At 63.3% G+C, this 113,844-nt stretch carries 101 protein-coding genes, 4 tRNA genes and 2 pseudogenes (1 of these 107 only partly in view); 77 read left to right on the top strand and 30 right to left on the bottom strand.

Annotation, left to right across the window (positions count from 1 at the left end; all coding sequences use genetic code 11):
- From JNC62_RS06905 to JNC62_RS07020, 25 genes and pseudogenes are all read left to right on the top strand, one after another.
- Nucleotides 1-319 (top strand): hypothetical protein (locus JNC62_RS06905; protein ID WP_374837228.1); only part of this gene is annotated, 319 nt, incomplete at its 5' end.
- Between the two features lie 196 nt (nt 320-515).
- Nucleotides 516-881 carry an NADH-quinone oxidoreductase subunit A gene (locus JNC62_RS06910; protein WP_374837230.1) on the top strand — a complete coding sequence of 122 codons (366 nt, stop codon included), beginning with the start codon at nt 516-518 and terminating at the stop codon, nt 879-881.
- On the top strand, nt 872-1,450 hold the full coding sequence (locus JNC62_RS06915; RefSeq protein WP_108004645.1) for a NuoB/complex I 20 kDa subunit family protein: 579 nt from the start codon (nt 872-874) through the stop codon (nt 1,448-1,450). Before JNC62_RS06910 ends, JNC62_RS06915 begins: the two co-directional genes overlap by 10 nt.
- Nucleotides 1,451-1,468: 18 nt before the next feature.
- Nucleotides 1,469-2,074, top strand: coding sequence for an NADH-quinone oxidoreductase subunit C (locus JNC62_RS06920; protein WP_374837232.1), 606 nt, complete (start codon nt 1,469-1,471; stop codon nt 2,072-2,074).
- 48 nt (nt 2,075-2,122) lie between these two features.
- Nucleotides 2,123-3,313, top strand: coding sequence for an NADH-quinone oxidoreductase subunit D (locus tag JNC62_RS06925; RefSeq protein WP_374837234.1), 1,191 nt, complete (start codon nt 2,123-2,125; stop codon nt 3,311-3,313).
- Complete coding sequence (locus JNC62_RS06930) at nt 3,313-3,585, top strand: hypothetical protein (protein WP_374837236.1); 273 nt, start codon at nt 3,313-3,315, stop codon at nt 3,583-3,585. Before JNC62_RS06925 ends, JNC62_RS06930 begins: the two co-directional genes overlap by 1 nt.
- A 15-nt stretch (nt 3,586-3,600) precedes the next feature.
- Nucleotides 3,601-4,350, top strand: a pseudogene (gene nuoE, locus JNC62_RS06935) (NADH-quinone oxidoreductase subunit NuoE); the annotation flags it as partial.
- A 13-nt stretch (nt 4,351-4,363) separates the two neighbouring features.
- A complete protein-coding gene (gene nuoF / locus JNC62_RS06940; RefSeq protein ID WP_374837238.1) occupies nt 4,364-5,668 on the top strand; it encodes an NADH-quinone oxidoreductase subunit NuoF in 1,305 nt (434 codons plus the stop codon).
- 154 nt (nt 5,669-5,822) lie between these two features.
- Complete coding sequence (locus JNC62_RS21130; RefSeq protein WP_510186521.1) at nt 5,823-5,999, top strand: helix-hairpin-helix domain-containing protein; 177 nt, start codon at nt 5,823-5,825, stop codon at nt 5,997-5,999.
- Between the two features lie 123 nt (nt 6,000-6,122).
- Entirely contained in the window at nt 6,123-8,201 is a 2,079-nt protein-coding gene (nuoG, locus tag JNC62_RS06945; RefSeq protein ID WP_374837239.1) for an NADH-quinone oxidoreductase subunit NuoG, read from the top strand.
- A gap of 19 nt (nt 8,202-8,220) precedes the next feature.
- Complete coding sequence (gene nuoH, locus JNC62_RS06950; RefSeq protein ID WP_374837241.1) at nt 8,221-9,267, top strand: NADH-quinone oxidoreductase subunit NuoH; 1,047 nt, start codon at nt 8,221-8,223, stop codon at nt 9,265-9,267.
- Between the two features lie 37 nt (nt 9,268-9,304).
- Nucleotides 9,305-9,796 carry an NADH-quinone oxidoreductase subunit NuoI gene (gene nuoI, locus JNC62_RS06955; RefSeq protein WP_374837243.1) on the top strand — a complete coding sequence of 164 codons (492 nt, stop codon included), beginning with the start codon at nt 9,305-9,307 and terminating at the stop codon, nt 9,794-9,796.
- 143 nt (nt 9,797-9,939) lie between these two features.
- Nucleotides 9,940-10,554: an NADH-quinone oxidoreductase subunit J gene (locus JNC62_RS06960; RefSeq protein WP_374837245.1), complete on the top strand. Its 615-nt coding sequence runs from the start codon at nt 9,940-9,942 to the stop codon at nt 10,552-10,554.
- 26 nt (nt 10,555-10,580) lie between these two features.
- Nucleotides 10,581-10,889: an NADH-quinone oxidoreductase subunit NuoK gene (nuoK, locus tag JNC62_RS06965; protein ID WP_310422100.1), complete on the top strand. Its 309-nt coding sequence runs from the start codon at nt 10,581-10,583 to the stop codon at nt 10,887-10,889.
- 7 nt (nt 10,890-10,896) lie between these two features.
- Nucleotides 10,897-12,894, top strand: coding sequence for an NADH-quinone oxidoreductase subunit L (gene nuoL, locus JNC62_RS06970; protein ID WP_374837248.1), 1,998 nt, complete (start codon nt 10,897-10,899; stop codon nt 12,892-12,894).
- Nucleotides 12,894-14,402, top strand: coding sequence for an NADH-quinone oxidoreductase subunit M (locus JNC62_RS06975; protein ID WP_374837250.1), 1,509 nt, complete (start codon nt 12,894-12,896; stop codon nt 14,400-14,402). The genes nuoL and JNC62_RS06975 overlap by 1 nt, the downstream gene beginning before the upstream one ends.
- A gap of 18 nt (nt 14,403-14,420) precedes the next feature.
- Nucleotides 14,421-15,863 (top strand): NADH-quinone oxidoreductase subunit NuoN, encoded by a 1,443-nt coding sequence (gene nuoN, locus JNC62_RS06980; protein WP_374837252.1) that lies wholly within the window; start codon nt 14,421-14,423, stop codon nt 15,861-15,863.
- 23 nt (nt 15,864-15,886) lie between these two features.
- Nucleotides 15,887-16,627 (top strand): biotin--[acetyl-CoA-carboxylase] ligase, encoded by a 741-nt coding sequence (locus JNC62_RS06985; protein WP_374837451.1) that lies wholly within the window; start codon nt 15,887-15,889, stop codon nt 16,625-16,627.
- Between the two features lie 17 nt (nt 16,628-16,644).
- Nucleotides 16,645-18,312 (top strand): ribonuclease J, encoded by a 1,668-nt coding sequence (locus tag JNC62_RS06990; RefSeq protein ID WP_374837254.1) that lies wholly within the window; start codon nt 16,645-16,647, stop codon nt 18,310-18,312.
- Between the two features lie 109 nt (nt 18,313-18,421).
- On the top strand, nt 18,422-18,826 hold the full coding sequence (mce, locus tag JNC62_RS06995) for a methylmalonyl-CoA epimerase (protein ID WP_374837255.1): 405 nt from the start codon (nt 18,422-18,424) through the stop codon (nt 18,824-18,826).
- A 220-nt stretch (nt 18,827-19,046) separates the two neighbouring features.
- Entirely contained in the window at nt 19,047-19,316 is a 270-nt protein-coding gene (locus JNC62_RS07000; RefSeq protein WP_374837257.1) for a DUF1467 family protein, read from the top strand.
- Nucleotides 19,317-20,161: 845 nt separating this feature from the next.
- A complete protein-coding gene (locus JNC62_RS07005; RefSeq protein WP_374837259.1) occupies nt 20,162-20,893 on the top strand; it encodes an ion transporter in 732 nt (243 codons plus the stop codon).
- Nucleotides 20,894-21,044: 151 nt separating this feature from the next.
- Nucleotides 21,045-22,373, top strand: coding sequence for a proline--tRNA ligase (gene proS, locus JNC62_RS07010; RefSeq protein WP_374837261.1), 1,329 nt, complete (start codon nt 21,045-21,047; stop codon nt 22,371-22,373).
- Between the two features lie 113 nt (nt 22,374-22,486).
- A complete protein-coding gene (locus JNC62_RS07015) occupies nt 22,487-23,794 on the top strand; it encodes a lipoprotein-releasing ABC transporter permease subunit (protein WP_374837263.1) in 1,308 nt (435 codons plus the stop codon).
- Between the two features lie 10 nt (nt 23,795-23,804).
- The gene (locus JNC62_RS07020) at nt 23,805-24,491 is read left to right on the top strand and encodes an ABC transporter ATP-binding protein (RefSeq protein WP_374837265.1); all 687 of its coding nucleotides are present in this window, start codon (nt 23,805-23,807) and stop codon (nt 24,489-24,491) included.
- A gap of 84 nt (nt 24,492-24,575) precedes the next feature.
- On the opposite strand, the gene JNC62_RS07025 is transcribed toward JNC62_RS07020, so the two are convergent.
- On the bottom strand, nt 24,576-25,154 hold the full coding sequence (locus JNC62_RS07025) for a hypothetical protein (RefSeq protein ID WP_374837267.1): 579 nt from the start codon (nt 25,152-25,154) through the stop codon (nt 24,576-24,578).
- A 389-nt stretch (nt 25,155-25,543) separates the two neighbouring features.
- On the opposite strand from JNC62_RS07025, the gene dnaE reads away from it, so the two are divergent.
- From dnaE to JNC62_RS07040, 3 genes are all read left to right on the top strand, one after another.
- Nucleotides 25,544-29,029 (top strand): DNA polymerase III subunit alpha, encoded by a 3,486-nt coding sequence (gene dnaE / locus JNC62_RS07030; RefSeq protein ID WP_374837269.1) that lies wholly within the window; start codon nt 25,544-25,546, stop codon nt 29,027-29,029.
- A gap of 193 nt (nt 29,030-29,222) precedes the next feature.
- Nucleotides 29,223-29,885 (top strand): acyltransferase, encoded by a 663-nt coding sequence (locus JNC62_RS07035; RefSeq protein WP_374837271.1) that lies wholly within the window; start codon nt 29,223-29,225, stop codon nt 29,883-29,885.
- Between the two features lie 166 nt (nt 29,886-30,051).
- A tRNA-Leu gene (locus JNC62_RS07040) sits at nt 30,052-30,136 on the top strand.
- A 39-nt stretch (nt 30,137-30,175) separates the two neighbouring features.
- Here JNC62_RS07040 and JNC62_RS07045 read toward each other — a convergent pair.
- Complete coding sequence (locus JNC62_RS07045) at nt 30,176-30,757, bottom strand: hypothetical protein (protein WP_374837273.1); 582 nt, start codon at nt 30,755-30,757, stop codon at nt 30,176-30,178.
- 66 nt (nt 30,758-30,823) lie between these two features.
- Nucleotides 30,824-32,278, bottom strand: coding sequence for a TrkH family potassium uptake protein (locus JNC62_RS07050; RefSeq protein WP_374837275.1), 1,455 nt, complete (start codon nt 32,276-32,278; stop codon nt 30,824-30,826).
- A gap of 111 nt (nt 32,279-32,389) precedes the next feature.
- Between JNC62_RS07050 and ilvA the strand changes: the two genes are divergently transcribed.
- Both ilvA and JNC62_RS07060 read left to right on the top strand, forming a co-directional pair.
- Nucleotides 32,390-33,637, top strand: coding sequence for a threonine ammonia-lyase (gene ilvA, locus JNC62_RS07055; protein ID WP_374837277.1), 1,248 nt, complete (start codon nt 32,390-32,392; stop codon nt 33,635-33,637).
- Nucleotides 33,638-33,685: 48 nt separating this feature from the next.
- Nucleotides 33,686-34,000 carry an HlyU family transcriptional regulator gene (locus JNC62_RS07060; protein WP_374837279.1) on the top strand — a complete coding sequence of 105 codons (315 nt, stop codon included), beginning with the start codon at nt 33,686-33,688 and terminating at the stop codon, nt 33,998-34,000.
- A 98-nt stretch (nt 34,001-34,098) separates the two neighbouring features.
- Here the strand turns inward: JNC62_RS07060 and JNC62_RS07065 are convergent, their stop codons facing one another.
- Nucleotides 34,099-34,560 (bottom strand): Lrp/AsnC family transcriptional regulator, encoded by a 462-nt coding sequence (locus JNC62_RS07065; protein ID WP_374837281.1) that lies wholly within the window; start codon nt 34,558-34,560, stop codon nt 34,099-34,101.
- A 170-nt stretch (nt 34,561-34,730) separates the two neighbouring features.
- Here JNC62_RS07065 and ald point away from each other — a divergent pair, with 170 nt between their 5' ends.
- Complete coding sequence (gene ald, locus JNC62_RS07070; RefSeq protein WP_374837283.1) at nt 34,731-35,849, top strand: alanine dehydrogenase; 1,119 nt, start codon at nt 34,731-34,733, stop codon at nt 35,847-35,849.
- A gap of 64 nt (nt 35,850-35,913) precedes the next feature.
- On the opposite strand, the gene JNC62_RS07075 is transcribed toward ald, so the two are convergent.
- From JNC62_RS07075 to JNC62_RS07115, 9 genes are all read right to left on the bottom strand, one after another.
- Entirely contained in the window at nt 35,914-36,378 is a 465-nt protein-coding gene (locus JNC62_RS07075; protein WP_374837285.1) for a DUF1203 domain-containing protein, read from the bottom strand.
- Nucleotides 36,379-36,480: 102 nt separating this feature from the next.
- Nucleotides 36,481-37,509: a phosphotransferase enzyme family protein gene (locus JNC62_RS07080; protein ID WP_374837286.1), complete on the bottom strand. Its 1,029-nt coding sequence runs from the start codon at nt 37,507-37,509 to the stop codon at nt 36,481-36,483.
- A gap of 204 nt (nt 37,510-37,713) precedes the next feature.
- Nucleotides 37,714-38,280 (bottom strand): GNAT family N-acetyltransferase, encoded by a 567-nt coding sequence (locus JNC62_RS07085; protein WP_374837288.1) that lies wholly within the window; start codon nt 38,278-38,280, stop codon nt 37,714-37,716.
- 10 nt (nt 38,281-38,290) lie between these two features.
- A complete protein-coding gene (sseA, locus tag JNC62_RS07090; RefSeq protein ID WP_374837290.1) occupies nt 38,291-39,139 on the bottom strand; it encodes a 3-mercaptopyruvate sulfurtransferase in 849 nt (282 codons plus the stop codon).
- Between the two features lie 12 nt (nt 39,140-39,151).
- Nucleotides 39,152-39,895, bottom strand: a complete 744-nt coding sequence (locus JNC62_RS07095) for an alanyl-tRNA editing protein (protein WP_374837292.1) — start codon at nt 39,893-39,895, stop codon at nt 39,152-39,154.
- Nucleotides 39,896-39,898: 3 nt separating this feature from the next.
- The gene (locus tag JNC62_RS07100; protein ID WP_374837294.1) at nt 39,899-40,939 is read right to left on the bottom strand and encodes a cysteine synthase A; all 1,041 of its coding nucleotides are present in this window, start codon (nt 40,937-40,939) and stop codon (nt 39,899-39,901) included.
- Between the two features lie 140 nt (nt 40,940-41,079).
- On the bottom strand, nt 41,080-42,537 hold the full coding sequence (locus tag JNC62_RS07105) for a cryptochrome/photolyase family protein (RefSeq protein ID WP_374837453.1): 1,458 nt from the start codon (nt 42,535-42,537) through the stop codon (nt 41,080-41,082).
- Nucleotides 42,537-42,842 (bottom strand): helix-turn-helix domain-containing protein, encoded by a 306-nt coding sequence (locus tag JNC62_RS07110; protein ID WP_374837296.1) that lies wholly within the window; start codon nt 42,840-42,842, stop codon nt 42,537-42,539. Before JNC62_RS07110 ends, JNC62_RS07105 begins: the two co-directional genes overlap by 1 nt.
- Nucleotides 42,843-43,028: 186 nt before the next feature.
- Nucleotides 43,029-43,103, bottom strand: a tRNA-Asn gene (locus JNC62_RS07115).
- A 164-nt stretch (nt 43,104-43,267) separates the two neighbouring features.
- Here JNC62_RS07115 and JNC62_RS07120 point away from each other — a divergent pair.
- The 3 genes from JNC62_RS07120 to JNC62_RS07130 all read left to right on the top strand — a co-directional run bounded on the left by JNC62_RS07120 (nt 43,268) and on the right by JNC62_RS07130 (nt 44,626).
- Nucleotides 43,268-43,552, top strand: a complete 285-nt coding sequence (locus JNC62_RS07120) for a hypothetical protein (RefSeq protein WP_374837297.1) — start codon at nt 43,268-43,270, stop codon at nt 43,550-43,552.
- A 174-nt stretch (nt 43,553-43,726) separates the two neighbouring features.
- Nucleotides 43,727-44,296: an NADPH-dependent FMN reductase gene (locus JNC62_RS07125; RefSeq protein ID WP_374837299.1), complete on the top strand. Its 570-nt coding sequence runs from the start codon at nt 43,727-43,729 to the stop codon at nt 44,294-44,296.
- Between the two features lie 256 nt (nt 44,297-44,552).
- Nucleotides 44,553-44,626: transfer RNA gene (locus tag JNC62_RS07130), tRNA-Cys, on the top strand.
- Nucleotides 44,627-45,503: 877 nt separating this feature from the next.
- Here the strand turns inward: JNC62_RS07130 and JNC62_RS07135 are convergent.
- The 3 genes from JNC62_RS07135 to exbB all read right to left on the bottom strand — a co-directional run bounded on the left by JNC62_RS07135 (nt 45,504) and on the right by exbB (nt 47,275).
- A complete protein-coding gene (locus JNC62_RS07135; RefSeq protein WP_374837300.1) occupies nt 45,504-45,671 on the bottom strand; it encodes a hypothetical protein in 168 nt (55 codons plus the stop codon).
- A 140-nt stretch (nt 45,672-45,811) separates the two neighbouring features.
- On the bottom strand, nt 45,812-46,240 hold the full coding sequence (gene exbD / locus JNC62_RS07140; RefSeq protein WP_374837302.1) for a TonB system transport protein ExbD: 429 nt from the start codon (nt 46,238-46,240) through the stop codon (nt 45,812-45,814).
- A gap of 3 nt (nt 46,241-46,243) precedes the next feature.
- Entirely contained in the window at nt 46,244-47,275 is a 1,032-nt protein-coding gene (gene exbB / locus JNC62_RS07145; RefSeq protein ID WP_374837455.1) for a tonB-system energizer ExbB, read from the bottom strand.
- 339 nt (nt 47,276-47,614) lie between these two features.
- Between exbB and JNC62_RS07150 the strand changes: the two genes are divergently transcribed.
- The 6 genes from JNC62_RS07150 (at nt 47,615) to exoR (ending at nt 57,031) form a co-directional block, all read left to right on the top strand.
- A complete protein-coding gene (locus JNC62_RS07150; RefSeq protein WP_374837304.1) occupies nt 47,615-48,265 on the top strand; it encodes a protein-L-isoaspartate O-methyltransferase family protein in 651 nt (216 codons plus the stop codon).
- Between the two features lie 341 nt (nt 48,266-48,606).
- Nucleotides 48,607-50,013: a TolC family outer membrane protein gene (locus JNC62_RS07155; RefSeq protein ID WP_374837457.1), complete on the top strand. Its 1,407-nt coding sequence runs from the start codon at nt 48,607-48,609 to the stop codon at nt 50,011-50,013.
- Nucleotides 50,014-50,180: 167 nt separating this feature from the next.
- Nucleotides 50,181-50,963 carry a PopZ family protein gene (locus JNC62_RS07160; protein ID WP_374837306.1) on the top strand — a complete coding sequence of 261 codons (783 nt, stop codon included), beginning with the start codon at nt 50,181-50,183 and terminating at the stop codon, nt 50,961-50,963.
- Between the two features lie 315 nt (nt 50,964-51,278).
- The gene (locus JNC62_RS07165; RefSeq protein WP_374837308.1) at nt 51,279-54,119 is read left to right on the top strand and encodes a valine--tRNA ligase; all 2,841 of its coding nucleotides are present in this window, start codon (nt 51,279-51,281) and stop codon (nt 54,117-54,119) included.
- 345 nt (nt 54,120-54,464) lie between these two features.
- Nucleotides 54,465-55,778, top strand: coding sequence for an outer membrane protein transport protein (locus JNC62_RS07170; RefSeq protein ID WP_374837310.1), 1,314 nt, complete (start codon nt 54,465-54,467; stop codon nt 55,776-55,778).
- A gap of 449 nt (nt 55,779-56,227) precedes the next feature.
- The gene (exoR, locus tag JNC62_RS07175; RefSeq protein WP_374837312.1) at nt 56,228-57,031 is read left to right on the top strand and encodes an exopolysaccharide production regulator ExoR; all 804 of its coding nucleotides are present in this window, start codon (nt 56,228-56,230) and stop codon (nt 57,029-57,031) included.
- A 57-nt stretch (nt 57,032-57,088) separates the two neighbouring features.
- On the opposite strand, the gene xth is transcribed toward exoR, so the two are convergent.
- Together xth and erpA are read right to left on the bottom strand one after the other, a co-directional pair.
- Entirely contained in the window at nt 57,089-57,871 is a 783-nt protein-coding gene (gene xth / locus JNC62_RS07180) for an exodeoxyribonuclease III (RefSeq protein ID WP_374837459.1), read from the bottom strand.
- A 61-nt stretch (nt 57,872-57,932) separates the two neighbouring features.
- Complete coding sequence (gene erpA / locus JNC62_RS07185) at nt 57,933-58,265, bottom strand: iron-sulfur cluster insertion protein ErpA (protein ID WP_374837314.1); 333 nt, start codon at nt 58,263-58,265, stop codon at nt 57,933-57,935.
- 211 nt (nt 58,266-58,476) lie between these two features.
- On the opposite strand from erpA, the gene JNC62_RS07190 reads away from it, so the two are divergent.
- The 15 genes from JNC62_RS07190 to JNC62_RS07260 all read left to right on the top strand — a co-directional run bounded on the left by JNC62_RS07190 (nt 58,477) and on the right by JNC62_RS07260 (nt 76,095).
- Nucleotides 58,477-59,694 (top strand): deoxyguanosinetriphosphate triphosphohydrolase, encoded by a 1,218-nt coding sequence (locus tag JNC62_RS07190; RefSeq protein WP_374837315.1) that lies wholly within the window; start codon nt 58,477-58,479, stop codon nt 59,692-59,694.
- A gap of 66 nt (nt 59,695-59,760) precedes the next feature.
- A complete protein-coding gene (gene argS, locus JNC62_RS07195) occupies nt 59,761-61,521 on the top strand; it encodes an arginine--tRNA ligase (protein ID WP_374837317.1) in 1,761 nt (586 codons plus the stop codon).
- A 60-nt stretch (nt 61,522-61,581) separates the two neighbouring features.
- The gene (locus tag JNC62_RS07200; RefSeq protein WP_374837319.1) at nt 61,582-64,983 is read left to right on the top strand and encodes an SPOR domain-containing protein; all 3,402 of its coding nucleotides are present in this window, start codon (nt 61,582-61,584) and stop codon (nt 64,981-64,983) included.
- Between the two features lie 127 nt (nt 64,984-65,110).
- Nucleotides 65,111-66,130, top strand: a complete 1,020-nt coding sequence (gene nagZ, locus JNC62_RS07205) for a beta-N-acetylhexosaminidase (RefSeq protein ID WP_374837321.1) — start codon at nt 65,111-65,113, stop codon at nt 66,128-66,130.
- A 91-nt stretch (nt 66,131-66,221) separates the two neighbouring features.
- Complete coding sequence (locus JNC62_RS07210; protein ID WP_374837461.1) at nt 66,222-67,028, top strand: segregation and condensation protein A; 807 nt, start codon at nt 66,222-66,224, stop codon at nt 67,026-67,028.
- Nucleotides 67,029-67,074: 46 nt separating this feature from the next.
- Nucleotides 67,075-67,740 carry an SMC-Scp complex subunit ScpB gene (gene scpB, locus JNC62_RS07215; RefSeq protein ID WP_374837463.1) on the top strand — a complete coding sequence of 222 codons (666 nt, stop codon included), beginning with the start codon at nt 67,075-67,077 and terminating at the stop codon, nt 67,738-67,740.
- A 103-nt stretch (nt 67,741-67,843) separates the two neighbouring features.
- On the top strand, nt 67,844-68,941 hold the full coding sequence (locus tag JNC62_RS07220) for an ABC transporter ATP-binding protein (protein WP_374837323.1): 1,098 nt from the start codon (nt 67,844-67,846) through the stop codon (nt 68,939-68,941).
- 37 nt (nt 68,942-68,978) lie between these two features.
- Nucleotides 68,979-69,170: a twin-arginine translocase TatA/TatE family subunit gene (locus tag JNC62_RS07225; RefSeq protein WP_310421199.1), complete on the top strand. Its 192-nt coding sequence runs from the start codon at nt 68,979-68,981 to the stop codon at nt 69,168-69,170.
- Nucleotides 69,171-69,213: 43 nt separating this feature from the next.
- Nucleotides 69,214-69,951 (top strand): Sec-independent protein translocase protein TatB, encoded by a 738-nt coding sequence (gene tatB / locus JNC62_RS07230; RefSeq protein ID WP_374837325.1) that lies wholly within the window; start codon nt 69,214-69,216, stop codon nt 69,949-69,951.
- The gene (gene tatC / locus JNC62_RS07235) at nt 69,948-70,790 is read left to right on the top strand and encodes a twin-arginine translocase subunit TatC (RefSeq protein WP_374837327.1); all 843 of its coding nucleotides are present in this window, start codon (nt 69,948-69,950) and stop codon (nt 70,788-70,790) included. Before tatB ends, tatC begins: the two co-directional genes overlap by 4 nt.
- Nucleotides 70,791-70,857: 67 nt before the next feature.
- Complete coding sequence (gene serS, locus JNC62_RS07240; RefSeq protein WP_374837329.1) at nt 70,858-72,141, top strand: serine--tRNA ligase; 1,284 nt, start codon at nt 70,858-70,860, stop codon at nt 72,139-72,141.
- Between the two features lie 16 nt (nt 72,142-72,157).
- A complete protein-coding gene (surE, locus tag JNC62_RS07245; protein ID WP_374837331.1) occupies nt 72,158-72,913 on the top strand; it encodes a 5'/3'-nucleotidase SurE in 756 nt (251 codons plus the stop codon).
- A gap of 14 nt (nt 72,914-72,927) precedes the next feature.
- Nucleotides 72,928-73,584 (top strand): protein-L-isoaspartate(D-aspartate) O-methyltransferase, encoded by a 657-nt coding sequence (locus JNC62_RS07250; protein WP_374837333.1) that lies wholly within the window; start codon nt 72,928-72,930, stop codon nt 73,582-73,584.
- A gap of 236 nt (nt 73,585-73,820) precedes the next feature.
- On the top strand, nt 73,821-74,447 hold the full coding sequence (locus JNC62_RS07255; protein WP_374837335.1) for a biotin biosynthesis protein BioC: 627 nt from the start codon (nt 73,821-73,823) through the stop codon (nt 74,445-74,447).
- 166 nt (nt 74,448-74,613) lie between these two features.
- A complete protein-coding gene (locus tag JNC62_RS07260) occupies nt 74,614-76,095 on the top strand; it encodes a peptidoglycan DD-metalloendopeptidase family protein (RefSeq protein WP_374837337.1) in 1,482 nt (493 codons plus the stop codon).
- A 50-nt stretch (nt 76,096-76,145) separates the two neighbouring features.
- On the opposite strand, the gene JNC62_RS07265 is transcribed toward JNC62_RS07260, so the two are convergent.
- Nucleotides 76,146-77,015, bottom strand: a complete 870-nt coding sequence (locus tag JNC62_RS07265) for an ATP-binding protein (protein ID WP_374837339.1) — start codon at nt 77,013-77,015, stop codon at nt 76,146-76,148.
- 198 nt (nt 77,016-77,213) lie between these two features.
- Here JNC62_RS07265 and yajC point away from each other — a divergent pair, with 198 nt between their 5' ends.
- From yajC to JNC62_RS07290, 5 genes and pseudogenes are all read left to right on the top strand, one after another.
- A complete protein-coding gene (yajC, locus tag JNC62_RS07270; RefSeq protein WP_374837341.1) occupies nt 77,214-77,549 on the top strand; it encodes a preprotein translocase subunit YajC in 336 nt (111 codons plus the stop codon).
- 245 nt (nt 77,550-77,794) lie between these two features.
- Nucleotides 77,795-80,128: pseudogene (gene secD, locus JNC62_RS07275) on the top strand (protein translocase subunit SecD); the annotation flags it as partial.
- 2 nt (nt 80,129-80,130) lie between these two features.
- Nucleotides 80,131-80,517, top strand: coding sequence for an Mth938-like domain-containing protein (locus JNC62_RS07280; RefSeq protein WP_374837465.1), 387 nt, complete (start codon nt 80,131-80,133; stop codon nt 80,515-80,517).
- A gap of 32 nt (nt 80,518-80,549) precedes the next feature.
- The gene (locus tag JNC62_RS07285) at nt 80,550-81,437 is read left to right on the top strand and encodes a phytoene/squalene synthase family protein (RefSeq protein ID WP_374837345.1); all 888 of its coding nucleotides are present in this window, start codon (nt 80,550-80,552) and stop codon (nt 81,435-81,437) included.
- A gap of 176 nt (nt 81,438-81,613) precedes the next feature.
- A complete protein-coding gene (locus JNC62_RS07290; protein ID WP_374837347.1) occupies nt 81,614-82,069 on the top strand; it encodes a hypothetical protein in 456 nt (151 codons plus the stop codon).
- A gap of 50 nt (nt 82,070-82,119) precedes the next feature.
- Here JNC62_RS07290 and trmFO read toward each other — a convergent pair whose 3' ends face one another.
- From trmFO to JNC62_RS07305, 3 genes are all read right to left on the bottom strand, one after another.
- Entirely contained in the window at nt 82,120-83,535 is a 1,416-nt protein-coding gene (trmFO, locus tag JNC62_RS07295; protein ID WP_374837348.1) for a methylenetetrahydrofolate--tRNA-(uracil(54)-C(5))-methyltransferase (FADH(2)-oxidizing) TrmFO, read from the bottom strand.
- Nucleotides 83,536-83,661: 126 nt separating this feature from the next.
- Entirely contained in the window at nt 83,662-83,805 is a 144-nt protein-coding gene (locus JNC62_RS07300; RefSeq protein WP_192244419.1) for a YjiS-like domain-containing protein, read from the bottom strand.
- Nucleotides 83,806-84,109: 304 nt separating this feature from the next.
- Nucleotides 84,110-84,253 (bottom strand): DUF1127 domain-containing protein, encoded by a 144-nt coding sequence (locus JNC62_RS07305; protein WP_374837350.1) that lies wholly within the window; start codon nt 84,251-84,253, stop codon nt 84,110-84,112.
- 1,103 nt (nt 84,254-85,356) lie between these two features.
- On the opposite strand from JNC62_RS07305, the gene JNC62_RS07310 reads away from it, so the two are divergent.
- The 4 genes from JNC62_RS07310 (at nt 85,357) to tig (ending at nt 89,065) form a co-directional block, all read left to right on the top strand.
- Nucleotides 85,357-86,463 carry a DUF2157 domain-containing protein gene (locus tag JNC62_RS07310; protein ID WP_374837352.1) on the top strand — a complete coding sequence of 369 codons (1,107 nt, stop codon included), beginning with the start codon at nt 85,357-85,359 and terminating at the stop codon, nt 86,461-86,463.
- Nucleotides 86,460-87,053, top strand: coding sequence for a GDYXXLXY domain-containing protein (locus tag JNC62_RS07315; RefSeq protein ID WP_374837354.1), 594 nt, complete (start codon nt 86,460-86,462; stop codon nt 87,051-87,053). The genes JNC62_RS07310 and JNC62_RS07315 overlap by 4 nt, the downstream gene beginning before the upstream one ends.
- A gap of 187 nt (nt 87,054-87,240) precedes the next feature.
- A tRNA-Leu gene (locus JNC62_RS07320) sits at nt 87,241-87,325 on the top strand.
- Nucleotides 87,326-87,589: 264 nt separating this feature from the next.
- Nucleotides 87,590-89,065: a trigger factor gene (tig, locus tag JNC62_RS07325; protein ID WP_374837356.1), complete on the top strand. Its 1,476-nt coding sequence runs from the start codon at nt 87,590-87,592 to the stop codon at nt 89,063-89,065.
- A gap of 106 nt (nt 89,066-89,171) precedes the next feature.
- On the opposite strand, the gene JNC62_RS07330 is transcribed toward tig, so the two are convergent.
- Both JNC62_RS07330 and znuA read right to left on the bottom strand, forming a co-directional pair.
- Nucleotides 89,172-91,601 (bottom strand): M10 family metallopeptidase, encoded by a 2,430-nt coding sequence (locus tag JNC62_RS07330; RefSeq protein WP_374837358.1) that lies wholly within the window; start codon nt 91,599-91,601, stop codon nt 89,172-89,174.
- Between the two features lie 408 nt (nt 91,602-92,009).
- Entirely contained in the window at nt 92,010-92,957 is a 948-nt protein-coding gene (gene znuA / locus JNC62_RS07335) for a zinc ABC transporter substrate-binding protein ZnuA (RefSeq protein WP_374837360.1), read from the bottom strand.
- A 99-nt stretch (nt 92,958-93,056) separates the two neighbouring features.
- Between znuA and JNC62_RS07340 the strand changes: the two genes are divergently transcribed.
- Genes JNC62_RS07340 through JNC62_RS07350 form a run of 3 tightly spaced genes read left to right on the top strand, consistent with a single transcriptional unit; the run spans nt 93,057 to nt 95,207 of the window.
- Nucleotides 93,057-93,989 (top strand): ATP-binding cassette domain-containing protein, encoded by a 933-nt coding sequence (locus JNC62_RS07340; protein ID WP_374837362.1) that lies wholly within the window; start codon nt 93,057-93,059, stop codon nt 93,987-93,989.
- Nucleotides 93,982-94,815 (top strand): metal ABC transporter permease, encoded by an 834-nt coding sequence (locus JNC62_RS07345; RefSeq protein WP_374837364.1) that lies wholly within the window; start codon nt 93,982-93,984, stop codon nt 94,813-94,815. Before JNC62_RS07340 ends, JNC62_RS07345 begins: the two co-directional genes overlap by 8 nt.
- Nucleotides 94,812-95,207 carry a Fur family transcriptional regulator gene (locus JNC62_RS07350; protein WP_374837366.1) on the top strand — a complete coding sequence of 132 codons (396 nt, stop codon included), beginning with the start codon at nt 94,812-94,814 and terminating at the stop codon, nt 95,205-95,207. Before JNC62_RS07345 ends, JNC62_RS07350 begins: the two co-directional genes overlap by 4 nt.
- Before the next feature lie 59 nt (nt 95,208-95,266).
- On the opposite strand, the gene JNC62_RS07355 is transcribed toward JNC62_RS07350, so the two are convergent.
- Nucleotides 95,267-95,797: a gamma carbonic anhydrase family protein gene (locus tag JNC62_RS07355; protein ID WP_374837368.1), complete on the bottom strand. Its 531-nt coding sequence runs from the start codon at nt 95,795-95,797 to the stop codon at nt 95,267-95,269.
- Nucleotides 95,798-96,092: 295 nt separating this feature from the next.
- Here JNC62_RS07355 and dusA point away from each other — a divergent pair, with 295 nt between their 5' ends.
- On the top strand, nt 96,093-97,181 hold the full coding sequence (gene dusA / locus JNC62_RS07360) for a tRNA dihydrouridine(20/20a) synthase DusA (protein WP_374837370.1): 1,089 nt from the start codon (nt 96,093-96,095) through the stop codon (nt 97,179-97,181).
- On the opposite strand, the gene JNC62_RS07365 is transcribed toward dusA, so the two are convergent.
- On the bottom strand, nt 97,067-98,041 hold the full coding sequence (locus JNC62_RS07365) for a hypothetical protein (RefSeq protein ID WP_374837372.1): 975 nt from the start codon (nt 98,039-98,041) through the stop codon (nt 97,067-97,069). The two genes, dusA and JNC62_RS07365, sit on opposite strands and share 115 nt — an antisense overlap.
- A gap of 670 nt (nt 98,042-98,711) precedes the next feature.
- Between JNC62_RS07365 and JNC62_RS07370 the strand changes: the two genes are divergently transcribed.
- Nucleotides 98,712-100,184 (top strand): ATP-dependent nuclease, encoded by a 1,473-nt coding sequence (locus JNC62_RS07370; RefSeq protein ID WP_374837374.1) that lies wholly within the window; start codon nt 98,712-98,714, stop codon nt 100,182-100,184.
- A 454-nt stretch (nt 100,185-100,638) separates the two neighbouring features.
- Here JNC62_RS07370 and JNC62_RS07375 read toward each other — a convergent pair whose 3' ends face one another.
- Both JNC62_RS07375 and uvrB read right to left on the bottom strand, forming a co-directional pair.
- A complete protein-coding gene (locus JNC62_RS07375) occupies nt 100,639-100,929 on the bottom strand; it encodes a GIY-YIG nuclease family protein (RefSeq protein WP_374837376.1) in 291 nt (96 codons plus the stop codon).
- A gap of 230 nt (nt 100,930-101,159) precedes the next feature.
- Complete coding sequence (uvrB, locus tag JNC62_RS07380; RefSeq protein ID WP_374837378.1) at nt 101,160-104,078, bottom strand: excinuclease ABC subunit UvrB; 2,919 nt, start codon at nt 104,076-104,078, stop codon at nt 101,160-101,162.
- Nucleotides 104,079-104,373: 295 nt separating this feature from the next.
- Between uvrB and JNC62_RS07385 the strand changes: the two genes are divergently transcribed.
- From JNC62_RS07385 to JNC62_RS07400, 4 genes are all read left to right on the top strand, one after another.
- Complete coding sequence (locus JNC62_RS07385; RefSeq protein WP_374837380.1) at nt 104,374-105,426, top strand: acyltransferase family protein; 1,053 nt, start codon at nt 104,374-104,376, stop codon at nt 105,424-105,426.
- Between the two features lie 53 nt (nt 105,427-105,479).
- A complete protein-coding gene (locus JNC62_RS07390; RefSeq protein WP_374837382.1) occupies nt 105,480-105,833 on the top strand; it encodes a DMT family protein in 354 nt (117 codons plus the stop codon).
- A 52-nt stretch (nt 105,834-105,885) separates the two neighbouring features.
- A complete protein-coding gene (locus JNC62_RS07395) occupies nt 105,886-107,421 on the top strand; it encodes a DUF1800 domain-containing protein (RefSeq protein ID WP_374837383.1) in 1,536 nt (511 codons plus the stop codon).
- Between the two features lie 67 nt (nt 107,422-107,488).
- A complete protein-coding gene (locus tag JNC62_RS07400) occupies nt 107,489-108,658 on the top strand; it encodes a DUF1501 domain-containing protein (RefSeq protein ID WP_374837385.1) in 1,170 nt (389 codons plus the stop codon).
- 75 nt (nt 108,659-108,733) lie between these two features.
- On the opposite strand, the gene JNC62_RS07405 is transcribed toward JNC62_RS07400, so the two are convergent.
- Nucleotides 108,734-109,120, bottom strand: a complete 387-nt coding sequence (locus JNC62_RS07405; protein WP_374837387.1) for an acyl-CoA thioesterase — start codon at nt 109,118-109,120, stop codon at nt 108,734-108,736.
- 311 nt (nt 109,121-109,431) lie between these two features.
- Between JNC62_RS07405 and JNC62_RS07410 the strand changes: the two genes are divergently transcribed.
- From JNC62_RS07410 to JNC62_RS07425, 4 genes are all read left to right on the top strand, one after another.
- Nucleotides 109,432-110,667, top strand: coding sequence for an extensin-like domain-containing protein (locus tag JNC62_RS07410; RefSeq protein ID WP_374837389.1), 1,236 nt, complete (start codon nt 109,432-109,434; stop codon nt 110,665-110,667).
- Nucleotides 110,668-110,984: 317 nt separating this feature from the next.
- Nucleotides 110,985-111,806, top strand: coding sequence for a sulfite exporter TauE/SafE family protein (locus JNC62_RS07415; protein ID WP_374837391.1), 822 nt, complete (start codon nt 110,985-110,987; stop codon nt 111,804-111,806).
- Between the two features lie 95 nt (nt 111,807-111,901).
- A complete protein-coding gene (locus JNC62_RS07420; protein WP_374837393.1) occupies nt 111,902-112,828 on the top strand; it encodes an ABC transporter ATP-binding protein in 927 nt (308 codons plus the stop codon).
- Nucleotides 112,825-113,586 carry an ABC transporter permease gene (locus JNC62_RS07425; RefSeq protein ID WP_374837395.1) on the top strand — a complete coding sequence of 254 codons (762 nt, stop codon included), beginning with the start codon at nt 112,825-112,827 and terminating at the stop codon, nt 113,584-113,586. Before JNC62_RS07420 ends, JNC62_RS07425 begins: the two co-directional genes overlap by 4 nt.
- Before the next feature lie 7 nt (nt 113,587-113,593).
- On the opposite strand, the gene JNC62_RS07430 is transcribed toward JNC62_RS07425, so the two are convergent.
- Nucleotides 113,594-113,844: the 3' portion of a retropepsin-like aspartic protease family protein gene (locus tag JNC62_RS07430; protein WP_374837397.1), read on the bottom strand. 448 nt of this gene lie beyond the right edge of the window; 251 of the gene's 699 nt are visible here — the last part of the coding sequence; its start codon lies off the right edge, out of view; it ends in the stop codon at nt 113,594-113,596.

Raw genomic sequence — 113,844 nt, forward strand, 5'->3', positions numbered from 1 at the left:
ATTCTTTTTTCAAGTGATGCATCAAAGCGGGCCGTCGAAGACGGTTCGACAACATGTCGGTTGCCGGTTCCTCGGGGAGCCAGCGGATGGCGCAGATTGCTGCGGCCGGGATCACGCCAGGGTTGGTCTTCTTGTCGATGTGGCGGCATCCGTCGTTGAAGTCCGTCGCTTCAAGGGCCGGCTATTCTTCTCTGCAGCGCTGACGGCGCATGGCGCGTGTGATTCTGCGCGCAAGGCGCGCCAGGCTGATCGTGAGGCAATCGCCGTGTCTGGCCCGCGGGCGGCACTGATGCCGGTGCCTTCGTCGACCGGCTCCTGATCTTCGTCAGCTTCCGTTCCTGCCCGGGCAGCGGGCCCGGCGAATTGTGCGCAATGATCGGGGTAATGCCGGACCAAAGCCTTGCGCGGGCGCGCTCACTGCGCTAACGACGTGCCGTTGCAACATACTTTCTCGGCTTGCGGTCATCAGGCAGGCGGCGCTCCTCCCGCGCCAGACGCAAGCAGGACGGACGACAATGACTGAACTTCTCGGATCCTACATCCCGATCGCCATCTTCATCGGCATAGCACTTGTGATCGGCATCGCGCTGCTCGTTGCGCCGTTCGCTGTCGCATACAAGGCGCCCGATTCGGAAAAGCTCTCGGCCTATGAGTGCGGCTTCAACGCCTTCGACGATGCGCGCATGAAATTCGACATCCGCTTCTATCTGGTGTCGATCCTCTTCATCATCTTCGATCTCGAGGTTGCGTTTCTCTTTCCCTGGGCGGTCTCGTTCCATGATCTGGGCTGGTTCGGCTTCTGGTCGATGATGGTCTTCCTCCTGGTGCTCACCATCGGCTTCATCTACGAATGGAAGAAGGGAGCGCTGGAATGGAATTGACCTCCGGCACCACGCTCGTGGCCCCGCGGGCCAAGGGGATCATCGATCCCGCCACCGGCAAGCCGGTCGGCAGCGACGACGCGTTCTTCGGCGAAATCAACAACGAACTGGCCGACAAGGGCTTCCTGGTCACGTCCACGGACGAACTGATCAACTGGGCGCGGACCGGCTCGCTGATGTGGATGACCTTCGGCCTCGCCTGCTGCGCCGTGGAGATGATGCAGATGTCGATGCCGCGCTACGACGTCGAGCGCTTCGGGTTTGCGCCGCGTGCCTCGCCGCGTCAGTCGGATGTCATGATCGTCGCCGGCACGCTGACCAACAAGATGGCACCGGCGCTGCGCAAGGTTTATGACCAGATGCCCGAGCCGCGCTACGTGATCTCGATGGGGTCGTGCGCGAACGGCGGCGGATACTATCATTATTCCTACTCGGTGGTGCGCGGCTGCGACCGCGTCGTGCCGGTCGATATCTACGTGCCGGGCTGTCCTCCGACGGCGGAAGCGCTGCTCTACGGCGTGCTGCTGCTGCAAAAGAAGATCCGCCGCACCGGCACGATCGAGCGCTAAGGGCAGGGGACTGACACAATGAGCGAAGCCCTCCAGGAACTTGCTTCCTATCTCGGCGAGGTGCGCGGGAAGCTGATTTCCGCCACCAAGCTTGCCTACGGCGAACTGACGCTGACGACGACCCGCGACAATGTCATCGCGCTGTTGACGTTCCTGCGCGACGACGTGCAGTGCGGTTTCGTCAACCTCATCGATGTCTGCGGCGTCGACTGGCCGGCGCGCGAAGAGCGGTTCGATGTTGTCTATCACCTGCTTTCGCCGCGGCAGAACATCCGGGTCCGGGTAAAGGTCTCGACCGGCGAGGACGAGCCGGTCCCCTCTGCCTGCGGCGTCTATCCTGGGGCGGACTGGTTCGAGCGTGAAGCCTACGACATGTACGGCATCCTGTTCACCGGTCATCCGGATCTGCGCCGGATCCTGACGGACTACGGTTTCGAGGGCTATCCGCTGCGCAAGGATTTCCCGACCACGGGTTTCGTCGAAGTCCGCTATGACGACGAGATGAAGCGCGTCGTCTACGAACCGGTGCAGCTTCGGCAGGAATTCCGCAACTTCGATTTCTTGTCACCCTGGGAAGGCACGGAATACGTGCTGCCGGGTGATGAAAAGGCGAAGACGAATTGATTGTGCGGCGCGCATCGAACCGATGCGGCGCCCATTGGAGCAAGCGGTATGACGGAACACAACGTCCGCAACTTTAACATTAACTTCGGCCCGCAACACCCTGCGGCGCACGGGGTTTTGCGCCTCGTGCTCGAGCTGGACGGCGAGGTGGTCGAGCGCGTCGATCCGCATATCGGCCTGCTCCATCGCGGTACCGAAAAGCTGATCGAGACGAAGACCTATCTGCAGGCCGTGCCCTATTTCGACCGCCTCGACTACGTGGCGCCGATGAACCAGGAGCATGCCTTCGCGCTTGCCGTCGAGCGGCTGCTCGGCGTCGAGGTGCCGATCCGCGGCCAATTGATCCGCGTGCTCTACTCGGAGATCGGCCGCATCCTGTCGCATCTTCTCAACGTCACCACGCAGGCGATGGACGTCGGCGCCCTGACGCCGCCGCTGTGGGGCTTCGAGGAGCGCGAGAAGCTGATGGTGTTCTACGAGCGCGCCTGCGGCGCCCGCATGCACGCAGCCTATGTCCGTCCGGGCGGGGTGCACCAGGATATTCCGGATCAGCTCGTCGAGGACATCGGCAAGTGGATCGACCCGTTCCTGAAGACCGTCGATGACATCGACGAACTGTTGACCGGCAACCGCATCTTTAAGCAGCGCAACGTCGATATCGGCGTGGTCAAGCTCGAGGACGCCTGGGCCTGGGGCTTCTCCGGCGTGATGGTGCGCGGTTCCGGCGCTGCCTGGGACCTGCGTCGCTCGCAGCCCTACGAGTGCTATTCCGACCTCGACTTTGACATTCCGATCGGCAAGAACGGCGACTGCTACGACCGGTACGTGATCCGCATGATCGAGATGCGCCAGTCGGCGAAGATCATGCGCCAGTGCGTGGACCGGCTGCTGGGCGATGCCCGGGTTGGCCCGGTTTCCTCGCTCGACGGCAAGATCGTGCCGCCGAAGCGCGGGCAGATGAAGCGGTCGATGGAAGCGCTGATCCATCACTTCAAGCTCTACACCGAGGGCTATCACGTGCCCGAGGGCGAGGTGTACGCTGCCGTCGAGGCGCCGAAGGGCGAATTCGGCGTCTACCTCGTCGCCGACGGATCGAACAAGCCGTACCGCTGCAAGATCCGCGCTCCGGGTTACGCGCACCTGCAGGCGATGGACTTCATTTGCCGGGGGCACATGCTGGCGGACGTCTCCGCCATTCTCGGCTCTCTCGATATCGTTTTCGGTGAGGTGGACCGCTGATGCGTCGCTTGAGCTTTGCCCTCGCAGCATTGATCGCCTCTTCATGCGCGGCCAGCGCCCAGGACGCCGGAACAGGGCTCGATGCCGTGACCGGGCAGGGCGGCTCGCAGGCGCAGAACGCCACGATGGCGCAGCTTCTGGCCGATGGTTACGAGATTAAGGGCACAGCTCAAGCCAGCAGCCGTTACATTGTGTTCATGCAGAAAGAGAAGTCGGCCTACGCCTGTCAGTTCGTCACCGTGACGACGACGCGCTGCGGGCTGATCAACTGAATAAGGCGCGAAAGAATGTCTGTTCGTCGATTGGCCGATGAGGCCGTCCAGCCCGCAAGCTTCGCCTTCTCCGAGGAGAACGCGGTCTGGGCGCAGGAAACGATCAACAAGTATCCGAAGGGTCGCCAACAGTCGGCGGTGATTCCGCTGCTGATGCGGGCGCAGGAGCAGGACGGCTGGGTCACCAAGGCGGCGATCGAGGCGGTGGCCGACATGCTCGGCATGGCCTATATCCGCGTTCTCGAAGTGGCGACCTTCTACACCCAGTTCCAGCTGAAGCCGGTCGGGACGCGTGCCCACGTGCAGGTCTGCGGCACGACGCCGTGCATGCTGCGCGGCGCTGAGGACCTGATTAAGGTCTGCAAGCACAAGATCCATCCCGAGCCGTTCGAGACGAACGCCGACGGCACGCTGTCATGGGAAGAGGTGGAGTGTCAGGGCGCCTGCGTGAACGCGCCGATGGTGATGATCTTCAAGGACGCCTACGAGGACCTGACACCGGTGCGGCTCGAAGAGATCATCGATCAGTTCGAGGCCGGTCGTGGCGCCGAGGTCAAGCCGGGCCCCCAGATCGATCGTGTCTTCTCGGCGCCCGAAGGTGGACCGACGACGTTGAACGCAGACGAGCCCTCGGTCGCAAAGTCCGCACCGCGCGCGAAAAAGAGCGCCGAGGAAGCCGTGAGCGTCCCTCCGTCCAAGGCTGCGCGCGTCAAGACAGACGCGGCGGAGACGAACCCGGCGCTCAAGACGCCCAAGAAGCCGCGCTGAAAGGTGAACCATGCTTAAGGATCAAGATCGCATCTTCACCAATCTTTATGGCCTGAAGGACAAGTCGCTCAAGGGCGCGATGGCGCGCGGCCACTGGGACGGCACCAAGCAGATTCTCGAGAAGGGCCGGGACTGGATCATCAACGAGATGAAGGCCTCTGGCCTTCGCGGTCGTGGCGGCGCCGGCTTCCCGACCGGCCTGAAGTGGTCCTTCATGCCGAAGGAGAGCGACGGCCGGCCGCACTATCTCGTCGTCAATGCCGACGAGTCGGAGCCTGGCACCTGCAAGGACCGCGACATCATGCGCCACGATCCGCATACGCTGATCGAAGGCTGCGTGATCGCCTCGTTCGCCATGGGTGCCCATACCGCCTATATCTACCTCCGTGGCGAATACATGCGCGAGCGCGAGGCGCTGCAGGCGGCGATCGACGAGTGCTATGACGCCGGCCTGCTTGGCAAGAACAACAAGAATGGCTGGGACATCGACGTCTTCCTCCATCACGGGGCCGGCGCCTATATCTGCGGCGAGGAAACCGCCCTTTTGGAAAGCCTGGAGGGCAAGAAGGGCCAGCCGCGCCTGAAGCCTCCGTTCCCGGCGAACATGGGTCTCTACGGCTGCCCGACGACGGTCAATAATGTCGAGTCGATCGCCGTCGCCCCGACGATCCTGCGCCGCGGCGCGACCTGGTTCTCCTCGATCGGCCGGCCGAACAATGTCGGCACCAAGCTGTTCATGCTCTCCGGTCACGTCAACCGTCCCTGCACGGTCGAAGAGGCGATGGGCATCACCTTCCGCGAGCTGGTCGACAAGCACGCCGGCGGGATCCGCGGCGGCTGGGACAACCTTTTGGCGGTCATCCCCGGCGGCGCGTCCTGCCCGGTCGTCAAGGCCGAGGACATCATCGACTGCCCGATGGATTTCGACGGCCTGCGTGAGGTGAAGTCGTCCTTCGGTACGGCGGCGGCGATCGTGATGGACAAGTCCACCGACATCATCAAGGCGATCGCCCGAATTTCGGCCTTCTTCAAGCACGAGAGCTGCGGCCAGTGCACGCCGTGCCGCGAAGGCACCGGCTGGATGTGGCGCGTGCTGGAGCGGATGGCCAAGGGCCATGCGCAGAAGCGCGAGATTGACATGCTGTTCGACGTTTCCAAGCAAATCGAGGGCCACACGATCTGCGCGCTCGGCGACGCGGCGGCTTGGCCGGTTCAGGGCTTGATCCGCAACTTCCGTCCGGAAATCGAAAAGCGGATCGACCAGTACACGCACCAGGCCATGGCGCACGGCGCCGTGCTGGAGGCCGCGGAGTAGGGCGCTGCGGCACGGACGAAGGGGGCTCGAGGCGGAGCCAGCCGCCGCGGCCGGGACAACTGCTCGCGGCTGTTGCGAGGCCGAAGAGCAAGCCGGCAGCGGTTCGGAAAGGTTCCTATGCCGGTGTGGTCGACAACCTGAAGATGATTCAGGGATCGGGCCGAAGCTGGAACAGCGGCTGAACGGCAGCGAGATTCTTCGCTTTGCCGACGTCGCAGGCTGGACCGCTTCGGAGGTCGAGAGGATCGAAGCCGAGCTCGGCCTCGACGGGCGGGTTGCCCGCGACGGCTGGGTGGAGCAGGCAAGGAAGCTGGCGAAGGCAAAGGGCTGAGGCTCGCCTGAGACGGCAACGGAACGAACTGGCGCGGTCGGGACGGGTGAATACCCGTAACGGCCGCAAAGGATATGGCGCTTGCGAGTTCGCAAGCCTCGCGTGGAAAGCGGGAAGACGGATATGGCAATACTGAAAGTCGACGGAAAAGAGATCGAGGTTCCGGATCATTTCACGCTGTTGCAGGCGTGCGAGGAGGCCGGCGCCGAAGTTCCGCGCTTCTGTTTCCACGAGCGGCTGTCGGTGGCAGGCAACTGCCGCATGTGTCTGGTCGAGGTCAAGGGTGGTCCGCCGAAACCGGCCGCATCTTGCGCCATGAGCGTGCGCGATCTGCGCCCCGGCCCGAACGGGGAGGCACCGGAAGTCTTCACCACGACGCCGATGGTCAAGAAGGCCCGCGAAGGGGTGATGGAGTTCCTGCTGATCAACCATCCGCTCGATTGCCCGATCTGCGACCAGGGCGGCGAATGCGACCTGCAGGACCAGGCGATGGCCTACGGCATCGACAGCTCGCGCTACCAGGAAAACAAGCGCGCCGTCGAGGACAAGTACATCGGTCCGCTCGTCAAGACGATCATGAACCGCTGCATCCACTGCACGCGCTGTGTCCGTTTCAGCACGGAAGTCGCCGGTGTCAGTGAACTCGGTCTGATCGGCCGGGGCGAGGACGCGGAAATCACCACCTATCTCGAACAGGCGATGACCTCCGAACTGCAGGGCAACGTCGTCGACCTCTGCCCGGTCGGTGCGCTGACCTCCAAGCCGTTCGCCTTCACCGCGCGTCCCTGGGAACTGAACAAGACCGAGTCGATCGACGTGATGGACGCCGTCGGCTCGGCCATTCGCGTCGATACGCGCGGCCGCGAGGTCATGCGCGTGCTGCCGCGGATCAACGAGGACGTCAACGAGGAGTGGATCTCCGACAAGACCCGCTACATCTGGGACGGCCTCAGGACCCAGCGCCTCGACCGCCCCTATGTCCGCAAGGATGGCCGCCTGCAGCCGGCCACCTGGGCGGACGCCTTTGGCGCCATCAAGGCGGCCGTTGCCGGCAAGCCGGGCGAGCGGATCGGTGCGATCGCCGGTGATCTCGCTCCGGTCGAGGAAATCTATGCGCTGCGCGAGCTGATGACGTCACTCGGCTCGGCGAATATCGACTGCCGCCAGGACGGTACCGCGCTGCATCCGTCCTTCGGTCGCGCCAGCTACATCTTCAACCCAACCATTGCCGGCATCGAGCAGGCGGACGCCCTTTTGATCGTCGGCGCCAATCCGCGCGTCGAGGCGGCGGTGCTGAACGCCCGGATCCGCAAACGCTGGCGGATTGGCGGGTTCCCGATCGGCGTGATCGGCGAGCAGGCCGATCTGCGCTACGACTACGAGTATCTCGGCGCCGGGCCGGAAACGCTCGCCGAGCTGGTGGACGGGACGAACAGGTTCGCCGCGACGCTGAAGGCGGCAAAGAACCCGATGATCATCGTCGGCCAGGGCGCGCTGTCGCGCACCGATGGCCTCGCCGTACTCGGCAACGCCGTCAAGCTGGCGGAAGCTGTGGGGGCGATTTCGGCCGAATGGAACGGCCTGGCGGTGCTCCACACGGCGGCGGCCCGCGTCGGCGGTCTTGACCTCGGCTTCGTGCCGGGCGAGGGCGGCAAGACGGCCTCCGAGATGCTGACCGAGACGGACGTGCTGTTCCTGCTCGGTGCTGACGAGATGGACTTCTCGAAGAAGACCGCCTTCACCGTCTACATCGGCTCGCATGGCGACAACGCCGCGCACGTCGCCGACGTCATCCTGCCGGGTGCGACCTACACGGAAAAGTCCGGCACGTGGGTCAACACCGAGGGCCGGGTCCAGATGGGCAACCGCGCCGGCTTCGCCCCGGGCGAGGCTCGCGAGGACTGGGCGATCCTGCGCGCGCTTTCCGACGTTCTCGGCAAGAAGCTGCCGTTCGATTCGCTGGCGCAGCTGCGCGCTAAGCTTTATGCGGCCCATCCGCATTTCGCCGAGATCAACGAGATCGCGCCCGGCAACAGCCAGGATCTTGCGGCGCTTGCGAAAAAAGGCGGGAAGATGACCAAATCCGGATTTGCTTCTCCGGTCAAAGACTTCTATTTGACGAACCCGATAGCGCGCGCCTCCGCGGTCATGGCCGAATGCTCGGCACTCGCCCGCAACAACTTCAAAGCCGCGGCGGAATAAGCGCGAGGGAATAGGCACTATGGACGCTTTCATTTCGAGCTATGTGTGGCCCGCGGTCATCATGATCGCCCAGTCGCTGCTGTTGCTGGTCGCGCTGCTTCTCTTTATCGCCTACATCCTGTTGGCCGACCGCAAGATCTGGGCCGCCGTGCAGATGCGCCGTGGTCCGAACGTCGTCGGACCGTGGGGGCTGTTCCAGTCGTTCGCCGACCTTTTGAAGTTCGTCTTCAAGGAGCCGGTGATCCCGGCCTCGGCCAACAAGGCGATCTTCCTGCTCGCGCCGCTCGTCTCCGTGACGCTGGCGCTGGCCACATGGGCCGTGGTTCCGCTCAACGAGAACTGGGTGATTGCCAACATCAACGTCGGCATCCTCTACATCTTCGCCATCTCCTCGCTCGAGGTCTATGGCATCATCATGGGCGGCTGGGCTTCCAACTCGAAGTACGCCTTCCTGGGCGCGCTGCGCTCCGCAGCGCAGATGATCTCCTATGAGGTCTCGATCGGCTTCGTCATCGTCACGGTGCTCCTGTGCGTCGGCTCGCTGAACCTGACCGACATCGTCAACTCGCAGAGCACCGGCGTCGGCACGATGCTTGGGCTGCCGGCGTCGTTCCTCGACTGGCACTGGCTGGCGCTGTTTCCGATGTTCATCATCTTCTTCATCTCTGCGCTTGCCGAGACGAACCGTCCGCCCTTCGACCTGCCGGAAGCCGAATCCGAGCTCGTCGCCGGCTTCATGGTCGAGTACGGTTCCACGCCCTACATGATGTTCATGCTCGGCGAGTACGCCGCGATCTGCCTGATGTGCGCGCTGACGACGATCCTGTTTCTCGGCGGTTGGCTGCCTCCGGTTGATTTCTGGCTCTTCAACTGGGTCCCGGGCATTGTCTGGTTCGTCCTCAAGGCCTCGCTCGTCTTCTTCATGTTCGCGATGGTGAAGGCCTTCGTGCCGCGCTACCGCTACGACCAGCTGATGCGACTCGGCTGGAAGGTCTTCCTTCCGCTGTCGATCGCCATGGTCGTCATCGTTGCATTCGTGCTGAAGCTCACCGGGTGGTCCGCATGACGGTCGCCCCAGGTTTCAGCTGCATTGGAGTTCGGTAATGGCTAGTCTCTCGCAAGCGGTAAATTCGCTGTTCCTGAAGGAGTTCGTCGGCGCGTTCCTCCTGTCCATGCGCTATTTCTTCCGGCCGAAGTCGACGCTGAACTATCCCTTCGAGAAGGGGCCGGTGTCACCGCGTTTTCGCGGCGAGCACGCGCTGCGCCGCTATCCGAACGGCGAGGAACGCTGCATCGCCTGCAAGCTGTGCGAGGCGATCTGTCCGGCGCAGGCGATCACCATCGAGGCGGGCCCGCGCCGCAACGACGGCACCCGTCGTACGGTGCGCTACGACATCGACATGGTCAAATGCATCTATTGCGGCTTCTGCCAGGAAGCCTGCCCGGTCGATGCCATCGTCGAGGGGCCGAACTTCGAGTTCGCCACGGAAACGCGCGAAGAGCTCTACTACGACAAGCAGAAGCTGCTCGACAACGGCGACCGTTGGGAACGGGAAATCGCCCGCAACATTGCAATGGATTCGCCCTACCGTTAAGTCGCGGGGCAGGTTCGAATGCCTCTCGGGGCGCGACGACCGATCGAACGAGTTATGTGCTTGGTGGCGCAGGGCCGCCAAGCTTCGATGGAAAGGCGGCGCAAACGCCTGCTTCTTTCCGGGGAAGACGAAAAGGCACCAACATGGGTCTGCAGGCTCTCTTTTTCTATCTCTTCGCCTTCGTGGCGGTGGCGTCCGCGTTCATGGTGATCGCGGCCAAGAACCCGGTTTACTCCGTGCTCTTTCTGATCCTGACGTTCTTCAACGCCGCCGGGCTTTTCCTGCTGACCGGCGCGGAGTTCCTGGCGATGATCCTGCTTGTGGTCTACGTCGGCGCGGTCGCGGTCCTTTTCCTCTTCGTCGTCATGATGCTGGATGTCGATTTCGCCGCGCTGCGTTCCGGCGTGATCGAACACGCCCCCGTCGGCGCACTGGTCGGGCTCGTGCTGGCGGTTGAACTGATCGTCGTCGTCGGCGGATCGACGCTTTCGCCCGAGATCGCAAACAATTCGGCGATGCCGATCCCGCCGGTGGCCGAACGCACCAACACCGCGGCGCTCGGCGACGTGCTCTACACGAACTACGTCTATTTCTTCCAGATCGCCGGCCTCGTTCTTCTGGTCGCCATGATCGGCGCGATCGTGCTGACGCTGCGTCATCGCGATGGTGTCAAGCGCCAGGACGTGTCCAGGCAGGTCGCCCGCTCGCCGGAGACCGCCGTCGAGGTGGTCAAGGTCAAGCCGGGCCAAGGTATTTGAGGCGCCGGACTTAAGGAATTCGCATCATGGAAATCGGTATTTCCCACTATCTCACGGTCAGCGCCATCCTGTTCACGCTCGGCGTGTTCGGCATCTTCCTCAACCGGAAGAACGTCATCGTCATCCTGATGTCGATCGAACTGATCCTGCTGTCCGTCAACATCAACATGGTCGCGTTCTCGGCGTTCCTCAACGATATCGTCGGGCAGGTCTTCGCCTTGTTCATCCTGACGGTCGCGGCTGCGGAAGCGGCGATCGGTCTGGCAATTCTCGTCGTCTTCTATCGCAACCGCGGCTCCATCGCCGTGGAAGACGTCAACGTGATGAAGGGTTGATCGGGTCATGGATACCATCATCAAGGCAATCGTCTTCCTTCCGCTGATCGGCTTTTTGATCGCGGGTCTCGGCGGCAACACGATCGGCGCGAAGGCATCCGAGTTCGTCACCTGCGCCTTCATGGTCATCGCCTGCGCGCTGTCCTGGCTGGTGTTCTTCCAGGTGGCGCTCGGCGAGGAGGAAATGGTTAAGGTCTCGGTGCTGCACTGGATCCAGTCCGGCAGCTTCGACGTCGAATGGGCGTTCCGCGTCGACACGCTGACGGCGGTGATGTTCGTCGTCGTCAACACCGTGTCGATGCTCGTGCACGTCTATTCGGTCGGCTACATGCATCACGACCCGCATCGGCCGCGCTTCTTCGCCTATCTGTCGCTGTTCACCTTCGCGATGCTGATGCTGGTCACGGGGGACAACCTGCTGCAGATCTTCTTCGGCTGGGAAGGCGTGGGGCTTGCCTCCTACCTGCTGATCGGCTTCTGGTACAAGAAGGCTTCGGCGAACGCGGCCGCGATGAAGGCGTTCATCGTCAACCGCGTCGGCGACTTCGGCTTCCTGCTCGGCATGGCTGCCGTCTTCGTGCTGTTCGGCTCGATCAACCTCGAGACGATCTTCGCTACGGCTGCCACCTATCTTCCGGCAGAGGGTGCCGCCGACGCGGCGAACCCCGTGATCACGCTGTTCGGCATGCAGCTCGACAAGGCCGACGCCCTGACGGGCGCCTGCCTGCTGCTCTTCATGGGCGCGATGGGCAAGTCGGCGCAGTTCCTGCTGCACACCTGGCTTCCGGACGCCATGGAGGGGCCGACGCCGGTCTCCGCCCTGATCCATGCCGCGACGATGGTCACCGCCGGTGTCTTCCTCGTTGCCCGCATGTCCCCGCTCTACGAACTGTCGCCCGACGCGCTGACCGTCGTCACCATCGTCGGTGCGATCACGGCCTTCTTCGCCGCGACCGTCGGCCTGGTGCAGAACGACATCAAGCGCGTGATCGCCTATTCGACCTGCTCGCAGCTCGGCTACATGTTCGTCGCCCTCGGCATCGGTGCCTACGGTGCGGCAGTCTTCCACCTGTTCACCCACGCCTTCTTCAAGGCGCTGCTGTTCCTCGGTGCCGGCTCGGTGATCCACGCCGTCGACGGCGAGCAGGACATGCGCTACATGGGCGGCCTTCGCACGCATATCCCGATCACCTTCTGGATGATGACGATCGGCACGCTGGCACTGACCGGCGTCGGCATCCCGGGCACGGTCATCGGCTTTGCCGGCTTCTTCTCGAAGGATGCGATCATCGAATCTGCCTTTGCCTCGGAGAGCGCAGTTGCCGGTTTCGCCTTCACCCTGCTGGTTGTGGCTGCCCTGTTCACGAGCTTCTATTCCTGGCGCCTGGCCTTTATGACCTTCTTCGGCAAGCCGCGCGCCTCTTCCGACGTCATGCACCACGTGCATGAATCGCCGGCGGTGATGCTGGTGCCGCTCTACCTGCTGGCTGTCGGTGCGATCTTCTCGGGCTTCATTGCCGTCGAGTACTTCTACGGCCACCACTATGCCGACTTCTGGCAGGGTGCGCTCTTCACCGGCCCGGAGAACAAGCTGCTGGAGGAGTTCCACCACGTGCCGCTGTGGGTGAAGTGGAGTCCGTTCGTCGCGATGGCGCTCGGCCTGTTCACCGCCTGGTACATGTATATCCGGCGGCCGGACCTGCCGAAGTACCTGGCAGACCAGCATCGCGGCCTCTACCAGTTCCTTTTGAACAAGTGGTACTTTGACGAACTTTACGACTTCCTGTTCGTCCGCCCGGCGCTCTGGTTTGGCCGGTTGTTCTGGAAGGGCGGCGACGGCGCCATTATCGACGGCCTCGGTCCGAACGGTGTCGCTGCCCGGGTGATCGACGTAACCAACCGCGTCGTCCGCCTGCAGACCGGTTACCTCTATCACTATGCCTTTGCGATGCTGCTTGGGATTGCGGCACTCGTTACCTGGATGATGCTCGGGAGTTCCATCTGATGACCGATTGGCCCATTCTTTCCGCGGTCACCTTCCTTCCGCTGGTCGGCGTGGCGCTGCTGCTGCTGACGCGCGAGGACAGCCCCTATGGGCGGCGGAACATTCTGAACGTCACGCTGCTGACGACGGTGTTCACCTTCGTTCTGTCGCTCTTCATCTGGGCGGGCTTCGACTATTCGAACCCCGGCTTCCAGATGGTCGAGAAGCATGAATGGCTCGGCACCGGCATCAGCTATCACCTGGGCGTGGACGGCATCTCCATGCTGTTCGTCATCCTGACGACGCTTTTGATGCCCTTCTGCATCCTCGCCAGTACCTCGATCGAAAAGCGCCTTAAGGAATACATGATCGCCTTCCTGATCCTGGAAGTGTTCATGGTCGGCGTGTTCGTCTCGCTCGACATCGTCCTCTTCTACGTGTTCTTCGAGGCCGGCCTGATCCCGATGTTCATCATCATCGGCGTCTGGGGCGGCAAGGACCGCGTCTATGCGAGCTACAAGTTCTTCCTTTACACGCTGCTCGGCTCGGTGCTGATGCTGCTCGCCATCATGGCGATGTACTGGCAGGCCGGCACCACCAGCATTCCGGAACTGCTGGCCTACGACTTCCCGCGCCAGATGCAGACCTGGCTGTGGCTGGCCTTCTTCGCCTCCTTCGCGGTGAAGATGCCGATGTGGCCGGTTCACACCTGGTTGCCGGACGCACACGTCCAGGCGCCGACGGCCGGCTCGGTCATCCTGGCCGGCATCCTGCTGAAGCTCGGCGGCTACGGCTTCATCCGCTTCTCGTTGCCGATGTTCCCGCTTGCCTCTGATTTCTTCGCGCCGTTCGTCTTCACGCTCTCGGTCGTGGCGATCATCTACACCTCGCTGGTCGCGCTGGTGCAGGAGGACATCAAGAAGCTGATCGCCTATTCCTCGGTTGCGCACATGGGCTACGTGACCATGGGCATCTTCGCGGCGAACGCGCAGGGCGTGCAGGGCGCGTTGTTCCAGATGCTGTCGCACGGCATCGTCTCCGGGGCGCTCTTCCTCTGCGTCGGCGTGGTCTATGACCGGTTGCATACCCGCGAGATCGCCGCCTATGGCGGTCTGGTCAGCAACATGCCGAAATATGCGGTTGCCTTCATGATCTTCACCATGGCCAATGTCGGCTTGCCCGGTACCTCCGGCTTCATCGGCGAGGTGATGACACTGATCGGCGTCTTCCGCGTCAATACCTGGGTTGCCCTGTTTGCTGCCACCGGCGTCATCCTCTCGGCGTCCTATGCGCTGTGGCTCTACCGCCGGGTGATTTTCGGCCCGCTGGAAAAGGAGAGCCTGAAGGCTCTGCTCGACCTGTCGGGACGCGAGAAGGCGATCCTCTATCCGCTGGTCGCGCTGACGATTTTCTTCGGCGTTTACCCGATTCCGGTATTCGACGTGACGGCAGCCTCTGTTGACGCGCTGCTGAACAACTACACTGCGGCCCTCGAAGCAGCGCAATCCATTGCGCTCTCGGCGAACTGACGACGGGATCTTTCGAAAATGACTGCTGAACTTATTCTTGCCAGCCTTCAGCTCTCGACGCCCGAGGTCATACTCGCCGCCGGCGCGCTGGCGCTGCTGATGATCGGCGTCTTCTCCGGTGAACGGTCGACGACGACCGTGACCGGACTTGCGGTCGCGCTGCTGATTTTCGCCGGCTTGTGGCTGGTGATGCGCGGCGGGGACGGGCTCGCCTATGGCGGTGCCTTCATCTCCGATCCGTTTGCCCGCTTCATGAAGGTGCTGACGCTGATCGGGTCGATCACGGCCATGGTCATGACCGTCGGCCACGCGCGCTCGGGGCAAATGGATCGTTTCGAGTTCCCGGTGCTGATCGTGCTCGCGACGCTCGGCATGATGCTGATGATATCGGCCAACAGCCTGCTATCACTCTACCTGGCGCTGGAGCTGCAGTCGCTGGCGCTCTACGTCGTTGCCGCGATCAACCGCGACAGCGTCCGTTCGACCGAGGCCGGCCTGAAGTATTTCGTGCTCGGCGCGCTGTCTTCGGGCATGCTGCTCTACGGCATGTCGCTCGTCTATGGCTTCACCGGCCACATCGGTTTCGAGCAGATCGCGTCAGCGCTTTCCGCCGAAGGGCGTTCGCTTGGCCTCGTCTTCGGGCTGGTGTTCGTGCTGGCCGGCCTGGCCTTCAAGATCTCGGCCGTGCCATTCCATATGTGGACGCCGGACGTCTACGAGGGCGCGCCGACCCCGGTGACGGCCTTCTTCGCCGCAGCGCCGAAGGTAGCCGCCATGGCCATGATCGTCCGTATCGTCATCGAGGCGTTCGAGCCGATCGTGGCCGACTGGCAGCAGATCATCGTCTTCATTTCGATCGCCTCGATGCTGCTCGGCTCGTTCGCAGCAATCGGTCAGCGCAATATCAAGCGCCTGATGGCCTATTCGTCGATCGGACACATGGGCTATGCGTTGGTTGGCCTCGCCGCCGGTTCAATGGCGGGTGTGCGCGGCGTGGCGCTCTACATGCTGATCTACATGGTCATGACGCTCGGCACCTTTGCCTGCATTCTCGCCATGCAGCGCCGCCAGGGCGGCAACGTCGAGGGGATCGACGATCTCGCCGGCCTGTCGACGACGAACCCGTTCATGGCGAGTGTGCTCACGGTCATGATGTTCTCGCTGGCCGGGATTCCGCCGATGGCTGGCTTCTTTGCCAAGTACTTCGTCTTCATGGCGGCGATCGAGGCTCACCTGTACGCGCTTGCCATCATCGGGATTCTTTCCTCGGTGGTCGGCGCCTATTACTACCTTCGCATCGTCAAGGTCATGTGGTTCGACGCCGCGACGGACGAGTTCGCCCGCACCCCGGGCGAGTTGAAGCTGGTCTTCGGTCTCGCCGGGCTGTTCATTCTGGGCTATGTGCTGATCGGTGGCCCGATCGGAGATGCGGCCGAAGCCGCCGCGCGGACCTTCTTTTGACGCGCGGGGCGGGAACCGGCCGGCTGACGCTGGATGATTTCCGGCACGAAGCCTTGGTCGAAACCAGTTCCACGAACACGGAATGTTTCGAGCGCGCCCGCAAGGGCGCGCTTTCCGGTCTCTGGGTTACGGCGGCGCGCCAGACCGGGGGCCGGGGGCGGCGCGGTCGCCCATGGACGTCCGACGCAGGCAATCTCTATGCGTCGCTGCTGCTGATCGACCCGGCGCCGATCGAGCGGCTCGGTTCGCTTCCGCTCGCAGTTGCGGTCGCCGTGCAGGCGGCAATTGCCTCGGTTATGCCGCCCGGCTCGCCCGCCGTGCGTATCAAATGGCCGAACGACATCCTGGTCGAGCGCAAGAAGGTCTGCGGCATCCTGGTGGAAAGCGAAACGCTCGCCGACGGGCGGCAGGCGATCGTGATCGGTTGTGGCATCAATGTCGCGGCGGCGCCGGATGCGGGCCTCTATCCGATTGCCCGGCTTTCGGATTATGGTTGCACGGTGTCGCCGGCCGATCTGTTTGCTCACCTCTTCCGGGAGATGGCGGACATTCTTCGTCTGTGGGACAGCGCCAACGGCATCGGCGAGATCGTCGCCAGATGGCGGAAGGCTGCTGACGGCGTCGGTGAAGCGATAACCGTCAATCTGCCGAACCAGTCGATTTCCGGGCGGTTCGTCGGAATTGACGATACGGGTCTGCTGAAACTGCAGACGGATGACGGCGGCATGCGACTGATCGCAGCCGGCGATGTTTTTTTTGAGTGATCGGACTTTTACCTACAATGGCAAATCAAGAAGACCTGGTGTTCCTGCCGCTCGGCGGCGTTGGCGAGATCGGCATGAATCTCGCGCTCTATGGCTACGGCACACCGGGCAATCGAAAATGGATCATGGTGGATTGCGGCGTGACCTTTCCCGGTCCCGAACTGCCCGGCGTCGACCTGGTGCTGCCCGACATCAGCTTCCTGGCCGAGGAACGCAAGAACCTCAAAGGCATCATCATTACCCATGCGCACGAGGATCACTACGGCGGACTGAACGATCTGTGGCCGGGGCTCAACGTGCCGGTCTATGCCTCGCCCTTTACCGCCGGCATGCTGGAGGCAAAGCGCGACTACGAGCGTAGCCGCACGGAGATCCCGGTGACGATCTTCAAGCAGGGCGACCGGATCAATGTGGGGCCGTTCGAGATCGAGGCGATCGGCATGAACCATTCGATCCCCGAGCCGATGTCGCTGGCGATCAAGACGCCGCTAGGAACGGTGATCCACACCGGCGACTGGAAGATCGATCTGGAACCTTCGCTCGGTCCGCTGACGGACGAACACCGTTTGCGCCAGCTCGGCGACGAGGGTGTCCTGGCGCTCGTCTGCGACAGCACCAACGCGCTGCGCGACGGTGTATCGCCGTCCGAGCTGGAGGTTTCCGAGAGCCTGACGAAGATCATCGAAAGCGCGGAGGGGCGCGTCGGGATCACCACCTTTTCCTCCAATGTCGGGCGCATTCGGTCGGTGGCAAAGGCTGCCGAAGCCGCCGGGCGGGAAGTGCTGCTGCTGGGCAGCTCGATGAAGCGGGTGATGAACGTCGCGCGCGACATCGGCCTGCTGGAGGGCATCAAGCCGTTCATCGAAGAAGACGAATTCAGCTACGTTCCGCGTGACAAGATGGTCGTCATCCTCACCGGCAGCCAGGGTGAGCCGCGAGCCGCACTGGCGAAGATTGCGCGCGACGAGATGCGCAATGTCTCGTTTGTCGCCGGCGACACGATCATTTTTTCGTCGCGCGCCATTCCGGGCAACGAGAAGGCGATCAACGACATCAAGAACGGGCTGATCGACCAGGGCATTCATGTCGTGACCGACAGCGAGGCGCTTGTGCATGTTTCCGGCCATCCCCGCCGCAACGAACTGCAACAGATGTATGCCTGGACGCGGCCGCAGATCCTGGTGCCGGTGCACGGGGAGGCGGCTCACCTGGTCGCCCAGGCCGAACTCGCAGAACAGTCCGGGATTCCAAATGTGCCCCGCGCGCGCGACGGACGCATGTTGCGGCTTGCGCCGGGGCTGCCGGAAGTGATCGGCGAGGTGCAATATGGCCGCATCTTCAAGGACGGAAACCTCGTCGGCGACTATGACGAAATGGGGATCGGCAACCGCCGCAAGCTCTCCTTTGTCGGCCATGTCGCCGTCAACATCGTGCTCGATTCGCGGTACGAGTTCCTTGGTGACCCCGAGGTCGAGCCTTACGGGCTGCCGGAGTTCGACGACGAGGGCGAGGACATGGGCGACACCCTCTACGACGCCGTGCTCGGTGCGGTTGAAAGCATCCCGCGGACACGGCGCAAGGATCTGGAAACGGTCCGCGAGGCCGTACGTCGCGCGGTGCGCGCCACGGCCAACGAGGTCTGGGGGAAGAAGCCGGTGGTGACCGTGTTTGTCACGAGGGTGTAGCTCGGGCCGGTCGGCGGCGCGGCCCTGTGGTGCGCCATGTGAAGTTTGCTGCCTCCCGAAGCCGTTCATCGGTGTCTGTCGCGGAACGGCAGGATGGAAGGAGTGACCAATGCTTGGACGCGTCAATCACATAGCCATTGCGGTCCCCGATCTGGCGTCCGCAGTCGCCGCCTATCGCGACGTGCTGGGCGCACCCGTGACAGCACCCCAGGCGTTGCCGGAGCACGGGGTCACCGTCGTTTTCGTCGAGTTGCCCAACACCAAGGTGGAACTGCTGGAACCCCTCGGCGAGGCGTCGCCGATTGCGGCTTTCCTTCAAAAATCGCCCGGCGGCGGGATGCATCACATCTGCTACGAGGTCAGCGACATCCTTGCCGCCCGCGACAGGCTCGTCGCCGGTGGCGCGCGGGTTCTCGGGGACGGGAGCCCGAAGATCGGCGCGCATGGCAAGCCGGTCCTGTTCCTGCATCCCAAGGACTTCTTCGGCACATTGATCGAGTTGGAGGAAGTGTGACAGTGCGCCGCTAGAAACGGATTTGAATTGCCGTTTCGAGGGGGGTAAAAGCAACGGGCTGGCCGCAGCCGCAACATCACCGATGTATGCGGCGGGGCAGAACGGAGCTGTTAGCCAGTCTTCGCTGCGTCGCACGCTCCGCCACAGGGGCATCGCGCCGCAGATCGACCATAGAACGCCATTGCCGTTCGCCCGATGGCGCGGCACACCGGGTATTGCCATGCAGTTGTTTTCGATCCTGGCCGTCTATTTCATCATCTGGTGGTTGACGCTGTTCCTCGTCCTGCCCTTCGGGATGCGCACGCAGGCGGAAGAGAACGACGTGGTGCTCGGGACGACGGAAAGCGCGCCGTCGAAGTTCCGCGTTGGCAAGGTCATGCTGACCACCACGATCGTGGCTGCCGCGATTTATGCGGCCTGGTGGGTGCTGTCGGTCGAACTGGGCTATGGCATCGACTCGGTTCCGCAGATCTACCCCCGGTTCGATTGACCCTGCAGCATGCATTCCGATAGTGGGAACCGGATTCGGCACCCAGCCGGGCTAAAGCGTGACAAACGAATATGAATGGCGCGTTCGCCATGTGCGCTTGAGCGGAGTCGGGCCGCGGACCGTTCGCGGGTTTATGCCTACGCGCGGGAATGTCCGGGACACAGTCTGCAAAGCTGAAAAGTTGCCCATGGCGAAAGTCGCCCTTGCGATAGTCATCCCACCGTCATGGAAGCTGTCTAAAGCGTGTGTCCGAAAGCAATGGGCAAGGACATTCGGCTGCTCCACACCTGAAGCGCGGCAGGATTATCTCGAAGCGGCGTGCATCGGCGTGTGAAGTCAAAAAAAAACAAGGCTGAAAGCCTTGTTGTTAAAGTGTCGCGTGATCTTTATCCGTTGCCGGTGGCAGCGTCTGCGCGCGCCAAAGATCTGATCCTCCCAAGACTTGACCGCGAAATGGCAAGAATTTGTGCTCCCTGCCTGTTTTGTGGCGTGAAGCTAGCTCAAAGCTTCGGCGTTGTCATCTCGTTTTTTGCATATTTGACACACCGAGACGGAAAATTTTTTCCGTTGACCGAATTGTGATGGCTGCCGTTGCTTTTTCGCCCCTTTCGGAGCGAGACGCACGATCAGCACAGGTGGGTTGGTCGCAGTTGGTTGCAATCCTGCGGAGGCGCCCGGCACAAGCGATTGGAGCGCGGCGCCGCCGAATGAAGTTCTTGACTTGTTGATTTTGTTTCGATTTTCCTCGCCAATCGGAATCAGACGGACAGTTGTGCAATGCACGCCAGACTTTCAGCGCTTCTCGTCTCCCACCGTGGGAGCAATTTGTCATTGCAGTCATTCTTGTGAACGCGATCACGCTCGGGCTGGAAACGTCCGCAGTCGTGATGGCCGACTACGGGAGGCTTCTCCACCTCGTCGACCAGGTGATCCTCGGCTTTTTCGTCCTGGAGATCGGACTTCGGCTTTTCGCATTCCGATCGTCCTTCTTCCGGGACGCGTGGAGTCTCTTCGATTTTGCCATCGTGGCAATCGCGATGCTGCCGACGTCCGGTGCATTCTCGGTCCTCCGGGCCCTGCGCATCCTGCGGGTGCTGCGCCTGATCTCCGTCATTCCCTCGCTGCGCAAGGTCGTTGGCGGATTGATCGTCTCCCTGCCGGGGCTGGCATCGATCTTCGTCCTGATGATGCTTGTGTTCTATGTCTTCGCGGTGATGGCCACCAATCTCTATGGTGCGGCCTTCCCGGAGTGGTTCGGCACCATCGGCGCTTCCTACTACACGCTGTTCCAGATCATGACGCTGGAAAGCTGGTCGATGGATGTCGTGCGCCCGATCATGGCGGTCTATCCCTACTCGTGGGCCTTCTTCGTGCCGTTCATTGCCTGCACGGCCTTTACGGTACTCAATCTGTTCATCGGCGTGATCGTCTCGGCCATGCAGGATCAGCAAGAAACGGTCGCGGAGGTGGAGCGCGTGTCGATGCACACCGAGACGCGCCTTCTGCTCGACGAAATCCGGGCGCTTCGCGACGAAGTCCGGCAGTTGCGGCGCGAGCGCGAGTACGAACGCGCCTGAGGAAAACGGAGGGTCGGGTTCGACGATGCTGTTTGCTTCGCTGCAGCCGTGCGGGTTTCCTTCCGCCGGCGAAGCGTTTATGAACGCAACGAACCAACCTCTTTTCGCCCGATTCCCGAGCTAGGCGAAACCTGTCTTTTTGGAACCCGTCATGCGCCTTTCCCGCTTCTTCATGCCTATCCTCAAGGAAAATCCCAAGGAGGCGGAAATCGTCTCGCACCGGCTGATGCTGCGCGCGGGGATGATCAAGCAGCAGTCGGCTGGCATCTACACCTGGCTGCCGCTCGGCAAGCGCGTTCTCGACAAGGTCAATGCGATCATCCGAGAGGAGCAGAACCGTTCCGGCGCCATCGAGCTGTTGATGCCGACGCTGCAGTCGGCCGAACTCTGGCAGGAAAGCGGGCGCTACGATGCCTACGGCAAGGAGATGCTGCGCATCAAGGACCGTCAGGACCGGCCGATGCTCTACGGCCCGACCAACGAGGAGATGATCACCGATGTGTTCCGCTCCTACGTCAAGTCCTACAAGGATCTGCCGCTCAACCTCTATCACATCCAGTTGAAGTTCCGCGACGAGATCCGTCCGCGCTTCGGCACCATGCGCTCGCGCGAGTTCCTGATGAAGGACGCCTACTCGTTTGACCTGACCCGCGAAGGCGCCGAGCATGCCTATAACCGGATGTTTGCGGCCTACCTGCGCACCTTCACGCGCCTGGGCCTGCGCGCCATTCCGATGCGCGCCGACACCGGGCCGATCGGCGGCAATCTCAGCCATGAATTCATCATCCTCGCCGACACCGGCGAATCCGAGGTGTTCTGCCACAAGGACTTCCTCGGCTTCGACATTCCGGGCGAGGACACGAATTTCGACGACGTCGCCGGCCTGAAGGCGATCTTCGACAAGTGGACCTCGCGCTACGCTGCCACCTCCGAAATGCACGACGAGGCCGCGTTCAACGCCATCCCGGAAGCCGAGCGCGTCTCCGCCCGCGGCATCGAGGTCGGGCATATCTTCTACTTCGGCACGAAGTATTCGGAGGCCATGGGCGCCAAGGTGCAGGGACCGGACGGCAAGGAGCACACCGTGCATATGGGCTCCTACGGCATCGGGCCGACGCGCCTGGTGCCGGCGATCATCGAGGCTTCGCATGACGAGAATGGCATCATCTGGCCGAAGTCGGTGGCGCCTTTCGAGGTCGTCGTCATTAACATGAAGGCTGGCGATGCCGCCTGCGATGCGGCCAGCGAAACGCTGTATGGCGCGCTGTCGAAGGCCGGCGTCGACGTGCTCCTGGACGACAAGGACGAGCGGGCGGGCACGAAGTTTGCCACCGCCGACCTGATCGGTGCGCCGTTCCAGGTCATCGTCGGTCCGCGTTCGGTGGCTGCCGGCGAGGTCGAGCTGAAGGACCGCAAGACGGGAGCGCGCGAGACGCTGAGCGTGGATGCGGCAATCGCCCGTTTGACGGCCGGCGTTTGATCTGGATGTCGGAGCCGAACCGTCCGCAAGGAGCGTGCCGGCTCAAGCGGATACCGATTCCTCGCGCGCCCGGCCGGGCGCGCAGTGCAAATAGAGACTGATCCGGAGGCATCATGGCGGAAGCGACGGGCGAGGGCACCGTGGGACCGGCGGAAAAAACGCCCGCGATCCGGCCGTTTTCCGGGTTCGAGCGCATGGTTGCCTGGCGCTATCTGCGCTCGCGGCGAAAAGAGGCGTACATCTCGGTCATCGCGGGGTTTTCCTTCATCGGCATCATGCTGGGGGTCGCGACGCTGATCATCGTGATGGCGGTGATGAACGGTTTCCGGACAGAGCTGATTTCCCGCATCCTCGGCGTCAATGGCCACATGATCGTCCAGCCGATCGACGGCCCCTTCGACAATTACGCGGATCTGGCCGACAGGTTCTCCAAAGTCCCAGGTATCAAGGCGGCAATTCCGTTGGTGGAGGGGCAGACGCTGGCCTCCGGCAAGGGCGGCGCTGGAACCGGAGCGCTCGTGCGCGGCGTCCGCGCCGACGATCTGGTGAAGATGAAGGCCGTTTCCGACCATATCAAGTCGGGCGATCTCGTCGGCTTCGCGTCGGGAACCGGGCTTGCAATCGGCGCCCGCATGGCCGAGCAACTCGGCATCGTCGCCGGCGACTCGATCACGCTGGTCGCCCCCGAAGGCGACGTGACCCCGCTTGGTGTCAACCCCCGGGTGAAGACCTATCCGGTGTCGGCGATCTTCGAGATCGGCATGTCGGAATATGATGCGTCGATCATCTACATGCCGCTCGAGGAGGCGCAGCTCTATTTCAACGCCGACGGCCTGGTGCAGTCGATCGAATTGTTCGTCGACAATCCGGACGACGTGGACGCGCTGCGCCAGCCGATCGAGGCCGCCGCCGAGCGCCAGATCTATGTGACCGACTGGCGGCAGCGCAACCGGACGTTCTTTTCCGCACTGGAAGTCGAACGCAACGTCATGTTCATGATCCTGACGCTGATCGTCCTCGTCGCCGCGCTCAACATCATTTCCGGCCTGATCATGCTGGTGAAGGACAAGGGCAGCGACATCGCGATCCTGCGGACGATGGGCGCGACCTCGGGCGCCATCATGCGCATCTTCTTCATGACGGGGGCGACGATCGGCACCGTCGGCACGATTGCCGGTGTCGTTCTCGGCGTGGTGGTCTGCCTCAACGTGGAATCGATCCGGCAGTTCTTTTCCTGGCTTTCCGGACAGACCCTGTTCGACCCCGAACTTTATTTCCTCAGCCAGTTGCCGGCCGACATGAACCCGGGCGAGACGATCTCGATCGTCGTGATGGCGCTGGCGCTGTCGTTCCTGGCGACCATCTTCCCGGCCTGGCGCGCCTCGAAGCTCGATCCGGTCCAGGCCCTGCGGTACGAATAGGAAACCATCGATGAACGCGCGCGTCGCATTGCAGCTTTCCGGCGTGGAGCGCCATTACGGCCAGGGCGAAACGATCCTGAGCATTCTCAAGGGGGCGGACTTCGAGTTGCGCAGCGGCGAGACCGTCGCGATGGTTGCACCGTCGGGAACGGGCAAGTCGACGCTTCTGCACGTGGCGGGCCTGCTGGAGAAACCGGATGCCGGAGACGTCATCATCAATGGCCGCGCCTGCGCGGGTCTGAACGACGACCAGCGCACCGCGATCCGCCGCAACGACATCGGCTTCGTCTACCAGTTCCATCATCTTCTGCCGGAATTTTCCGCGCTGGAGAACATCATGATGCCGCAGCTGATCGCGGGGCTGCCCAAGGCGGAGGCACGGGAGCGGGCGCGCCAGTTGCTCGACTACATGCGGATCGGCCATCGCGCCGAGCATCGGCCGTCGGAACTGTCGGGCGGCGAACAGCAGCGCGTGGCGATCGCCCGCGCCGTTGCCAATGCGCCGCTCGTGTTGCTCGCCGACGAGCCGACCGGCAACCTCGACCCGGAAACGGCTGGCTATGTCTTCGAGGCGCTGGAGGCACTCGTTCGTCAGTCGGGTCTGGCTGCATTGATTGCGACCCACAACCACGAGCTCGCATCCCTCATGGATCGCCGCGTGACGATAGAGGATGGCAAGGTCCGAGAGATGACCTGACGGGATCCGGCGGTCCGGTACCGTCGGCGGCAGCCTCGCCGCCGCTTCGCAACGGCAGTACCCCGCCTTGGAATCGAAGCCGTCCTATTGCGATCCGAAGCCGCAAGCCTTCCGGCCGATCTCGTCGCTCCAGTCCTCGTAAGCGATCTGGGCACCCGCCGTGGTGATCGGCTTTCCGTTCGCGGTCCCCTTGCCGGTCAGCACGTTGAGGTCGCATGCGCGCGTGTTGTCGTTGTCGAGGGTGTCGTAGGACGAGTAGGTGTAGCCGGCGACGATGAAGCGGCCGCCGCGATAGGCGAGCGTCAGGCTCTGGCTCCAGCGATCCCGCCCGATCGAGCTGTTCTGCGACGTCAGCTTGATCGACCCGTTCGCCAGCGCCGCGACTGTGGGCTCCTGGCCGAACATCGTGAGGTTGCCCGAGATCTTGTTGGGGGCTGAGACCTTCAGTGCCAGGCGCGATTCGCCCGGATTGGCGAGGTAGATGAAGACGGCGTTGTCCTCGTCGCTGCCCTCGGCCGGGCGGGCGATCAGCGCCAGGTCGGTATTGCCGTCCCTGTCCCAGTCACCGGTTGCCGCCGCGACGATCCGGTCCGCGGGAAAGTCCTCGGCCGCGGCGACGCATGGCGCCAGCAGAACCATCAAGAGTGGCAGCACACGTTTCATCCGGTCACCCCGCGTCGATCGGCAAGCAGCTTAGGAAATTGTGTCGATGCGGTCCAGCTGCGACCCCAGGAGGCAGAGTCGGATAGATCTGCCAGAGATGGGCTTGACGACGGAACAAAACAAGAACAAAATGGCTCCGTGTTGAGAAAGGGAGACCTACGATGACCGAATTCATGCGTGATGTCGCAGCTTTTGCCTCCATTGCGATGTTTGTCGCGAGCCTGTCGGTGCTCGCCCTCGGCTTGTAGGGCATTCGGTTACGGCGGCGCCCGTTGTCCGATCGAGCCGGATCGGCAACAGGGGATAAATGCCTTCCGCCCGGTGTCCGGCTGGACTTTCCCGGCAGGAATCCGCTTATCCTTCCCGCTTGTTGAATCGAGGTGGCGAGCATGGCGGAAATGGCGGCGACGGAAGCAGGGCGCGGCGAGGTGCAGTTCGTGCATCTGCGCGTGCATTCGGCCTATTCGCTGCTCGAGGGCGCGCTGCCGATCAAGAAGATACTCGGCAAGGCCGTCAGCGACGGCCAGCCGGCGATCGCAATCACAGACACGAACAACCTGTTCGCGGCCCTCGAGTTCTCACAGAAGGCGGTGGCCGATGGCATCCAGCCGCTGATCGGATGCCAGCTCGCAATCGACATGGAAGACGAGGGTGAGGGGGAGCGGCGCAGTCCGGCGCAGTCGCTTGCCAAGCTGCCGTCCCTCGTCATTCTGGTTGCCACGGATGCCGGCTACGCGCGGTTGATGGATCTTGTCAGTCGCGCCTATCTCGAGGGCGAGGGGGGCCATGCGATCCACATTCGGCGGTCTTGGCTCGATGACGGCACGGAGGGGCTGATTGCACTGACCGGGGCATCCACCGGACCGGTCGACATGGCGCTCGCTGCCGGGCAGCCCGCGATGGCCGAGGATCGGCTAAGGGAGCTCAAGCATCGGTTCGGCAACCGGCTTTATCTGGAACTGCAGCGCCACGCCGGCTATGACCGGCGGCACGAGCGACGGATGATCGAACTGGCCTATGCGCACGACGTGCCGCTGGTGGCGACGAATGAACCCTTCTTCCCGTCGCCGGACGACTATGAGGCGCATGACGCGTTGATGGCGGTGGCGCATAACGCCATGGTGTCGGACGACAATCGCTTCCGGCTGTCTCCAGACCACTACCTGAAGGGCCGGGCTGAGATGGCGGAATTGTTCGCCGATCTGCCCGAGGCGTTGGACAATACCGTCGAGATCGCCCGGCGCTGTTCGTTCGTGCTGAAGACCCGTGCACCGATCCTGCCAAGGTTCACCGGCGCCACGGCCGATCCCGAGGAAGCCGAGCGGGCCGAGGCGGCGGAACTGCGTCGTCAGGCGGTGGAGGGGCTGGAGCGGCGCATGGCCGCGCTCGGCCTTTCGACAGGCTTCAGCGAGCAGGACTACCGCGAGCGGCTGGACTTCGAGCTCGGCGTCATCGAACGCATGAAGTTCCCCGGCTACTTCCTCATCGTTGCCGACTTCATCAAATGGGCCAAGGAGCAGAACATTCCCGTCGGTCCAGGACGTGGCTCGGGCGCCGGCTCGCTGGTGGCCTATGCGCTGACGATCACCGACGTCGACCCCTTGCGCTTCTCGCTGCTGTTCGAACGCTTCCTCAATCCGGAACGCGTCTCGATGCCGGACTTCGACATCGACTTCTGCCAGGACCGGCGCGAAGAGGTGATCCGTTACGTCCAGCGCAAGTACGGCCGCGAGCAGGTGGCGCAGATCATCACCTTCGGCTCGTTGCAGGCGCGCGCCGCACTGCGTGACGTGGGCCGCGTGCTCGAAATGCCGTATGGCCAGGTCGACAAGATCTGCAAGCTGGTCCCGAACAATCCGGCCAATCCCACCCCGCTGTCGAAGGCGATCGAGGAGGAGCCGAAGCTGCAGGAAGAGGCGGAGAAGGAGCCGGTTGTCGGACGCCTGCTCGACATCGCCCAGAAGATCGAGGGTCTCTACCGGCACGCCTCGACGCACGCCGCGGGCATCGTGATCGGCGACCGGCCGCTGTCGCAGCTCGTGCCGATGTACCGCGATCCCCGCTCCGACATGCCGGTCACCCAGTTCAACATGAAGTGGGTCGAGCAGGCGGGGCTGGTGAAGTTCGACTTTCTCGGGCTGAAGACGCTGACGGTTCTGAAGACGGCCGTCGACTTTGCCCGCAAGCGCGACATCGAGATCGATCTCGGCAGCCTGCCGCTGGACGACAAGCTCACCTACGAGATGCTCTCGCGCGGCGAAACGGTCGGCGTGTTCCAGGTGGAAAGTGCCGGCATGCGCAAGGCGCTGATCGGCATGCGGCCCGACTGCATCGAGGACATCATCGCGCTGGTCGCGCTCTACCGCCCGGGGCCGATGGAGAACATTCCGGTCTACAACGCCCGCAAGCACGGCGAAGAGGAGATCGAATCGATCCATCCGATGATCGACCATCTCCTGAAGGAGACCCAGGGCGTGATCGTCTACCAGGAGCAGGTGATGCAGATCGCCCAGGTCCTGTCCGGATACTCGCTCGGCGAAGCCGACCTTCTGCGCCGCGCCATGGGCAAGAAGATCAAGGAGGAGATGGACAAGCAGCGCGCCCGTTTCGTCGACGGTGCGATGAAGAACGGCGTGTCCAAGCCGCAGGCGGATCTGATTTTCGACCTGCTCGCCAAGTTCGCCAACTACGGCTTCAACAAGTCGCACGCTGCCGCCTACGCGATCGTGTCCTACCAGACGGCCTATCTGAAGGCGCATTACCCTTGCGAGTTCCTCGCCGCGTCGATGACCTACGACATGGCCAACACCGACAAGCTGAACGATTTCCGCCAGGACGCCGCTCGGCTTGGCATCAAGGTCGTTCCGCCGTCGATCCAGACGTCCTACGCCCATTTCGAGACCGGCGAGAACTGCATCTACTATGCACTGGCGGCGATCAAGGGCGTGGGCGAATCGGCCGTGCAGCACATCGTTGAGGCGCGCGGCGATCGCCCGTTCGAAAGCCTGGAGGATTTTTGCCTGCGGATCGACCCGAAGCAGGTCAATCGCCGGGTTTTCGAGAGCCTGATCTGCGCCGGCGCCTTCGACTGCTTCGGCCACGACCGCGGGGCCTTGATCGCCGGCCTCGACCGCATCATCGGTTACGCCCAGCGGGCGCAGGAGAACAAGGCCAGCGGCCAGAGCGACATGTTCGGCACGGGTGCGGCAACCGGGCCGGAGACGATTGCCTTTCCGTCATATTCGCCATGGCTGGCGTCGGAGAAGCTGCACCGCGAATTCCAGGTGCTCGGGTTCTATCTCTCCGCCCACCCGCTCGACACGTATAATGCGATGCTTGCCAAGATGCGGGTGCAGAATTTCGCCGACTTCGCCGTCGCCGTGAAGCAGGGCGCTACGGCGGGCCGGCTGGCGGGCACCGTGACATCGAAGCAGGAACGCAAGACCCGCACCGGCAACAAGATGGGGATCGTCGCGTTCTCGGACGCGTCCGGCCAGTTCGAGGCGGTGCTGTTTTCCGAAATGCTGCACCAGTATCGCGACTTGCTCGAGCCGGGCAAGTCGCTGGTGATGACGGTGCAGGCGGAGGAGCGCCCCGAGGGAATCGGCCTGCGGATCCAGACGCTGCGCTCGCTGGAGGAGGAGGCGCTGCAGCAGCAGAAGGCGCTGCGGGTCTATGTCCGCGATTCTGGGCCGTTGCGCTCGATCGCCGCCCACCTCAACGCCAAGGGCGACGGCCTGGTGTCCTTCATCGTCATCAAGGACGACGGCCAGCGGGAGATCGAGGTGGAACTGAGCGAGCGCTATCGCATCTCGCCGGAGATCGCCGCCGCCCTGCGCTCCGCGCCCGGTGTCATCGATGTGGAGATGGTCTGACGGCGGCGTCGGCGACGCTGGGCGGCCCAAATGCACAAACGTGCCGGTTTGCACGCTGCACAGAATCATGGAATTGAGCGCGGATAGTATTGCTTCCCGTGTGTTGCGGTCAGCCGAATTATCCTATTCACAGAGCGGTGCGCCGCGTGCCCAGCTAGAAGCTTCAGCGCACAAAACTTGAGGTGCCAGGTACATGCAGATCGAGGAAAAGGGTTCTGGGAATGTCATTAATGTTGCTGGTCCGCGCTCTCGCGCCGTGACGATCACTGTCACCGGAAACAACAATCGCATCAGTGTTGGAAATTTTTCAACCGGTGGGCTCTCGATTACCGTCGATGGCGATGGTTGTGAGATCCACTTGGGCAATCTGCGGTTTGCGAAGAAATTGAGTGTTCTCGCCAAGGCCGGCGCCAAGGTGTCCATCGGAGACAAGACCTCAGTGATGAATGCGTCGATCTTTGCGATCGGTTCTCAAGTGTCTATCGGACAGGATTGCATGCTTTCGTTCCCGGTGAACATCCGGACGCATGATGGTCACGGAATTTACGACATTCACACAGGGAACATGGTCAATCAGGCGGGTCCGGTCGAGATCGGTGATCATGTCTGGATCGGCATGCAATCAATTGTTTGCCGAGGAACCAGGATCGGGAACGGCTCCATAATCGGGGCAAGGTCCTATGTCCAGAACATGACCGTTCCCGCGTGCAGCATTGCGGCAGGATCCCCCGCGCGTATCCTGAAACATGACGTGACATGGGATCGTTCCATGGCCGGAAACCTTTTCGACGAGACCGCCATGATATCCGGCGACATTCTCTCGTTGCTCACCGATCAGCACGACAAGGTGTCATGACAGACGCGGCGGTGCTGGTTTCGTACGATGGTGAGCTTCCGCCTGTATCCGCCGTTCCGTTCACGGTGTCCGATTGGCATTTGAGTGTGAGAACCTGAAGTGCACAAAAAAATGCGTCGTGCAGACCTTTTAAACAGCGCCTTGCCAAGCTATTGAAATTGCAAGTGCGGACGTGGCGAAACTGGTAGACGCAAGGGACTTAAAATCCCTCGGAGTGATCCGTACGGGTTCGACCCCCGTCGTCCGCACCAAGATCAGACGTTAGAGAACGGCTGCGATCGCCCGCCGCTTCAAGGGGCGATCGAAAACTTCTGGTCGGAGAGGGCAACGGCGCCGCTGAGGGCGTCGCGAAAGCGGTAGCGCAGAACATAGTCGCCCGCGGGAGGGCCCTCGACGTTCAGCGTCAGCTTGGCGAAGACCTCCTGGTTGCGCACGAACCCGCGGAAGGTGAACGAGCCGAAGGCCTTCTGCTCGGCAAGCGTGTCGCCCTTGTTGTTCAGGAGCTCGAGGTCAACCGTGAACTGCGCCTCCATCCGCCCGTCCTCGATCGGCCGCCAACTGAGACCGACGGGCTCGACATAGGAGATCAGCGGCTCTCCCGGCTTGTAGGTGGAGGTTGGCCGCGGCGTATACATGCCGTAACCCTCGGGCGGCTCGGCCACGAACGCGGCCTTGCCGATCGTGAAGGGAAGCGTTGCGGCAAAGATGCCGAACGCGTCGCGCATCGTGCCGTGGGCCCCGACCGGATCGCCGGAGGTTGCCAGTTGCTCCGCCCTCGTCGCCGCCTCGACCAGAGGACCGGCCTGCGACACCGACCCCCACAAGCCGGCCGCGACGGCAAGCGACATCAACACACAAGGCTTGGCTGGCATGCGGCTCCCCCGGATCGTTGTCCGCGAAGGATGCGCAGGTGCCGGCAGGCAGTCAAGGAGGTGCTTTCAGCTCTTCCAGAACAGCGGCGTCAGGATGACGAGCACGGTCAACACCTCGAGGCGGCCGAGCAGCATCATCAGCGACAGGACGTAGAGGGAGGCGTCGTCAAAGGTGGAGAAATTGCCGGCTGGACCGACGACGGGGCCGATTCCCGGGCCGACGTTCGAGAGCGCGGTGACGACCGAGGAGAGCGCAGTTAGGACATCATGGCCAAGGGCGCTGAGCGCCACGCTGCCGATGACCCAGAGCAGCAGGTAGGTGCAGAAGAACAGGAACACGGTCCGCTGAGTGTCCTGTTCCACGGTAATTTTGCCGTAGCGCACGGCATGAATGCCGTTCGGATAGATCAGCTTGTAGAGGCCCGAGCGGATCGAGTTGAAGATGATGACAAAGCGATAGGCCTTTATGCCGCCGGCGGTCGAACCCGCGCATCCGCCCATGAAGGTGGCGAAGAGGCAAAGCGCGGCCACGAACGGACCCCATTGTGTATAGTCCTGGCTCGCCATGCCGGTTGTCGACAGGATCGACGCCATGGTGAAAAAGGAATGGGTAATGGCGTCGTGAAAATCCACGCCGTTGGCGATCCGGTGGTAAATGGCAATGGCGATCGCAAAGGCGGCGAGATAGCCGAGGAAGACGACGATCTGCGGATCGCGCAGCGTGTCGAGCCTGCCGCGCACCACCAGGACGATCAGGATCGAGAACGGCAGGCTGCACACGGTCATGAAGAACGTACCGGCCCACAAGAGCGCCGAATTGTTGAAGTAACCGAACGAGGCGTCATGCGTCGAAAAACCACCGGTCGCAACGGTCGACATGGCGTGATTGATCGCGTCGAAGCGGCTCATGCCCAGAACGTTGTAGGTGATCGCGCAGACAAGCGTGATGCCGATATAAACCACGATGAAGGCACGGGTGTAGGTCGCTATGCGGGCAAAGGGCTTTTCGTTCGTCTCCGATGATTCCATCTTGAAGAAAGACATGCCGCCGACACGCAGATACGGCATGACGAACAGGCCGAGCGCAACGATTCCGATGCCGCCCAGCCAGTGTAGCATCGAGCGCCACATCAGCAGTCCCGGCGGCGCATGATCAAGCCCGACGATCACGGTGGAACCGGTGGTGGTGATGGCGGAGACCGCCTCGAACAGCGCCTGGGAGAAGTCCAGGTCGATCGATGAGAGCCACAGCGGGATGGCGCCCACCAGCGAAAAGACCACCCACAGCAGGTTGACGAGCAGGAAGCCCATTTTCTTGGTGAAAGGCGGTGGACCGGCCTGGGTCGCCGCCGCGGTGATCAGCGAGAAGCCGCCCACGACGACAGCCGAGATCAGAAAATTCTTCCAGTCGTGATGGCCATAGTAGAGATTGACGGCGACAGGTATCAGCATCGACAGCGACAGATAGAGGCCGCAGGTGGCTGCGATGTTGATGGCGGAGCGGTAGATCGTGGCGTTCAAGGGGCATCTCGTTGTAGTTGGCACGATCCGCTTCTGAAAGGGCGGTGGCCTCCGCGGCTGCGATATGCAATAGCGGGAGCCAGAGGCAAACTCAAGAACGGCAGCAAGGCCATGAAACAGGATGTGGATCGCGCAACTAAAGCCGTGCGCACACTTTTTCCCGAAACGCCGCTTCAGTTGAACGAGCATCTGAGTGCGCGTTACGACGCGCGGATCTTCCTCAAACGAGAGGATCTGACGCCGGTCAGGTCCTACAAGATCCGCGGCGCCTTCAATTTCTTCCGCAAGGTCCTTGCCGGGGGAAAGAAGGCGGCGTCGTTCGTCTGCGCGTCGGCCGGCAACCATGCCCAGGGCTTTGCCTTCGTATGCCGGCATTTCGGCGTACAGGGGGTCGTTTTCATGCCGGTGACCACGCCGCAGCAGAAGATCGACAAGACGCGGATATTTGGTGGCGACTTCGTGCAGATCCGTCTCGTAGGCGACATTTTCGATCAGTGCTATCAGGCCGCGCAGGAGCATGCGCGCGACAGCGGCGCGGTAATGGTGCCGCCCTTCGACCATCCGGACATCATCGAGGGGCAGGCGACCGTCGCCGCCGAGATCCTGGCGCAACTCGGCGATGATCTCCGGCCGGATCTGGTGGTTCTGCCGGTCGGGGGTGGCGGACTGGCGGCGGGCGTCACCGGGTATATGGAGGATCGCGTCGCCCCGGAAGGCTTTCTCTTCTGTGAACCGGAAGGAGCGCCGAGCCTGCGCCGGAGCCTGGAGGCGGGCGGGGTGGTTACGCTCGATCAGGTCGACAATTTCGTGGACGGCGCCGCAGTCGGGCGCATCGGCGATCTGAACTTCGAATCGCTCAGGAAATTCAAGCCGGATCAGGCGATGCTCCTGTCGGAGAACGCGATCTGTGTGACGATCATCGACATGCTCAACGTGGAAGGCGTGGTGCTGGAGCCGGCCGGCGCGCTCTCGATCACCGCGCTGGAAGCACTTGGCCGGGAGAGACTGCAGGGCAAGACGGTCGTCGCCGTCGTTTCCGGCGGCAACTTCGATTTCGAGCGGCTGCCGGACGTCAAGGAACGGGCGATGCGGCATCGCGGCTTGAAGAAGTACTTCATCCTGCGCATGGCTCAGCGCCCAGGCGCCTTGCGGGATTTCCTCAATCTGCTCGGCCCCGAGGACGACATCTCCCGCTTCGAATATCTGAAGAAGTCGGCGCGGAATTTCGGCTCGATCCTGATCGGCATCGAGACGAAGTCGCCCGAAAACTTTGCGCTTCTCAAGCAGGCGTTCGATCGCGCGGGCCTGCGATATCAGGACATTACGGAGAACGAGATTCTGTCGAACCTGATCATCTGACCGGCACATGGTCGTTGACAGCGGGGCACGCTGTGCTACCACTCCGCCATGGCATCGTTTCTATCAAGGCTTTTCGGCCGGTCGGGCAAGACCGACGCTCCCACGGTAACGCCGGAGGAGAAGGAGATCTACAAGGATCTCGTTCTCGTCGCGACGCCGATGGCGGAGGGGTCGCAGTTCCGGCTTGCAGGCCGGATTGAAAAACAGGAAGGCGACGTCCTCCTCGTTCGCACCTTCATTCGCGCCGACCTCTTTACCAGCCGCGACGACACGGTCGCTGCCGCCTTTCGCAAGGCCCGCCAGATCGCCGACCAGAGTGGCACCTCGCTCTTCGCCGACGGGGCGCAGTCGCGATCGGTCTGAGGGCTGGCGCGGTCTCCGGCTGCCGGCGATGACGCTCCCGCAAGCTGGTCCAATTATAGTCTGAAGCAGATCACCATCGGGCGACCGCTGGGCGGTGGTCAGACGCCGACATTCGGGCGATCGATGATCTCGCGCAGCGCGAAGCTCGAATTGATCTTGACCACGTGCGGCAAGGCGGAAAGCCAGTCGCGGTGGATCCGTTCGTAGTCGGCAAGGTCTTTTGCCGCGACCCGCAGGATATAGTCGTATTCGCCTGACATGAGATAGCAGACGAGGACGTTCGGACACAGTTTGACGGCCGTCTCGAACTCGGCGAGCGTCTTGGCGAACTGTCCGGAGAGCGAGATATGCACGATGGCGATCATCGTGTAGTCGAGCGCCTTCTGCGACAGGTGGGCATGGTAGCCACTGATGACGCCGGATTTCTCCAGGATGTCGAGACGGCGCGAGCAGGCGGACGGCGACAGCCCGACGCGCTCGGCAAGTTCGGCGTTCGAGATGCGCCCGGATTGCTGGAGAATCCGCAGCATCGCAGTATCTATTGTATCGAGTGCATTCAACGCCATTTCCTTCGAGAGAAGACTGGGCTTGCACAAGGATATGCGAAAATGCCGATCCATTCCAAGATTCTTCGCAAGGACATTGCGCGGGAGTTCTGATCCAATCTTCAGATCCGCAGGGAGTGGCGGACCATCATGATTGGCACACGAATGGAGAGAGGAACGCAAGAATGCGTGTCGGATGCCCGAAGGAAATCAAGAACCATGAATATCGTGTCGGCCTGACGCCGGGTGCTGTGCGCGAATATGTGGCACATGGACACGAGGTGATGGTCGAAACCAAGGCTGGCGCCGGGATCGGCGCCGACGACGACGCCTACCGCGCCGCCGGCGCCCGGATCGTGACGACGGCGAAGGAGATCTTCGAGAAGGCCGATATGGTCGTCAAGGTGAAGGAGCCGCAGCCCGGCGAATGGGCACAGCTCCGCGAAGGTCAGATCCTCTATGCCTATCTTCATCTCGCGCCGGATCCGGATCAGGCTGCGGGGTTGCTCAAATCCGGCGTCACCGCGGTCGCCTATGAGACCGTGACGGACGATCGCGGCGGTCTTCCGCTGTTGGCGCCGATGTCGGAGGTGGCCGGACGACTGTCGATCCAGGCCGGCGCGACCGCCCTGCAAAAGGCGAATGGCGGGCGCGGAATTCTTCTTGGCGGTGTACCCGGTGTCGAGCCGGCGCGCGTTGCGATCCTCGGGGGCGGCGTCGTCGGCTTGCATGCGGCGAAGATGGCGGCGGGTCTCGGGGCGGATATCACCATTCTCGACCGGTCGATTCCGCGTCTGCGCCAGCTCGACGACATCTTCAACGGCCGGGTCCATACGCGCTATTCGACGATCGATGCGATCGAGGAGGAGGTTTTCGCCGCCGATCTCGTCATCGGCGCGGTCCTGATCCCAGGTGCGGCGGCGCCCAGGCTCGTCACCCGCGAAATGCTGTCGGCGATGAAGAAGGGCTCGGTGATTGTCGACGTGGCCATCGATCAGGGCGGCTGCTTCGAAACCTCGCATGCCACGACCCATTCCGAACCGACCTTCGAGGTCGACGGCGTCATCCACTACTGCGTGGCCAACATGCCAGGCGCGGTGCCGATCACCTCGGCCCAGGCGCTCAACAACGCAACCCTCCACTATGGTTTGCAACTGGCCGACAAGGGGTTGAAGGCGATCGCCGAAGACCGGCATTTGCGCGCGGGTCTCAATGTCCACCGCGGCCGCATCGCCAACAAGGCGGTGGCCGAAGCGCTCGGCTACGAGTTGGTCTCCCCGGAGGCGGTCCTGAACGTGGCGTAGCCTTACGGTTGCGGATCCACGGGCCTTTGCCCGTGGACACGCCGACAACCATGGTGTGCCGCCATTATGTCCGCTCGACCTTGCATTGATAGCAATTGTTGCGGGCCGAGCGGATATGAACATAGGCGATCTCCGACCGGGCCAGCAGCGTCTCCGCGTAGGCCGGGATTTCCTCCGTCGGCGTCACCGCGCCGGTGCCGTAGACGATCCGGTCGTCCGCATCATAGCCGCGTACGATATAGTCGCGGCTGTCGAGAATCGATGGCACCCCGGCGCCCGAAAATGCCGCGCAAGGTTCGGCGTGGAGGAAGATCGGCCCGGTCTCGGCATAGGGCTGCAACTCCGGGAAGGGCCTGTGTGCCAGGACGAGATAGGGCTCTCCGGCGCGCACCCCTTCGAGGCAATGGCGGCAGGGTACGCCATCACCGTCCGAAATCCGGCGTTCCGGACGCATGCCGTATGAGTCGGTGCCGCCATCCCATAACGCTGCGGCGGTTTCGGTCGGGACGGGCAGAAAACGGATGGCCATGACTGTTCTCCGGCTGTCGATCCGATCACCATCGTCCAGGTCCATGGCCGGCGACACCCGTTTTCTGCCGCTTGCGCTTTTAGACCTCTAGACGCCGCGGTATCAGACCGGTCTGACGAAAAGCAGGTCGCATTGCTGGAGCAGGCTGATCGGATCGGCGTCGGGCTCGGCAAGGCAGAGGTCGATCATCGTCCGGGTTATGTTAAGATAGTAGGCCTCGTTCCGCATTGCCGCGCGGATGATGCGGACATTGGCCTCCAGTTGCCGCGTTGCCGCCTCCCGCACCGGGCGGTGCGGCAGCAGTTGCCCGATCTTCAACAGTCGATTTTTGCGGGTCACGTGGCGCACCCGGTCCTGCCGGGCAAGGGCGAGGCGCGCTGCGGCGGCGAAAACGAGGTCGCGGCCGCACTGCCTCCAGACTTGCCGGAGTTGCGGGGAACAGGAAGTGAGGTAGGCGCGCATAAGAATGCGCCGCTTCTGCCCCCTTCGGCAGAAGGGGCGCAGCAGGGTCGCGGCGAGTTCGATGCCCGAAAGGTCATAGGCGAGCAGTTCGTAGTCGATCAGGCCGATCGACTGATCGTCGTTCTGGATGATGTTGTTGCCGAAGAGATCCCCATGGGTGAGCTGCGTGGCGGGCAGTCGACGCAGCCGGTCCATGCTTTCCCGGATCCAGGTTCGATGCTTGTCGCTCAGTTGCGTTTCGGCGGCGAGATAGGCCTCATGCGGCAGCTTCGGCTGCCTTCGCTCGAACAGGGCGCGCTGCGGCGGCCCCTCGAGCGAATACAGCTTTGCAAGCGTTTGCCCCAGGGAGATGAGGCCGTCGCGATTCGGGTTATTGGGAAGTGGGCGTCCCGGCAGATAGGAAAGCGCAAGCCAATGGCCGTGGCGCAGATATTGTCCGAAGGACGATGTCCGCGCACAGACCGATTGAACGGCGATTCCGGCGCCGGCAAGTCTGTGGATCGTCTGCTCGAAATGTTCCATCGTCCGCTTGGTGCGGAACCGGTAGAGGACGTACTTCTGTTGGTTCAGCTCGACAATGCGCTTGCGAATGTTGAAACGCCACTTCGAATGCAGGACGTCGGCTTGCCCGGCGAGCAATTCGCTTATGCTGGGATGGCGATTGATCATGCTGAAGCGATGCGTCCTGATGTCGTGCGCTCCAGTGTCGGTAGGCTTTGTCCGGAGCTGTGATCGGCTCCGTATATGACCTAAACGCGCAGCCGTTTCCAGCCGTGGCAAGCAGCATCCCACCTTTCTTGACGGCGCGACCGCATGAAACAGGCTGCGGCCGTTGAGCCGACCTGGGATCGAGACGCGCGATTGCCTGCGAGGTCAGCCGCGCCGTGCAAGCTCAAGCAGCTCAGCATCGGACAGCGGCAGGATTGTCGCCTCGCGCGTGCTGACGGGGGAAAAGCCGAACATCTGGTAGAGCTGCAACGCGCGTGGATGATCGAGATTGTTCGTGGTAACGGTCAGCAACGCCGGATCGGTCGACCAGGCGGCATAGAGTGTCTGGAGCAGGAACCATTTCCCCAGCCCGAGCCCCAGCGCGTGTTCGAACAGGCCGAAATGTACCAGTTCCATCCTCTCGGCGTCGTGCTGGAACAGCTCGAAGAAGCCGGCCGGCGCCCCGTCGACATAGAGCACCGTCACATTGGTGCGGCGATCGTTGAGAATCGCGGCCAGGGTCTCCTCGTCCATCCTCAACCGCTCCACCCAGTGCCAGCGCCTACCGACCTGGGTGTAGAGGAAGCGATAGAACGCTGTCGGTATCTTGGGAACGCGCATGATGGCGGTCTGGATGTTGACCGGCACCGGTAGGCTTTGCTTCGGCGGTGCGCTCATGCGCAATTCGGTGATGTGGACCGGCATCGGAGCCGGCTGCTTGCGCAATGTCATGGCGTCAGCCTTATCCCGTCACCACCGGCGTGTCGGCCCGACCGCCCCATTCCGACCACGAGCCGTCGTAGAGCGTATTGTTCTCGTGGCCGAGGGAATGAAGGGCGAGCGTGATGATGGCGGCCGTGATCCCCGAGCCGCAGGTGGTCACGACCGGTTCGTCCAGGTCGATCCCGGCGCTGTCGAACGCTGCCTTGAGCGCGTCCAGGTCCTTCAGCCTGCCGTCGACCGAGAAAATGCCCGATGGCATGCTGCGTGCGCCCGGCATGTGTCCGGCGCGCATGCCGGCGCGCGGTTCCGGCTCCTCGCCGGTGAAGCGCCCGGCTGCGCGGGCGTCGGCGATCTGGCGGGAGCCTGACGACACGATGTCGTGCATCTCGTCGAAGGATGTCACTGCCGCCGGATTGAAATGCGGGCGAAAATGCCCCGGCGCCGGCTCCGGCAGATCGGTCTCGAGCGGCCGGCCTTCCTTCTTCCACCCGTCGAGGCCGCCGTCCAGGACGTAGACGTTCTTGGCGCCCATCGTTCGCAACAGCCACCACACGCGCGGTGCCGTGAAGATCCCCGGACCGTCGTAGACGACGATCGTGTCGGTATCGGAGATCCCGAGCTTCTCAATGGCGCTGGCGAATTCCTCAGGCGAGGGGATGCTGTGCGGCAGGCCGGTGGAATGATCGGCGATGGCGTCCTGATCGTAGAAGACGGCGCCTGGAATGTGCCCGGCCGCATACTCGGCGGCGCCGTTGCGGTTCTGTGCCGGAAGATACCAGGATGCGTCGATGATCCTGAATTCCGGCGCGCCGAGCTGCTTTTGCACCCAATCGGCGGTGACGACGTATTTGCTTCTGGCGGCTGTCACGAATGGTCCTCCTCAAGCCGCCGATGTTGGCGAGCCGAACTGGATGCGGAAGCGGCGGTTTTCCTTGCCCTTCTTCTCGATCTTCGAGATGTGGATGGCGCCGACCTCCTGTGTTTCGGAGACGTGCGTACCGCCGCAGGGTTGGCTGTCGATCGCCGAGTTCTCCCCGATGCACACGAGGCTGACCCGCCCCATCCCCATCGGCGGACGGACGTTCTTCGATTTCACAATGCCCGGATTGGCGGCAAGTTCCGCATCGGTGATCCACTGCACGTAGACAGGGTGGTTGGCAGCCACCAGCGCCATCAGCTTTTCCGTGACCTCATCCCTGTCGATCGTTTCGCTCATGTCGAAATCGACCCGGCTTTCCTCCTCGCCCACTGCGGCGCCGGTGATCGGAAACGGGCAGACGACGGAAAGGAGGTGGCAGGCGGTGTGCATGCGCATCAGCCGGTAGCGGCGGGGCCAGTCGATATGGAGCACCAGCTTTTCGCCGACGATCGGCAGCGGCGCGCCCTCCAGCGGCCGATGGACGATGATGTCTTTCGTCGCCCCGTGCACGGTTGGGCCGAGTGCGATCCGGCTGCCGTCGGCACGCTCGAAGAAGCCGGTATCCCCCGGCTGGCCGCCTGAGGTTGCGTAGAAGCAGGTCTGGTCGAGCTCGATGCCGCCGTCCTCGTGAACCGCCGTCACCACCGCCTCAGTCGTCGAAAGATAGAAGTCGTCACGAAAGAGCGGGGCAACGGGCTGGGTCATGGATCATTCAACGGCCTGGTAGGGGACTTTGATCCTCGATGTCGCCGTCAGCCAGCCCGGGACGGGCAGGCCCTTCGAATCGAGAAAGTCCGGATTGAACAGTTTGGACTGGTATCGGTTACCATAGTCACAGAGGATCGTCACGATCGTGTGCCCCGGGCCGAGGTCCTTCGCCATCCGGATCGCGCCGGCGATGTTGATGCCCGACGAGCCGCCCACGCACAGGCCCTCGTGCTCGATCAGGTCGAAGACGAGCGGGACCGCCTCGGAATCGGGGATCTGGTAGGCGTAATCCGGGGTGAATCCCTCCAGGTTGGCGGTGATCCGGCCCTGTCCGATTCCCTCCGTGATGGAACTGCCGGAGGCCTTCAGTTCCCCGTGCGCGTAATAGTTATAGAGAGCCGCGCCTTCGGGATCGGCAAGCCCGATCTTGATGGCCGGGTTCTTCGCGCGCAGGCCCGCCGCCACACCGGCAAGCGTGCCGCCGGAACCGACAGCGCAGATGAAACCGTCGACCTTGCCGTCGGTATCGCGCCAGATTTCCGGAGCGGTCGTATGGATGTGGGCTTCGCGATTGGCGACGTTGTCGAACTGGTTGGCCCAGATTGCCCCGTTGGGTTCCGTCTTTGCAAGTTCGTCCGCCAGCCGGCCGGAAAGCTTCACGTAGTTGTTCGGGTTCTTGTACGGCACGGCGGGCACTTCGATGAGTTCGGCGCCAAGCAGTTTCAGCGCGTCCTTCTTTTCCTGGCTCTGCGTTTCCGGGATGACGATCACGGTGCGGTAGCCCAGCGCCTGTGCGACCATCGCAAGACCGATGCCGGTGTTTCCGGCGGTGCCCTCGACGATCACTCCGCCCGGACGCAATTGGCCGGCCTTCTCCGCCGCGCGGATGATCCACAGGGCCGCGCGGTCCTTGACCGACTGGCCCGGATTGAGGAATTCGGCTTTGCCGAGGATCGTGCAACCGGTCGCGTCGGAGGCGCCTTTCAGCCGGATCAGCGGCGTGTTGCCGATTGCGTCCAACACCGAAGAAAGAATAGCCATGGCCTGCGAACCTCGCATTTTGCATCTAGATTAGGCAGCGACTTTTCGGACCGCAAGCAATGCTTTGCAAGAAAATCCGTTCCCTGTCTCCCCGTTTCGGGGGCATATTTTCGCGCCGCTTGGGCGCTTCGCCTGACGCCTCAAGGGCTTGAAGCCTTGATGCGGCTGAAGGCCTCCAGCGCCCGGCTTCGCGCCGAAGCATGGTCCACGATCGGGCCGGGGTAGCCGCTGCCGAGCCGCACACCGGCCGCCTGGAGCACCGAAGCGGGAGCCTTGAATGGGCAGTGGATATATTTCGCCGGCACGCGGGAAAGTTCGGGAACATGCCGCTTGATGTAAGCGCCTTCGGGATCGAACTTCTCGCCCTGAAGCGTGGGGTTGAAGATGCGAAAGAACGGCGCGGCGTCCGCCCCGCAGCCGGCCACCCACTGCCAGCTGGCCGCGTTCGAGGCGGGATCGGCGTCCAGAAGCGTGTCGCGGAACCAGGACATGCCGCTGCGCCAGTGCACCATGAGATCCTTGATCAGGAAAGAAGCCACGATCATCCGCACGCGATTGTGCATGTAGCCGTGCGTCCAGAGCTCGCGCATGCCGGCGTCGACGACCGGATAGCCGGTCATGCCGCGGGTCCAGGCGTCGAACATCGGCGCGTCGTCGCGCCACTCGAAGGCGTCGAAACGGCGGTCGAGATTGTCGGTGGCGAGTTCGGGATTGTGAAACAGCAGGTGATAGGAAAAATCGCGCCATGCCAGCTCCTTGCGGAAGACGGCGACGCCCTCCGCATCGGATCCGTCCGCGGCGCCCCGCGCCGCATGCCAGGCCTGCGCCGGCGAGATTTCGCCGAAGGCGAGGTGCGGCGACAGCCTTGATGTGCCGTCGAGCCCCGGAAAGTCGCGCGCTTGACCGTATCGCCCAAGCCGTTGCCGAACGAATGCCGCAAGCTGTTCCTGTGCCGCCGCTTCGCCCGGAGTCCAGGTCTCGCCGAAGCGGCTGGCCCAGTCCGGCTTCTGCGGAAGCAGTCGCCAGTCCTCCAGTCTCTCGCTGTGCGGGAACTGCTCGGGGCCGGGGATGTGCGATGGCGCGTCGATCGGCGTATCCGGCTCGCCGCCGTCAGACAACGCCCGCCAAAACGGCGTAAAGACCTTGTACGGCCCGCCGCTGCCGGTTTTCAGCCGCGAGGGATCGTGCAGCAGTTGGCCGGCAAAACTGCTGGCCTGGATGCCGGAGGCGCGAAGCGCGGCTTTGACCGCGCTGTCGACGCTGATCCCATCCGGGTCGTGCCGGCGGTTCCAGTAGAGTGCGCAGGCGCCGGTCTCCGCCAGGATCGCTTGCAGAACCTCCAGCGCTGCGCCGCGGCGCAGCACCAGCCGGCTGCCCGCCGCCGCGAGGCGGGCGCTGAGCGCTGAAAGCGAGTGATGCAACCACCAGGCCTGCGCCGCGCCGTAGGGCAGGGCGCCGTCGTTGCCCTGTTCGAGGATGAACAGCGCAATCACCGGACGGCCGCTCGAGATCGCCGCAGCGAGAGCGTGGTTGTCGGTCAATCGCAGATCCCGTCGGAACCAGACGATGACGGGCGCGAGGAGCGGAATCGGTATCATCATAGCGGCAACTGGTCGTCTTCCCCGGTCGGTCCGCCCTCGTTCTCCAGAACGTCGATGGCCTTTACCTCTCTGCGCGTGAACTTCAATCGCACACCCACCCCGGCCTCGTCTTCGCCGACGAGCAAGACGCCGCCGTCGAACAACGCCGCTTCGATCGCTCTGCGGGAGGCTTCGCTTGCGCCCTTCTTGCCGCACTCGAAATCCGAGATGGTGCGTGGTGAAACGCTCGCCGCTTCCGCAAGTTGATCCTTCGTCCAGTCGATCAGAGCTCGGCCGGCACGGCATTGGGCAGGGGTGATCATAAACGGCCTCGTGACATTTGCGTGGAGGAGGGAACGTCGCCTGGATTATCGGTATTTTGATCCACGCTCAATGGCGGCATCGGTCGCACGCGCGAACCGGTCGGCTCGGGCCGGGCAAAACCAAGCTGGGGCAAGCTGCTGAAACGAAGAAGGGGCCGCGCGATTGACGCGCAGCCCCTCTGAAACTGGCTCCCCGGGCCGGATTCGAACCGGCGACCTGTCGATTAACAGTCGAATGCTCTACCGCTGAGCTACCAGGGATCATCCGCTCGCTGCGGAGTGAGCGCGTAATACAAACGCTGGACCGATTTGCCAAGCGCTTTTTGCGAAAAATGCGCAACTTCCTTGATTGATTGTGGAGAAAGGACCAGATGACAGGCTGAACCCTCTGGAAATCTAGCCTCCCTGAGTTGTGACCTGCACGGATGAAACCGAAAGAGACGACCAAAACCCGCTTCGGCATTGATCACCGAACCCATGAGATCGTGATCGGCCCGTTCCGCCAGCGGCTGCCGCAGTCGCGCATACTGCGCATGGTGGTCGGAATCCTGCTGATCTTTTTCGGCATGCTCGGCTTTCTGCCGGTCCTCGGTTTCTGGATGATTCCGCTGGGTCTTCTCGTTCTGTCACACGATTCGCCCCTCATCCGTCGACAGCGGCGCAAGCTGGCCGTCTGGTGGGCGACGCGCAAGATGCGCCGCCGCCAGTAGGCCGACAGGTTTTTTCCTGGACTTAAACCGTTGTTCCATCTGCAACAGGCGGCAGGCGGACGCGCGCCCCTCGGGTCAGGTCGACGCGGACGGTCGTAATTCGGTTGGCGGCGCCCTCGATTTTGCGCACTTCGACCATATCTTGATCGGCTGGGGCTTTGAAGGAGCAAGGCGATGACCACCTACCATGTCGGATATTTCGTCGGGAGTCTCTCCAGCACGTCGCTGAACCGCAAGCTGGCAAAGGCCCTGGTGCGGCTTGCGCCGAAGGAGTTGGAATTTGAAGAAATTTCGTTCCGCGATCTGCCGCTGTATAGCCCGGATTTCGATGCGAACTATCCGCCGGTTGCCCTTGCATTCAAGGACGCGATCGCCAGCAAGGATGCGATACTTTTCGTCACGCCGGAGTACAATCGGTCGATCCCGGGTGGCTTGAAGAACGCGATCGACTGGGCCAGCCGGCCCTATGGCACCAATTCCTTTTCCCGCAAGGCAGCGGCGGTCATCGGCACCTCGCCCGGCTCGATCGGCACGGCCGTCGCCCAGCAAAGCCTTCGCAGCGTTCTGAGCTTCTGCAATGCGCCGCAGATGAATGCGCCGGAAGCCTATATCCAGTTCACCCCCGGACTGATCACCGACGACGGCGAAGTCACGGTGGATTCGACCACGGATTTTCTGCGCAACTACATGGCCCACTTCCACGCCTTCATCGTCCGGGTGCGAACGGTGCTGCCGCGCGAATGAATGCCGAGGCCGCGCGAGGCACCAGGCCGGACGGGAGCCTCCCCGGCCGGCCTGGTGCAGCCGACGCGCCTCAGCGAGTGGCAATGACACAGGAATACTGCCGCGTTTGGCCCCGATCTCAGGGCCGGCAGGGCCGGCCCGATCTGTGGGAAACGCCGTTTCTCGATTGGCAAGGCGCAATTTCAGAAGGAGCCCCTTGCTTCCTTATCGGATTCGTTCTAAACGCCCGGCACCACTCGCTTTTAAGCAAACGGACGGCCTCGTGGCGGAGTGGTTACGCAGAGGACTGCAAATCCTTGCACCCCGGTTCGATTCCGGGCGAGGCCTCCACCTTATTTTCTTCAGAAATTCAATATGTTGATGAGGGTACGGCGCCGGCGATTGCCTGGCTTTTTGTCGGCGACCTCGCACTTCCTGCTATTGGCCTCGTGCACCACGCGATACTCCGCGGCCAGTGCCGGCGTGGTGGTTCAACTAGCGTAGATGCCACGGGCACCATGGCTGGTTGCAGAACTGGTTGACGTAGTGATCTTCCCCTTGGTTCGATTGAGTAACCAGACTGTTATCGCGAATCACCTGGTGCCCATGGTCGTGATCCCCATGGTTATGATCGCCATGATTATGATCCCCATGCTCGTGATCGCCATGGTCATGATGGTCGCTATGTTCGCTATGATCGTGCTGAGAGTTGCTTTCCCTGGCGAAGGCTACAGGCGAAGCAGCGAGGGCTATTGTTGCAATGGCTGCAATTGTCAGGGCTAGGCGCATGACACATCTCCAGATGCCCAGCGAAACCACATGCCGGACAGTAAACGCCAGTCTTTCTGTAGTAATGGACGGCAAACAATACTATATACCCCGTGTGTAAGAGGGGCGGTAACTTCACGGTGTCTGACGATCAATTCAGCGTGACGGCCGGGCTGCCGTTTGCAAGAAAGAAACCCCGCCAAAGGGGGAGCAATCAGAGGGGAAACAGCTGCTGTGGCCGGAAAGAATGCGACCGGCGGTCCGCCGGTCGCGTTGAGGGATTCTCTTCAACCGACATGTTTCGGGATTGGTCGCGCGCCTCGGATATTAAGACGATCCTGTCCCAGACCCCGCACCGGTCGCAGTCTAAGGCATGTCGCGCAGCGGTTTTGCGAAAACCACATGCGATAAAACAAGGACTTAAAGCGCGGGATGCGCATCCGAAGGATCGCGACCCGCTTTAGTACTGGGCGTTGATCGTCCCGGTGCGCATCCCGGTGATTTCCGCATCGGGCGAAGGGCCTGGATAATCCGCGTAGGTCGTATTGTAGGCGCCGGATTGCGTGGCGCACCCGGACAGTGCAAGAAGCGCCAGAACAAGCATGGTGATCGTAGCACGGTAGGTCATGGCGTCCTCCATTGCCGGGCATGTGGCATTGGTCAATCTACCTCTCGTTGCCGTTGGGTGGCAAGAGGATCGCCGCAGTCGCAGGGGTTGGGCGATGAATTGGCACCGGGCGGAGCGGAACGCTGCCGCGGCTGGCGAGGTCAGTTGGGCGCGGTCTCAAGGCCGACCAGGGCGATCTTCGGATAGCCGGCTGCCTGCAGCAGGTTCATCACCTCCATGACGGCGCCATAATCGACAGTCTTGTCGGCGCGAAGCAGGATGCGTGTCTCCCTGTTGCCCTGCGTGATCGCATCCAGTTCCGCGGCGAATGTCTCGCGCGTCACCGTGCCGTTGCCCAGCGAAAGTGCCAGGTCATTCTTCAGCGTCACGAACACCGGCTTGTCATCATCCCGCGGGACGGGCCTGGCGGCGGAGGAGGGGAGGTCGACGTCAACGTCGACCGTTGCAAGCGGCGCCGCCACCATGAAGATGATGAGCAGCACGAGCATGACATCGATGAACGGGGTGACGTTGATCTCGCTGTTTTCCCCAAGATCGTCGCGTTCGGGGTCCCTGATCCTGCCGGCCATGGTTCACCCGATCCGGACGAGGGCTGGATCGGGGCGCGCGTTGCCGGTGCCGCGTTGGGCCGCAAGCTTCGCCCGGCGCCTGTCGAGGTCGCGGCTGACCAGGCGCTCGATCGCCGCCGAGGCGTCGGTCAATCCCTGCCGGTAGCCGGTAATGGCGCGGACCAGAACGTTGTAGATGACGACGGCGGGGATGGCCGCCACCAGCCCGATCGCCGTTGCCAGCAAAGCCTCGGCGATGCCCGGCGCGACGATGGCGAGGTTGGTCGTCTGCGCCTTCGAGATGCCGATGAACGCGTTCATGATGCCCCAGACGGTGCCGAAGAGGCCGACGAAAGGCGCAGTCGAGCCGATCGTTGCGAGCAGGCCGGTTCCCTTGGCGATCCGTCTTCCGGCCCGGACCTCCATTCGCTGGAGGCGCGAGGCGACCCGTTCCTTCACGCCGACGTCGGAAATCAGGTCGATCACCGCGTCCGAACCGTCCATTTCTTCGCGCGCCGCCTTGACCATCTGGGCGGGGGCGTCCCGGTGGCCGGCGAGCATTTCCTCGGCCGCCGCGAGCCCCGGTGCGGCGGTCAGGCAACGCATGGCACGGCCGAGCGCGCGTTGGACCGCACCGAGTTCGATGATCTTGGCGATGAGCACCGTCCAGGTGGCGACGGACGCGGCGGCGAGGCCGATCATCACGGTCTTGACGACCCTGTCGGCCGCCATGAACATGCCCCAGGCCGACAGGTTATGCGGCAGGTCGGTCTGACGTACGGCCGCGGCGGTGGCGATTTCGGCATTGGCTGCCGGACGTGCCTCGTGATCGGACACCGGCACTTTCACCTCGGACGAGGTGCCGAACTGTAGGTTCTGCGCTGTGGCCGCGGTGGGGGCGGGCGCCGCTGGCGCCGCGTCTGCCGCCACGGTGGCAACCGATCCGGGTGTCGATATCGCCCCGTTCGAAGCCCGCCCTGCAGCCGCGGCCGTCGGGCGGGTTTGCGTTTGCGCGTCGCCGCTGGCGGGAGGGGCCTGTTGGGCCAGGCCCGGCATGGTGGAGAACACGAGGCCGAATGCGGCGAACGCCGCGGCCAGTTGGGGCCGTTTCGTCAAGGTTGGATCCTCTGATGCTCCGCTTGCCAGGCGCGCGGTGAGCGCGCCCCGCGCGGATTGATGTCCAGGTGATCGATACAACGAAATTTCACTGCCCGGCAATATTAATATGAGGTAGATACTCATGTTTTTTGTCGGCAGCGTTGTCATCCTGCGTCATTTTTTTGCCCATAGGTGGCAGCAATGGATATGGACACCCAATGCGAAAGCGCATTAAGACAGGCTGAATATATCCGCCGGCCGGACAAACGGCCGCGAGCTTCTGACAGGGCAGCAATGATGGACTATACCGCAGCGCGCATCAAAATGGTCGACAACCAGATCCGGACCACGGACGTCACATCGCATTCCGTGCTCGAGGCGTTCCTGTCTGTGCCCCGCGAAGCGTTCGTTCCGGCTGCAATGAAGCCGCTCGCCTACATCGACAATGACATCGAGCTTGCGCCGGGTCGTTATCTGATGTCTCCGTCGCCGCTGGCAAAACTTGTCCAATTGGCCGCGATCACCAAGGAAGACCTGGTTCTCGAGGTTGGCTGCGGGACCGGCTATGTCTCGGCCATCCTGTCGACGCTCGCCGGTTCGGTGGTTGCGCTGGAGAGCGATGAAGCGCTTGCGGTGAAGGCCAGCGAGACCCTGGCCGAGCATGGCTATGACAATGTCGCTGTCGTCACCGGCGATCTGGAAAAAGGCTATGGCGCCGAATCCCCCTATGACGTGATTGTCGTTGATGGCGCCGTCGAGATCATTCCGGAGGCGCTCTTCGGCCAGTTGCGGGATGGCGGGCGGCTGGTTGTCGTGCAGGGCTACGGCAACGCGTCGCAGGCGCGGCTTTTCGTCAAGGAGCGCGGTGTTGTCTCGCAGCGCGCCGCCTTCAACACGGCCGTCAAGCCGCTGCCGGGCTTCCGCAAGGCTGCCGAGTTCGTGTTCTGAAAATTCGCCGAAAATTCGAGTCGGATTTCGGAAAGGATTTTGTTGTAATTTAGCATGTCTTCACGTGCGTTGCGCACCGAGCGCACTGGTGTGCGTAGGATTGGAGTTGCGACAGCCCTGTGGAATGTTACTCTGATGCGGTCGGAATTAAAGTGCAATGGTCCCTCATCACTTGTGCTGAGGGTGGGGAAAAGATACAGGTGACGGCTTGAAACTTGACTGCGGCGACCGATGCGAGCGCTGCAGTCGCGGGGAAATCATGCGTGTCGCGACACCGGTCGGTGTCGTTGTTGCGTAAAGCGGGACCGGTCCGCCGGTCCAGTCTGGAGTTGTACGTGTCCATGATTCGCAAGACCGCCCTGGCAGCGGCGCTCGTTCCCTTCCTGCTGGCGACGACTCAATCAGTTTCGGCCGAAACGCTCGCGGGCGCCATGGCAAAGACCTACGCGAACAACCCGGATCTGAATGCCGCTCGGGCGGCGCTGCGCGCCATCGACGAGAATGTGACCATCGCCAAGGCCGCCATGCGCCCGCAGATTAATGGCGTGGCGGAAGCGAATGCGACGAGACGGCAATTCGACAAAGACTGTGCGGTTACTCCTTCACCGGTGTTCGGATGTTCGCAGCCGCTGGGGCGTAGGGATACCTTTACCTCCTCCTACGGCATTTCAATTACCCAACAGATCTTCGACGGCTTCCAGACGCTAAATCGGGTGCGCTCTGCCGAGGCAAACGTGCTCGCCAACCGCGAGGCGCTGCGCGCGCAGGAAATCTCGATCCTTCTTGCCGCCGTCGAGGCCTATACCAACATCGCCCGCGACCAGGCGATCGTCGTCATCCGCCAGAAGAACCTGGCGTTCCTGCGCGAGCAGCTCAACGCTTCCAAGGCCCGCCTCAATGTCGGCGAGGGAACCCAGACGGACGTGAGCCTGGCCGAGGCCCAGCTCGCCGAGGCCGAGGCCCTACTGGTTTCCGCGCGGGCGGCGCTGAAATCGAGCGAGGCGGTCTATTTCCAGATCGTCGGTGACCAGCCGAAGAACATCAAGCAGCCGCCGCCGGCCACGCGCGGCGTTCCGCGGAACCTCGACCAGGCGGTTGCGGCCGGACTGCGCGACAATCCGCAGATTCTCTCTGCGGAACGCAGCGTCGATGCGGCCGGTTACAACGTCAAGGCCGCCGAGGGCACAATGTTGCCGGGCGTCTCCCTCCAGGGTGACGTGTTCAAGTCGGTGAACGACAGCGGCAGCACGAACGACAACGTTGCCGGCAGCATCTCCGCCCGCGTGACGATCCCGCTTTACCAGGGCGGCGCCGAATACGGCCAGATCCGCCAGGCCAAGGAACGGCTCGGCCAGCAGCGCATCCTCGTCGATTCGGCCCGTCTCGAGGTGCAGCAGACGATCATTTCCGTCTACACGCAGTTCGAGGCCGCACTTGCTGCGATCAAGGCCAACGAGGCGGAAATCGAAGCAGCGAACCTGGCGCTTGCGGGCGTCGTCGAGGAGCGCAATGTCGGCCAGCGGACCACGCTGGACGTGCTCATCGCCCAGCAGACCGTGCTCGACGCACAGGAGCGGCTGGTGATTTCCCAGCGCATCGCGGTCGTGGCCAGCTATTCGCTGCTTGCATCGATTGGGCGTCTGACGGTCCGCGACCAGGGCCTGCAGGTTGCCGAATATCGCGCCGGCGACCACTACGAAGCCGTCAAGGACAAGTGGTTCGGCCTGCGCACCGTCGACGGCCGCTGATCCCCCGCGCATTGGCAGGGCCCACAATTCTGTGCATCACTGTTAAGAGTTGATTCGCGACGATTTTTTTGCCCTCGCGAGTGGCCTATGCTCTTGCTTATTCGCACCGCATCGAACCCCGTATCGTGTTCGTCATCGGTTGCGAGTTGCAGTGAACGGGGATGAAAATGGCTCAGCCAAATGTAGCGCGTGAACCCTCGATGGACGAGATCCTGGCGTCGATCCGTCGGATCATCGAGAGCAACGAGCCCCCCCTGGGGCCCCCGCCGGTGCTGATCCAGACGGCTGACGCCGAGGCGTCATCGAGCGGCGATAGCTTCGATGAGGAGACTATTGTCGCCGACTTTCACGCCGAGGAGGCGCGCCGCGCCGCTGCAACGAACGAGATCGAGGTGACCGCAACGTCCCCGGCTCAGCCGGAACCGCGCACGCCGCAGCCGGCAATGTCGCTGGCCGACGTTGCTGCGCGCGTGCGTGCGGCCTCGGAGCGCGGCGGCATGCAGCCGCGCGAAGACAATGTCGGCAGGGTCGAACTGTCCGTCGACACGGCGCCCCGGCAGAACACCAGTCCGCTGACGACGGCGCGCATGATGCCATCGGGGACCGCGGGCGTTCGGCCGCAAGACGCGATCGCGCAAGAGGACTTTCGGCCGTCCGGGTTTGATGTCGCCGACGGAGCCGACGTTGCCGCTGCTGCGCCGGTATCCGAAGTGGCGCTGACGGCTGCGTCCGTATCCCTCGTCTCGCCGGCCGTGGGTGCGCAGGTCGCCAACTCTTTCGGTGCGCTGGCGGAGGCCGTCGAGGCCGGTCCGCGCCGGTCATTCGACGAGATCGCCGAGGAAATGCTTCGGCCGATGCTGCAGGAGTGGCTCGACGACAATCTGCCGACCTTGGTGGAGCGGCTGGTGCGAGAGGAAATCGCCCGCGTGGCGCGCGGCCCGCGCCGGTAGGCGATCCCGCAATCATTCCCACCCGCGCCTGCGCAGAACGCCCTGTTGGTTCGGATCGCATTTTGCGCGGATTCTGATGCTAACGCCTCCTTTGCGGATCCGATCGGATCCGCCAGGCGCAATAGGCCCGCGCGAATATCGACCGGTTGCATGGAGCCGAAACGGAATCGAACAGGTTCCTGCGGCAGGGCAATATCGGCGCGGGTCGGTACGGGGCCGCGTCGGCTGGCGTGGCTTTTCTCTTGTTGTTGTTGACTTCAATATGGGCATCCGGTTTAGAACCCGATGACTGCAACAATGGGTATGGCCAGTAAGATGCTTGAGAAAAACTATGATTCCGCGGCCGTAGAACCGAGAATTGCGAAAGTCTGGGAGGACGCGGATGCCTTCCGCGCCGGGGCCGGCGCCAAGCCCGGCGCCGAAACCTTCTCGATCGTGATTCCGCCGCCGAACGTGACCGGTTCGCTGCACATGGGCCACGCGCTCAACAACACGCTGCAGGACATCATGGTGCGCTTCGAGCGCATGCGCGGCAAGGACGTGCTGTGGCAGCCCGGCATGGACCATGCCGGCATTGCCACCCAGATGGTTGTCGAGCGCAAGCTGATGGAAAAGCAGCAGCACCGTCGCGAGATGGGCCGCGAGGCTTTCATCGAAAAGGTCTGGGAATGGAAGGCCGAATCCGGCGGCCTGATATTCAACCAGCTGCGCCGTCTCGGCGCGTCGTGCGACTGGTCGCGCGAGCGCTTCACCATGGACGAGGGTCTCTCCGAGGCCGTGCTCGAGGTCTTCGTCTCGCTCTACAAGGAAGGGCTGATCTACAAGGACAAGCGCCTTGTGAACTGGGACCCGAAGCTTCTGACCGCCATCTCCGACCTTGAGGTCGAGCAGGTCGAGGTCAACGGCAACCTCTGGCACCTTCGCTATCCGCTCGAGCCGGGCGTCACCTATCAGCATCCGGTCGCCTTCGATGACGACGGCAAGCCGGTTGAATGGGAAACGCGCGACTATCTGGTGGTGGCGACGACGCGACCGGAAACGATGCTCGGCGATACCGGCGTGGCGGTCCACCCGGACGACGAGCGCTACCAAAAGATCGTCGGCAAGCACGTCATCCTGCCGATCGTCGGCCGACGCATTCCGATCGTCGCCGATGAATACCCGGACCCGACGGCCGGAACCGGCGCCGTCAAGATGACGCCCGCCCACGACTTCAACGACTTCGAGGTCGGCAAGCGCCGCGGCCTGCGCGCCATCAACGTGCTGACGATCGAGGGACGGATCACCATCAAGGACAACGAGGACTTCCTCGAGGGCCTCGATCATCCCGCAGCACTGCATGGCGCCTGGGATCAGTTGGAGGGCAAGGACCGGTTCGAGGCGCGCAAGATCATCGTTGAGATCCTCGAGGAAGCCGGGCTCGTCGACAAGATCGAGCCGCACAAGCACACGGTGCCGCACGGCGACCGAGGCGGCGTGCCGATCGAGCCGCGCCTGACCGAGCAGTGGTATGTCGACGCCAAGACGCTGGCCAAGCCGGCGATCGCCTCGGTGCGCGAAGGTCGCACGAAGTTTGTGCCGAAGAACTGGGAAAAGACTTATTTCGAGTGGATGGAGAACATCCAGCCCTGGTGTGTCTCGCGCCAGCTGTGGTGGGGCCATCAGATCCCGGCCTGGTACGGCCCGGACGGCCAGGTCTTCGTCGAGAAGACCGAGGAAGAGGCGCTGCACGCCGCGATCCAGCACTACATCGCCCATGAAGGCCCGTGGAAGGCCTGGGTCGAAGAGAAGCTGGAAAACTTCAAGCCCGGCGAGATCCTGACCCGCGACGAGGACGTGCTCGACACCTGGTTCTCGTCGGCGCTCTGGCCGTTCTCCACGCTCGGCTGGCCGAAGGAAACGCCGGAGCTGGAGCGCTACTACCAGACCGATGTGCTCGTCACCGGCTTCGACATCATCTTCTTCTGGGTTGCCCGGATGATGATGATGGGCCTGCACTTCATGAAGGACGAACTCGGCAACCCGGTCGAGCCGTTCCACACCGTCTATGTCCACGCGCTGGTGCGCGACAAGAATGGGCAGAAGATGTCGAAGTCGAAGGGCAACGTCATCGATCCGCTCGACCTTATCGACGAGTACGGCGCCGACGCACTGCGCTTCACGCTGGCCATCATGGCCGCGCAGGGTCGCGACGTGAAGCTCGACCCGGCGCGGATCGCCGGTTATCGCAATTTCGGCACCAAGCTCTGGAACGCCACCCGGTTTGCCGAGATGAACGGCGTGAAGATCGATCCGCAATTCGTGCCGGAAGCGGCCTCCCTGACGATCAACCGCTGGATCCTCACCGAACTCGCTCGCACCGCCCGAGACGTGACGGAGGCGATCGAGAGCTACCGCTTCAACGACGCGGCCGGAACCCTCTATCGCTTCATCTGGAACCAGTTCTGCGACTGGTATCTCGAACTGCTGAAGCCGGTGTTCAACGGCGAGGACGAGGGCGCCAAGGCCGAATCGCAGGCCTGCGCCGCCTATGTGCTTGAGGAGACCTACAAGCTCCTCCATCCCTTCATGCCCTTCATGACCGAAGAGCTCTGGGCACATACGGCGGGCGAGGGCAACGAGCGCCTTGGCCTGATCTGCCATGCCGAATGGCCGACGCCGGCCTATGCGGACGACGCAGCCGCCGACGAGATCAACTGGCTGGTCGATCTCGTCTCCGGCATCCGTTCCGCGCGCGCCGAAATGAACGTCCCCCCGGCGGCCGTTGCGCCGCTGGTCGTCGTCGGTGCAAACGCGCAGACGCGGATCCGCCTGGAGCGTCACGAGCCGGCAATTCGCAGGCTTGCCCGCGTCGATGCGATCACGCTCGCCGACGACGCGCCGAAAGGGTCCGCGCAGATCGTGGTCGGCGAGGCGACGGCGTGCCTGCCGCTCGGTAGCCTGATTGATCTCGCCGCCGAGACGTCGCGCCTGGAGAAGGCGATCGCCAAGGCTAGCGCCGAGGCCGATCGCATTCGCGGCAAGCTCGGCAACGACAAGTTCGTCGCCAACGCGAAGCCTGAGGTGGTCGAAGCCGAGCGCGAGAGGCTTGCCGAACTGGAGCAGCAACTGTCGAGCCTCGGCATCGCGCTTGCCCGGGTCGCCGAGGCCGGCTGAGTCGGTCAGGGCCGCCATCTTTACGGGAACAATGCAACCGCGCCGTTTGGTGGCGCGGTTGTGTCTTGTTGAGCCCGACCAAAACAGCCGATGTGGTCGAAATGTGACATGCCACCGCGATTGTGGAATGTGGTACCTCAGCTTGCAGCATTGCGCGCGGTTTGGGCGAAAAAAATTCTAGAACGCTGCAATTCTGGCATCGCCGCATAAAGCTTGCGGAATCCGATCGGTCTCCTCGGAGCGTCCTGCACAGTCCGCCCGTTTGCAAAGCCACGCGCACTTTCCGATACTCCGGCCGCTGCGACGGTTTGAGCTGGCCGGCGCGGTGATTGCCAGGGGAACTCCATGCACAGAAATACACTGAGGTCGGGCGCTTTGGGGCTTGCCGCGTTCGCGCTGTCGAGCACCGCGCTCGCCGGCGGACTCGAACGTCACGGCTACGACGTCGACCTGCTGTTCGAAAAATCGCCCTATGTCTTCGACAGCACGGTGATTTACGTGATGCCGAACCGCAGGATCAAGAACGCGGTGGATCACAGCGTTCCGGCAGAGACGAACCTCAACAGCATCGGCTATTCCACCTCCGCGGACGGCTCTGAGAACTACGTCGATCCTTATGTCGGCGCGAAAGCGGCAATTGGCGATTCGATCGACTGCATGATCGACTATTCGGAGCCATGGGGCGCCAGCTCCAATCCCGGGCGCTTCTGGGCCGGCGCCAAGGATATGTCCGAGATCGAGGTGTTCAGCCGCAACTTTGGCGGCGCGTGCTCCTACAAGTTCGATGCCGGACCGGGCCAGTTCCGGGTGATCGGTGGCGGCTTTTACCAGGAGATCGGCGGCCACAAGGAGGCTGTCGTGTTCGCGCCGGAAGTACTGCCGGCCCTCGGGGCGATGCTTGGGGGATTGGATTTCTCCGGCTTCAGCGGGCTTGGCCGGCTTGAAGACATGGAGGATCGCAGCGGCGGATGGCGGCTGGGTGTCGGTTACGAAATTCCCGAATATGCCATTCGCGCAAGCCTCGTCTACAATAGCAGGGTCAAGTATGACAGCATTGATGGAACGCTCGACCTGACCGGGGTTCCTGCGGCCACGGCGTTGCTGGAAACAAACCCGCTGAAACGGGCAATCTACGAGCGTGTATTCGGACAGAAGACTCCGGTAACGGGTTCAGCGACCTTGCCGGATTCGCTGGAACTGAAGCTGCAGTCCGGCATCGCCCCTGACTGGCTTGCTTTCGGTTCCGTCAAGTGGACGAACTGGAGCCTGCTGCAGTCGGTCGCGTTCACTTGCGACGGCAGTGCGGCCTTCTGTGGCGATGCGACGGGGGTGCCGCTGACCGCGCTCGACCTCTTCTATCGCGATGGCTGGACCGTGACGGGCGGCGTCGGCCACAAGATCAACGAACAGTGGAGCGGCGGCGTGAGCCTCACCTGGGACCGCGGCACGAGCACCGTGACCGGCGCGCATTCGGACAGTTGGACCGTCGGTCTTGGCACCGCCTATACGCCCACGGAGAACGTCGAGCTGCGTTTCGCCGGGGCGCTCGGCCTATTGACCAGCGGCGAGTCCAATCCGGTCAGCCTGACCTCCATCAGCTACGAGTACGGCACTGACTTGGTCTCGGCCCTGTCGGCCGAGTTGAAGGTCAAGTTCTGATCCCGGGGCCAACAGTCGAGACGGGGTCCGGGTCATACCCGGGCCTTTTTTGTATCCGATGCTCTGCGACGGTCGCAAAGAGCGCTGCTCGGCAGGCGGGACTCGCCTTCCGGTGTCTGTGCCGATTTGGCAACACATTCTTTGCGATAGTTTGCTAGACAGGAACGGCGGACCGTCTTGTCCATTTCCCGCCACAAACGGGGAGCAGCGATAGGCCCGAGAGCGCGCTGGAAAGGCGCCGAAGGAAACGATGAACCGAGTGGTGCCATTGGTGATGCCGTTGTTGACAAGATTGCCGGAGAAGCGCGGGTTGCGCGTGGCATCGGCAGACAAGTCGCATGGCGCCTGGCAAGCGTGCGGTCCATCGGTAGTCCTCTTCAAGTCACTGTTTGTCCTTTCGAAAACCGCATCCACCCCGACAAGGGGCAGGGTGGAAGATCGTTATAGCCATGTCCAAGTCTGAGTCACTTTCGATAAAATGTCTGGCCTTTGGTCTCTGTCTGTCTTTGGGCAACGGGCTGGCGGCGACGGAAGCTTACGCCCTCGATCCGGCGTCGGGCGTGAACAAGGAGAGCCGCCCGTTCGACCTGTTCAAGTTCGGCTTCTTTTCCTACAAGGAAGGCCGCAAGGAAGACGCCATCGAAGCCTATCGCTATGCGGCCGAGAAGGGACACACCGGCTCGCGCTGGGCGCTCGCCAACATGTATGCCGACGGCGACGGCGTGGCCGAGAACGATCTCGAGGCCTTCAAGATGTACAGCGCGATTGCCAGCCAGGGCGTGGAGCCCGGGTCGGACGACACCGGCTTTTTCGCCAATGCGCTCATTGCGCTCGCCGGTTACTACCGCCGCGGCATCCCGGACACGCCGGTGAAGATCGATCTGGGGCAGGCGCGACAACTTTATTTCCAGGCCGCGTCGACCTTCGGCATTCCGGAGGCGCAGTTCGAGTTGGCGCGCATGATCCTGTCCGGAGAGGGCGGGTCGGCCAACGTCCATCAGGCCAAGAAGTGGCTGAACAGGGCCCAGAAGCATGGCCATGCCGGCGCCATGGGCCTGCTGGGCAATCTGATCTTCCAGGAAGGGCAGTCGGCTCGCGGACTGGCCATGATGACCGCGGCTGTCGACAATTGCGCCCCGAAGGATTGCGGCTGGCTGCAGGAGATGCAGGAGCAGGCCTTTTCGCTCGCCAGCGAGAAAGACCGCCGCGCAGCCGTCTCGATGACGCAGCAGATGAAGCAGGGCGTCAATTAGACCTGAGGTTCGATCCCCGTCTCCGATAGCCGCCTCGCTCAGGGCGGCATCGCCGCGTCAGGCGAAATGGCCGACCACCGGCACGTGATCTGACGGCTTTTCCCAGTTGCGCACGTGCTTTTCCACGGCGGTGCAGACAAGGCGATCGGACGCCTCGGGCGAGAGCATCAGGTGGTCGATGCGGATGCCCTTGTTCTTCTGCCAGCAGCCGGCCTGGTAGTCCCAGAATGTATAGAGCGGTGTCTCGTCGGTCGACGCGCGCACGGCATCGGTGTAGCCGAGGTTCTCAAGTCGCCGGAACGCCTGCCGCGTGGGCGGCAGATAGAGCGCGTCGCCCTGCCAGACCTTCACGTCCCAGCAGTCGTGAGGTTCGGGAATGACGTTGTAGTCCCCGGCGAGCACGATGGGTTCCTCGAGCGCCAGCCGGTCCTGCGCGAACGCCACCAGCCGGTCCATCCAGGCGAGCTTGTAGGGGTATTTCGTCGGATCCTCGGGCGGGTTGCCGTTCGGAAGATAGATCGAACAGACCCGAATGACGCCGCCATTGATGGAAAACACGCCCTCGATGAAACGCGATTGTTCGTCGCCATCGCCCCCGGGTAGTCCGCGGCTGATCTCGTCCGGGCGGATTTTCGACAGAAGTGCGACGCCATTGAAGCCCTTCTGGCCGTGCGTCTCGACGTGATAGCCGAGCGCCTCGACCTCGAAGCGCGGAAAGGCGTCGTCCTGGCATTTGATTTCCTGCAGCGCCACGATGTCCGGGGCCGATTCCCTGAGCCAGGTCAGGAGATTGTCGATACGGGCGCGCACGCCGTTGATGTTCCAGGTCGCGATCTTCATCGGCATCTGTCTTTCTGGACGATCGGTTTGGGTGAATATGGCGGCGAAGCCGTCGAAGCGGTCAAATTGAAAAGCTGGTGCCGCAGCCGCAGCTTGCGACCGCGTTGGGATTCCTGATCTGGAACGACTGGCCCATGAGATCGTCGACGAAGTCGATTTCGGCGCCGTCCATGTAGACGAGCGAGATCTGATCGATCAGCACGCGCGCGTTGCCCTTCTCCAGAACCAGATCGTCCGCTTCGGAGTCGTCCACCAGGTCGAACTTGTAGGAAAAGCCGGAGCAGCCGCCGCCTTCGACCGACACGCGCATCGCCGTCTTGGTCGGATCGGCGCCGAGAATGGTGGCAATCCGCTTGGCTGCTGCGTCCGAAAGGGTGACGTTCCTGTCGCTCATGGCGGCCTCCGGGCGGGGTCAAGGTCCGCCGAGATTCGATTCCCTTGCCGATCCTTGCCAATCGGCTGCTGCACCGTCAAAGTGCGCTGAGATAAGTGATTGATCTCATATATAAAGAAGCATGCTTCTTGCAGTGCGCCTTTACGCTGTGCACACTATAGGTATGAAGGCGTCGGGGCCGCGTCAATGGGCGGCCCGAAGCAGGTGAGCTATGACACTGGACAGACACGCCCTCGGGTTCGGCGCAGGCCAGAGGGCAATCTATGCGGCCGATCCATGGTCGAGTCGCGGAAGGCTTTTTGAAGAGAGCCAAAGTCCGACTCGCTCCGACTTCCAGCGGGACCGCGACCGGATCGTCCACACCACCGCGTTTCGCCGGCTGAAGCACAAGACCCAGGTCTTCATTGCCGCCGACGGAGACCATTACCGCACCCGACTGACCCATACGATCGAGGTGGCGCAGATCGCACGCGCGCTTGCCCGCGCGTTGAAGCTCGACGAGGATCTCGCCGAGGGCGTGGCGCTGGTGCATGATTTCGGCCATACGCCGTTTGGGCATACGGGCGAGGACGCCCTGCACGAGGTTCTGGCGCCCTACGGGGGCTTTGACCACAATGCGCAGTCGCTGCGCATCGTCACCAAGCTGGAGCGGCGGTATGCGGAGTTCGACGGGCTGAACCTGACCTGGGAAAGCCTGGAAGGGCTGGTCAAGCACAATGGGCCGCTGCTGACGCCGCAAGGCGAGGGCACCCGCGGCCCCGTGCCCCAGCCGATCCTCGACTATTGCGCCCTGCACGATCTCGAGCTTGCCAGTTACGCCAGCCTCGAGGCACAGGTTGCCGCCATTGCCGACGACATTGCCTACAACACCCACGATATCGATGACGGACTTCGGGCGGGCTATCTTACGCTGGAGATGCTGGAAGAGGTGCCCTTCCTCGTCGGGCTGATGGCGGAGGTGCGGCGCCTTTATCCGGGGCTGGAGCCATCCCGCTTCACCCACGAGATCATGCGCCGGCAGATCACCGCCATGGTCGAGGACGTGATCGGCTATGCGCAGGCGGCGCTGCGGGAGGTGCGGCCGGAATCTGTGGACGACGTGCGCCAGGCCGGGCGCGTCCTGGCGACGTTTTCCGATTCGTTTGCCGCGACCGACAAGGCGATCAAGAAGATGCTGTTCTCCCGCATCTACCGTCATCCCGAGGTTATGCGGGTGCGCGCCGATGCCGCTGCGATCGTCACGGACTTGTTCCATGCGTTCATGAACGACCCGCAGCAGATGCGGGGCCACTATTGGGTAGACCATATCCGCGAGATGCCCGAGGCCGCCAAGGCGCGCCACGTCGGTGATTACCTGGCCGGCATGACCGACAATTATGCAATCGATACCCACAGACGGCTGTTTGACCGCACCCCGGAATTGCGATAGTCACCCGGCCAACCCGGAATTTCAGCGCTTTGAGCGTGTGGCGCGCTTTGCGCACGGATGGATGACATGAACCTCTTTGTCGATTTCGAGACCAGAATCAAAAGCGTACTGGAAGAACTTGATGTCGTGCGTGAGAAGCGCGCCGAGGTCGATTTTTCTCGAGTCGGTGTCGAGCCGCCGCGCGATGCCAGCCACGGTGACGTGGCGACGAACGCCGCAATGGTGCTGGCCAAGGCGCTCGGCACCAATCCGCGCGCGCTGGCCGAACTGATCGTCGGCAAGCTGCGCGAGGACCCGGAAGTGGCCGAGGTTTCCGTGGCCGGTCCCGGCTTCATCAACGTCCGCCTGTCGGTCGGCTATTGGCAGAAGGTGCTCGCCGACATCATCCGCCAGGGCACGGAATTCGGCCGCAGCCAGGTGGGTTCGGGGCGCAAGATCAACGTCGAGTATGTTTCGGCCAACCCGACCGGTCCCATGCATGTCGGTCATTGCCGCGGCGCCGTCGTTGGCGATGCGCTGGCCAATCTTCTGGCTTTCGCCGGCTACGGCGTGACCAAGGAATACTACATCAACGACGCCGGCTCGCAGGTCGACGTCCTCGCCCGGTCGGCGTTCCTGCGCTATCGCCAGGCGCTCGGCGAGACCATTGGCGAGATCCCGGCCGGCCTGTATCCGGGCGATTATCTCGTCCCGGTCGGCGAAGCGCTGGCAGCCGAGTTCGGCTCGAGCCTTCGGCTGATGCCGGAGGAAAAGTGGCTGCCGATCGTCAAGGACCGCACCATCGACGCGATGATGGCGATGATCCGCGACGATTTGCTGGCGCTGAACGTCTCCCATGACGTTTTCTTCTCCGAGCGCACGCTGCACGCCAATGGCGGCGCACCGATCCGGACGGCGATCAACGATCTGACCTTCAAGGGCCATGTCTACAAGGGCGTGCTGCCGCCGCCGAAGGGGCAGTTGCCGGAGGATTGGGAAGACCGCGAGCAGACCCTGTTCCGTTCGACGGAGGTGGGCGACGACATCGACCGGCCGTTGATCAAGTCCGATGGCAGCTACACCTATTTCGCCGCCGACGTGGCCTACTTCAAGGAAAAGTTCGATCGCGGCTTCGACGAGATGATCTATGTGCTCGGCGCCGATCACGGCGGTTACGTCAAGCGGCTTGAAGCCGTCTGCCGCGCGATCTCCGAGGACAAGGCGAAGCTGACGGTTCTCCTGTGCCAGCTCGTCAAGCTCTATCGCAACGGCGAGCCGGTGAAGATGTCGAAGCGCTCGGGCGACTTCGTCACGCTGCGCGATGTCGTCGAGGAGGTGGGTCGTGATTCGGTGCGCTTCATGATGCTCTATCGCAAGAGCTCCGAGCCGCTCGATTTCGATTTCGCCAAGGTGACCGAGCAGTCGAAGGACAATCCGGTATTCTACGTGCAGTACGCGCACGCGCGGTGCATGTCGGTCTTCCGCCAGGCGGCGGAAGCCTTCCCGGACGTTGATTTCGATGGTCTTGATCTCGCTTCGGCAGTGAAGGACAAGATCGCCGACCCCGCTGAACTGCAGTTGCTTGCCAAGCTTGCCGAGTATCCGCGCGTGGTCGAGGCGGCGGCGTCGGCCCACGAGCCGCACCGCATTGCCTTCTACCTCTATGATCTGGCAAGCGCTTTCCATGCGCACTGGAACAAGGGCAAGGATCAGCCCGACTTACGTTTTGTTAATGATAAAAACCGAGAATTGAGTATAGCCAGACTCGGGCTGGTGTATGCCGTCGCATCTGTTCTAAAGTCGGGCCTTGCCATTACAGGCACTGTCGCCCCGGACGAGATGCGGTAGTGTCACCATTTGCCCACAATAAGCTGGCAAACGCGTTTTGTAGCTTGCGAGTGGAGCAGTATGGCAGACAACAATCTTGCGCGTAGCGGAGCCGCCGACATCGGCCTTCTGTCGGACGATGATCCATTGGCGGAACTCGCACGCATTGTCGGCTACGAGCCACGCAATGTGCCGACGACGGCGCGCCCCGTGCCGCCGGAACCCTTGGTGGAGCCCGTCTTCGACCTGGAAAGCGAGCTGCTGCGCGAATTTGCGCGCTATGACGCGCCGCCGCTTGATCCAGTCGCAGATGTCGACCGCGGCGCCGCGACCGGGATGCCCGGTGACGGCGTTCTGAGTGTCGCCGACCTATCGGACGCCGCTGTTTCGCGTTCCGATGTTCATTCTGAGGCAACCCGGTTGCCGATCGCCGATCGGTCTGAACCGCTTCCGGCTGCTGGCTCTTTGCCCTCTGACGAGGGGCTACGCCCGATCGTGGCCGATAATCCTGGCTCGGCATCGGCGGCGCCCGCACAGGTGCCGGAGCTGTCGGCTTCCGACGTTGAATGGTGGCCGGTCGCAACGCCGGTGGCTGCAACGCCCGTGCCTGCCGCGCCCCTGTCTGTGGTCGCTCCCGACGCATCGCCAGCTGTTGAGCCCGTGTTCCTCGGACTGCAGCCCGCCGAGTATCCTGAAGCAGCCGCCGAGCCGGCTCCTCTCGACCTCGATCGTGAGCTGGAGCTGTCGCTCGGCGATGTCCTTGGGGAAACTCCGGACGTCTCGCATGTTCGGCCGCAGACGCACTCTGCCGAGACGCCGCGCCTGTCCGATGCGGCTCCGTCCTATGACGCGGCGGCGGCCGGCCTGGTTGCTGGCAGCGGCGGGGCCAATGCCAGTGCGGTGAGTGGCTCGACCATTGATTCGCATTTCACGGTCGACGTGCCCGATCGCGTGGTGGCGGATCTGCCGCCGCTGGCTTATTCCGAGCCGCTACCGGTCGTTTCGGAAGGCAGCGATGGCGCCCATTTCGAGGCGGCGGAACTCCCCGTCGAGGTCGGCTCGGTCGATTTCGTGCCGGCTTGGATGCCCGAACAGCAGGTCGATGCTCCCTTGGCGATCGCCGAGGATGTGCTGGCTTCATCCGCGGCTGATACGGCGGCGGAAACAATCGAAACGTTCGAGCCCGCGTCGTCCTACGAGGTTGCACCTGCTGCGCGCGCGGCAACTGGCTACGAGTTCGATGAACTGCTGGCCGAGGTCGAGCGTTTCCCTGTGCCGGAAAACCTTGCGCCGGTTGCGACCCCGTTGCAGACGCCGCGCCCGCGCGCCGGATCGCTGGACGGCTTCTCAAGCATCAAGTTCGGCCGCGCCACCCCGGTCGCGCTCGATCGGCAACAGGCGAGTGCTGCGGCACAGCCGATGCCGGCGCCGGTTTCGCCGGTACAGGTCGTTGCGCCGGCCGAACCTACGGCCGCCCCGGCCGTCGGGCCGATGCCGGACATTGCAGCACCGCGCCCTGTCGGGCCGCGACCGGCGGAGCCGGTGAACGACTACGACGCTGCCGTAGCCGCTGACGCGGTCGAGGACGCCTTCGCAAATTTCGAGATCGATTTCTCCGACGTGGAGTTCGACCTGGATCCTTCTGATCTCGTGCTGGGGGATGAGGCGAAGCCTGCGGCCGCGCAATTGACGCTGCAACCCGCACCCGGTTCTGCATCCATTTCCCAAGCCAAGACGGTGGGTGTTGCGGCTGTGCCGGCGCCGCCGGTTTCACCTCAGGCCCAACAGGCGAGGTTCGAGCCTGCCTTGCCGGTCGAGGCGGCGGAAACACGCGCGCCGGAACCGCTCGAGTTCGATGGCGCATTGCCGTTCGATCCGTCGCTGATCGCCGAAACCGACACCAGCGTTGCGCCCGTCGCCGAATTGGATGTGCCGCAGTTGCCGGCCATCGAGAAGGAAAAGCCGCCGGTTCACCCGCCGGAATTCGATTTCGACATCGATGCCGAGATGGCGCAGCTGTTTGCAAATCCGGCGGCCGGGGAGCCGGCTCGCGGTGCCGAGCGGGCCGGCACTGCCGCGCCCGCTGCGACTGCGGCGAAGGTGGGATCCGTCGAGACCGACGAATTCGACAAGGCGCTGGAGGAGGATCTGCGTCGCTCGCTGTCCCAGTCTGAGCGCCACGCCATCCCGCTCGATGCGCAACAGGTTGACGGCGAATACCTCGGCGACGGTTATGACGAACCGGTGCGTCGCGGCAAGGGGATGCTGGTTGCCGCGGCGGCGGCCCTTGTCGTCCTTGGCGGTGCGGGCGTCTATGCCTTCATGGCCAGTTCGGGCGTGGTCGGGACGGGCAGCGGAGAACCGCGCGTCATTCTGGCCGACAAGGAACCGGTGAAGATCGTGCCCGAGGAAAAGGGCGGCAAGACGGTGCCGAACCAGGACAAGGCGGTCTATGATCGCGTTGCCGGGGCGTCCGAAGCACGACCGCAGCAGGAGCAACTCGTCACGTCGACCGAAGAGCCGGTTGACGTGGTCCAGCGCACCCTGGCGCCGGAATCGCTGCCCTTCGACGGACCGGAAGACGAGATGCCGGCCGACGACGCGACGGCGGCGGACGATCGTCTCCTGCCGGGCGTCGACGACGTCGCGGCGGACGCCGGCCATCAGGAGGACAGGTCGCCGATCGTCTCGCCGCGCAAGGTCCGCACGATGATCGTCAAGCCCGACGGAACGCTCGTTGCCCGCGAGGAGCCCGTGACCGAACCGGAAAGCGCGCTCGCTTCGCCCGACAATGCCGCACTACCGGCGGCGAGCAATTCGACCGGCGAAACCGCGAGTGCGGCGGGCGCCTCGGCCGTCCCGTCTGCGACCGCAGAAGCGGGTCTGCGTGCCGAACGTGCCGGCGAAGTCGCCGCGGCTGCGGATGAAAATGCGAGCGCACTTCAGCAAGCCGCCAACGTCTCTGTTGCGGACAGCGCGCCTGTTGGCGTCGTCGGAACGACGACCCCCGGCGCTGTCGCCGATGCACCGGCCGTGGCCGGCGGCGTTCAGACCACCGGGACGGTGGCCAATGGGGCGCCGGTCCCCGTGACGCGGCCGGCCGATCAGCCGGTCAATGTCGTCGGAACGGTGACGGAACGCGGCCGCGTGTCGGAGGCAAGCCCGACCGAGACCGCATCGCTCGCATCCGATGCCGCCGCGCAGACGGGGGGCGAGCAGCCGGCCGCTGTCGACAATCCGGGCGGTTACGTGATCCAGATCGCGTCGCTGCCGTCGGCAGAGGAAGCGCAAAAGTCCTACCAGAGCCTGTCTGCAAAGTTCTCCGGAGTGATCGGCGGTCGCGGCGTGGACATCAAGCGCGCCGATATCCCGAACAAGGGCACCTACTTCCGCGTGCGGATTCCGGCTGGATCGCGCGAAGAGGCCAACGCGCTGTGCGCCAAGTACAAGAGTGCGGGCGGCAGCTGCCTCGTGACGCGGTAGGCCGAACGGCAAGGCATGTTGCAAATGGCGCGGTGATCCCGCGCCATTTGCGTTTGGGGCGTGCTTTTTTGTGAAATCGCCGTGACAACTCTCGCCTTTCGCGTCAGGCGTCGTATGATTCGACCCCATGAGCGAATCGAAATCCTTCATTTCCGGTTGCAAGGGGCTGACCCTCACCGATGACGAAAAGGCCTTCTTCAGGGACGAGCGTCCCTGGGGCTTCATCCTGTTCGGCCGCAACATCGGCGAGCCGTCGCAGGTCGCCGATCTGACGGCGGCGTTGCGCGAGACCATCGGCGGCGACCCGCGCATCCCCGTGCTGATCGACCAGGAGGGCGGTCGCGTCCAGCGCGTCAAACCTCCCTATGTTCCGCAGTATCCGAGTGCCGCAGCGCTCGGGGCCGTCTATCGACAGGACGAGGAAAAGGGGCTTCGTGCAGCCTGGCTGATGTCGCGGCTCTTCGCATTCGACCTCTCGCGCCTCGGCGTCAACGTCGATTGCCTGCCGGTGCTGGATGTGGCGGTTCCAGGCGTGCACGACGTCATCGGCAACCGCGCCTACGGACAGGAACCGGAGATCGTCTCGGCGATGGGGAAGGCGGCGTCCGAGGGCCTGAAGGCGGGCGGCCTGCTGCCGGTGATGAAACACATGCCCGGCCATGGCCGCACCATGGTCGATTCGCATCACGACCTGCCGGTGGTGAACGCGCCGATCGAGGCGCTGGAGGCGGTCGATTTCGTTCCGTTCCGGCGCATGAAGGACGAGCTGATGGGGATGTCGGCCCACATCGTCTTCACCGACATCGACCGGGACAACCCGGCGACGACGTCGGCGAAGGTCGTCCGCGACATCATCCGTGGCCATATCGGTTTCGACGGACTGCTGATGTCCGATGACGTGTCGATGAACGCCCTTCGCGGCGATATCGCCGCACGGGCGCGCGGCATCATCGCCGCCGGTCTCGATTTGGTCTTGCACTGCCACGGCATCATGGAAGAAATGATTGCAGTTGCGGAGAATGTGCCGCCGCTGGTAGGAAAAAGCCGCCAGCGGGCTGACGCTGTCATCGCGGGCTTCCCGCAGGCCGATGGCGCGGACGAACAGGCGCTGCGGGAGGAGTTCAATGCCCTGATCGCGATTGCCTGAGGCGGCGCGGCAGGGAAGGGTGCGCCAAGGAGCACAGGTGTCCGGATCGAGGTTCAAGCCGCAGAAGGTTCAAGCATCGGACGGTGCGCCGATGGAGGAACTTTGGCAGGACGACGACCGCCGCGGGCTGCACGAAGAGGGGCTCGTCGTCGATATCGCCGGCTTCGAGGGTCCGCTCGATCTCCTGTTGCACCTCGCCCGGACCCAGAAGGTCGATCTCGCGCGCATCTCCATTCTTGCGCTTGTGGAACAGTATCTCCACTTCATCGATCGCGCCCAACGCATCCGCATCGAGCTCGCTGCCGACTATCTGGTCATGGCGGCCTGGCTTGCCTATCTCAAGTCGCGGCTTCTCATTCCGCAGGCACCGAAGGACGGAGGCCCGACGGGCGAGGAGATGGCGGCGACGCTGGCGTTCCGGCTCAAGCGGCTGGAGGCGATGCGGGACGCGGCCACTCGGCTGATCAACCGCAACCGGCTCGGCCGCGATTTTTTCGCCCGCGGTGCGCCGGAGCACATCCCGACACAGCGCAAGTCGGCCTTCGACGCCTCGCTTTACGACCTGCTCAGCGCCTATGCCTCGCTCCGTCAGCGCCACGCCATCACCCAGGTCACGATCGAAAAGCGCAACGTCTGGTCGCTGGCCGATGCGCGCGAGGTCCTGCATCGGCTGGTCGGCGAGATCGATGACTGGACGGCCCTTGACCATTTTCTGCTGCGCTACATGACGGATCCGTCCGAGCGCAAGACGGCGATCGCCAGTGCCTTTGCCGCCTCGCTGGAAATGGTGCGCGAGGGACACCTGGAAATCCGGCAGGAGGGCGCGTTCCAGCCGATCTATCTGCGCCGCGGCCTGCTGCCGCGCACAGGCAGCGTTGAGGATAGCGACCTTGTCTGAAGCAAGCGACGCAGAGAACAAGGCCAGTGCGTCCGACAGTGCGACGATTGTCGATCCCCGTCGCCTGCATGAGGCCGCGCGCATTGCCGAAGCCCTGGTTTTCGCGTCTGCCGGCCCGGTGGCTGAGGGGTACATCGCCGATCGCCTGCCGGCCGGCGTCGACGTCGGCCACGTGATGCGTCAGTTGAAGACGCTGTATGCGGGGCGCGGCGTCAATCTCGTTCAGGTCGGCGATCACTGGGCGTTCCGCACCGCGGCGGACCTGTCCTTTGTCGTGCGCAGCGAAGAGGGCGAGGTACGCAAATTGTCGCGTGCGGCGCTCGAGGTCCTTTCCATCATCGCCTATCACCAGCCGGTGACGCGCGCCGAGATCGAGGACATCCGCGGCGTACAGACGTCGAAGGGGACCCTCGACGTGCTGCTCGAGGCCGGCTGGGTTCGGTTTCGCGGTCGCCGGCGCACGCCGGGCCGCCCCGTAACCTTCGGAACCACCAAGGATTTTCTGGATCACTTCGGGCTGGAGGAGCTCCGGGACCTGCCGGGCCTGGAGGAATTGAAAGGGGCCGGTCTCCTGTCCGGTCGCATCCCGTCGAACTTCCAGATACCGCTGCCGCTCGGGGAGGACGAACTTGACGAGGACGAGGATCCGATCACATCGCTGGACCTGGAGGAACTTGGCCTCTTGACACCGGGCGGAAAAGAAGACGAATAGCGGAAGCTTATCGTCGTCCTGAATTGCCTGCGCTTTTCGGGCGACGGGCAGGAGCGGCAGGGGGTCTCCCCGGGCTCGAGAATGAAGGCAGGATTGGCAAGGCATGGCTTCGTCGGAGTTGAACGGGAGCGAAATGCGCACCGCGTCGGCGGTCACCTTTGCCGCAAAGCTGTCCTTCGAGAACATCCACCACAGCTATCAGGGCAAGCAGACGATCCGCGGCATTACGATGTCGGCGCAGCCGGGCGAAGTGCTGTGCTTGCTCGGCCCGTCCGGCTCGGGCAAGACGACGCTGTTGCGAATTGCGGCCGGAATCGAGGCGCAGCAGGTCGGGCGCGTGCTCCTGAACGATCAGGAGATCGCCGGCCCCAAGGTCTTCCTGCCACCGGAACGGCGCGGTGTCGGCCTGATGTTTCAGGATTTTGCCCTTTTTCCGCACATGTCGGTTCTGGACAACGTCCGCTTCGGGCTGACGGCCTTGCCCAAGAACGAGGCCGTGGCCGAAGCCCACCTGGCGCTCGAGCGCGTGGGGCTTGCGCACTACGCGGACAAGTTTCCCCATGCGCTTTCCGGCGGCGAGCAGCAACGCGTCGCCCTTGCCCGCGCGCTCGCTCCACGCCCGTCGGTGCTGTTGATGGATGAGCCGTTTTCGGGTCTCGACTCGCGGCTGAAGGACTCCATTCGCGCCGATACGCTGGCGATCCTGCGCCATTCCCGTGCAACCGCCATCGTCGTCACCCATGACGCCGAGGAGGCGATGCGGATGGCCGACCGCATTGCGCTGCTGCGCGACGGGAAGTTGGTGCAGGTCGGAACGGCTGAGGAACTTTATCTGAAGCCGGCGGACCTTTTCGCCGCCGGGTTCTTTTCCGAAATCAACATCTTTCGCGGGTCTGTTCAGGCCGGAAAGGTGGAGACCCCGCTGGGAAACGTGCCGGCAGGTCCGCTTCCGGACGGCGCGGACGTGCGCATCGCCGTGCGGCTTTCGGGTGTCGCGGTGTCGCAGTCGGAGGGGGCCGTCCCGGCGCGCGTGCTGTCACGGCGTTTCCTCGGGGTCGTGGAACTGCTGGAACTGGCAGTGCCCGGCACCGATCAGCCGGTTCGCGCCCGTATTCGTGCGGGCCAACTGCCGTTTGGATTGCGCGAGGTCAAGCTTTCGGCTAACGAGCGGGATATACTAGTATTTGAAAAAGACGGCTGAACGTCTTACATCGATGGAATTCTAAAGGAGTACGGGAATGGGTTCTTTCAGCATCTGGCATTGGCTGATTGTTCTTGCGGTGGTGCTGCTGCTGTTTGGCCGTGGCAAGATTCCGGAATTGATGGGCGATGTCGCCAAGGGCATCAAGAACTTCAAGAAGGGCATGTCGGACGAGGAAGCCGCCGACAAGGCCAAGACTGTCGAGCACAAGGCCGACGAAACCAAGTGATCGGCCTGCCGCGGCAGTCGCAGCGGTCTGAGGAAACGCTCTTATGCTTGAAGTCGGCTGGACCGAAATTCTTGTCATTGCCATCGTCCTGATTATCGTGGTGGGCCCGAAGGACCTGCCACAGATGCTCAGGACGTTCGGCCAGATGGTCTCGAAACTTCGCGGTATGGCCGGCGAGTTTCGTCAGCAGTTCGACGAGGCGCTGCGGGAAGCGGATCTCGACGACGTCCGAAAAACGATCGGCGACGCGCAGAAGCTCAATCCGATGAACGCGATCCGCGATGCGGTCAATCCGCTTCGCCAGGTGGGCGACGAGATCAAGTCGGACCTGCAGAAGGCGACGAGCATCGGTCAAATGGAATCGACTGCCGCTTCCTCGCTCTCGACGGAGGCACCCGGTGAGGCTCAACCGGCTGCCGCCGAAAACGCTGCCGCAGCGCCCGCCGCCGGGACTTTGGCTTCGGCAACCGCCGTTACGCCTGTGGCGGCGGCTCCGGTTCAACCGGTGCAATCCGCTCCGATCAATCCGGTCGAGGCGACCGCGAAGGCGATCGAACAGGCCGCAACGGCGAAAAGGCCGGCAACCACAAAGCCGGCGGCTGGCACAGAGGCCAAGCAGCCGGAGCAGAAGACGGCAAGGAAGCCTTCCAGTGCGAAAGCCTCCGCCAAGCCCGGCAGCGCCGCCAAGACCGTGGATAAGGTTGTCAAGCCAGCGCGCAAGACCGCCGGCGAAGCCGCCAAGAAGGCCACGACACGCAAGCCCAAGAAGGACCAGGCATGAGCGGCGATTATGAGGACAAGCCCCAGCCGCTGATCGAGCACCTCATCGAACTGCGCCGGAGGCTGATGTGGGCCGTCGGTGCGTTTTTCGTGGCGTTCCTCGTCTGCTTCTATTTCGCCAAGGGCCTGTTCAACCTGCTCGTCTTGCCGTTCAAATGGGCGGTCGAGTGGGCTGGGATGTCGCACCGCAACATCGAACTGATCTACACCGCGCCGCAGGAGTTTTTCTTCACCCAGATCAAGGTGGCGATGTTCAGCGCGCTGGTGATCGCCTTTCCGATCATCGCCCAGCAGATCTACAAGTTCGTCGCCCCCGGTCTCTACAAGAACGAGCGCGCCGCCTTCCTGCCGTTCCTGATCGCCTCGCCCATCCTGTTTCTGATCGGCGCCGCGCTCGTTTATTTCTTCTTCACCCCGATGGTGATGTGGTTCTTCCTGGCCATGGAGCAGGGCGGCGGCGAAGGGCAGGTCTCCATCCAGCTTCTGCCGAAGGTGTCTGAGTATCTCAGCCTGATCATGACGCTGATCTTCGCTTTCGGCCTGGTGTTCCAGCTGCCGGTGATCTCGTCGCTTCTGGTGCGCGCCGGCTTCATCTCCTCGCAGTCGCTGGTGGAGAAGCGGAAGTATGCGATCGTGATCGCCTTCGTCGCGGCTGCGGTCCTTACGCCGCCCGATCCAATCTCCCAGATCGGCCTTGCGCTACCGACCATCCTTCTCTACGAGATTGGCATCTATACGGCCCGACTCATCGAACGGCAGCGGGCGAGCGCCGCCCAGGATTCGGACTCCGAAAAGGATGCGGCGGACGTGCCGGCATCGCAGGAGGCCGACAAGGCTTGACACGATAGCTGGTGCAAGCGGACGCTGCCGGGCGGAGGGGCACAACCCTGTTACGCCTGGAGCGACAATGCTTGATATCAAATGGATCCGCGAAAACGCCGAGACCCTCGACGCCGCGCTGGCAAAGCGCGGCGCCGAGCCGCTTTCGGCAAGCCTGATCGCGCTGGACGAGACCCGCCGCATCGTTATCCAGAAGGCGCAGGACATGCAGTCGCGCCGCAATGCCGCGTCCAAGGAGATCGGCACTGCGATGGCGCAGCAGAACGCAGCACTTGCCGAAAAGCTGAAGGCCGAGGTCGCCGAGATCAAGACGATGCTGCCGGCGGCCGAAGAGGAAGAGCGCCGGATCACGGCGGAACTGAACGATGCGCTGTCGCGCATCCCGAACGTCCCGCTCGACGACGTTCCCGTCGGCATAGACGAAAACGACAATGTCGAAAAGCACAAGTGGGGCGCAAAGCCAGGCTGGAACCACAAGCCGCTGGAACACTTCGAGATCGGTGAGGCGCTCGGCTGGATGGATTTCGAAGGCGCGGCAAAGATTGCCGGCGCCCGTTTCACGATCCTGAAAGGTCAATTGGCGCGGCTCGAGCGCGCACTCGGCCAGTTCATGCTCGATACCCACACGCAGGAACATGGCTACATCGAGGTCCAGCCACCGCTGCTGGTGCGTGACGATGCGATGTTTGGCACCGGCCAGTTGCCGAAGTTCGCCGAGGATCTGTTCAAGACCACCGATGGCCGCTGGCTGATTCCGACCGCCGAAGTGCCGCTGACCAATCTCGTCCGCGACGAAATCCTCGCCCAGGAGAAGCTGCCGCTGCGTTTCACCGCACTGACGCCGTGCTTCCGCTCGGAAGCGGGCTCGGCCGGCCGCGATACGCGCGGGATGCTCCGCCAGCACCAGTTCATGAAGTGCGAGCTGGTCTCGATCACCGACGCCGAAAGCTCGGTGGCCGAGCATGAGCGGATGACCGCTTGCGCCGAGGAAATCCTCAAGCGTCTTGGCCTTCACTATCGCGTCGTCACGCTGTGCACCGGCGACATGGGCTTTGGCGCCCGCAAGACCTACGACATCGAAGTCTGGCTGCCGGGGCAGGACGCCTATCGGGAGATTTCCTCCTGCTCGGTCTGCGGCGATTTTCAGGCGCGGCGCATGAACGCGCGCTATCGCGGCAAGGACGACAAGAGCCCGAGATTCGTGCACACGCTGAATGGTTCGGGCGTCGCCCTCGGCCGCGCGCTCATTGCCGTCGTCGAGAACTATCTGAACGAGGATGGCTCGGTCACCATCCCGGACGTGCTGCTGCCCTACATGGGCGGGCTGAAGAAGATCGAAAAGGCGAATTGAGGGGACGAAAGAGCGAATGCGCATTCTGCTGACCAATGACGACGGTGTCCACGCCGAAGGCCTCTCCGTGCTGGAGCGGATCGCGCGCACGCTGAGCGACGATGTCTGGATCGTGGCACCGGAGACAGATCAGAGCGGACTTGCGCATTCGCTGACCCTGTCCGAACCTCTGCGCCTGCGCAAGGTGGCAGACAAGCGCTTTGCTCTGCGCGGCACGCCGACCGACTGCGTGATCATGGCGGTGCGCGAGATCCTGCCGGGCCGTCCTGATCTCGTGCTGTCCGGGGTCAATGCCGGCGCGAACATGGCTGACGACGTCACCTATTCGGGAACGATCGCCGGTGCGATCGAGGGCACCTTGCAGGGAATAAGGTCGATGGCGCTGAGTCAGGCCTTCCGCCATGCGGAGGGGCATATGGTGCCTTGGGAAGTCGTCGAGCGGTATGCGCCGGATCTGATCCGGCGTCTGATGGACGTCGATCTCCCCGATGGCACGTTCTTCAATCTCAACTTTCCCAATTGCCCTGCCGATGCCGTTTCCGAAATCGAGGTCACCTCCCAGGGCAAGCTGGATTTCGGGATCACGATCGAAGAGCGCAAGGATGGTCGCGGCTACCCGTATTTCTGGTTGCGATTCGGCGATCGACAGGGTGATTTCCGCGCCGGGACGGACATTCATGCCCTCAGGGAGAATGCGATTTCCGTCACGCCGCTCAAGCTGGATCTGACGGACTACGCGGTCCTCGACCGCGTCAAGCGTGCGCTTGGCTAAGGGGGAGGCTGCGATTGAACACGGCACGGGTGATTGAGAAGGAAGGCTTCGCGGCGCTCGCCCTGCGGCTGCGCGGCGAGGGTATCAACAACCTCGATCTCCTGACCGCCGTGGAGCAGACGCCGCGCACACTCTTCGTGCCGCCGCAGTTTTCCGGGGACGCCTATTCGAGCCGCCTGCTGCCGATCGACTGCGGCTCTTTCGTGGAGGGGGTCGACCTCGCCGTCCGCCTCCTGCATCTGCTCAATCTCAAATCCGGCCAGCGCGTTCTCGAGGTTGGCACCGGCAGCGGCTTCACGGCGGCGGTCATGGGGCGCCTGACGGAGCGGGTGCTGACCGTCGACCGCTACAAGACGCTCGTGGCCGGTGCACAGCAGAACATCGAAAAGACCGGAGTGCGCAACGTGATCGTCCGCCAGGCGGACGGCAGCAACGGCCTGGTGGGCGAGGGAACGTTCGACCGGATTCTCGTCACTGCCGCCTTCCCGGCGATGCCCCGCCAGTTCGTCGATCAACTCGTCTCGGGCGGCATGCTGCTCGCACCGGTCATGGTCAGTGACGAGACATGCCGGATGGTGAAGCTGGTCAAGACCGGCAGCCGTTTTGATCGCGAGGACCTGTTCGAGGTTCCCTACCTGCCGATCGTGCCCCATCAGGCTCGGGCCCTCTGATCGATCCCCGTTTCATCGGCCGCGATTTGACTGGCGATCTTGACTGGTGCGCATCCGCTTGCCGCCAGCTCAAAATTGCTCCCGCGGTGGCGGCGAGGTCGGCAAATGGCGAACGTTAATCATTTGTTAACCGATGCAAGCTTCGCGCAAGCTTCGAACTCTAAGCGGGTTGTCTAGCGACATGTATCCACACGTCGAACGAACCAGCAATGGATCGCCATCCGATGGAGATGAGCATGCAAATCTCGAACAGGATCGCCGGCAGCAAAACGAGTGACAGCCTTGCAAATCTCGCCGCCAGGGCTGCGGGCAAGGCAGCGGAAGAGGCGGCCGACGGCGCGCGGCAGAATGGCTTCACGGCCGGCTCGTATGATCCGTCCGACCAGGTTTCGCTTTCCGTCGAAGCCCTTCTGGTCCTGAGTGCGTCCCGCGATACCCAGCGCTTTCCGCCGCTGACCGAGGATGAGCGCAACAACATCGTATCGCCGGAGCTTGAAGAGCGCGAGTACGCCGCCTTCCGCCACTTCCGCGATGACGGCGACATGAAGGGCTATTACCGCGCCTTTATCGAGTACTTCGACAAGCTGAGGCCGCAGGACCAATCGAGCCCGCGTTATGTCGGCAGCCGCCAGATTGCCGTTTCCGCGTTGCGCTCGCTCGCCTATGCGGAAAAGGCGATGGAAGACGACGTTGGAACCGAGGTGCCGGCGGTGCTGGATACGATCCTTGCGAGCGGCAATACGATTCGTCGCGATGTTCCGCAGATGGTCTCGCCCGGTGCCGCGATTCACGGTGCCGATGGCTCGGGTCGACAGAGCTTCGCCGCTTCCCGCGCCACGTCCATGTATCTCGGCAGCTTTTGACCGCTGTTGCCCGGGATCTGGCCGGTCCGGTCCCGCTTATCAGCGATATCATGGTTAGCAACGTCTCAAGAATCTGAATCGGTGGTCCGGGCCTTAACCGGGCAGTAACTCTAACGCGCTTTAATCATTACACGGCTGTTGTTGTGTATCGATTGGGTAGTCAGACATGCGTAAGAGTGTATCACCGAGTTTTGGTAAGACCGCGCCGCGGCTTCTCGTGGCGGTGTTGCTGGCCGGTGCGGCCACTGGCTGCAGCTCCGATGCCAGCCGTTTTGGCGGGCTGTTTTCATCTTCCGACGACATCACGACCAATTCGATCCCGCGACGCACGCTGTTCGGCAGCAGCAGCCCCGTACCGCGCGGGGACATGAGCAGCGCCGGTCAGGCCGTGGCGATGAATCAGCCCTATCCGGCTCAGGGTGCCGCCGCCGGCGGCTCCAGCGCCCGCATGGCGACGACGCCGATGGAGGTGCAGCGCACCGCACTGGCCGATCCGACGGTTGGGTCAAGCTCCAGCCAGCGGGAAGTCGCGATGGCGCAGCCGATTCCGGCGGCACCGAAGGCGCCGGCCACTGTCGATGCCGGCTCGGCGAAGGGGGGCAAGAGCAGCAATGGCTGGTCGACCGCCAACGCCCCGGTCGTCATGATGCGCCCGGGTGAGAGCGTGAAGACGCTGTCGAGCCGCTACGGCGTGCCGGAGAAGGAAATCCTCAAGGCCAACGGCATGAAGAGCGCATCTGACGCCGAGCCGGGTCAGAAGATCACGATCCCGGTCTTCGGTACGACGCCCAGTGCCGCCAAGGCCTCGATCGATACCGCGCTCAACACAGACAACAGGCAGCCGCTGCCCGACAAGAAGACGGGCGAGGACGTGGCGATCCTTCCCGGTTCCTCGAAGGGGCGCGACAAGGCTGTCGGTGACGCCGACAAGACCAAGGTTTCAGCCGGCGATGGCGGCAATGCCGGTGGCGGTTACGAGGTCCGGCCGGGGGATTCGCTGGCCAAGATCGCCGCCAGGAACGGCGTCACGGTCGACGAGCTGAAGAAGGCGAACGGACTGACGGCTGCGTCGATCCGTGTCGGGCAGAAGTTGACCATTCCAAGCCCGTCAGCGACCGACAAGACGATGACGGCTTCGCTCCCGGATGCGAAGAAGGCGGTCGAACCGGTTGAGAAGAAGGCCGAGGCCTACGCACCGGTGGCCAAGACGCAGACCGTGGCCGAGGTCGAGACGAAGGCGGATCTGACCGAGGCGGCCCCCGAATCAACCGGCATTGGCAAATATCGCTGGCCGGTGCGCGGCGCCGTCATCGCCGGCTATGGCGCGAACGTCGAGGGCAGCCGCAACGAGGGCATCGATATCTCCGTTCCGGAGGGGACCCCGATCAAGGCCGCCGAGAACGGCGTGGTTATTTACTCGGGTAGCAGCCTGAAGGAACTCGGCAATGCCGTTCTGGTCCGCCACGACGACGGTACGGTCACCGTCTATGGCCACGCATCGAGCCTGAATGTCCAGCGCGGCCAGAAGGTCCAGCGCGGCCAGACGCTGGCTGCGTCCGGCATGAGCGGCAACGCCGCCCGACCGAAGCTTCACTTCGAGGTGCGCAAGAACGCCTCGCCGGTCAATCCGATGACCTACCTCGAATAGCGACAAGGCAGACAAAGCAGAAAAGAGGCCCGGGAGACCGGGCCTCTTTTTCATTTCGTCAGCGGTTTGCCGAGACGGCCGGCCAGGTCCTGGATGAATTGCCAGGCCACACGACCGGAGCGCGAACCGCGTGTCGTCGCCCATTCCAGCGCTTCGGCATGGATCTCCCCGCGGTCGCCCACCAGCCCGAAGTAGTCCGCGTAGCTGTCGATCATTTCCAGGTAGTCGCTCTGGCTGCATTTGTAGAAGCCGAGCCACAGGCCGAACCGGTCAGAGAGCGAGACTTTCTCCTCGACGGCTTCGGACGGGTTGATGGCGGTCGACTGCTCGTTCTCCATCATGTCGCGCGGGAGGAGATGGCGCCGGTTCGAGGTCGCATAGAGGATGACGTTGTCCGGCCGTCCCTCGACGCCGCCGTCGAGCGCCGCCTTCAGGGACTTGTAGGATGTGTCGTCGTGGTCGAAGGAAAGGTCGTCGCAGAAGACGATGACCGGCATCGGCGCAGACTTGAGGATCTCCATCAGCGCGGGGAGGGTGGCGATGTCCTCGCGATGAACCTCGACCAGTTTCAGCGGCGTGCCCGTATCGCGCGCCGTGGCGGCGTGGACCGCCTTGACAAGCGAAGACTTGCCCATGCCGCGCGCGCCCCAGAGCAGCACGTTGTTGGCGGGCAGGCCCCTGGCGAAGCGCAGAGTATTGTCGGCCAGGATGTCCCGCACATGGTCGACGCCGCGGATCAGGCTCAGATCGACGCGATTCGGCCGGGGAACCGGCTGCAGATGCTGCCGAGCCGGAACCCAGACGAAGCATTCGGCGGCGTTCCAGTCATTCTTCGCCGGCGGCGGACCGGCAAGCCGCTCGAGCGCCGCCCGAAGGCCCGCGATTTCATTGAGGATCGCTTGCGTTTGTTCTTCCTGCACGTTTCTCACTCCTTTGCCTTCACGGCAAACATTGCTCTGGGGCGGTAGCATGTCGGTTTGGGGGTGAAAAGAGAGAAATCCCTGAATTTCCGGCAGGATTGGGGCTGTTCTGTTGCATTCGGGCTTGGCTTGCCTATATTCGCGCCGACTGCACCGAGTGGATTTTCGCCCGGCGCTACCAGTTTCAAGGAGTATTGAATGTTCATTACCGAGGCTTTCGCCCAGACGGCGCCGGCTGCCGCCCCGGGTGGCACGGATCTTCTGATGTCCGTGCTGCCGTTCCTTCTGATTTTCGTCGTGATGTATTTTCTGATCATCCGTCCGCAGCGCGCCGCGGCAAAGCGGCGGGATGAACTGTTGAAGAACATCCGGCGCGGCGACCAGGTGGTGACCGGCGGCGGCATCGTCGGCAAGGTGACGAAGGTCATCGACGACAAGGAGCTCGAGGTCGAACTTGCAGAAGGGGTCAAGGTTCGGGTCGTGCGCGGCGGCATTTCCGAGGTTCGCGTCAAGGGCGAGCCGGTCAAGGAATAACGTGATTCTCGCTCCGGCGGCGGTGTACCACCGCTCCCGGACAACCTTGTTATCCGGTTTCCTGCCGGCACGATTGCCGGGCATTTCGAGAGTGTGATGCTGCAACCTGCCCGCTGGAAAACCTTGCTCGCTTGGCTTGCCGTTTTGGCGAGCCTTGTCGTCTCTTGCCCAGTATCCTGGGCACAGATCGGCGGTCGGACCTTCCCGGCATGTCGCTGGCGCAACTTTTGCCCGGTCTTGATCTGAGCGGCGGGGCCGGGCTCGTGCTCAAGCTCGAACGTTCGGACATCGAGAATGATCGACTGGTGGCCGCGGTCAATGCGACCGGGGCCGCGCTCAGGGCGACAAAAATCCCCTATTCCGGACTCTCCGGCACCGGACGCAGCCTGTCTGTCCGGATAACGGATGGCGCGCGGACCGAGGAAGCGCGCGCTGCGCTTGCCACGCTATCCGGGACCAGGCTGACCGTGGAAGCCGACGGCGTGGTGCGGCTCGATCTGACAGATGAAATGCTCGAGCTCGCACAGGACGAGGCGGCGGCCGCGAGCCTGGACGTGGTCGGCCGGCGCGTGAGCGAAGTCGGCGGTTTGGCGGTGAACGTTCGCCGCGAAGGGCGGGATCGCATCGCCTTGCAGGTCCCGGGGTTTTCCGATCCGCAGCGGCTGAAGGACATCCTGGCGCAGCGCGGAGCGTTTTCCGCCCGCCTCGTCGTGCCAAGCGCCTCGCTCGAAAACGGACCGCCACCCGGCACCGAGGTTGCCTACACGATGGGCGAGCCGCCGGTTGGCTATGTCGTGAGCCGGGAAAGCGTGTTCACCTCAGACGATCTAGTTGCAGCTGAGGTCGTCTCGGGCGGGCAAGGGGTTGCGCCCTCGATCGCCTACCGTTTGGCCCCGGAGGCAACGGGCCGGCTGGCGGAGGCGACGCGCGACAATGTCGGGCGAACGATGGCGCTCCTGCTCGATGACCAGGTGTTGACCGCCTTCACCATTGTCGGGCCCGTTACGGACGGGCGCGGCCAGATAACCGGCGAATTCGACGAGCAGGGCGCCGTAAACCTCGCCGCGGTGCTTCGCAGCGGCGCATTGCCGACGTCCCTGACCGTCGTCGAGGAACGCTCGGTCGATCCGGCACTCGGATCGGCCTCGTTGCGCTCGGCGCTTCTGGCTGTTGGTGTCGCCGGCGTTGCGGTCACCCTGTTCATGGTTTCCTGGTACGGTGCGTTCGGCGCCATCGCCGCGATCGCGCTGGTTTTCAACCTGTTGCTGATTCTGGCGGTCGTCGCGGTGACCGGAACCGTGGTGACGCTGCCGGGCATCGCCGGGATGGTGTTGACGATTGGCATGGCGGTCGATTCCAACGTGCTGGTCTATGAGCGGATGCGCGAGGAAGCCGCCAATGGACGCCCCTTGCCGGAGGCCCTCGCATCCGGCTTCTCCCGGGCCTTTTCGACGGTGGCCGATGCCGGCGTGACGACCATGATTGCGGTCCTCGTCCTGTTCTTCCTCGGATCGGCGCCGATGAAGGGCTTTGCCGCCATTGTCGGCATCGGCATCGTCACCACCGTCTTCGTCACCTTCACGTTGACGCGCTGGCTCGCCTGGCGCTGGGTGGAGAGCCGGCGGATCACGCATCTGCCCCGAAGCGTCCGCACTGGCCTGTTCGGCGGGTTGCATCTGCGCTTCATGGCGATCCGAAACTATGTCTTCTCGGTTGTCGCGCTGGTCTCGATCGGTGTGGCCCTCCTTGTTTCGCTGAACGGCCTCAACCTTGGCATCGATTTCACCGGCGGCGCGCTCCTCCAGGTCGAGGCGAGAGAAGGAAATGCCGATACGGTGCAGATCGCCGGGCAACTGCAAGAGATGAATCTCGGTAACGTCGCGGTGCGGGTGGGCCTCGACCCGGCCATGGCCACGATTCGCATTCCTCCGCAGGGTGGCGGCGAGAACGCCGAGCAGACCTCGGCCCTGGTCGCACGCGGCGAGCTTGAGACCGATTACGACATAAGGCGGGTCGAGGTCGTCGGTCCCTCCGTTTCGGGCGATCTGATCGCGGCCGCCACAATCGGCATGGCGTTCGCGCTCGTCTCTCTGATCGGCGTCGTCTGGGCGCGGTTCGGCTGGCAGTTCGCCATCGGCGCAGTCGTCGCCACGGCGCACGATATCCTGCTGACGCTGGGTTTGTTCGCCCTGACCGGCATGGAGTTCAACATCGGCAGCGTGGCTGCCCTTCTCACCATCGTCGGCTATTCGCTGAACGACACGATCGTCGTCTATGACCGCATTCGTGAAAATCTCCGGCAATTCCGGCACATGCCGTTGCCGTTGCTGATTGATACGGCGATCAGCCAGACATTGTCGCGCACGGTGCTGACGGCTGCGACCACGCTGATCGCCCTCGCATCGCTAGCCATCTTCGGCGGCGAAATCCTCCGCGCGTTCGCGGTGGCGATGTTCTTCGGTATTGCGGTGGGGACCTTCTCGTCTATCTATATAGCCGGCCCCGTGCTGATCCTGTTTGGATTGCGGCCCGATCGTTACCGTCTCGGCGCTCGCGGGGCCCGGGCGAAAAAGGCATGACGATGGCAAAGGGCATCGAAATCCGGCAGGCGCATTTCCCCGGCCGCGCACCGATCGACGCTTATGGCAATGGCGGCTTTCGCTTCGCCGACATGTCGCATCGCGGTTCCGTGATCTTCCTGCCGTCGGGCATCTATGGCTGGGACAAGCAGGATGCGCAATCCCTGACCGCGACGGATCTCGAGCGCGTGCTGGCGGAGGCGGCGCAGATCGAGGTGCTGCTCGTCGGCACCGGACTGGAGATCAAGCCGCTTTCCAAAGAACTGCGCGCCATCCTTCGGGAGCACCGCATCAGCGCCGATCCGATGTCGACCGGCGCTGCGGTGCGCACCTTCAACGTCATGCTCGCCGAATCGCGCGCCGTCGCGGCGGCGCTGATCGCGGTCTAGTTTCAAAACCGCGCACGATACCGGACAATCCAATGCAGCAGCATCATCCAACGGACGGGCGCGACGGCAAGGCCGCTGTCGAGGCGAACTACGCCCACTGCCTCTCCGTCCTCCGCGACACTGACCGCGACCGCTATCTCGCCTGCCTTCTGGCGCCGGAGAGCCGGCGCGGACCGCTGGCCGCGCTCTACGCCTTCAATGCCGAAATCGCCCGCGTCCGGGATGTCGTCCACGAGCCGCTGCCGGGGGAGATCCGCCTGCAGTGGTGGCGCGACACGCTGGAGGGCCGCGGCGAGGGCGATGCCAACGCGAACCCGCTTGCGGCGGGCCTGCTTCATTGCATTTCCGAGCACCGGTTGCCGGTCAGCGTGCTGACTGACATGATCGAGGCACGCATCTTCGATCTCTATGACGACCCCATGCCGGATCGCGGCGCGCTGGAAGGGTATGCCGGCGAGACCGCGTCGGCGCTGATCCAGCTCGCAAGCCTCATTCTTGATCCAGCCGGTGCCGAACGATCGGCGACGATCGCCGGCCATGCCGGTGTCGCCCAGGCGATCGCGGGCCTGTTGTTGCTGCTGCCGACCCACCGCCGCCGCGGGCAGGTCTACATCCCGGGTGACCTTCTGGCCGCAACCGGGCTTGACGCTGCGGGTCTGCTCGCCGGATCGGATCGTGCGCGGATCGCCCGCTCGGTGGAGGCCTTCGCCGGTCTCGGCCGGGACCACCTGCGCAAGGCCAGCTTGGCCGGCGAGATCGCGCCGGCCAATCGCGCGGCCTTCCTGCCGGTTGCGATCGCGCCGCACGTGTTCCGTCTGGCGGAAAGGGCAGGTGCCGACGCACTGGAGCGAACGCTGCTGCCGGCGCAGTGGCGCCGCCAGTGGTGGATGTGGCGCGCGCTCCGGACGGGCCGCTTCTGAGCCCATCCGGATCCCGCACCACGGCAGCGCCTTGCCCGTAATCGTGGGCCATGTCGAATGCTCTGGATCGGCCCACTGCGGCATTTTCTTCGGCGGCACCTGCCACACGCAAAATTGGCGCAAGCCCCGCGGTGTATGACGGGTCCGATCCAACGCGGCCGTCGGGAGGATGCAAGATGATCTGGACCGTCGTAATCGCCTGCATTTTCCTTGCGGGCTATGTCTTCATGCGCCTGCGCCTTCGCGAAGAGCCCAGGCGGGCCTCAAACGACACGGGGCTGGCGATCCTCGAATTCGGCCGGGCCTATCCGAACGAGGCCATCCGCGAAGTCATCAGCACGGCAAACGGCGACAGCGTCTTTCTCCGGCTGCATGACGGCAAGGTCGGCTGCATGCGCGCGCATGGCCAGCATTTCACCAGCCACCTGATCGAACCGGGTTCGGTACACGTGCACAACAGCGCAAGCGGCATGGGTCTGATGCTGGAGTTCGTCGGAAGCGCCTCGGATAACGGCACATTCGAGTTTGCCACGAGCGGCGAGGCGGCCGAAGTATCCCTGTGGCTGCTGGGCAGCCTGTTGCCGGCAACGGATACGGACGAATCGCCGCAAGCGATGATCACCGATACCTGATCGTGGCGCCGCAGGGCTCGATGCGGATATGCGGCGCTACTTTGTCCTGACTATTGGCTGGCCTGCAGCCACTGCCGGCACGCCTCGAGCGCACGCGCGGCGGTCGCCTGTTTCTTGGCGAGGGCCTTGTCCTTGCCGCGGAACCGTTTCATCCCGTCCGGCTTGGTGATCGTTCCGGGCTCAAGTTCGGGGAACAGGCCGAAATTGATGTTCATCGGCTGAAACGAGCGTTTGCCCGGTTCGTCGTCGGATACGATGTGTCCGCCGGTGATGTGGCCAAGCAGCGCGCCGAAGGCGGTCGTCTCCGGCGGTAGCGACGGCGCCTTGCCGCGCCGTTCGGCCGCCGCAAAGCGTCCGGCCAGCAGGCCGATGCTGGCGCTCTCGACATAGCCTTCGCAGCCGGTGATCTGTCCGGCGAAGCGCAGTCCGGGCCGGCCCTTCAGCGTCAGTGAACGGTCGAGCAGGATCGGGGACTGCAGGTAGGTGTTGCGGTGGAGGCCGCCGAGCCTGGCGAACTCTGCGTTCTGAAGGCCGGGAATCATCCGGAAGATCTCGGCTTGTGCGCCGTATTTCAGTTTCGTCTGGAACCCGACCATGTTGTAGAGCGTGCCAAGCGCGTTGTCCTGTCGGAGCTGGACCACCGCATAGGGCTTGACGGTCGGGTTGTGGGCGTTCGTCAGGCCCATCGGCTTCATCGGGCCGTGACGCAGGGTTTCCCGGCCGCGCTCCGCCATCACCTCGATCGGCAGGCAGCCGTCGAAATAGGGCGTGCCCTCCCATTCCTTGAAGCCGGTCGTGTCGGCAGCGATCAGGGCGTCGACGAAGGCATTGTACTGCGCCTCGTCCATCGGGCAATTGATGTAGTCCTTGCCGGTTCCGCCCGGCCCGACCTTGTCGTAGCGCGACTGGTGCCAGCAGATGTCCATGTCGATGGAGTGGGTATGCACGATCGGCGCGATGGCGTCGAAGAATGCCAGCGAATCCGCGCCCGTGCGCTCCTGGATCGCGGCGGCAAGGCCCGGAGCCGTCAGCGGTCCTGTCGCGATGATCACCTGGTCCCATGCCTCCGGCGGCAGCCCGGTGATTTCCTCGCGCACGACCGTAATCTGCGGGTGGCCCTCGATCGCAGCCGTGACGGCCGCGGAAAAGCCCTCGCGATCGACGGCGAGCGCTCCGCCGGCCGGGACCTGATTGGCGTCCGCCGCACGCATGATCAGCGAGTTCGCCAGCCGCATCTCGGCATGAAGCACGCCGACCGCATTGCTGCTGGCGTCGTCCGAGCGAAAGGAGTTGGAACAGACCAGTTCTGCCAGCCCGTCGGTCTTGTGCGCGTCGGTACCGCGCACGCCACGCATTTCGTGCAGGATGACCGGGATGCCGCTTTCGGCAATCTGCCATGCCGCCTCGCTTCCGGCGAGGCCGCCGCCGACAACATGGATGGGAGAGTGGGAGGTCGAGTTCGTCATGGGCGGGTGCATATCACGCGGTAGCGGCACTTCCAATCGCCCGAATCAAAAACGGCACCGAATGGTGCCGTTTGATCGTTCCTCGCGCGTCGCCGTGATCGGCCGCAGCGTCGGAATTCGGCTGTCTTAGCGGAAGGAACGGGCTGCGATGCTGCGGATGTCGTGGCGGGTCAGGCCGATGTCGGACAGCGTGTGGTTGGACAGGTTGCCGAGTTCGTTCAGGGTACGGCGGTAGCTGATCCAGTTCTTGGCAATGCGAATCGGGTTCATGGTTCTTCTCCTCACAGGGTTGACCGGGATGTCTCGTCCTCGGTTGTTGATCTCTATTTACTCACTTTGCCCGGCTTTGTGCAGTGCAAAGAAAGTGCAGCTGCCATGCATTTGTGCATTGCAGTGAACGGCAAATGTGCGTGCACGCTGTTTGGGTGATATGTTCTTGTAATGGCACGGTTTTGAATACGCAAGGGCTGGCCGGGGAAACAATGCTGCGCTGCGATGATGCGGCAAAGAAAAACGCCCTCCGGATCTCTCCGGAAGGCGTTCAAACGTGGATCGCGAAGACCGTCGGTCGGGCTTACTTGACGGCCTGGCGGGCAACGTACGGAATGTCCGAACGGCCGATGCCGAGGTCGCTGAGCTCGCGGTCGCTCATACGGCCGAGCTCGTTGACCGTCTGACGATACTTGCGCCAATTGCTGAAGGAACGTGCGAGGTTCATGGTCGTACCCCTTTCCTGGGTTCTGCGGCTGACTGCCTCTATCGGCGTCGCCCTGATCTGATGACCGAGATATAGGCTGAGCGGGGTGCGAATGACAGAGACAAAGCCGAATGGCAGTCATGCGTCCAGCGCATGTCAAGTAGAAAATTGACAAATTTCTGCCCAAATGGCGCGCATATGCCGCAGGGTTTGCAACGGCTCTGAGCATGCAATTTTGTTGCAGAGCAATAAAGCGCGACGCCCGCCGGGGGAGGAGATCCGGCGGGCGTCGCTATCTTGATTGGCAACTGGGAGGAGGAGTGCTGCCAATCGCATCGGGCTAAGCTGGGAGGAGGAGTGCGTCGCCCGATTGACACCTGCTATATAGAGGCCAGTCGCGCCGGTTTAAAGGGGCAATGGTGAATGCCACCCATGCAATAATGTCGCAGCCACGTGTTGCTCTGGTATCGAAATTTGACAGATACATGAATGACATGGCTGAATTGGGGGGGCAGATCGACCCGCCTGCGGGTGCCGCCATGTATCGTCAGCAAACGGGTGCGGGGCGGAATCAACAACGCCCGCCGGGGGAGGAGATCCGGCGGGCGTCATTAAGGGTGATTGGCAACTGGGAGGAGGAGTGTTGCCAATCGCATCGGGGCGGCACTGGGAGGAGGAGTGCGCCGCACCGAATTCTGTCGACCACCTCTTCGGTGGACGGGCCTTTCCGGGGATCCCAGATGGCTGGCCAGTGCCACTTCGCTGCATCGTCCGTCGCGCTTGGCGCCTGGATTTCTGCGGCTTCGGTTCGTTTCCGTTCCGATGTTTGGAATATAGTCCGGTGAATCGGATTTGTGCAGTGCAATATGGGCATGGATGATATGCGTCAGACGCATGTCACAGACGCGGCCTAGGGCGCGGTGGCCCGGAAATTGCGGCTCAAGGATTGTGCGGCTCGTATTCAGGTGGGAAATGGCGCCGGACCCGGCAAGGGGTTAGGGAAGGCCTGCCGCTGGGATCTTCCGCTGCAGTTGTGTTGTCTGTCGCTTGCGCGCTAGTCTGTCGCCGGCAAGGGCGGGCGACCGAGCGCCGCCAGTGCGCCTATCGGGAAGGGTTGGGTATCGATGTATCGGGGACGATTGGAGCGGGACCTGAGAGTTTGGACCGAGAAAGGTCTGATCGATCGGGCGACGGCCGGCAGGCTTCTGGCCGACTATGACCAGCGCGACAGCTCGTTCAGCCTCGGCCGCGTGCTGATGGTGATCGCAGCATTGCTGCTCGGCGGTGCGGTGCTGCTGCTGATCGCGGCGAACTGGGAGGTGATCCCGCGGGTCGCCAGGCTCGTCGGCATCGTCGCGCTGATCTGGTCTGCGCATCTTGCGGCGGGCCTGCTTCGCAACCGCGGCGCCCTGCGTCTGTCTGAGGCCGTTCTCGTTGCGGGCGTGCTGTTCTTTGGCGGCGCGATTGCGCTCGTCGGCCAGATGTACCATCTGTCCGGCGATGCGACCGAGGCCGCGCTCGCCTGGTTTGCCGGTGCGACCATCGCCGCGCTTCTATACCGATCCGTTGCGGCCACGGCGGTCTGCGGCTTCCTGGCATTCCTGGTGGCCGGCGTGGAGTGGTCCGGCACGTTTGGCGTGGAGGACAGGCTGCTGCTTTGGCTGATGCCCGCCATGGCGCTGGTGGTGATCGGCCTCGTTCGCTTCACCGGCGCATCGCGGGCACGCCACCTCGCCTATCTGTTGATGATGGCCTGGGTCCTGCTTCTCTACGGAGAGTACGAGAGCCCCCCGATGGCGCTGGCAATCGCCGGGATTGGCGGCGCGTGCTATCTGCTTGCCACGCTACGGGGCTCGCCGTTGCGGCCGCTGGCTGCAAGCGCCGGGGCCGCGCCGGCCTTCTATGCCTTCTCGCTGCTGCTGATCGGCCTTGCGATCCTGCATCTCGAGACGAACAGCGTCGGCGAGCGGCTGCTGCTCGGCATCGCGGTGCTTGCCGCCGCCATCGCCGCCATCGCGCTGTCCGGGCGCGACAATGGCGCCGTGCGCTATCTCGCCTATGCTGCCTTTGCCGCGGAAGTGCTGTACTTGGCGGCGGAAACGCTCGGCTCCATTCTCGGCACGTCCGGCTTCTTTCTCATCTCCGGCCTGGTGGTGGCAGCGATCGCCTGGATCGTCATCCGCCTGGAGCGGCGTTTGGCCGTCCGAACCAACCTGGAGACAGGGCAATGAGCAAACCCGTTTCGTTCTTACGGATTTCTCCCTTGCTGGCCGCCGTTGTGGCCGCGCTGACGCAGACGGCCGTTCTCGGCTACATGGTCGAAAGCCGGGCATCGATTCTGCGCAACGGCGTGGATGTCCGTTTGAAAACCATGCCGGTGGACCCGCGCGATCTTTTACGGGGCGACTACGTGACGCTTGGCTACGCCATCTCGACGATCGGACGGTCGATCATCGTTGGCGAGACGCCGAAAACGCCAGGGCGCCAGATGATGGCGGTCCGGCTCGTGCCAGGTGCCGATGGGCTATGGAGTGCAAGTCAGGCGTCGTTCGGTTCCCTGCCGGAACAGCCCGGCAGCGTCGTGGTGCGCACCTTGCCGTTCGAATACCATCCCGGTGCGGACGGCGCGGTGCCCGAAACGCTATTCATCTCCTACGGGATCGAGCGCTACTACGTCCCCGAGGGCGAGGGCAGAGCGCTCGAGGAGGGGCGCAATGCGCAGGCGCTTGAAGTGGACGCGCGCGTATCGTCGACCGGCAGGATGCAGATCCGGCAGATCGTGCTGGACGGCAAGCCGGTCTATGAAGAGCCTCTCTATTGATGTCGCGGGGATTTTCGGATGATTTCCGCGAGGTTCCCAGCACCTTTAGGACCAGCCGCGGCAAGCGCCGTCGCCATCACATTTTCGCTTTGATCCCTGCCGAACGGGTGCTATAGAGGCGCCGCGCTCGGGAGGCGCGCCCATCGTGGGCGCCGGACGGCAAAACCGCTGATGCGGCTTTCTGAACGCGGGTATGGTGAAATTGGTAGACACGCCAGATTTAGGTTCTGGTGCCGCAAGGCGTGGGAGTTCAAGTCTCTCTACCCGCACCAGAAGCTCTTTGGCTTGGCATACTGCGCCTCGCCCATAAAGTCCGGCCGCAGACCTCCGAAGGAGGGGCGGCACGGCCTGAATTTGGCGCATGAGAATCCATCGAACGCAATTTCGATGGGCGGATCATGCGCGGCAGCGCCATTTTGCTTGCCAAAAGGCCGCCGATAACAGTAAAGCCACTCCCGGCAAATAGACCCGGAGGGGTGCCCGCCAAAGGACCGGTTCCGGCCGGGGCACCACCATATCGAAACGAAGGTTTGAACATGCAGGTAATCGAAACGCTCGCAGACGGGCTGAAGCGCGAACTCAAGGTCGTCATCCCGGCCAAGGATATGGAGGCCCGGCTCAACGAGCGCCTGGCCGACGCCAAGGACCGCGTTCGCATCAACGGCTTCCGCGCCGGCAAGGTTCCGGTCTCCCACCTGAAGAAGGTCTACGGCAAGTCGATGATGGCCGATCTCGTCAACGAGATCATCCGCGAGAAGCCGACGGCGATTCTGTCCGAGCGCGGCGAAAAGTCGGCGACGCAGCCGGAGATCGCGATGACCGAGGATCAGGCCGAGGCCGAGAAGATCCTCGCCGCCCAGGCGGATTTCGAGTTCACCCTGTCCTACGAGATCATCCCGGCCATCGAGCTGAAGGATGCCTCCGGCATCAAGGTCACGCGCGAGGTCGTCGAGATCGCCGACAAGGAAGTCGATGACCAGATCCTCAAGATCGCCGAGAGCGCCCGCACCTACGAAAGCAAGAAGGGCAAGGCCGAAAGCGGCGACCGCGTGACGATGGACTACCTCGGCAAGGTCAACGGTGAGGCCTTCGAGGGCGGCAAGGACGAGGACGCCGAACTGGTGATCGGTTCCAACCGCTTCATCCCGGGCTTCGAGGATCAGCTCGTCGGCCTCAAGGCCGGTGACGAAAAGGTCATCACCGTGACCTTCCCGGCCGACTATCCGGCCGCCCACCTCGCCGGCAAGGAAGCCACCTTCGACATCAAGGTCAAGGACGTTGCCGCTCCGGCGGAGCTGAAGATCGACGACGAACTCGCCACGAAGCTCGGCCTCGAATCGGTCGATCGCCTGCGCGAAGTCGTACGTGGCCAGATCGAAAGCCAGTTCGGCTCGGTCACCCGCCAGAAGGTCAAGCGCCAGATCCTCGACCAGCTGGACGAGATGTACAAGTTCGACACGCCGCAGCGTCTAGTCGACGCCGAGTTCGAGAACATCTGGCGGCAGATCAACACCGACCTGCAGCAGGCCGGCAAGACCTTCGCCGACGAGGACACGACCGAAGAGGAAGCCCGCGAGGAGTATCGCAAGCTCGCCGAGCGCCGTGTCCGCCTCGGCCTGGTGCTCTCCGAAATCGGCGAGAAGGCCGGCGTGCAGGTGAGCGACGAGGAAATGCAGCGTTCGCTGTTCGAGCAGCTGCGCCAATTCCCCGGCCAGGAAAAGCAGATCCTCGACTACTTCCGCAACACGCCGGGCGCTTCCGCATCGCTGCGCGCGCCGCTGTTCGAGGAAAAGGTCGTCGACCACCTGCTGGGCCAGGTTGCCGTGACGGACAAGACCGTTTCGAAGGAAGATCTGCTGGCTGACGACGAAGCCGAGGAAGGCAAGTCCGAAGACAAGAAGGCACAGAAGAAGAAGGCAGCCGCCAAGACTGAGGCCGCCGAGGCCGAGGACGCCGCTCCGAAGAAGAAGGCTGCGGCCAAGAAGAAGGCTGCAGACGACAGCGCCGAGTAATCTCGGGCGATTGTGCTGGAATTGGAAAGGCCGCCGAACAGGCGGCCTTTTTCGTTGTGGGGCTTGGGCCGGACCGAAGGGAACGGCCGCAGTCAGGGGTGCCGCGTCAGACCACCATGAAGTCCAGGTGGGTGATCTCCAGGCCCGGGGCAAGCGAGGCGAACTGCGCGCGCCCGCCGCTTTCATTGCCGTTGGAATCGTAGAACAGCCGGCCCGTATCGGTTTCATAGAGGATCCGGTCGGAGGCGTCTGCGGCCAATCCGCTTGTGTTCGCCCGAAAAGCGGACGCCGCCAGCACACCTTCGGATCCGAGTGCGGCAAAGATGGCATTGTCCAACCGAATCGTGTCGCTCGGCACAGAGAAATCGGTGATCCTGTCGATATTCGCCGTCTTGTCGATCGCGGTGTTGAAGAGGAATGCGTCCGCGCCGGCTCCGCCTGTGAGGATGTCGTTTCCGCCGGCTCCGCAAATCAGGTCGTTGCCGCGGCCGCCGCTGATATTGTTGGCGTCGGACCTTCCATAGAGGTGGTCGCCGAAGGCTGATCCCACGAGATTTTCGATGTTGCGAAAGCTGTCGCCGGCTGCTTCGCCGGCGTTGAGCGCGGCATTCGCCAGGCTGGCCGTCACGCCGCTCGATGCCTGGGCGTAGGAGGCCGTGTCGCGGCCTGCTCCGCCGTCGAGGATGTCCGCGCCTGTGCCGCCGATCAAAAGGTCGTCGCCGGAATCGCCGATGAGCCAGTCGTTGGCGGCAAGGCCGAAGAGCCTGTCGTTGCCGTCGCCGGAGCGAAGCCGGTTGGCGCCCCCCGACCCGGTCAGGGTGTCATTGCCGCCGCCTGAGATCGCGGCTTCGACGCTGGAAAGGCTTATGGCGCCGCCACCTTGCGAAGGGGCGAAGCTGCCTGTGTCGAGGTTGATCACGGCGTTGAAACCGGCGGTGGTTACCGACGACGCGTCGAACGTGTCTGTGCCCGCTCCGCCGTTGAAGCTTTCGCCCGTGCCACCGGTCCAGCCGGTGGTGATGATGAAGCGATCGTTCCCGTTGTTGCCATAGGCACGGTCGACGCCGGGCCCGCCCTGCAGGATATCGTCGCCGTCGCCGCCGTAGAGCGTGTCGTTGCCGGCTCCTCCGTCGATCCGATCGTCGCCGCCATTGCCGCGCAGCACGTTGGCAATGGCATTGCCGGTCATGGAATCATTGTTCGAGCCGCCATTGGCGTTTTCGATCAGGGAGCGCGGATCACCTTCGAATTGGAAAGCGTTGAACACGTTGCCGCGGGCAAAGCCGTCGTTCGGCCCGCCGCCCAGATAGGCGAGTTGTGCAGCCGAAAAGGTGGAACTCGAACCGGGTTTCAGATTAATCCGCAGTGGCGTCGCATAATTGGACAGGTCATAGGTATCGATGCCGTTCCCGTCCCAGATTGTCGAGAAAACCCGGTTGGCACCCGGCGCAATCGCCAGCGCGCCGTCGACGTAGAAGTTGCCGCTCGATGGGTCCCAAGAGTAGACGGTGTTGCCGCCATTGGTGGTGAAATCGGCGCCGTACATCGTCTGGAGGGCGAGTATGTCGGCCATCATGAAGGTCTGCGGGGCGCCGAACGGCTCGTAGTCATAGCCTTCGGTCGTGTCGCCGATGAAACTTGGATAGGTCATGACGCTGAATTCGAGCGAATTGTACACCGCGGGCAGGGCGGTGTCGCCCGGACCGCCCGCGTCCTGGCCGTGTTTCAGGCCCAATGCATGGCCAAGTTCATGCAGAACGCCATGCCATCCATAGTTGCCGGCGATCGGATCCTTGAAGCTGTTGGACGTTCCGTCATAGGCATTGCCGTAGAACGCGTCGCCGCCATGCGGATCATTGTCGGGATAGAAGGCGTAGGCGGTGGCCGCATCCCCGGAGTTTGCGGCCCGGATGGTCGCCTCGCCGGCGCCCGGGCCGGCGTAGCTGATGTCCAGTTCGGTAAAGCCTTCGACCGACAAGCCGACCGCACCGGCAAGCTGCGAATATTGCGTCGTGTCCAGTGCGGCGTGAAAGGCGCGCCTTTGCGCAGCCGTCAGCGGCGAGAAATCCTGAAACTGGGCGCTGACCCCGTCGGCATCATCATCAACCAGATAGTCCGACGGGTAGTCGGACGGAGAATCGGTGTCGCTGTAGGTGATCGATGCCTCGTTCCAGCGTATCCCGCTGAGGACGCCGTCGATAATGGCGTTGCCGGTGGCGGCCACCGACGCCGTCACGGAAGCCGTACCGTTTTCGTTCGCCGCTGAAGCGGGCGCGGTGGCGCCAGGTCCCTGGTGCGCCATTGCATCCGACAGATCGCTTTGAGCATGCATTTCCGCGGCGTGGTCGATCCAGGATTGCCGGAGCCATTGCAGTGCCGGTGTCTGCAGAAGCGCGCGCCAAGGCAATTCGCCGCGTTCGAAGTGGTATGTCGGGGAAGTTCGGAACCAGGAGGTGTCTGCCCAGGAGGTGGCCGGATTGCTCTCCGCACCTGTCAAATCGAAAAGCAACGGCTGCAGTCGCGCTCTGGCGGTCATGATTCCTCCTTCGCCGCAGCACGCAGAACAAGCGGCGTCTGAACTTCAGTTATGCGTTGAGATTTGTGGTGAGGCAGGGCGCTATGGGAACCAACGGCCTGGACTGGTGGTCCATCTCACTTTACACGATCGCTGCACCTCCAGCGCGATGGTCATCTTGATGCTGGATTTTCGCACGCTTGCCTTCGTGCTTGCTCCTCCGTTGTCAACAGAGCGGCTTTCGGCAGTACAGTTCTTCCGCGTAGCCCATCCCACCTTTTGCAACCAGATGAGGCTACGATAAATTAGGTGTAGCTACAATAAACCTATGCGTTTGGTTGGGCCTCGCTACCAGCGGCACTGCCACGGCGACCACCGCACGGCTGCCCCCGCCCGGTGGCAGGGGCGCTCGTCGCGTCCGGCTGCGCGTCAGCTGCCCGACCCAAGGCACTGCCTCAAGGACGTTGCCATCGTGCGCATCAACTCGATGTAGAGATTGGAGCCCGCCGCCAGGGTCGCTCCCTCCGGATCGAGAATGCCTGACTTGGCCGGTGTTCCCTCCATCACGACATTGATCAGTTTCGGTTCGAACTGCGGCTCGGCGAAGATGCAGGAGGCGCCAAGTTTGGCGACCTTTTGCCGGATCTGCGAGAGCCGCTCTGCGCCTGGCATCGTTTCGGGGCTGACCGTGATCGAGCCGACCGCGCGCACGCCGTAGCGATGCTCGAAATACTGGTAGGCGTCGTGGAAGACGATGAACGGCTTGTCTTTCACTGGAGCGAGCGTGTCGGTGATCTCCTTGTCGAGGGAGTTGATGTTGGCATTGAGGGCCGACAGATTTGCCTCGTAAGTGATCGCATTCGCCGGATCCTTTGCCGAAAGCACCTTTTCGATTGCTGCCGCCATGGCCTTGGCGTTCGCCGGATCCAGCCAAAGGTGTGCATCGTAGCCCTCTGCGTGGGCGTGCTCCTGTGCACCATGGTCCTCATCGTCGGCGTGCTCGTCAGGCTCGAAGGCACCGCCCTCGCGAAACTTCAGCTTGGTCAGGCCCGGCGCATCTTCGAGCGCGACGATCGTCGCTCCTTCTGCCAACGCCTGTAGCGGCTTTTCCAAGAAGGCTTCGAGACCGTGTCCAACCCAGAACACGACGTCGGCGTCCTGAAGCGCTGCCGCATTGGACGGCTTCATCGAATAGGTGTGGGCAGAAGCAGCGCCCTCGACGATCAGTTTCGGTTCGCCGACGCCTTGCATGATCGATGCGACGAGCGAATGGATCGGTTTGACGGAGACGACCACATTCGGGGTGTCCGCCCGCGCGGTTCCCCAAGCACCGACGAACATGGTGGTCGAAAGCAGCAGGGCGGATGCGAGTTTCATCGAGAGGTCTCCAACGGTTTATGTAATGTTATTACATTTGTTGCGTTATGCTATAACGTGTGCCATAGCAAGGGGCAACCGAACCCGCGGACAATTCCGATGCTGCAAACCAATGTTCAAGCCACACCGCTTGTCACCATGACCGGCGCCGGGACATGCCGGCAGGGTCGATGGCTGGTGCGCGGGGTGGACCTTTCGATTTCGCGCGGCGAGATCGTCACCCTGATCGGGCCGAACGGCTCGGGAAAGTCGACGACGGCCAAGCTGGCCATCGGCGTGGTCCGGCCGGACGAAGGGCATGTCTCGCGCCTGGCGAACCTCCGTGTCGGCTACGTGCCGCAAAAACTTGCGATCGACTGGACCATGCCGCTGACGGTCGACCGTCTGATGACGCTGACCTCGTCGCTGCGGGGCCGTGAGATCGATGCCGCGCTCGAGGCGACAGGCATCCGCCACCTCGCCCGGGCCGAGGTGCAACACCTGTCCGGCGGGGAGTTCCAGCGCGCCCTGCTGGCGCGCGCCATCGCCCGCAAGCCGGACTTGCTGGTGCTGGACGAACCGGTGCAGGGGGTCGATTTCGCCGGTGAGATCGCGCTCTATGATCTGATCAAGACGATCCGCAACACGACCGGCTGCGGCATCCTGCTCATTTCCCACGATTTGCATGTCGTGATGGCCGAGACGGATACCGTCATCTGCCTCAACGGTCACGTCTGCTGCCGCGGCACGCCGGAAGTGGTGCGCGAGAGCCCGGAATATCTGCGTCTCTTCGGCGTGCGGGCCAGCCAGACGCTGGCCTTCTACAGTCATCACCACGATCACACTCATCTGCCGGACGGCCGCGTGCTGCACGCCGACGGCTCCGTCACCGACCATTGTCACCCCGCCGACGGTCACCATCACGGCGACGCCGGCCGGGCCGGGCCGATGCGCATCGTGCACGCGCACGGGCCGGACTGCGGCTGCGGACAGGTTCATTCTAACCCGGCCGCGACGGGCGGGGACAATGTGGCGGAGCGGCGCGATGCTTGACGACTTCTTCACCCGCGCCTTGCTTGCCGGTATCGGCCTGGCGCTGACCACCGGTCCGCTCGGTTGCTTCGTCATCTGGCGGCGCATGGCGTATTTCGGCGACACCATGGCGCACTCGGCGCTGCTCGGGGTGGCGTTGTCGCTGCTGTTCCAACTGAACCTGACCGTCAGCGTCTTCGCCGTCGCCGCGACCGTGTCGATGGTGCTGCTGCTGCTGCAAAAGCGGGGCTCGCTGTCCACCGACGCGCTGCTCGGCATCCTGTCGCACGCGACACTCGCGATCGGGCTCGTCATCGTCTCCTTCATGACCTGGGTGCGGATCGATCTCGTCGGCTTCCTGTTCGGCGATATCCTGGCCGTGACGCAGGCCGATGTCAGCCTCGTCTGGGGCGGCGGCATTCTCGTGCTCTTCGCGATCATCTATCTCTGGCGGCCGCTGATCGCCTCGACGGTGAACCCGGAACTCGCCGCCGCCGAGGGGCTGGAGCCGGAGCGGGCCCGGCTGGCCTTCATGCTGCTGATGGCGCTGGTGATCGCCATTGCCATGAAGATCGTCGGGATCCTTCTGATCACCGCGCTGCTGATCATCCCCGCCGCCACAGCGCGCCGCTTCGCCGCCAGCCCGGAGATCATGGCCGTTCTCGCCTCGCTGCTCGGTGCCGTTGCCGTCGCCTTCGGCCTGTTCGGCTCGCTGAAGTTCGACACGCCGTCCGGCCCCTCGATCGTCGTGGCGGCGCTGGCGGTCTTCCTGGCCAGCCTGCTGCCGCGGCGGCGCGGCGAGCGCAGCGGCATCTCCGCGGCGCCAACCGGAGGGGGTAACCGATGACGGCCCCGCAACTGACCCGCAACCAGTCGCTGGTGCTCGACGCGCTCTCCCAAGCCGAAGCGCCGCTCAGCGCCTACACGATCCTCGACAAGCTGCGCGACGACGGGTTTCGCGCGCCGCTGCAGGTCTATCGGGCGCTCGACAAGCTGCTCGAGCTCGGCCTCGTCCACCGGCTGGAGAGCATTAGCGCCTTCGTCGCCTGCGCCCACCCGCATCAGGGCTGCTGCGCGCACGGCCTGACCGCCTTCACCATCTGCGAAGCCTGCGGCAAGGTGACGGAGTTCCACGACCACCTGATCGAGGAGCGGCTTGCCGCCTTCGCCCGCGATCACGGTTTCAGGCCCGGCAAGGCCACCATCGAGGTTCGCGGCCACTGTGCCGGCTGCGCCTGACGCGGACCTTCATAAGGCGCATTGCCCTTCGGAACGGCACATCGCAGCAGGCACCGCGCTCAGTCGATCCGCCGCAGTTCGGTCTTGAAGCGCTTCCAGTTGCGCACATAGCTCTCCGCGGACGCCCTCAAACCCTCGATCGCCGCGTCGTCCAGCGTGCGCACGACGCGGGCCGGCGCGCCGACGATCAGCGAGTTGTCGGGAAACACCTTGCCCTCGGTCACCAGCGCCCCGGCGCCGACGAGGCAGTTGTTGCCGATCACCGCGCCGTTCAGCACCGTCGCGCCCATGCCGACCAGCGAATTGTCGCCGATGGTGCAGCCGTGGATGATGGCGCCGTGGCCGATGGTGCAGCCTTCGCCGATCGTCACCGGCTTGTCGGGATCGGTGTGGATGACGGTGTTTTCCTGGATGTTGGTGTGAGCCCCGACCCTGATCGGCTCGTTGTCGCCGCGCAGGGTCGCGCCGAACCAGATGCCGACGTCCTCGCCGATCACCACCTTACCGATCACCTGTGCATCGGGGGCCACCCAGTAGCGGTCGTCGGCGGGCAGGGCGGGGACGTGGTTGCCAAGGGCGTAGAGCGGCATGGAGAACTCCTCAGGTCAGGGAAAACGGCGTGCCGGCAGGTTTTGCCGTCGATCGGCCGCAGCACCACGGAAGGGCGACAGGCTGGCGGCATGGCGCGGTTCTTTCCGATTCGTTCGTCCATTTTACCATCCGGGAGTGGTCGAGGGACACACCGGAGGGCGGCGAGGGTGGTTTTTCGGGGCTCCTTGCGCTATGAGCAGCACGAAACCGTTTTTCGGGCAGGACGGCAGCCGGCGCGCCATCGCGCGGCGGCCGCGGCAGTGCCACCAGATCCACACCAGACGCGGACGGAGCATGTATCAGCAGGCACTCAGGACGGGGCAGAAGATCTTCGCCACGGCGCCGATGATCGACTGGTCGGACCGCCACTATCGCTATTTCGCCCGGCAACTGACGAAGAATGCGGTGCTCTACACCGAAATGATCGTCGCCGACGCGATCCTGCGCGGCAATCGCGACAAGCTCTTGGGCTACGACGCGGTCGAGCGCCCGCTGGCGCTGCAGCTCGGCGGCAACGATCCCGAGAAACTCGCGCAAGCCGCGCGGATCGGCGAACAATTCGGCTATGACGAGATCAACCTCAATGTCGGCTGTCCCTCCGACCGGGTGCAGTCCGGCACCTTCGGCGCCTGCCTGATGCGCGAGCCGCAACTGGTCGCCGACTGCGTCGCGGCGATGAAGGCGGCGGTGAAAATTCCGGTGACGGTGAAGTGCCGGATCGGCGTCGACGACCAGGATCCGGAGGTGGCGCTGCGCGACCTCGTCGCCCGGATCAAGGCCGCCGGCGTCGACGCCGTCTGGGTGCATGCGCGCAAGGCCTGGCTGCAGGGGCTGAGCCCGAAAGAGAACCGCGACATCCCGCCGCTCGACTATGGGCTGGTGCGGCGTTTGAAGGCGGAAAACGAAAATCTTTTCATCGGCCTGAACGGCGGTCTTCACACGTTAAAGCAGGCGGTTGACGAGATCGGCCGGCCGGGCGAGGGGCTCGACGGCGCCATGCTCGGCCGCGCCGCCTACCAGGACAGCGGCATGCTGGCCGGGGTGGATGCGGTGTTTGCCCATCCGCTCTCTCATGCCTGCGCGGCAGAACCCCTCCCCAACCCCTCCCCACAAGGGGGAGGGACTTTTGCGCCCGACCTTGCCTTCCGGGAAGGCGTGCGCGACGCGATGATGGCCTATGCGGCGCGGGTGATCGGCGACGGCGGACGGCTGAACCATGTCACCCGCCACATGGTCGGACTGTTCCAGGGGTTCCCGGGCGCCCGCCGCTACCGCCAGATTCTGTCCGCCGACGCCACGAAGCCGGGGGCGGGGCCGGAGGTGATCGACGCCGCCTTCGCCGCGGTGCTGGACGCGTCGGCCGCCAAGGCTGCGGCCGAATAGCCGACCGCCGGGTCCGCCAGGCAGCCGGCGCGACGCCGGGCGCGCAGCGCGGCAGGAGTGGACAAGCACGCGGTCCCGTCGCCCTTTCCATACCAATGCTGCAGGCACGCGCAGCCACCACCCTTTCCGAATGGACGCGGCAGGTCCGCGGTCCCGCCGTCCTTTCCAAACGGATGGAGCAGGTCCGCGGTCCCGCCGCCGTTCCCGGGTGGATGCGACGCGGGGCCACCGGCTTTTCCGGAAGAGCCGGGCGGGCGCGCAGAGCTGCCGCCGGCTCCGGAGAGATGGGGCGAGCGGGCGACAGCGGCGGTTCTGGCGGGCGGCCGGGGCAGGGTGGCGGGCACGCCGCCGGTCAGCTCCGGCGCGATCCGCTTCACGCCGACGAACCGCAGGAAATCGCGAACTTCGGCCAGGTCGGCGCCGGTAAAGGGCGGGCGCGACAGGGTGTTCTGGGCGTGGCGGCGGGCGGAAAGGCGCTCGCGCAGGGCGCCCTGCCGCGGCAGCAGCGCATGCAGGATGTCGAAGGCCGCCTCCTGCAGCTCGCGCTCGTCCGGATCGCGGCTGAGCGGCGCGACCGGCGTCGACGGGGCGAAGGCGAGGGTTTCCAGCAGCCGTGCCGTTTCCGCCAACAGGGCGGCGTGGAGGGCGAGGGCGTCGGGCGGCGCGGCGCCGAGGCAGTCCGGCCGGCCGTCGCGGCTGCGCATCAGGCAGCCGCGGGCGCGGCGGCACGGCCGGCAGCGGCAGACGAGTTCGTGAAAGAGCAGCAGGGTGGCGGCGCCGTAGGCGAGCGCCCGCAGGACGCCGTCGTCGAGGCGGCTTTCCGGTTTTTTGGCCGGCGCGGCGGAAAATGCAGTCGGCATGGGCTTGCTCCTTTGCGTCTGTCCCTATTGCCGGGGGCGGTGCTGTGCCGTGCGGCCGCCGCACCGCCGGCCCTGTCCAATCCTGTCCTGTCTTGCCCCCGGGGCATCGCGCCGGGGCGCGCGCCGCGCATGCGGCTGCGGCCACGCCCGGCCTGCCGTCGTGGTTTTCAAAAAAAATTTGCTTCGGACGGGGCGCTGGAAGCTGCCTCATCTGAAATGGGTGTGTGGCACCTTCCGGCGCCCCGTTCGGCGGTTTCTGCCCGCAAACGCGGTCCTCTGCCTCGCCCGCCGTTTTTTGGCGGACGCCCTGTGTGCCACCGCTCCGGCACGTCCGGTGCGCAACTCGGGCTTTTCGCCCGCCGTCACCAGAGGGGACCAGTCTCGCGGACCCGGATCATGAGGGCTCGCGTCTGTCCCTCACGTCCCGCGCCGTCCCCGCCTCGCCGCAACGCCTTGCGGTGTATCCGCGGCGGGATGAGGGGATTATGGCACGGGCCAAGGGGGCGGGGATGAAATTACGATAAGCTATTGAGAATGCAAAAGAGCTGGTGAGTTTTGTCCCCGAACGCAGAATGTATGAATCTGTTGGCATGGATTGCGATGAGTTGAAATTGCATGCGTCTTTTTGCAGTATTAAAAAAATGCGATTTTCGATCATTAGCGGGTAGTCATGTTCAAGCGCATCGAAGTGCGAAATTTCAGAAAACATGAGCGTTTTGGTATTGCCTGTCGAGAGCGGAATGTTCTTGTAGGTCCAAATAATGCGGGGAAATCCTCTATTCTTGACGCTCTTCGTTTGTTTGCTGACGTTCAGCGTTTTGCTACGAGACGCGTCCCAACCTTGAAGAGCTACGAAGGCTTTGGAGTCTGCGCGAAGTACGATGTTTCTAATAGCGAATTCAGTGTAACTCTAGAAAATATTTGCCGAAATTACTCAGACGATTATGCGAGTATAATTATTTCGAACGACCGCGGATGTAAACTTCATATCGATGTAAATCCGAATATGCCCCCAGAGGTATATATCGAAGCAGATATGAAGGTGCAGAGAAATAATGGTTTCTTCTCAAAATGTTTTCCAGAAAGGGTCGTCGTTGTTCCAACTCTAAGTCCATTTGAACAGAGTGAAAAACCCAATGATCCGGAGTATGTAAGGTCCGTCGAATTCACTAGATTGGCTGCGAGAAACTTTAGGAACATATGGAGGGGTAAGGGGGCTGACGAATTTTCGCAGTTTCGCGAACTGGTTGGAATGCACTGGCCGGGTATAGATATTTCTCAGCCGGAATTGAACGGGAGCTATCCGCCTCTTCTCCAAATGTACTATACCGAAAATGGTATACATAGGGAAATATACTGGTCTGGGTTTGGCTTTCAGGCATGGCTGCAAATGATGACTCATTTTCTTCGAGGCGGTGAAGATGATGTGTTAGTGCTGGATGAGCCTGATGTGTATCTTCACGCCGATCTTCAGCGACGCTTGTTTCATATAGCGAAGAGACGATTTCAGCAGATATTTGTTGCCACGCATTCCGCTGAAATTATGAACGAAGCAAACGCAATGGATGTAGTTCTTATTAAGCCGGGTCTGGTGAGCGGTGCCCGTATCACTTCAGATTCAGGTTATCGGAGTGCGCACGCCTTATTGGGTTCGTCCGAGAATGCTGATTTCGCGCGGTTGGCTAGGGCGAAGCGTGTGATCGCTTTCGAAGGGAACGACCGTACAATCTTCAAAAGATTTGAGCAAAAACTGGGCAGTGGAGGTGTATTAGGTGATCCAGATACACTTTCAATTAAAATTGGAGGCTACGAACATTGGCATCGCGTCGACAACTTGGCTTGGATGTTCAAAGAGGTTTTCGGACTAGAGGCTAAAATAGTGGCGTTGTTTGATCGTGACTATAGATCAGATGCAGAGATCGAGGAATTTAAGGAAAAATTGAAGGCGTCTGGCGTGGCTTGTTGGGTTCTGCGACGTAAGGAGATTGAAAATTACCTATTGGAGCAAGGACCTTTATCCAGAGCTATTCAGAAGGCTGCTAAACGACGGGAAATTGGCTTGAATGATGAGGATATTAGTTCGAGTTTGGAAGCTCTGGCATCTGAGCATATGGATGATTGTTTGATAAATGTACAGTCGTGAGCAACGAAGTACTATTCCCTCAAGCGGGATAGACGAGATACGTCGACGATTTTGAAGCTCGCCAAATCTGAGTTCGATCGCGATTGTGAAGACGTTGGGTATAAAAAGAGAATTTCGGGAAAGCAGTTTATTATCGATTTGAATAATGACCTTCAAGGGAAATACGGGTTCAACATTTCTAACGCAGCGATCTTGGACGAATTCCATGAGAATGATGTTGATCCGGAAATGAGGGCAATAGTGAAAATGGTGAACGAAACACTATCATAGAGATTAATCCACCGTTTCATCCGCACTCGCTCTGGTCTTTCTCCTCAGTTATTGATGGTGACCCCCTCGGCCCTAGTAAGTTCGCGTTGGGGCAAGCTTGAATCCGCGCGATGGACATCGCATCACTGGATGCCGGATCAAGTCCGGCATGACGGGGGAAGGGCGTTGGTGCGGGCGGGGCCGATCACAGGGCGTGCAGGTGGTGGGCGATGTCGTCCCAGTCGGGATTGGCGGCTTCGATCAGGTCGAGCTTCCATTGGCGCGGCCAGTTCTTGATGGCCTTTTCGCGGGCGATGGCGTCGGTGACGAGGTCGTGTTCCTCGAACCAGACCAGCGTCTTGACGCCGTAGCGGGTGGCGAAGCCGGGCGTCAGGTCGTGCTGGTGCTCGTAGAGGCGGCGCGGCAGGTCGGTGGTCACGCCGGTGTAGAGCGTGCCGTTGCGGCGCGAGGCGAGGATGTAGACGTAGGCCTTCATGGCGGGAGGATGCGGGTGAATGCGCAGGATGGCAAGCTGTAGTTGTGGCGGTCTGTGATCTCGCCGTCATGCCGGACTTGATCCGGCATCCAGCCACGGCGCGTCTGCGCCGTGAATGACCTGTGGCTGTTGCACGAATTGAACGAGTTTTCTGCGCGATGGACATCGCGCGCTGGATGCCGGATCAAGTCCGGCATGACGGAAGAGTTGGGGAGCCGGCGCGTCGGACGTCACCGCCCAGGCCGGCCCGTCTTGCCCTTCGTCCGTGCCTTGCGCGCCTGTTCGGCCGGGTCTTCGTAGGAGCCGACGCCGACCTTGCCGCGGACGACGGGCTTTTCCGGGATCGTGCCGGTCACCGGCTTTTCGGTGCGGCCGACGGTCATTTCGTCCAGGGTGTTTTTTCGGAACAGCGACTGGCCGGCGGGGATCTCCGTGTCGGTGCCGGGGCCCATGGCGTCGAGCGAGGGTTTTTGGAAGAGGGAGCCTGAGGAAGATTTCGTCGAGGTTTTGCCCCCGCCATGCTCCTGGCTCCGTGCCTCTTCCCGCGCCATCGGGTCGTCCATCACCGCCAGCTCGGCGGCCTTGAGGCGCTTGATCTCGTCGCGGATGCGGGCGGCCTTTTCGAAGTCGAGGTCGGCGGCGGCGTCGCGCATCGCCTTTTCCAGGCCGTCGAGATGGGCCTGCAGGTTGTTGCCGACAAGGTGGCCTTCCTCGGCAAAGCCCTTGCCGCCGAGGCCGGAAATGTCGGCGCGGACGTGGTCGCGCTCGTAGACCGAATCGAGGATGTCGGAGATCCTTGCCTTCACCGATTCCGGCGTGATGCCGTGCTCGGCGTTGTAGGCCATCTGCTTCTCGCGGCGGCGGCTGGTCTCCTCCATGGCGCGCTGCATCGAGCCGGTGACCTGGTCGGCATAGAGGATCACCTTGCCGTCGACGTTGCGGGCGGCGCGGCCGATCGTCTGGATCAGCGAGGTCTCGGAGCGCAAGAACCCTTCCTTGTCGGCGTCGAGGATGGCGACGAAGCCGCATTCTGGAATGTCGAGGCCCTCGCGCAACAGGTTGATGCCGACGAGGACGTCGAAGGCGCCGAGCCGCAGATCGCGAATGATCTCGATGCGCTCGAGCGTGTCGATGTCACTGTGCATGTAGCGGACGCGAATACCCTGCTCGTGCAGGTATTCGGTGAGGTCCTCGGCCATGCGCTTGGTCAGCACGGTGACGAGGGTGCGGTAGCCGCGCTGCGTGGTGTCGCGGATCTCGCCCAAGACGTCGTCGACCTGGGTTTTTGCGGAGCGGACCTCGACCGGCGGGTCGATCAGGCCGGTCGGGCGGATCACCTGCTCGGCGAAGACGCCGCCGGCCTGCTCCATCTCCCAGGCGCCGGGGGTGGCGGAGACCGCGATGGTGTCGGGGCGCATCGCGTCCCATTCCTCGAAGCGCAAGGGGCGGTTGTCCATGCAGGAGGGCAGGCGGAAGCCGTATTCGGCCAGCGTCGCCTTGCGGCGGAAGTCGCCGCGATACATGCCGCCGATCTGCGGAATGGTGACGTGGCTCTCGTCGATGAAGACCAGCGCGTTGTCGGGGATGTATTCGAACATCGTCGGCGGCGGCTCGCCCGGCTTGCGGCCGGTGAGGTAGCGCGAATAGTTCTCGATGCCGGCGCAGGAGCCGGTCGCCTCGAGCATCTCCAGGTCGTAGCGGGTGCGCTGCTCGAGCCGCTGCGCCTCCAAGAGGCGGCCGGCCTTCTCCAGCTCCTCGAGGCGGAATTTCAGCTCCTCCTTGATCGACTTGATGGCGGCGTTGAGCGTCGGGCGCGGGGTGACATAGTGCGAGTTGGCGTAGATCTTTACGCTTTTCAGGTCGCCGGTCTTCTGGCCGGTCAGCGGGTCGAACTCGGTGATCGCGTCGATCTCGTCGCCGAACATCGAGATGCGCCAGGCGGCGTCCTCAAGGTGGGCCGGGAAGATCTCGATGGTGTCGCCGCGGACCCGGAACGAGCCGCGGACGAAGTTGATGTCCTGGCGCTTGTACTGCTGGGCGACGAGGTCGGCCAAGAGCTGGCGCTGGTCGAGCCGGTCGCCGACGGTCATCTGGAAGGTCATCGCGGTATAGGTCTCGACCGAGCCGATACCGTAGATGCAGGAGACCGAGGCGACGATGATGCAGTCGTCGCGCTCGAGGATGGCGCGCGTGGCGGCGTGGCGCATCCGGTCGATCTGCTCGTTGATCGAGGAATCCTTCTCGATATAGGTGTCCGAGCGCGGCACATAGGCCTCGGGCTGGTAGTAGTCGTAGTAGGAGACGAAGTACTCGACGGCGTTGTCGGGAAAAAAGTTCTTGAACTCGGAATAGAGCTGGGCGGCCAGCGTCTTGTTCGGCGCCAGGATCAGCGCCGGGCGCTGCGTCGCCTCGATCACCTTGGCCATGGTGAAGGTTTTGCCCGAGCCGGTGACGCCGAGCAGCACCTGGCTGCGCTCGCCGCTGTTCAGGCCCTCGACGAGGTCGGCGATCGCGGTCGGCTGGTCGCCGGCCGGCTGATAATCGGAGACCATGCGGATCGGAATGCCGCCCTCCGACTTTTCCGGCCGGGGCGGGCGGTGCGGCGTCCAGATCTCGCCGTTCTTGTGCAGCGGGTTGCCGGATTCGATCAGTTTGGCGAGTGCCTCGACGGTGGCGGTGACCGCCGAGCCGGCGTTGAGCGACGAGGCGTCCTCCAGATTGACGTCGAGGCCAGCGACCGGGTTGAGGCCGGCTCTAGCGCGGGTTTTGGGGTCGGAGGAGGCGCCGATCGACACGCCGCGGGCGGTTTTTTGGGCGGTCACCTTGTCGGCGCCCGGCTTGCGGCCGCCGGTGGCTTTCTCCAGCGCCACCTTTTCCGAATGCTGGCGGGCGGCGTTCTCGACCTTCTTGCGGTGCTTGCCGGCCTTCGAGGCGACCTCGCGCTGGCTCTCGATCGCCGACGCCTCGGCGTCGGCCTCGAGCTGCCGCACCCAGTCGGAGACGCTGCCGGACCATTCCCCGTCCGGGACTCGCTGACCCTTCTCGCCCTGCGCGAAGGGCGTCCCGGCATAGGGCGCGCCTTCGAAGTCGGACTGCGGGGCTTCCTCGAAGCCGGAGTTCGGGGCGGGTTTCTTCGGTGATCTGGCCATGGACCGGAATATGGAGAGAGTCAGCCGGAAAGGAAAGGGGAGACGAGTACAAAAGGGCAACGAATTTGGTCGTGCAGATCGGTCATCGGTCGGCCGCGACGGGCGCGGTTCGGTTCGGCTGCACCGCACCTCCGTCCCGAAGCGGCGAACGGGCGCCACCGCCGTCAACCATCTTTGACATCATCCTGTCGGGCCCGCTTGTCATCCCCCGGTTGTGAAGGCTATCTGGTTTGTCAATGTCGAGCGGCCCATGAGCAGAAGCGCACAAGCTGCCGTTGCATCACTGGGGCAGGGAATGAACGTTCGCGCGGACAGTCGCGTTACATGGGTCGATACGGCGCGGGGCGCCGGCATCGTTCTCGTTGCCTTCGGGCATGTCTGGCGCGGTCTGGACGGGGCGGGGCTTATTTCGAACGTTCCCCTGTTCCGTTCCGTCGATGCGGCGATCTACCTGTTTCACATGCCGCTGTTCTTCTTCGTGTCGGGCCTGTTTTTCGAGCAATCGGTGCGCCGGGCAGGGATCGTCCCGTCGTTCTGGCAGCGCGTCGAGACGCTGCTTTACCCGCTTCTCATCTGGTCCTGGGTTACGGCCGGCTTCCTGATGCTTGCCGGGTCTGTGACGAATCGGCCGCCGATTTCGCTGACGGAGGCGCTTCTCTATCCATTCCCACCGAAGGACGTCTTCTGGTTCCTGTGGTCGCTGTTCTTCATACAGACGCTGGCATCCCTGTTTGCGACGGCACGGACGGTCCATGTGCTGGCGTTCTTCGTCGCCAGCTTTGCGTTGCTTCTGGCACTGGAGAGATGGCCGTTTCCCCGCCTGGATTTCGTCACCGACAACCTTTCCTTCTTTCTCGCTGGCGTGTTGCTCACGCGTAGCGGGGGCTTGCGCTTCGGCCTCGGGGCGGCTTGCGGACCGGTGGCGTTGCTGGCGTTCATCGCTTGCGAGGTGTGGGCGGCCGGCAACTGGTCGCTCGTCGGTACCGCGCCGGCCTACGCGCTCGGGCTGGTTGCCACGCTGTCGTTCTGCGCCTTCATCGCCTGGGTCGCCACCTGGGCACCCGCCTGGATCGTGGCGCCCATCTCCTTCCTCGGGCGTGCGTCGATCGCCATCTACGTCACGCATGTCATACTGCTCGCGGCCACCCGCATCCTTCTTTTGAAGCTTGGCATCGGTTCACTTCCGGTTCACATCGCGCTCGGTACGGTTGCCGGCGTTGGTCCCGGTGCCTTGCTATACGTCCTGCTGAAGAGGTGGGCTCTCCTGAGGTGGTTTGGTCTCGGCCGGGACAGGACAAGGGCTGCGGATCGCCCTTCGCCGCCATGCGGGAAACCGCAAGCGGCTTGACGGGTTGGTTCGGCGGTCTAAGGAAGGGCTGCGCGCCAAACAAGGAATCGCCGATGCCATTTGGACTGAACCCCGCGGCCGTCTGGCCGATCGTCCTCCTCTGCCTGTCCAACGTGTTCATGACCTTCGCCTGGTATGGCCATCTCAAGGTCAAGTCGTCGCCGCTCTATATTGTCATTCTCGCGAGCTGGACGATCGCCTTCTTCGAGTATTGCCTGGCGGTGCCGGCGAACCGGATCGGCCACCAAGTCTATTCGGCGGCGCAGTTGAAGACGATCCAGGAGGTTATCACCTTGGTCATTTTTGCCGGCTTTTCGGTGTTTTGGCTGAAGGAGAGCCTGACCTGGAACCATCTTGTCGGCTTCACGCTGATCGCTGCCGGCGCGGCCTTCGTTTTCAAGGGATAGGATCGGCGACGATTTCGGCACATTCCGCTATAGTCGCTGACTGGGTGAGACAATGAGAATTTCTTTCGGCACAATGGCGGCACGCCGGTTTGGCTACGGTCTGAGGCCTGGTGAGGCCGCGCCGCGCGATGTCGACGACCTGATCGATCAGGTCATGCGGGGCGTGGAGGAGGTCTGCCCGTTCCCTTATGACGGCGTCGCTGGCCGGCGGGCCAGCTTTCAGCAGTTTCGCCTGCTGGCTGAAAGCGACAGGGCCGCGCGCAAGAACGGCACGGTCCCCAAGGTGGGCGATCGGCCGGTCAATCCCTATCAGATCGGTTTGACCGCGGCGTTTTTGCGCGACCAGCATCTGAAGGTCCAGCATGCCGTCGCCTCGCCGAACGGTTTCTACGAACGGCTCGCCTTCTTTTGGAGCGATCATTTCGCCCTCAGCGGCGCCAAGGCATCGAACATGCGTATCCTCGTGGCGCTCTATGAAGCCGAGGCGTTGCGACCCAACCTGGCAGGGTCGTTCGAGCAGTTGCTTCGCGCTGCGGTGCTGCACCCGGCGATGCTCATCTATCTCGATCAGTCAAGGTCGATCGGCCCGAATTCGGCCTTCGGCAAGAGAAAGGATCGGGGCCTGAACGAGAATCTTGCCCGCGAACTGATCGAGCTGCACACCATGGGCGCGGGCAGCGGCTACACGCAGGATGACGTGCGCGCCGCGGCCTATGTCTTGACCGGCCTCGACACCGAGCCCTGGGTGTTTGAAACGCTCTATCGGCCGAACCGGGCAGAGCCCGGCATTCATCGCGTGCTGGGACGCAGGTACGGTGGCGACGTCCGGCGTCTCGATGACGTAAACGCGCTGCTTGCCGACCTGGCAGACAAACCGGAAACGCGCCGACACATCTGCCGCAAACTGGTCGTGCATTTTATCGCCGAGGATCCGCCCGTGGAGATCGTGCAGGCAATGGAAATGGCCTGGGAACGGAGTGGCGGCAGTCTCGTCGAGGTGTATCGGGCGATGCTGGAGCATCCGCGCAGCTGGGAGCAGGACGGGCAGAAGGCACGGCAGCCTTTTGATTTCGTCGTCGCCGGATTGCGTGCGCTCGACGTCCCGGCGGATGCATTGGCACCGCTGCCGACGGCGGTCGACCAACCGGCTGCAGCGGAGGGTGCGATGGCGGATCCGATGGGGAAGGGCATGGGCCAGCCGTCGGCCGCAGACCCGCTCGTGACGACCACGGCCGAAACGGGCCTGGTGGACGCCCCGACCATCGACGGCAAGGTCCCGATCCGCGCAAATCCGCTCACCGTCGGCGTCCTGCAGAACCTTGGGCAGCCGCTGTGGCGGCCGCCGAGCCCGGCCGGTTGGGACGAAAGCACAGCCACCTGGGTCACGGCCAGCCAGTTGACCCAGCGCATCGCCTGGATCCGGCGGCTGGTGAAGCGGTTTGGCGGGTCGGCCGACCCGCGGACGCTGCTGCAGGCCGTGCTGGCCGATGCGGCCCGCGACGACACCATCCAGGTGGTCGCCGGTGCGCCGAGCAAGGAGGCCGGACTTACGTTTGTGCTGGCATCGCCCGAATTCAACCGGCGCTGACCGCAATGGCTCCGTTTGCACATCCTTTGCCTTAACGTGCTGCGGTTACCCCGAAGGAGACGAGACAATGACGATCGAACTGAGCCGCCGTTCCTTCCTCGCCGGTGCCTGCTGCCTCGCCGCGTCGCCGCTTGCGACCCCGGTGAGTTTTGCCGCGGTCCCGGGAGACAACAGGCTGGTGACGATCGTTCTGCGCGGCGCGATGGACGGGCTGGCGCTGGTGCAGCCGTACGGCGATCCGGTGCTTCGCCGCCTGCGGCCAAAACTCTCGCTGACGCCGGAACAGGGTCTTGTCGATCTCGACGGCTTCTTCGGGCTGCATCCCTTCGCCGCGGAGTTGATGCCGCTCTGGCGGACGAACGAAATCGGCTTCGTGCACGCGATTTCCACACCCTACCGTTCCGGCCGGAGCCATTTCGACGGCCAGGACATGCTGGAAAGCGGCGGCGCCGTGGTGCAGGAGGAGCGGACCGGCTGGCTGAACCGGGCCATCGCCACCATTCCGCGCAGTTCCGAGCGCAAGGCGATCGATGTCAACACGACATCGGAGCTCATCCTGACCGGTCCCAATCCGGTCGATGTCTGGTCGCCGCGCGCCGATCTGGAACTTGGTCTCGATGAGCAGGCCTTCTTCCAGCGGCTCTACCGCAACGACCCGGCCTTTTCGGCCGCGATGAGCGAGGCGGTTGAGACCGACATGTTCTCCGATGGCATCTATGCCGGCGAGAAGCGGGGTTCGGGTGTCGCCGACGTGGCGAAGCTGACGGCCGGAATGCTGTCGGGCGACCATCGGATCGCCAGCTTTTCCATCAACGGATGGGACACCCATGTCGGTCAGGACAAGGCATTCAAGCGTCCGGTGACGGAATTGTGCACCGCCATCCTGACGCTGAAGGCCCAGCTTGCGCCGGAGATATGGCAAAGGACGGCGATCCTGGCGATGACGGAATTCGGCCGCACCGCTCGCGAGAACGGCTCCAACGGCACCGATCATGGCACGGGCGGACTGGCGATCCTGGCCGGCGGCGCCGTCGCCGGCGGCAAGGTGCACGGCGTCTGGCCGACGCTCAAGGAGGGCAACCTGCTGGATGATCGCGACCTCGCGCCGACCACGGACCTGCGCCAGTTGGCGGCGGCGATGCTCTACCAGCAGTTCGGAATTCCGGCGCGTGACCTGGGCAACCGGATCTTTCCCGGACTGTCACTCGACACGAGCGCAAGCTACCTGCGCGGGTGAGGGTCGGCACGCCGCAAAAGGACCGACCGGGAGACCGGGGGTGCCTCGTGCAGGTCGGTCCGTCAAGCGCCGGAATTACTCCGCCGGCACCGGTGTCGGATGCCCTTCGTGGTCCAGGGCGACCATGATGAAGGTCGCGGCCGTCACTTTGTCCAGTTCGCCGGTCAGATAGCGTCGCGCCCAGGCTTCCACCTGCAACGTGATCGATGTTCGCCCGACGGAGGTTATCTCCGTAAAGACGTTGATGGTGTCACCGATCTTGACCGGCAGTTGGAAGGCCATTTCGTTCACCGCCCGGGTAACGACGCGTCCGTGTGCCCGCTCGGCGGCGCGGATGCCCGCCGCGAGGTCCATCTGCGACATCACCCAGCCGCCGAAGATGTCGCCGGCGGCGTTTGCATCGGCCGGCATGGCGAGGGTGCGAAGGGTCAACTGGCCCTGGGGACGTGCGGTTTCGGTCATCGCTGGTATCTCTCCTTCTGAAACTCCATCTCTTAGCCTACTCGCCGGCCGGTCGAAATCCGTTTGCCGTACATCGCCGTCTTTTTTCGCCGGCCAAACCTCCAGGGCCGGCTGTCCGGTGGGAGGAGGGCTGATCGGATAGGTTCCTGCTCGATTTGGCGAGGCGTCGCGAAACCGTTCATTTACCTTGTCGACCTAAACTTTTCTTGTTTTGCAGCGGCCTGGCCCTGCCGGCATCCGTTCGCAGGTTTTCTCCCGAATGCGAACACATGGGCATAACACCATGCCGGGATATGCACGCGGGAACGGTTATGAGTATTGCGTCTGCCCTTTGCTCCCGGATGCCGATGGTCGTTCTGACGGCGATGGTCGTCGCCGGCTGTTCCGGCGATCTGCTGCCGCCCGCCAGCATCGACGGCGAGAACACGGTCAATGCCATCAGGCCGAGCCAGGATGTCGGTCAGGAGCGCGCCATGCGCGCCGCCGGTCCGAGCTCCTCCGGCGATTCGCCGCTCATGACCGTGGGCGGAAACGCCGGCGCCGTTGACGCGGCCTATCCCGTGGTCGCCGGTTCGCCCCCGGCGGCGGCGCCGGGCAACCGCCTGCCGATGATCGACAGCGACGAAGCGCTCGGCACGGGCGGTGTATCGCAGGCGTCCATTGCGGGTGGGACGCTGCGCGTTCCGGATGAGGGCGTGAACATGGATGCCGGGCTCGGGGTGCAGCCGGTCCAGGGGCTGGCCGAGGCGCAGGCCATGGAGATCGCCGAAGGCAATGCCCCCCAGGTCGTCGTCGACGGCATCGGAACGGACGCGCCGCAGCAGATCGGTCAACCGGTATCGATGCCAATGAGCGAGGTTGCCACCGAGGTCGGGCGGTCGGCGCCGGCCGGTTCGGGCCGTCTCGTCGCGCCGGTGGGCGAGGAGCAGCAGGTCGCATTCATCCCGCGGTTCAGTGATCCGATGGCGGTGCCGGAAACCCAAGGCGGCATGCCGGCTTCGGAGAAGGCCTGCCGTCAGCGGCTGCAGCGGCTGGGCGTGAAGTTCCGGGATCTTCCGGCAATCTCGAAAAATCGGTCCTGCGGCATTCCTTACCCGATCGAGTTGCAGGGGCTTTCCGGCGGCATCCAGATTCGGCCGGCGGCGCAGGTCAACTGCCAGATCACCGAAGCCTTCGCCAAGTGGGTGAAGAACGAACTCGCGCCGTCCGCGCGCCTGCGCTACCTCTCCGGCGTGAGCTCGATCCACCAGATGTCCTCCTATTCCTGCCGGACGATGAACTCGCAGCGCGGCGCGGCGATGTCGGAACACGCCAAGGGCAACGCGATCGACGTCGGCAAGATCGTTCTCAACAACGGCAAGGAGATCCTGATCCGCAAGAAGGGCTTCTTCGCCTTCCGCGAGAAGGGGCTGCTGAAGGCGGTGCGGACCGACAGCTGCAAGTATTTTACCACCGTGCTCGGCCCTGGCAGCGACCGCTTCCACAAGGACCACTTCCACTTCGACCTGCGCATGCGCAAGTCGGGCTACCGGCATTGCAGCCTGTAGGCTCGGGTCAACTGCGCACAAAACAAGGCCAGCGCGGAGGCTGGCTGAAGGAGGAATGCGGCAGGACGCGACCGGCAACGCAACACACTGTCCGGTCCACAGGGTGCGTGCCTGGCATTCTCGCGGACGGTTCATCCGTCCGGTCGGCTCCGCGTACAGGAAAAACGCGGGCGGTTTCGCAGTCATTGCGAGTGGAGGCGCGGGCGATGGTCTTGCAACGCCTGCGTGCCTCGGGCGAGACAGTGATTGATTTTCTTTATCGTTTCATGACAGTTGCGACCTTCGCCCGACTCCCGCCGCGTCTGTCCGGAGCCGTCATGCCGCCCATCACCGATCTCGTCGTGTTTGCCCTCGCGCTTGCCGCCGCGGGTGTCGTCTCCGGCCTGCTGGCCGGCATCTTCGGCATCGGCGGCGGGGCGATCCTGGTGCCGGTGTTCTACCAGGTGTTCGGTTATCTCGACGTGCCGGAAGCGGTGCGCATGCACCTGTCGATCGGAACGTCGATCGCGATCATCGTGCCGACGTCGTTGCGCTCGTTCACCTCTCACCGCAAGCGTGGTGCGGTCGACATCGACCTGCTGAAGGGCTGGATCGTCGCACTGCCGCTTGGCGCCATCCTCGCCTCGGTGATCGCGGCCATGATCTCGAGCGTCGGGCTGCGGCTGATCTTCGTCGTCATTTCGCTTGGGGTTGCTGCCCGCATGCTGTTCAACCAGCCGCACTGGCGGCTCGGCAACGACCTGCCACCCAATCCGTGGAAGTGGATCGCCGGCGTCGTCATCGGCACGCTCTCCGGGCTGATGGGGATCGGCGGGGGCGTGCTGAACAACACCTTCATGACGATGTACGGCCGGCCGATCCACCAGGCGGTGGCGACATCGTCCGGCGTCGGCGTGCTGATCTCGATCCCCGGCATCTTCGGCTACATCTGGGCCGGCTGGGGCGCAGCGGGCCTGCCGCCGCTGTCGACCGGCTTCATCAACTGGATCGCCGTGGCGCTGATCATCCCGATCGCCCTCGTCGTCACGCCCTATGGGGTGAAGATGGCGCATGCGATGAGCAAGCGGCATCTGGAAATGGGCTTCGGCATCTTCCTGCTCTTCGTCGGCGCGCGGTTTCTCTACAGCATCTACGGCTGAGATTGCCTTTTCGTCCGGAAAGGGGTGAAAGTGCCGCCCGGGAGCCCCACATTGCGGGTCTCTTCGACGCTCTTGTCTTTCCAACGGATTTGTTCATGGCGCCTATCGTTCGCATCGAAAACCTGACGAAATGCTATTCCAGCGGCTTTCAGGCGCTGAAGGGCGTCAGCCTCGACATCGAGGAGGGCGAGATCCTGGCGCTGCTCGGACCGAACGGCGCCGGCAAGACGACGATGATCTCGATCGTCTGCGGCATCGTCACGCCGACCGGCGGACGCGTCACCGTCGCCGGCCACGACGTGATCCGCGATTTTCGCAAGACGCGCGAGATCATCGGCCTGGTGCCGCAGGAGTTGACGCTCGATGCCTTCGAGACGGTGTTCAACACCGTTGCCTTTTCGCGCGGGCTGCACGGCAAGAAGCCGGACCCGGCGCTGATCGAGCGCATCCTTCGCGACCTGTCGCTGTGGGATAAGAAGGACAGCATGCTGCGCCAGCTCTCCGGCGGCATGCGCCGGCGGGTGCTGATTGCCAAGGCGCTGTCCTACGAGCCGAAAATTCTCTTCCTCGACGAGCCGACGGCCGGCGTTGACGTCAGCCTGCGCAAGGAGATGTGGCAACTGGTGGAGCGCCTGCGCGCCGCCGGCGTGACGATCATCCTCACCACCCACTACATCGAGGAGGCCGAGGAGATCGCCGACCGGATCGGCGTGATCGACAAGGGCGAGATCCTGCTCGTCGAGGACAAGGCGGCGCTGATGCGCAAGCTCGGGCGCAAGAAGCTGACGGTGGAACTGGCCGATCCGATCGCGGCGGTGCCGGAGGCTCTGGCGCACTATAATCTGTCGCTTGGCGCCGACGGGCAGACGCTCGTCTACGACTACGACGCGGCGGGCGAGCGGACCGGCATCACCGGCCTGCTGGCGGCACTGGCCGAGCAGGGGTTACGGCTGAAGGACGTGGCGACCGAGCAGAGTTCGCTCGAGGACATCTTCGTGGAACTGGTGGGAGAGGCGAAATGAACGTCGAGGCGATCAAGTCCATCTATCGGTTCGAGATGGCGCGCACGCGCCGGACGCTGCTGCAGAGCATCGTCTCGCCGGTCGTGTCCACCTCGCTCTACTTCATCGTCTTCGGGGCGGCGATCGGCTCGCGCGTGCAGGAGGTCGGCGGCGTGCCTTATGGCGCCTTCATCGCCCCCGGCCTGATCATGTTGACGCTCCTCAACCAGTGCATCGGCAACGGCGCCTTCGGCATCTACTTTCCGAAATTCACCGGCACGATCTACGAAATCCTGTCGGCGCCGATCTCGACGGTCGAGATCGTTATCGGCTATGTCGGCGCGGCGGCGACGAAGGGACTGATCGTCGGCACGATCATCCTTGTCACCGCCTCGCTGTTCGTCGACATCACCATCGCCCATCCCTTCATGATGCTGCTCTTCTTCGTGCTGACAGCGGTGAGCTTCAGCCTGTTCGGCTTCATGATCGGCATCTGGGCGAGGGACTTCGAGCAGTTGAACCTGATCCCGATGCTGGTGATCCCGCCGCTGGTCTTCCTCGGCGGCAGCTTCTACTCGATCGACATGCTGCCGCCGTTCTGGCAGACGGTCAGCCACTTCAACCCGGTGCTCTATCTCGTTTCCGGTTTCCGATGGAGCTTCTTCGAGATCGCCGACGTCAACCCGGCGCTGAGCCTTGCGGTCGTGGTCGGCTTCCTCGCGGTCTGCCTTTGGGTCACGGCCTGGATTTTCCGGACGGGATACAAGCTGAAAAACTGAGGTTGGATCAGTCGCGCAGGCGCAACTCGTCGCCGCGGATCTCGACGGAACCGAGGCTGCCGAGGAAGGTCATGCCGAGAAGGCTCTGGTCGAGCTTGCCCGGGCCGGCGACCATGGCGCGGACGTTGCGCCGCTCGATCGGGCCGATCGCGAGGCTTTCCAAGCGAATGGGGGCGGCGACGCTCATGCCGTTTGCGGTCGACACCATCATGTTGAAGTCGAGCGATTCCGGCGCGAGTCCCAGGTGTTCGGCGTCGG

Origin of the sequence: Mycoplana ramosa (assembly GCF_041930185.1) — a bacterium.
GTDB classification, from domain to species: domain Bacteria; phylum Pseudomonadota; class Alphaproteobacteria; order Rhizobiales; family Rhizobiaceae; genus Mycoplana; species Mycoplana ramosa.

What these genes read in the sequence shown, in the direction of transcription:
- nuoK (WP_310422100.1), top strand. Translation starts at nt 10,581, where the DNA reads ATGGAAATCGGTATTTCCCACTATCTCACGGTCAGCGCCATCCTGTTC.
- JNC62_RS07420 (WP_374837393.1), top strand. Translation starts at nt 111,902, where the DNA reads ATGGCGCCTATCGTTCGCATCGAAAACCTGACGAAATGCTATTCCAGC.
- JNC62_RS07305 (WP_374837350.1), bottom strand. Translation starts at nt 84,253, where the DNA reads ATGAACCTCGCACGTTCCTTCAGCAATTGGCGCAAGTATCGTCAGACG.
- JNC62_RS07390 (WP_374837382.1), top strand. Translation starts at nt 105,480, where the DNA reads ATGCCATTTGGACTGAACCCCGCGGCCGTCTGGCCGATCGTCCTCCTC.
- nuoI (WP_374837243.1), top strand. Translation starts at nt 9,305, where the DNA reads ATGGCTAGTCTCTCGCAAGCGGTAAATTCGCTGTTCCTGAAGGAGTTC.
- JNC62_RS06930 (WP_374837236.1), top strand. Translation starts at nt 3,313, where the DNA reads ATGCGTCGCTTGAGCTTTGCCCTCGCAGCATTGATCGCCTCTTCATGC.
- JNC62_RS07190 (WP_374837315.1), top strand. Translation starts at nt 58,477, where the DNA reads ATGACACTGGACAGACACGCCCTCGGGTTCGGCGCAGGCCAGAGGGCA.
- JNC62_RS06925 (WP_374837234.1), top strand. Translation starts at nt 2,123, where the DNA reads ATGACGGAACACAACGTCCGCAACTTTAACATTAACTTCGGCCCGCAA.
- JNC62_RS07285 (WP_374837345.1), top strand. Translation starts at nt 80,550, where the DNA reads ATGCAGCAGCATCATCCAACGGACGGGCGCGACGGCAAGGCCGCTGTC.
- JNC62_RS07375 (WP_374837376.1), bottom strand. Translation starts at nt 100,929, where the DNA reads ATGAAGGCCTACGTCTACATCCTCGCCTCGCGCCGCAACGGCACGCTC.
- trmFO (WP_374837348.1), bottom strand. Translation starts at nt 83,535, where the DNA reads ATGACGAACTCGACCTCCCACTCTCCCATCCATGTTGTCGGCGGCGGC.
- JNC62_RS07255 (WP_374837335.1), top strand. Translation starts at nt 73,821, where the DNA reads ATGCAAATCTCGAACAGGATCGCCGGCAGCAAAACGAGTGACAGCCTT.
- JNC62_RS07355 (WP_374837368.1), bottom strand. Translation starts at nt 95,797, where the DNA reads ATGCCGCTCTACGCCCTTGGCAACCACGTCCCCGCCCTGCCCGCCGAC.
- JNC62_RS07045 (WP_374837273.1), bottom strand. Translation starts at nt 30,757, where the DNA reads ATGCCAGCCAAGCCTTGTGTGTTGATGTCGCTTGCCGTCGCGGCCGGC.
- JNC62_RS07085 (WP_374837288.1), bottom strand. Translation starts at nt 38,280, where the DNA reads ATGACATTGCGCAAGCAGCCGGCTCCGATGCCGGTCCACATCACCGAA.
- JNC62_RS07135 (WP_374837300.1), bottom strand. Translation starts at nt 45,671, where the DNA reads ATGACCTACCGTGCTACGATCACCATGCTTGTTCTGGCGCTTCTTGCA.
- JNC62_RS06920 (WP_374837232.1), top strand. Translation starts at nt 1,469, where the DNA reads ATGAGCGAAGCCCTCCAGGAACTTGCTTCCTATCTCGGCGAGGTGCGC.
- JNC62_RS07105 (WP_374837453.1), bottom strand. Translation starts at nt 42,537, where the DNA reads ATGATACCGATTCCGCTCCTCGCGCCCGTCATCGTCTGGTTCCGACGG.
- JNC62_RS07165 (WP_374837308.1), top strand. Translation starts at nt 51,279, where the DNA reads ATGCTTGAGAAAAACTATGATTCCGCGGCCGTAGAACCGAGAATTGCG.
- exbB (WP_374837455.1), bottom strand. Translation starts at nt 47,275, where the DNA reads ATGCCGGGCCTGGCCCAACAGGCCCCTCCCGCCAGCGGCGACGCGCAA.
- JNC62_RS07035 (WP_374837271.1), top strand. Translation starts at nt 29,223, where the DNA reads ATGCAGATCGAGGAAAAGGGTTCTGGGAATGTCATTAATGTTGCTGGT.
- JNC62_RS07340 (WP_374837362.1), top strand. Translation starts at nt 93,057, where the DNA reads ATGCTGCAAACCAATGTTCAAGCCACACCGCTTGTCACCATGACCGGC.
- yajC (WP_374837341.1), top strand. Translation starts at nt 77,214, where the DNA reads ATGTTCATTACCGAGGCTTTCGCCCAGACGGCGCCGGCTGCCGCCCCG.
- dnaE (WP_374837269.1), top strand. Translation starts at nt 25,544, where the DNA reads ATGGCGGAAATGGCGGCGACGGAAGCAGGGCGCGGCGAGGTGCAGTTC.
- tig (WP_374837356.1), top strand. Translation starts at nt 87,590, where the DNA reads ATGCAGGTAATCGAAACGCTCGCAGACGGGCTGAAGCGCGAACTCAAG.
- JNC62_RS07125 (WP_374837299.1), top strand. Translation starts at nt 43,727, where the DNA reads ATGACCACCTACCATGTCGGATATTTCGTCGGGAGTCTCTCCAGCACG.
- xth (WP_374837459.1), bottom strand. Translation starts at nt 57,871, where the DNA reads ATGAAGATCGCGACCTGGAACATCAACGGCGTGCGCGCCCGTATCGAC.
- JNC62_RS07110 (WP_374837296.1), bottom strand. Translation starts at nt 42,842, where the DNA reads ATGATCACCCCTGCCCAATGCCGTGCCGGCCGAGCTCTGATCGACTGG.
- nuoG (WP_374837239.1), top strand. Translation starts at nt 6,123, where the DNA reads ATGGCAATACTGAAAGTCGACGGAAAAGAGATCGAGGTTCCGGATCAT.
- JNC62_RS07020 (WP_374837265.1), top strand. Translation starts at nt 23,805, where the DNA reads ATGAACGCGCGCGTCGCATTGCAGCTTTCCGGCGTGGAGCGCCATTAC.
- JNC62_RS07315 (WP_374837354.1), top strand. Translation starts at nt 86,460, where the DNA reads ATGAGCAAACCCGTTTCGTTCTTACGGATTTCTCCCTTGCTGGCCGCC.
- JNC62_RS07015 (WP_374837263.1), top strand. Translation starts at nt 22,487, where the DNA reads ATGGCGGAAGCGACGGGCGAGGGCACCGTGGGACCGGCGGAAAAAACG.
- JNC62_RS07330 (WP_374837358.1), bottom strand. Translation starts at nt 91,601, where the DNA reads ATGACCGCCAGAGCGCGACTGCAGCCGTTGCTTTTCGATTTGACAGGT.
- JNC62_RS06915 (WP_108004645.1), top strand. Translation starts at nt 872, where the DNA reads ATGGAATTGACCTCCGGCACCACGCTCGTGGCCCCGCGGGCCAAGGGG.
- JNC62_RS06910 (WP_374837230.1), top strand. Translation starts at nt 516, where the DNA reads ATGACTGAACTTCTCGGATCCTACATCCCGATCGCCATCTTCATCGGC.
- JNC62_RS07170 (WP_374837310.1), top strand. Translation starts at nt 54,465, where the DNA reads ATGCACAGAAATACACTGAGGTCGGGCGCTTTGGGGCTTGCCGCGTTC.
- serS (WP_374837329.1), top strand. Translation starts at nt 70,858, where the DNA reads ATGCTTGATATCAAATGGATCCGCGAAAACGCCGAGACCCTCGACGCC.
- JNC62_RS07345 (WP_374837364.1), top strand. Translation starts at nt 93,982, where the DNA reads ATGCTTGACGACTTCTTCACCCGCGCCTTGCTTGCCGGTATCGGCCTG.
- ald (WP_374837283.1), top strand. Translation starts at nt 34,731, where the DNA reads ATGCGTGTCGGATGCCCGAAGGAAATCAAGAACCATGAATATCGTGTC.
- nuoN (WP_374837252.1), top strand. Translation starts at nt 14,421, where the DNA reads ATGACTGCTGAACTTATTCTTGCCAGCCTTCAGCTCTCGACGCCCGAG.
- tatC (WP_374837327.1), top strand. Translation starts at nt 69,948, where the DNA reads ATGAGCGGCGATTATGAGGACAAGCCCCAGCCGCTGATCGAGCACCTC.
- JNC62_RS07400 (WP_374837385.1), top strand. Translation starts at nt 107,489, where the DNA reads ATGACGATCGAACTGAGCCGCCGTTCCTTCCTCGCCGGTGCCTGCTGC.
- JNC62_RS07150 (WP_374837304.1), top strand. Translation starts at nt 47,615, where the DNA reads ATGGACTATACCGCAGCGCGCATCAAAATGGTCGACAACCAGATCCGG.
- JNC62_RS07350 (WP_374837366.1), top strand. Translation starts at nt 94,812, where the DNA reads ATGACGGCCCCGCAACTGACCCGCAACCAGTCGCTGGTGCTCGACGCG.
- JNC62_RS07095 (WP_374837292.1), bottom strand. Translation starts at nt 39,895, where the DNA reads ATGACCCAGCCCGTTGCCCCGCTCTTTCGTGACGACTTCTATCTTTCG.
- surE (WP_374837331.1), top strand. Translation starts at nt 72,158, where the DNA reads ATGCGCATTCTGCTGACCAATGACGACGGTGTCCACGCCGAAGGCCTC.
- JNC62_RS07405 (WP_374837387.1), bottom strand. Translation starts at nt 109,120, where the DNA reads ATGACCGAAACCGCACGTCCCCAGGGCCAGTTGACCCTTCGCACCCTC.
- JNC62_RS07210 (WP_374837461.1), top strand. Translation starts at nt 66,222, where the DNA reads ATGGAGGAACTTTGGCAGGACGACGACCGCCGCGGGCTGCACGAAGAG.
- JNC62_RS07410 (WP_374837389.1), top strand. Translation starts at nt 109,432, where the DNA reads ATGAGTATTGCGTCTGCCCTTTGCTCCCGGATGCCGATGGTCGTTCTG.
- JNC62_RS07425 (WP_374837395.1), top strand. Translation starts at nt 112,825, where the DNA reads ATGAACGTCGAGGCGATCAAGTCCATCTATCGGTTCGAGATGGCGCGC.
- tatB (WP_374837325.1), top strand. Translation starts at nt 69,214, where the DNA reads ATGCTTGAAGTCGGCTGGACCGAAATTCTTGTCATTGCCATCGTCCTG.
- ilvA (WP_374837277.1), top strand. Translation starts at nt 32,390, where the DNA reads ATGAAACAGGATGTGGATCGCGCAACTAAAGCCGTGCGCACACTTTTT.
- JNC62_RS07370 (WP_374837374.1), top strand. Translation starts at nt 98,712, where the DNA reads ATGTTCAAGCGCATCGAAGTGCGAAATTTCAGAAAACATGAGCGTTTT.
- JNC62_RS07160 (WP_374837306.1), top strand. Translation starts at nt 50,181, where the DNA reads ATGGCTCAGCCAAATGTAGCGCGTGAACCCTCGATGGACGAGATCCTG.
- JNC62_RS07365 (WP_374837372.1), bottom strand. Translation starts at nt 98,041, where the DNA reads ATGCCGACTGCATTTTCCGCCGCGCCGGCCAAAAAACCGGAAAGCCGC.
- JNC62_RS06960 (WP_374837245.1), top strand. Translation starts at nt 9,940, where the DNA reads ATGGGTCTGCAGGCTCTCTTTTTCTATCTCTTCGCCTTCGTGGCGGTG.
- znuA (WP_374837360.1), bottom strand. Translation starts at nt 92,957, where the DNA reads ATGAAACTCGCATCCGCCCTGCTGCTTTCGACCACCATGTTCGTCGGT.
- JNC62_RS06990 (WP_374837254.1), top strand. Translation starts at nt 16,645, where the DNA reads ATGGCAAATCAAGAAGACCTGGTGTTCCTGCCGCTCGGCGGCGTTGGC.
- nuoH (WP_374837241.1), top strand. Translation starts at nt 8,221, where the DNA reads ATGGACGCTTTCATTTCGAGCTATGTGTGGCCCGCGGTCATCATGATC.
- JNC62_RS07395 (WP_374837383.1), top strand. Translation starts at nt 105,886, where the DNA reads ATGAGAATTTCTTTCGGCACAATGGCGGCACGCCGGTTTGGCTACGGT.
- JNC62_RS07100 (WP_374837294.1), bottom strand. Translation starts at nt 40,939, where the DNA reads ATGGCTATTCTTTCTTCGGTGTTGGACGCAATCGGCAACACGCCGCTG.
- JNC62_RS07025 (WP_374837267.1), bottom strand. Translation starts at nt 25,154, where the DNA reads ATGAAACGTGTGCTGCCACTCTTGATGGTTCTGCTGGCGCCATGCGTC.
- JNC62_RS07280 (WP_374837465.1), top strand. Translation starts at nt 80,131, where the DNA reads ATGGCAAAGGGCATCGAAATCCGGCAGGCGCATTTCCCCGGCCGCGCA.
- proS (WP_374837261.1), top strand. Translation starts at nt 21,045, where the DNA reads ATGCGCCTTTCCCGCTTCTTCATGCCTATCCTCAAGGAAAATCCCAAG.
- exbD (WP_374837302.1), bottom strand. Translation starts at nt 46,240, where the DNA reads ATGGCCGGCAGGATCAGGGACCCCGAACGCGACGATCTTGGGGAAAAC.
- dusA (WP_374837370.1), top strand. Translation starts at nt 96,093, where the DNA reads ATGTATCAGCAGGCACTCAGGACGGGGCAGAAGATCTTCGCCACGGCG.
- JNC62_RS07075 (WP_374837285.1), bottom strand. Translation starts at nt 36,378, where the DNA reads ATGGCCATCCGTTTTCTGCCCGTCCCGACCGAAACCGCCGCAGCGTTA.
- nagZ (WP_374837321.1), top strand. Translation starts at nt 65,111, where the DNA reads ATGAGCGAATCGAAATCCTTCATTTCCGGTTGCAAGGGGCTGACCCTC.
- JNC62_RS07225 (WP_310421199.1), top strand. Translation starts at nt 68,979, where the DNA reads ATGGGTTCTTTCAGCATCTGGCATTGGCTGATTGTTCTTGCGGTGGTG.
- JNC62_RS07290 (WP_374837347.1), top strand. Translation starts at nt 81,614, where the DNA reads ATGATCTGGACCGTCGTAATCGCCTGCATTTTCCTTGCGGGCTATGTC.
- JNC62_RS07310 (WP_374837352.1), top strand. Translation starts at nt 85,357, where the DNA reads ATGTATCGGGGACGATTGGAGCGGGACCTGAGAGTTTGGACCGAGAAA.
- uvrB (WP_374837378.1), bottom strand. Translation starts at nt 104,078, where the DNA reads ATGGCCAGATCACCGAAGAAACCCGCCCCGAACTCCGGCTTCGAGGAA.
- JNC62_RS07120 (WP_374837297.1), top strand. Translation starts at nt 43,268, where the DNA reads ATGAAACCGAAAGAGACGACCAAAACCCGCTTCGGCATTGATCACCGA.
- mce (WP_374837255.1), top strand. Translation starts at nt 18,422, where the DNA reads ATGCTTGGACGCGTCAATCACATAGCCATTGCGGTCCCCGATCTGGCG.
- JNC62_RS07200 (WP_374837319.1), top strand. Translation starts at nt 61,582, where the DNA reads ATGGCAGACAACAATCTTGCGCGTAGCGGAGCCGCCGACATCGGCCTT.
- exoR (WP_374837312.1), top strand. Translation starts at nt 56,228, where the DNA reads ATGTCCAAGTCTGAGTCACTTTCGATAAAATGTCTGGCCTTTGGTCTC.
- JNC62_RS07415 (WP_374837391.1), top strand. Translation starts at nt 110,985, where the DNA reads ATGCCGCCCATCACCGATCTCGTCGTGTTTGCCCTCGCGCTTGCCGCC.
- JNC62_RS07080 (WP_374837286.1), bottom strand. Translation starts at nt 37,509, where the DNA reads ATGATCAATCGCCATCCCAGCATAAGCGAATTGCTCGCCGGGCAAGCC.
- JNC62_RS07155 (WP_374837457.1), top strand. Translation starts at nt 48,607, where the DNA reads ATGATTCGCAAGACCGCCCTGGCAGCGGCGCTCGTTCCCTTCCTGCTG.
- JNC62_RS07000 (WP_374837257.1), top strand. Translation starts at nt 19,047, where the DNA reads ATGCAGTTGTTTTCGATCCTGGCCGTCTATTTCATCATCTGGTGGTTG.
- JNC62_RS07300 (WP_192244419.1), bottom strand. Translation starts at nt 83,805, where the DNA reads ATGAACCCGATTCGCATTGCCAAGAACTGGATCAGCTACCGCCGTACC.
- erpA (WP_374837314.1), bottom strand. Translation starts at nt 58,265, where the DNA reads ATGAGCGACAGGAACGTCACCCTTTCGGACGCAGCAGCCAAGCGGATT.
- argS (WP_374837317.1), top strand. Translation starts at nt 59,761, where the DNA reads ATGAACCTCTTTGTCGATTTCGAGACCAGAATCAAAAGCGTACTGGAA.
- JNC62_RS07260 (WP_374837337.1), top strand. Translation starts at nt 74,614, where the DNA reads ATGCGTAAGAGTGTATCACCGAGTTTTGGTAAGACCGCGCCGCGGCTT.
- JNC62_RS07060 (WP_374837279.1), top strand. Translation starts at nt 33,686, where the DNA reads ATGGCATCGTTTCTATCAAGGCTTTTCGGCCGGTCGGGCAAGACCGAC.
- JNC62_RS07220 (WP_374837323.1), top strand. Translation starts at nt 67,844, where the DNA reads ATGGCTTCGTCGGAGTTGAACGGGAGCGAAATGCGCACCGCGTCGGCG.
- JNC62_RS06975 (WP_374837250.1), top strand. Translation starts at nt 12,894, where the DNA reads ATGACCGATTGGCCCATTCTTTCCGCGGTCACCTTCCTTCCGCTGGTC.
- JNC62_RS07385 (WP_374837380.1), top strand. Translation starts at nt 104,374, where the DNA reads ATGAACGTTCGCGCGGACAGTCGCGTTACATGGGTCGATACGGCGCGG.
- nuoF (WP_374837238.1), top strand. Translation starts at nt 4,364, where the DNA reads ATGCTTAAGGATCAAGATCGCATCTTCACCAATCTTTATGGCCTGAAG.
- nuoL (WP_374837248.1), top strand. Translation starts at nt 10,897, where the DNA reads ATGGATACCATCATCAAGGCAATCGTCTTCCTTCCGCTGATCGGCTTT.